This window comes from Pedobacter sp. PACM 27299 (assembly GCF_001412655.1).
Taxonomy (GTDB): Bacteria; Bacteroidota; Bacteroidia; order Sphingobacteriales; family Sphingobacteriaceae; genus Pedobacter.
Map to the genome: position 1 here is coordinate 5,997,835 of NZ_CP012996.1, position 115,343 is coordinate 6,113,177.

Sequence of the window (115,343 nt, forward strand, 5' to 3'; positions counted from 1 at the left end):
GCCATATCCTCATTGAACTGCTGTGCATTTGCCGGATTAAAATAATTCGTGTGCGGATCGATAGTTTCTGTGAAAGCATCCATGATCAGTTGAAACACATCCTGATTGTTCACCTTATTGGTCTGAGACTTTAGGTTTTCATATCTTTTAGTCAGGGTTTCTATGTTTTTCGCTGGCGGTGTACCTGCAATTTTCAAGTTCACCAGGTCGTATTTCACCTTTTTCTTCCAGATGTCCTGTAAACCTGCTTGTGTAGATTCCCAAGGCATCTTTTCGCGGTCAAACACATAAGTATCATTCTCATCGAAGTCATATTTACCTTTTACCTGAGTTAGCGTATAGTTCAGCCACTCATTGTATCTTTTCAAATAAACGTTAAAGATGTAAAAAGGTGCACTTAGGTCACCGTTTCTGAAATCATCATCTAAAGCATACCTGAATTGCTCAAAATCCTTAATGTCGGATGCCAGGAAATAATATCTATATGGATCCAGGTCCTTGATATATTTATCAAGAATCAAAGAAGAAATAGAATCATTCAGCTTTATTTTTTTGTAATTATAATTCTCTATCAGGCCCACAACCTCTCTAACTACCAATGCCTGGCGTTCGTCGGGCACGATATTACTTACGCCCTTCACTAATTGTTGTGGTTTAGGGGAAGCTTGGCATGCCAATACAGCAGCAGTAAAGATGACCAGTAATGTTCTTTTTAACATTTCTTTGAATAATTTAAAATCCATTTTATAATCCACAACTAATATGATACCAATATCACGAATAAACAGAAAAGAGACAGTATTATTACCGTCTCTTTTCTGTAAACTTATCAAAAGTAATTAAAATACTTATACAAAAACCTATATTTTTTAGGTTTGAGCACTTACTTCTTAGCGACTAATTTTGAGGGGATTAGCGCTCTGGTTTCCTTAATACGGGTTTTTAGTTGCGCATTATTTACCGTTTTTAACAGCAGTTCTGCCCTATTCAGATCCTTTAAGGCAAGGTTATATTCTTTTTTCTTTATTTTCACCTGAGCGATCCCGATCACCGACTCGACATAAGCGCTATTGTTATTGAGCTGTTTGGCGATGATCCCCTGCTGGGTATAAAACCAGAGTGCTTGTGTCAATTTATTGGCTGCAAAATAAATCCTGCCCAGTTGATAATAAGATTCCATCTGACCGGCTTTACTGCCAATTCTGGAATAATTTTTTAACGCCACATTCAGGATCACCTGCTCTGCTTCCGTGTAATGGTTCATCAGCAAATGAACATTACCAAGTTTCATCAATGCTTCTCCGTAGCGAACAAACAATTTGGAGGAATTGAACTCGAATGCTGCTTTAGCGTATAAATTCAGGGCATCATTCAGGTCACCTCTTCTTTCATTCTTCATCGCCTCCGCAAAATAGGTATTGCCATCTGCCTCTTCCATACTGGAGGTGACAATATTAATGGCTCCGCTCGTAACTGGTGGTTCTTGAGGAATAAAAGTATTGGTTTGTGTCATTGCCTTTCCTGAAAAGAATAGGAAAAGAATGACTAAACAAAGTTTGTTCATCTTGTAAAGATATAACAAATTTAGTTAAACACCTGTAAACTACCGTCAAATGCCGCCCATACCATATAGGCATGAGAGTCGGTATGGTATACTTCTCCAGAGGCAGTAATGCCGATTACTCCGGCAAAACCATCAACAGTTTTCAATTCTTCAAAGGATTTATCACAAGCATGTTTTAACGTAAAGCCGTCAGTTACACGGGTCACGATTTTTGCGGCCAGTGCTGCACTGACAATATCTTCTCCAACGCCGGTACAAGAAATCCCTGCATGGTCATTGGCAAAATTTCCTGCTACGGTAGCCGAATCACTCACGCGGCAAGGGATTTCAAATCCTTTTCCTCCTGTGGAAGTCGCTGCTGCCAGATTTCCATCGACATCTAAAGCCACACAGCCAACCGTTCCTAACCTGGAAGATTGTGCGAGTTTCTGCTCATATTCCTGCTGTCTTTGTGGAATGATTGGATTGAAAAAGCCAAATCCTTGCTCGGTTGCAAAGTTCAATGCGCCTTCCCCACTCAATACACGATCGTCGTAAGCCAATAGCTTTTCAGAAACCTGTATTGGATTTTTAATATTTTGAATGTTGATCACCCCACTGAATTTCAGGCTTTTGCCATCCATTAAAGAGGCACTCAACCGCAGTTGTCCGTCGCTTTGAATCTGTGAGCCCAGGCCGGCATTAAAAAGCGGGTTGTCCTCTAATAAGCTCACTGCATAAACCACCGTTTCTAATGCGGTATGTGTGTTTAAATAAGCGTATGATTGGCTAACGATTGCCGAAAGGGCTTCCTGTTTTGCTATTTTCGTTTCCTGATTGGTTCCAGACTCACTGAAAAAGCCACCATGAATAATAATTTTCATCCTAATAATTTGGGCTGTGAATTAATCTTAATCTACGGGAATCACCTTGGGATGATGAATGGTCAGTTTATGTTCATGGAGGTCATAAATATCACCATCACACATTACATGAACCGTCATATTGCTGATAGAAACCGGTTGTCCCATTTCCACATCAGTCAGATTGGTATCGGTCATATTTCTACCATCTACCAGAATGACCATGCCGGATCCAATGGCTTCCATGATATTTCCACCGGAAATAAACAGCCCTGTATCTTCTCCTAAGCCAATTCCCAGGATGCCTGGGCTACTTGCTGTTGCATATAATAACCTGCCAATCCTTCCTCTCTGCACAAAATGAGTATCTACAATCACCCCATCAATAAAACCAAGTCCGCCAGTAATTTTAACCTCGCCTTTCAGCAAGGCATCTTTACTGCTGCCCTGATAAATCATGTTTTTTGAGCTCGCCGCAGCACCTGCAGAGGTTCCGGCAATCACTACCGGCTCGTCCTGATACTTGTCCAGCAAAATCTGATGGATGGCCGTGCCGCCAAAAATAGAAGACAAACGCAATTGATCACCACCGGTAAAAACAATGACATCAGCAGCTTTGATCCTCGCACAGTTCTCTTCTGAATTGGCTTGCTCTCTGCTAGTGATGTTTAAAACACCTACATCCTGAACATCCAATTGTGCAAAAGCTTTGATGTATTCTTCTCCTACCCGCTCTGGAATTAAAGAGGCAGTAGTCATGATTTCAAAACGAGATGCAGTGCCTTTTATAGATTCCGTCGTGATTTTCTTCAGAATTCCTCTTTCAAAGAAATTCATATTCTGGGGCAATCCAAAAGTTGTCTCTGTGAAACTTCCCGTGTTGATTGCACCCCCTATTATTATTAGCTTACCCTTCGGAGTCATTATAAATCTTTTCGTTCCTAAATTTCAAATATATAGGGTAATGCTCAATATCAATGAATTATTTATCAATATTAATACCTTATCAACATTTCGATTTAGCACAATAATCCGTCCGTTATTGAATGTAAAATATATTACCAAGATTTAACTGGGTTCATCGCAATATTTTCGGAAAAAAACCTAACTTTAATCACTCCGTTCGACCTTATCCAAGAAACTGATAACTTCCCCGTAATATGGTCACTACCAACACAAAATAACAAATCTAGAATGAAAATATTAGGCATACAGGTGCTCCGCGGACCAAATATATGGTCTATCAAAAGAAAAAAATTAATTCAAATGCGACTGGACCTGGAGGAAATGGAACAGTATCCTACCAATTTGATTGACGGATTTGGAGAAAGAATCGAAAAATTAATCCCTACATTATATACACATCGCTGTTCCAAAGGCGAACCCGGAGGCTTACTCATGAGGATCGAAGAAGGAACCTGGATGGGCCATGTGATTGAACATATTGCCTTAGAAATCCAGACACTTGCTGGGATGGATACAGGATTTGGCAGAACACGCCAGACTAAAACTGAGGGTATTTACAATGTTGTTTTCAGCTATTTAGAAGAAAAAGCTGGTCTTTACGCTGCAGAATCGGCCGTAAGAATCGCGGAAGCATTAATTGCAGGCACAGACTACGACCTGGAACACGACATCCAAAAGATGCGCGAACTGAGGGAACTGGAACGTTTAGGCCCAAGTACAGGTTCTATCGTTGACGAAGCCATTTCAAGAGACATTCCATGGATCAGGTTAAATAAAAGCTCATTGGTGCAATTGGGTTACGGAAAAAATCAAGTCCGTTTCCGCGCTACCATGACCGAAAGAACAAACTCTATTGCAGTAGATATCGCCTGTAATAAGGATGAGACCAAGCGTTTACTTCAGGATTCAGCAATTCCCGTTGCAAAAGGGGTAACGATCTGGAATCCGGAAGAACTGGAAGATGCCATCAAAAATGTAGGCTACCCATTGGTATTCAAACCATTGGACGGAAACCATGGAAAAGGTGCTACGATTAACGTAAAGACTGATGAAGCTGCCAAAGCTGCTTTTGAATATGCACAGCAATATTCGAAGAAGGTCATTATTGAGAAGTTCATCACCGGTTATGATTTCAGAATTCTGGTGATCGACCATCAAATGGTCGCCGCAGCATTACGCGTTCCTGCACATGTGACTGGAAACGGTCAGCTGAGTATCCAGGAGCTCATCGACAAAGAAAATCTTGATCCAAGAAGAGGATACGGGCATGAAAATGTACTAACCGAAATCAGTGTAGACAGGGACACCCTGGACTTACTGGCTAAAAAAGAATATACACTGGATACCGTTCCTCCGCAAGGAGAAATCGTGTACCTGAAATCTACTGCCAACCTGAGTACAGGTGGAACTTCAATAGACGTAACAGACCTGGTTCACCCTCAAAATGTATTCATCTCTGAACGCATTTCCAGAGTAATCGGGCTGGACATCTGCGGCATTGATATCATGGCGGAAAATTTAACACAGCCACTTACAGAAAATGGAGGTGTAGTACTCGAAGTCAACGCAGCGCCAGGATTCAGAATGCACCTTGCCCCAAGCGAAGGCTTACCAAGGAATGTTGCTGCTCCAGTGATTGACATGTTATACCCTCCTGGAAAATCTACCAGAATCCCAATTATTGCGGTGACCGGCACCAATGGTAAGACAACCACTACCAGGCTAATCGCGCATATTGTGAAAAGTAATGGTACCAGAGTAGGTTTCACCACCTCTGACGGAATCTATGTACAAAATACGATGCTAATGAAAGGTGACACCACCGGACCTGTCAGCGCAGAGTTTATCCTAAGAGATCCTACCGTAGAATTTGCAGTACTGGAAACGGCAAGAGGAGGTATTCTTAGAGCAGGTCTGGGTTTCAACCACTGCGATATCGGGGTCATTACGAATATTCAGGAAGACCATCTTGGCATTTCCGACATTCATACGCTGGACGACCTGGCAAGAGTGAAATCTGTGATTATCGGATCTGTGAAGAGAAGTGGCTGGGGTGTGTTAAATGCAGACAATAAGTACTGCATTAAGATTGCCAATGCTGCAGATTGTAACATCGCCTATTTCAGTATGGACGAGAAAAACCCGGTCATAGTAGAACACTGTAAAGCTGGAGGTATTGCTGCTATTTATGAAAATGGATACATTACTGTAAAAAAAGGAGACTGGAAAATCAGGGTAGAAAAAGTAACTCATGTGCCTTTAACATTTGGTGGCAGTGTTGAATTTATGATCCAGAATGTCCTTGCGGCAACGCTTGCGACCTTCCTTTGCGGTTATAAAATTGAAGACATCAGGATGTCTTTGGAGACTTTCATTCCTTCTGCTGCACAAACACCGGGTAGGATGAATACTTTCAAATTTAAGGAGTTTAAAATCATGGTCGATTTTGCACACAATCCGGACGGTTTTAACGGGATCAAGTCTTACTTGAAAACGGTAGACGCGACAGAGCATATCGGCGTAATTTCTGCCACAGGCGATAGAAGAGATTCAGACAATTTAGAAATTGCCAGGATTTCGGCGCAGATGTTTGATAAGATCATTATATGTCAGGAGAAATACCTTCGTGGCAGACCTCCTCAGGAACTGATCGATTTATTGATCACTGGGATCCGTGAGGTGAAACCGGATATGGACATCATCATCAATAACAATGGGGATGACTGCTTGAAATATATTATGGCCACTGCGCGTTCCGGCTCGTTCTTCACGATTTTAAGTGACACGATTGACGATGCGATTGTAAAAGTAACAGATTACCTCGATAAAGAATTTGGGGTTTAAATAACGGTTCTGCCCATTTGGGATGGTGCAGAACAACAAAATGGGAGTTCTCTTTTCAGCCTCGAATCTTTGCGGAAACGCAAATATTCACAGGTCTTCAAAGAAAACTCCCGTTTTTTATGCAACTCAATTAGCTGCTGATTACTAAACTTTTATAGTTGCTTTAGATACATCCTCAGGTATTACAATTTTTAGTAGCTGTGCTCCCTTAGATTTTATACTTTCCTCAAATATTTAAAGTCTGCTCAGCTTAAAGTAGCCCAAATGGATTTCATCCTCTGGCAAACCTTCTTTCAAAGTAATTTTCAGTTCGTAATTGCTTTTTATCGATTCATGCAATACATCGGCCACCTCAAAAGCATCATCTACATCTACACCGTACTTATCATCAATATGAGAACTTGCGCCCTCAAAGCCGGCATGTTTGTAAAATGCAGTTTGTTTGGCTTGCTGTATGGCGCTTGCCATATCAGGAGCAACAATGAGCAGCTTATAGTGAGGCTCATCAAACTCATTCCGTTTATAGCCACCAAGGTTCATGAAAAACAATTTGTGCTCCTGTGCTTCTTTTAAAGTACCAGCGGGCACTACTTCTATTTGATAGCTATCAACAGCTGTTACTTCACGCCAGGCGTCTACATGGATTTTTTCTCCTGCTTCGGGCCAGCAATCAAGAATTTCTTGTTTCAGATCTTTTAAGGCCGATGCGACAGAGAACAGCATGTCATGCTGTTCAATCCGACGTGGCGGCGGTGTGCAGCCTAGCATCAGCATAAACAGTTTTGGTGATTCCATAGGAGGCAATAAGATTAGGATTGGGCTTTTATTTCTTCCAGAATTTGTTTGCAGCGTGCTTCGATTTGCAAAAATACCGGTTCAAACAATTTATCATCAAAATAAGGGTCTGCAACTTCCAGGTTTTCTGGTAAGAAAAGCATGACTTTTTCACGGTGATGCGCTTCATCTGCGAGCCTCAAGACATCTTTTTCGTTCTGCTGATCCATCACCAGAATTTTGTCGAATGCTTCAAAGTGATCCGCATTAAAGTGTCTGGCTCTTTGTTTGGAGATGTCATAGCCATGCTTTTTTGCGATAGCAATACTTCTTTTATCGGCAGGCTCGTTGATATGCCAGTCGCCGGTACCAGCAGAAGCAATCTGCCAATCCAAACCTTCTGCTTCCACCAAATGGCGCATCACGCCTTCCGCAAGCGGGGAACGGCAGATATTGCCCAGGCAAACCATTAGAATTTTCATATCTCTTAACTATAAATTTCGTTCAGAATGTTGGCTAAGCAAATCCCACCTTTTAGCAATTGTGCATCCAGGAGGCCTGCAAAGTCATAATTATATTTGTAACTCAGCTTCGCTTCAGGTTTTGTTTCTGCATAAATTCTATTGCAGGCTTCATAAGAACCATAAACATAGTCTTTTAAAGAATTGCTTTTCCAAGCGTTCAGCTGCTCTTTTGTTGGGTGGTTAATTGCATCGGCATATTCTGTATAGCTCAATTGCTGGTAACCGATTAAGGCTTCATCCCAAACCCTGTGCAGGTTAGATTTTTCACCAAACCAGGTTACATATACTTTATTGCCGCCAAGATCTTCCTTACGCGCGGTGTGCATCGGTTGATTTAAATCACCTACCATGTGAACCAGCATACGCATCGCTAGTACTTTTTGATCTGCAGTACTGGCCTGGTTTTTCAGGATGGCTACCATTTCCAGTGTTTTGTTGTACACATTGGCATCATGGTCTGTATCCAGGAAATTAAATACTCCTTGTTTGTCCAATCCACCAGGAAGGTTTACAAAATGCCAGTTGTACAAATAATTGTAAGCGGTATCAGATTTAATAAAATCGCCCCAGTTACTCGCCATGGCCAGGCTTTCTGTACCCAATACACCTCTTACGCCTTTAAGGGCTTTTTTAGTCAGGTGACTTTCAGCCACTTGCCCAACAATACGGTGACCAAGCATTCCCCATGCATTTGCATTTAAAGGTAGATATGCCATAACTGCTACGGTTAGGGCAACTTTCAATGATCTTTTGATCGATTTTGTGTTCATTAGAATTAATATTTACTTATAACGATTTGGGTTCGCAGACGATCTTTTCTTTCAAGACCAGGTTACATTCCCTTTGATCACTGGCATTCACCAGCGACAATTTATTAGGTTCAAAAGACTTGACAAAGAAGCTCCTCACATATCTGCCGATTTGATAGCAACCGGTTACTTTTTGTTTATAATTGGCCTTTGTATAGGTACCTTCCAGAATCAGGCTGTCGTTGCGAACCTCATAAACTCCTTTGGCATATTCCTTCCAGACGCCATTATTAAAACAAGAATCAGCATAGTAGTTCACTTTGGAGTAAGTTGTCAAATCTACATAGAACGAGTCGCAGGTAAATTTGAACTTATGCTGGGTATAATTCAGCAATTGCTCCTTGTGAGGTATACTATCCTGATTCCAAACACCCTGCAAAAAAGCCTCACCTTTCCCTTGTACATTGGGCAGTCTGCTGCAAGCGGCAAACAGACTTGAAACCAGTAAAAGGGATAATATCAATCTCCACATATCCGGGTATTTTTATAAATTATTTTAAACTGCCAACCATATCTTCAGGACGTACCCACTCGTCGAATTGCTCGCCGGTTAGTAAACCCAATTCAATTGCTGCAGCGCGTAGAGTTTTGTTTTCTTTATGTGCTTTTTTAGCGATTTTAGCTGCATTTTCATAACCTACATGAGGGTTTAAAGCAGTAACCAGCATCAGAGAGTTCTCTAAATGTTTTTTAATCTCTGGCAAGTTTGGTAAAATACCTTCCGCACATTTGTCATTGAATGACACACAGGCATCACCAATTAAACGTCCGGATTGTAATACGTTAGCTGCAATTACCGGCTTGAACACATTCAGTTCAAAATGACCGTTGCTGCCACCGATACCAACGGTTACATCATTACCCATGACCTGTGCACAAACCATAGTCAATGCTTCTGGCTGTGTAGGGTTTACTTTTCCTGGCATGATAGAAGATCCTGGCTCATTGTCTGGAATGATGATCTCACCAATACCACAACGTGGGCCTGAGCTCAGCATTCTGATGTCATTACCAATTTTCATTAAAGCTACAGCGGTACGTTTGTAAGCTGCCGACAATTCTACCATAGCATCATGTGCTGCCAAAGCTTCAAATTTATTCGGAGCAGTTACAAAAGGAAGTCCGGTCAGGTCTGCAATTTTAGCAGCGACCAACACATCATAACCTTTAGGCGTATTCAATCCTGTACCTACAGCAGTACCACCAAGCGCAAGCTCAGAGATCATCACTAAAGCATTTTTGATCGCTCTAACGCTGTTGTCAATTTGCTGTACATATCCTGAAAATTCCTGTCCCAATGTCAATGGCGTAGCATCCATAAAGTGGGTACGGCCTGTTTTTACGATGTCGCTGAATTCCGCAACTTTACCGCTCAGGGTATGACGTAATTTTTCTAATCCTGGAATGGTAATCTCTACTGCTTGTTTATAAGCCGCGATGTGCATTGCCGTTGGATAAGTATCATTTGAAGACTGTGATTTGTTCACATCATCATTAGGGTGCAAAACTTTCGTCGCATCAGCAAGTGTACCACCATTCAGCACGTGTGCACGATTGGCAATTACCTCGTTGGCGTTCATATTACTTTGCGTTCCAGAACCTGTTTGCCAGATCACTAAAGGAAACTGCTCATCTAAAGCACCTGCAATAACTTCATCACAAGCAGTAGCAATCAATGCTGCTTTTTCTGCTGTCAACACGCCTAACTCTGTATTTGCTAATGCTGCCGCTTTTTTCAAATAACCAAAAGCATGTATGATTTCCTTTGGCATCGAAGCTTCAGGGCCTATTTTAAAATTATTACGTGAACGTTCGGTTTGAGCCCCCCAATATTTATCGGCAGGTACCTGCACTTCACCCATGGTATCGTGTTCAGTTCTAAAATTCATAGTGTTTTTTTTGTGATGACAAATTTAGTTTTTTATAATTTAATGGTAGCGCTATTCTTCAAATGTATACAATTTCATAAGGTAAATAATAGGGGCTGATAATGTTTAAAACTCTTTTACGTTTAAAAGGTTAATATTCCTTAATTTTCCGGTCTTTAAAGCACCATCATTATTCATGACTTATCGTAATATTCTAGCCGTAGCTTCAGTAGCCACTTTATTATTCTTTTCCTGTTCAAATTCTAAAAAACCTGCGACACTTGCTGAGCCAAGTAAAGAGCGGACTGTGGAAGATGACAAGGCCGACAGCTTGCTATTGGTTTATAATCCTGCCAAGGGCGATAAATGGATTGCCGACTTTGTACAGAACCTACATAAAAAGTATGGGTTTAATGGCAATATGCTGGTGGCTAAAGATGGTAAGATCTTATATGAAAAGGCTATTGGATGGGCAGACTACCTGCACCGTGACAGTTTAAAAATCAACTCTGAATTCGAGCTGGCTTCCATTACCAAAACCTTTACCGGTACGGCCATTATGCAATTGATTGAGCAGGGAAAATTAAAACTGACGGATGATGTGAAGAAATTCTACCCGAACTTTCCTTATGAAGGCATCAATGTAAAATTACTGCTGACTCACCGCAGCGGTATGATGAATTACGTTTATTTTACTGATGGCATCTGGAAAGACAAAAAAAAACCAATGAGCAACAATGATGTGATGAACCTGATTGCCGAATATAAGCCCAACCGCTATACCAAACCGGACAACCGCTTTCATTACAACAACTCCAACTATATGGTATTGGCAGCCATCATCGAAAAGGTGACCGGCAAGCCGTATTCTGACTATATGATGGAGCATATTTTCAAACCTGCGGGAATGAAAAACACGCACGTATACTCTACTACTGTATATCCTAAAATCCCTGTTGATGTAGTTGGTCACGACCGCAGCTGGAGATATTCTGTGGTACAGAACTTCCTGGACGGCCCGGTTGGGGACAAAGGAATTTACAGTACAATCCATGATTTAGTATTGTACGACAAAGCCTTGAAAAATGGCAGGCTGTTAACAAAAGCAAGCTTGGACTCTGCTTATCAGGGACATAATAAAGCCATCAATGGCCACTTTAACTACGGTTATGGCTGGAGAATGTTTGATGGTGAGAATGGCAGAAAAGTAGTTTACCACACCGGATGGTGGCATGGATTCAGACACATCTATGTGCGTGATGTGCAGAAGAACATCGTAGTCATCTTCCTGGGCAACCTAACCAATGGCAGTTTAATGCATTTGGATGATTTATATAAACATCTGGGTATGCCGATTATCAGAAAAGGAGCATATTCAGGTACAGGCTCATTACCAGGCAGCGACGAAGACTAATTAAGAAATTTTATCTAAAGCAATACCTCTGCTTCTTTTAGCGAGGTATGTTTTTAAAAGACTATTTTCAGGGAGTTCCAGCTGTGGATCTCCCGCGAGAATATCCATCACTGTTGACCTTGCCTCCTGCAAAATCAATTGATCAGTTGCCAGATTGGCCAGTTTCAATTCCAGTACCCCACTTTGCTGTGTACCGGTCAGGTCTCCAGGACCACGCAGCTGCAAATCGATTTCAGAAATTTCAAAGCCATTATTCGTCTTTACCATCGTATCTAAACGCAAACGTCCGTCTGCACTCAGCTTATTGCCAGACATCAGGATACAATACGACTGCTCGGCACCTCTTCCTACCCTTCCTCGCAACTGATGGAGCTGTGACAGCCCAAAACGTTCTGCATTTTCAATGATCATGATCGAAGCATTCGGTACGTTTACCCCTACCTCAATTACCGTAGTAGCTACCATAATCTGGCTTTTACCATCTATAAACTGCTGCATCTCGAACTGCTTTTCCGCATTTTTCATCTGCCCATGGACGATACTGATCTGAAAATCCGGTCGGGGGAACTGATAACTCATTTGTTCTATTCCTGCTTCCAGATTCAGCAAATCCAGTTTCTCGCTTTCCTTGATCAATGGATATACGACATATACTTGTCGGCCTTTGGCAATCTCTTCCCGCATAAAACCGAACATACGCAAGCGCTGCCCCTCAAAAAAATGACGGGTTTCAATTGGCTTCCTGCCTACCGGCAATTCATCAATCGAGGAAACATCCAGGTCTCCATATAAAGTCATCGCCAGTGTACGCGGGATAGGCGTTGCTGTCATCACCAAAATGTGAGGAGGGATTGCATTTTTACGCCAAAGTTTAGCCCGCTGCTCCACCCCAAAACGGTGCTGTTCATCGATTACGACTAAGGCCAGATTTTTAAAAACTACTTTATCTTCGATCAGAGCATGGGTACCTACCAGGATATCAATTTCTCCGGCTTCCAGTTCCGCATGCAATTTTGTACGCTGCTTTTTGGTACTGCTCCCAGTCAGGATGCCTACTTTCGCCAGTCGGCCATCTAATAGCGAAGTGATAGATTCATAATGCTGACGTGCCAAAATCTCTGTAGGCGCCATCATACAAGCCTGGAATCCATTGTCCTTAGCCAATAACATGCTCATCAGGGCCACAACGGTCTTCCCGCTACCTACATCGCCTTGCACCAGACGGTTCATCTGAATACCACGCTGTGTGTCTGTTCTGATTTCTTTGATCACCCGCTTCTGTGCGCCGGTCAGTTCAAAAGGAAGGATTTCTTTATAAAAAGTGTGAACGCTTTCCCCAACGGAGTTAAACGGATGTCCTTTAAACTTCCATTCTCTGATTTGCTTATTGTGCAGCAGCTGTAACTGGATATAGAAAAGTTCTTCAAATTTCAACCGCCGTTCTGCGCCTTTTAAGGCTTTCACATCTCTTGGAAAATGGATGCTCAGCAGTGCTTCTTTTTTAGTCACCATCTGGTATTTATCCAGAATATAAGCCGGCAAACTCTCTTTTACTTCCGACAGGTGCTGTTCCAATACCAGCGTCTGTAATTTCTGAATCCCTTTACTATCGAGGAAGAATTTTTTAAGTTTTTCCGTGGAGTTATAAACCGGCTGTAAACGAAGGTTTCCGGTGATAGTTGCTGGCCTAGGGTAGTTTTCCAGTTCGGGATGAGAGATACTAAAACCTCCGTTAAAAGCCGTTGGTTTCCCAAAAACGATATATACTTTACCACGCTGCACGTTTTCATCAACCCATTTCAAACTTTGAAACCACACCAATTCTATCGATCCGGTTTCATCGGTTAGACGGGCTACAATCCTTTTCTTATGTTTCTCCCCAATCTGTTCCTTTCCGGTAATCCGCCCCAATACCTGCACATAAGGCAATTCGCTGTTCAGCTCATTTACCTTATAAAACCGGGTACGGTCGATGTAACGAAAAGGAAAATAATTGAGTAAATGATCGTAGGTGAAAATACGCAGCTCCTTTTGCAGGAGTTCCGCACGCTTAGGCCCTACGCCTTTCAGGTACTCGATGGTGGAATCTAAACTGGAAGCAAACAAGAGTTAAATGTTTTTTTTCCTAAAGGTAAGGATATCTTTAATGATGCTCCAATTAAATACGACAACAGAGATGACCAGCAGGAAATAAGCGATCAGTTTATTGGAATCCACCTGTTCACCAAAATAAAAGATGGCCACATTAAAGGCAATAATAGGGTTTACATAAATGATGATGCCCAAGGTAGAAGAAGGAATTCCGATCAGCGCATACAGGCTGAGGAACAGCGGAATGATGGTAAAAAATACCGCCACTACAATGATGTTGCCCCAAAACCAGGCAGAATCAGGGATACCGCCATGCTGAAAAAGATAAAATGGCAGCATGAAGATCACGGCAAGGCCGATTTGCAGCGCCAGTACATTGAGCTTATCCAGGTTTTGCATTTTCCGCTGAATGATCAGGTAAAATGCATAGAGGGAAGCAATGATCACTGACCAAAGTACTTCCACAAAGGAGCCTGTAGCCAGCAAAATGATACTCAGCAAGGCAATGGCCAGGGAGATCAGTTTTAGCTTTGAAAGCTGTTCTTTGAGGAGGATAAAACCACCAAATGCAGTAATCAATGGGCAAACCATGTAAGCAAAGGCTGCCGATTGAAGACTGACATTATTTACGGCATAAATATAGGTATACCAGTTAGAGACAAGGAGCACCGTAGACACAGCAATCTGCAATGCGATGGTGTTCTTTTCTTTTTTCCCTAAACCGGCAATATAATCCAGGTCTTTTCTGATTTGCTTTTTTCTAAAGGCCAGTATCGCAGTCCATAGAAAAACCAGGGAGGTAAAGATCCTGTAATAAAGGATTTCCTCGGAAGGAAAAGCCTTTAAATTTCTTAATGGAATGGAGAAGAAACCCCAGATGGCAAAAGATAAAATGCCGGCAAAGAAATACCTGAGATTAGACTTCCCCAAAACTTATCCTTTACAAGCGATGATAGAAATTTCTACATTTACTCCTTTAGGCAAGCCTTTAACGGCAACTGTTTCACGGGCAGGAAAATTACTTTTGCTGTCGAAGTAAGAACCGTATACTTCATTCACTTCATTAAATAAAGCCATATCGGTTAAGAAAATAGTGGTCTTTACCACATCACCAAAGGTATAAGAAGCCTCTATTAATACCGCTTTAATATTTCTCATCACCTGGTGTGTTTCTTCAGAGATGGAAGTCATGGTCAATTCTCCGTTTAAAGGATTGATGGCCACCTGACCTGATAAGAATAAGAAACCATTTGCTTTTACAGCCTGGCTATAAGGACCAATCGGAGCCGGCGCATTGTCGGTGTTAAATATTTGCTTCATAATTATATAGGTTTATTTTATGCTAAAAAAGCCAGCTGATCAGCTTATAAAGTAAGCCAGCTACAAAAACGGAGATGGCAACGGCATTAATGACGTGCATAATCTTCAGGTTGATATTGGTTGGTCGATTCGGATCTTTTTTTCTAAATAGATACATACGTCTCACAAATGTAGGCATAAAAAAAGAGAGCTTCAAAAATGAAGCCCTCTTTTTTTCAATATTTACTTAGAAATAATTAGTTTCTAGCAGATTCAACACGACGGTTTTGGATACGACCTTCTTCAGTATCGTTAGAAGCGATTGGATTAGCTTCACCATGACCTTTAGTGATTACTTGACTAGCGTTAACTCCAGAGTTAACTAAGTAAGTTTTCACAGAGTTAGCTCTGTCTTTAGATAATTTTAAGTTGTAAGCAGCAGTACCTTCGCTTGAAGCATAACCGTTAACAGTTACTTTACCACCACCATTACGCAATACTGAAGATAATTTATCTAAAGTAGGGTATGATTCAGTTTTAAGAACTGAAGAGTTAAATTCAAATTGGATTCTTTCGAAACCAGTTACATTGCTATTGTCAACTACAGCAACTTCTACTTTAGGTAGAGGACAGCCTGAACCATCAACTGCAACTCCTGCTGGAGTACCTGGACATTTATCGAATTGATCAGCAACACCGTCACCATCAGAATCTTTTTTCAAATCTTCAACAGATTTTTCAACGTTAGATACACGAGTTTTCAATGCTTCAACTTCTTGACGTAATGAAGGATCTTTCAATTCATCATACATTAAAGCTAAAGGATTAACCCAGTCAAGGTTTGGTTTAGATTTAGAACCTAGAGAGAATTCTAGACCTGCATAACCGTAAGAGAATTTATCTTTAGTAGTTGCTTTTGCATATACTCCGTCAAAATTATCACCATCGATGAAGTGCATAGTGTAACCTAAGTTAAATGACACACGGTCAGATACTTTAAATTTAACACCAGCTCCAACTGGGATATAAGCTTCTTTAATGAAGTCTTTATCGCCATTTTCACCAAACTTACCTTTATTGTCTTTTCCGTCAACGATTGGGTTGTAAGCAACTAAACCGTAACCAGCAGTTACGAAGAAGTTAACTGAGTTCTCACGACGTAAGAAATCTACAGTAGCTACGTTAACAACACCTCTTAAGTCAATAGCATATTGCATTTCAGTTTCAAAACCTTTGACACCACCACCTAAAGCGTCTGGACCAGGGTTGTTAGTTCCAGAAACTTTTCCACGGAAAATGTTACCTTCTAAACCGAATGCATGACCTAGTTGTTTTCTTAATGATAAACCATAACCTAAGTTAACGTCCATCTTGTTGAAATCATTAGTACCACCGATAGCAACAAATGGAGATAAAACACCACCGTTAACACCAATAGACCATGATCTGTACTGTGCTCTTCCACCAAATACCTTGGCTGAAGAAGAAGTCGCTGGAGTTTCTTGTGCATTAGCAAGAGTCGTTGCTCCCATTAACGCTACGAAAGAGACTGCAAGACCCTTTTTTAAAGTAGAATAATTCATAATTTTCTTTTTTAAGGTTAAACAAATTAATTGTATAATTTTTTGCGTAGCAAAACTAAACAATTTTTTAAATTCCCACAATAGATATACAAACTCCGTTCCAAAGTTTCGAAGCATGACTAATTGTGTAAATCCAGCGCTGCTGTAAATGAATATTTTTCCAAATAAGAACATACAAATGAACATGCAGTTTTGTTTTAAAAAAATAAAACAAGCTGATAAACAGCACAATAAACGATATTAAATCAAAACAAAGCTCGGCAATCACTATTAATGGGGATAAAGTGTAAAAAATACAAGCTTGATATTTTTTTGACAAAAAATCTTCCTGATTTGGCGCAATTGTCCTAGCGGTTCAGCATCAGATTCCTTTTTTACATACAAACCTGCTATACAGCAAATGTTCCAATTTTAGGGGTTGATCCAGCGATCAGTGAACTTATAAATATTGAAATCCGGTGCTTCTACGGCCTCTTTAATTCCTTCAAGCAATGCCCGCTTGTCTAAATTGGCCATCCGGTAATGCTGAATGATCTTCAATGCCTTTTCGGCAAGCAGGAATGGCCGGCGTTCGTTATTGGCAGCAGCAGACTCCATCAGCCAGGAACAAAGTGCGGCTATTCCTGTATTTTTATCTGCCACTGTTTTAAAGATCGGCGTTTGCTGATGCTGGTGATACATCAATTTCTGCAGGTTATTCGCAAAAGTATCGGCACCTTCCCGATCTGCTTTGTTCACCACAAAAGCCTGTGCAATTTCCATGAGGCCAGATTTAATGTGCTGAATTTCATCTCCAGACTCAGGCACGAGCACGACTACCGTTTTATCAGCTAATCCTGCAATTTCAATCTCCGACTGCCCCACACCTACGGTTTCAACGAAAATCAGATCAAAATTAGCTGCTTTGATCACATCCACCATTTCTATCGTTTTAGCGGAGATCCCACCAAGTGCACCTCTTGTGGCTATAGACCTTATATATACGTTAGGATTATTGAAGTGTTGAGACATGCGAATCCGATCCCCCAGTAAGGAACCAAAATTAAAAGGAGAAGTAGGATCTACAGCCAGAATAGCAATTCGCTTTTGCTGCGCCGTTAAATGCATCGTGATGGCATTGACTAAAGTACTTTTTCCTGCCCCAGGAGGACCAGTAATCCCAATTACAGGCGTTTGATTCAATTCCAGCGACCTTAATAATGCTGCCGCAGGGGCAATGTCATTTTCCACCAGTGTTAAAGCCCTGGCTAGTGCAATGAAGCTGCCTTCTCGTAATTGTGTAAGCAAATGAGCAGATGAATGCATTAAATTATATCTATCTTTGTACAAATAAAGCAATATGTAATTAAGTAGGCGAATGAATTTTAGTATTTCTGTTGTTATTCCGAATTATAACGGAAAATCTTTATTGGCGGATGTTTTACCAAGTGTAGTGATCGCTTTATCTACCCTTCCTTCTTCCAGCGAAATCATCGTAGTGGACGACAACTCGACCGATGATTCCATCGCATTCATCAAAGCGAACTTTCCCGAAATTATTGTTTTAAAAAATGAAATCAACCTTGGTTTTTCAAGGACGATGAACAAAGGCATTTATGCGGCCAGCATGGATCTGGTACTTATCTTAAACAATGATGTGAAATTGCTGCCAGGATATTTTGAAGATCAGCTCTGGTTTTTCGAAAAGCCAGATACCTTTGGTGTCAATGCTACTGTGCTCAACTGGGATAGTGAAATACTCCAGGGCGGCGGAAAACTGATCAGCAGACATCTGTTCAAAATCAAGGCCAATCAAAACTATTACGTTACCGATCTCCCTGCTGATAAAAACGCGCAATACCTGAGTATGTTCCTCGGCGGAACCAATGCCCTCGTGGATAGAAAAAAGCTGCTGCTGCTTCAGGGCTATAATGACTTGTTCAGCCCTTTCTATGTGGAAGATGTAGAACTCTCCCTGCGTGCACTGAGAATGGGTTGGAAAATGTATTATGCACCGACTTCGGAATGTATGCACCAGGTTTCTACCACCATTAACAAATACAATAAAAAGAAGAAAATTAAATACCTGACGCTAAGAAATAAATATTACCTCCATTTTATCCATTTAAGCGGACTGACTTTATTTGGCTGGTATCTGCAGACTTTCCTGGAAATCGCGATGCGCCTGATCACTCTCAATAGGACACACCTGAAAGCCTTCCTGACTTTTATGAAGACTAAAAAGGAAGCTAAAATCGAGAAGTTAAAATTCCAGCAGCTGATGGCCTTAAATAAGGTACCCAACGAAGGCCTATTCGATATCATCAGTAATTATAAGGCAGAAACTTTAGCAAGAATCCAACCAAAAAACAACTAAGGATCAATGTATATTTCAGCCGTCATCATTACGAAAAACTCCGAAAAAACTATAAAACGCTGTTTGGACAGCATCGCAGGTATTGCAGATGAAGTCCTGATTGTAGATTCTGGCAGTACAGACCGCACGCTAAAAATCGCAGAAAGCTTTGGCTGTGTCATTATCAAAACTCCTTGGTTAGGTTATGGCGCCACTAAAAACCTCGGCCACCAGGCTGCCAGATTTCCTTATATTTTATCTTTGGATTCAGACGAGGCCCTTTCCTACGCTTTAGTGAAAGAAATGGAACCTGAAAAACTAAAGCTGCAGGGACTATATGAGTTTAGACGCCTGAACAACTACTGCGGTAAATGGATCAAACATGGTGCCTGGTACCCTGACAAAAAGATTCGCCTCTTTCCTAAAGAGATTTTATGGAACCATGCCGCCAGTCATGAAAAGCTGGTCCTGACAGAGGATCCGTTTTTATATACTTTTAAAAGTCCGATTCTTCATTATGCCTACAGCAGCGAAGAAGAACTGAAGTCGAAAGTAGAACTGTATGCCAGATTAGGCGCAGAAGACAGGAAACACCTGAGCAAAATCGCCGCCGTTGGAAAGATGATTTTCTCCCCTGCACTCAGCTTTGTGAAATCTTACCTGATCAAAAGAGGTTTCTTGGATGGCATAGCTGGCTTAAAAATCAGTTACTACATTGCCCTGGGTACCTTTCTTAAATATAAGTACCTGCTTCAGGGCTAGTGGCTAAGCCTTGATTAAGGCTGGTCACATTTCCAGATACCTACCCTTCTTTAATGTACAAAAATAAAAATTGTAACTTTGGTCGATTTTATCATTTTTAATGAAGACATATTTTAGATTACTGTCGTTTGCGAAACCTATTGAGAAGTTCGCCATCCCTTATATTATTGCTACATTATTAGCCGTATTTTTCAACACCTTCAACTTTACGCTGCTAGCACCTTTGTTAGACACCCTGTTTTTTGACCAAAGCAGTGCTACAGGAGCTATGAAAGTTGCCGGACAATGGGATTTATTGGCCCAGTTCAAAAACTATATCGCTTCCACTGTAGAGCACTTTGGAAAAGAAGAAGCCTTAAAAATCGTATGTGCGGTAATTTTGGCTTCCGTATTACTTTCTAACTTCTTCCGTTATTTATCACAGCGATTCATGGAAGACCTCAGGGTACATACCCTGCTGAACATTAGAAAAACTGTATTTAATAATGTGATGAACATGCACATTGGCTTTTTCAACAACGAAAGAAAAGGCGATATCATCTCTAAAGTATCTTCGGACGTACAGGTGGTACAATTTACCGTAACCAACACCTTGCAGGTAGTTTTCAAAGAGCCCTTGCAATTGCTCTTCTATGTGTTTGTATTGTTCAGCATTTCCGTAAAGCTGACTTTGTTCTCTCTATTGGTGATTCCGGTTTCTGGTTTCATCATCAGCAAGATTGTGAAGCGCCTGAAAGAACAGGCTACTGCTACACATGAGTCCTTTGCAAAAATGATTGGCTTCCTCGATGAAGCATTGAGTGGCATAAAAATCGTGAAAGCTTTCAACTCTACCGAAAGGACAAAAGAAAAATTCCACGCAGAAAACCAGTTCTATTCCAACCTGAACAGAAAAATGGTGAGAAGACAGCAGCTGGCCTCTCCAGTATCACAATCTCTGGGGATTTTTGTCATTGTCATCATTGTATTGTACGGTGGTGGATTGGTGCTGAGCGGAAGTAAAGAGTTTACTGCTTCAGATTTCATCATGTATATTGCGGTATTCTCTCAGGTGATGCAACCAGTTAAAGCCATTAGTGACTCCTTTAGCGGCATTCACTCCGGTATTGCTGCCGGCGAAAGGGTATTGGAATTAATTGATACGGAGCCACAGGTGGTCAACAAACCAGATGCCATCGAATTAAAAGAATTCAAAGAGTCGCTGACTTTCGAAAATGTAAGTTTCAGCTATCAGGATAAAGTCGTTTTAAACAACATTAGCTTAACCGTTCCTAAGGGAAAAACCATCGCATTGGTTGGTCCATCTGGTGGTGGGAAAAGTACTTTAATGGACTTAATCCCTCGTTTCCATGACCCAAAATCAGGCGTAATTAAAATTGACGGACTGAATTATAAAGACTTAACTGTAGAAAGTATCCGCAGTAAAATGGGTATCGTAAACCAGGAATCTTTCCTTTTCAATGATACTATTTTCAATAATATAGCCTTTGCCAATCCTGATGCCACAGAAGAAGAAGTGATCACAGCGGCAAAAATTGCCAATGCACATGAATTTATTCTAGGTCAGGAACAAGGTTATCAAACCTATGTAGGCGATCGGGGTGGAAGGTTATCCGGCGGACAAAGACAAAGGATTTGCATTGCCAGAGCAGTATTAGCCAATCCACCAATCATGTTACTGGATGAAGCGACTTCTGCTTTAGATACAGAATCTGAAAAATTAGTGCAGCAGGCCCTAAATAACCTGATGCAAAACAGGACTTCTATTGTGATTGCCCACCGTTTGAGTACCATTCAGCATGCGGATACGATTGTGGTAATTGAGCAGGGTGAAATCAAAGAAACCGGAAATCATAGCGAACTGATGAGTCATAATGGCTTATACAGACGATTAATAGATATGCAGGCATTTACTGACTAATGATGGGAAACCTTACTGAGCTGTCACGCGCAATCAAACCGACGGATTATCCGTTTGAGTTTTCAATTTGCAGCCTGGTGACTAGAAAAGAGGAATACCAGGAAATGCTGGCCAGCTTTCTGGCTCATGGATTTACCGAAGATTGCTGTGAGTTTTTACATGCAGACAATAGTAAGGAATGCACATTTGATGCCTATACCGGCATCAACCATTTTTTAAAAGAAGCAAAAGGAAAATATGTAATCATCTGCCATCAGGACATCCTGCTGCATAATGATACCATCCAGGACCTGAGGACTAAGCTCTCAGAACTGGACGCATTAGATAAAAACTGGGGTCTTTGCGGCAATGCCGGTGCTGCTGCGCCAAACCATGTGGTGTACCACATCAGTTATCCTGATACCGGTTTAAAAAGCAAAGGTAAATTCCCGTTGAAAGTTGCCGCCCTGGATGAAAACTTTTTGATCGTAAAAAATGAAGCCTGCCTAAAAGTCTCCAATGACCTTTCAGGTTTTCATTTATATGGTGCCGATATTTGCTTACAGGCAGAGCTGAGCGGATTTAATGCTTACGTGATCGCTTTTGATGTGATCCACAAAAGTAAAGGCAATAGAAATGAAGACTTTTACACCATCCGTAAAGCCCTCATCAAAAAATATAACCATTTTTTTAGAAGCAGGTGGATTCAAACCAATACGACTATTTTCCATTTATCGGGCTCTTTCCTTGGAAGACTGGCCGGTAATCCTCTCTCTTTGTTTTTTGCAAAGATGTATTATGGACTAAAGAAGAAAATCTAATCATGGAAGCCCAAATGATCTCTATTGCCCTTTGCACCTATAACGGTGAAAAGCATTTGCATGAACAAATGGACTCCCTGCTGAAACAAGACTATCCAAATCTTGAAATTGTAATTCTGGACGACTGCTCTACAGACCGCACTTATGAATTGCTGCTGCAGTATCAGGAAAAACACCCGCAGATCCGTCTGTCCCAAAACAAAGAAAACCTGGGCTTCAACAAAAATTTTGAAGCAGCACTGTTACAGTGTAAAGGGGAGTTCATTGCGATTGCCGATCAGGACGACATCTGGGAACAGGACAAAATCAGCCAGCTGGCCGTCCAAATCGGAGCTCAGTTCCTGATTTACCATGATTCCCTATTAATTGATGTGGACGGACAAACTACAGGCAGAAAAACATCCAATACCCACCGATTTGTAAAAGGCCAGTGTCCCTCTTATTTGCTGTACAACAACTGTGTTTCCGGACATACCTGTTTGATGAGCAAAGCACTTTTACCTCATTTGCTGCCCTTTCCGGAAGACATCTATTATGATTGGTGGATGGCTTATACGGCGGCCTGTCTTGGTAAAATCGACTACCTTAACTCAGCCCTGGTGAAGCACAGAAGACATGCTTCCAGTTCTACCAGTAAAGATAAAATCAGCGGTAAAGCATTGCGCATTAAAAACCTGAGTCTGTTTCAGACCCACCCTTTAAATCCGGGGCCAACAAAAACGCTGATTAAAGACTTGCTGAATGGTTACGCCGTATTGAAACAGCAATCTTTTTCCAGGGCTTTATGCTGGACACTGCTTAAAAATTCAAAATCAATATTTTATACCCGACGGAAGTCGCTTTTTTCACAAATCAAGTTCATCCTCAAAGAAAGTACCCGTTAACCCTATATGGCAGCTATATCTAACTCCAGCTTAAACAATGGTCCTAAAAAACCAGGCGCAATGAATACCATCGCCTTAAAGTTAAGCCAACTCCTTATTTCTTCCAGCAGATCGAAACCATTGGTAGCGTCTTCAAAAAAAACGTTGTTGGTGATCGACGATTACCTTCCTTTTTATGATAAATCTTCTGGCTCAAAAAGATTATTTGAGCTGTTAAAGCTATTCATCGGGATGGATTTTAAGGTGATTTACCTGCCGGAAGATGGTAAGGCACCTCAGCCCTATGCCGGAGAACTACAGGAAATGGGCATTGAGATTATCGCCGCTACATCTGGAAAGAGTCATGTAGATCAGCTAAAAGAACGCTTGAATGAGTTTCATTATGCCTGGATTTCCAGACCAACACTGAATAAAAAATATCAAAAGATTCTGAATAAAAACACCAAAACCATTTTTGACACGGTGGATCTTCATTATTTGAGGATGCTTCGCCAGGCAGAAAATGAGGGCAATGAAAAGTTAAAACGCAGGGCCCTGAAAACTAAAAAACTAGAACTGGCATTAGCGCTGAACAGCCATGCCACAGTAACCGTTACCGGAATCGAAAAAGACATTCTGGAGAGAGAAGGAATCGAGCATGTTTTCGTCATTCCAAATGTACACTTCCTTAATCCGAACAATAAAAATACGCCTTTTGAGGAACGTAAGGGCATCTTATTTATCGGAGGGTACAAGCATGAACCTAATGTTGATGCAGTAAAATGGCTGGTGGAAGAGATCATGCCGAAAGTATGGGCAACGGATCCAAGCATTCACCTGACCCTTTTGGGCAGTGACCCCAGCGAAGAATTACTAGCTTATAATTCTGATCGGGTTTCTGTTCCCGGATACCTGCAGAAGGTGGCCGATTACTTCTATGAAAACCGGATATTTGTTGCGCCATTAAGGTATGGTGCGGGAATGAAAGGCAAAATAGGCCAAAGTATGGAATATGGCTTGCCTGTGGTTTCTACCAGTATTGGCGTAGAAGGCATGGACCTGATAGATGGCCATAATGTATTGGTTGCCGAAAGCACCAATGATTTTGCCAACCGTATTTTACAATTGTATCAAAATCCGGAACTTTGGTCCTCGATCAAGAACAACTCTATTAAAGCAATAGAAGACTATAGCCCGGCAGAAGTGACTAAAAAGTTGGATAAATTGTTTAAAACGTTGTAATTTTCACGGAATTAGAACGCCTAACATCAACCTGAACCTATAAATGAATCCAAAAATCTCCATAATTACTGTCAATTACAACGATAAAGCTGGACTTCAAAAAACCATAAAAAGCGTTGCCGAGCAATCTTTCAAAGATTTTGAGTTCTTCGTGATGGATGGCGGCAGTACAGATGGCAGCAAAGAGTTACTGGAAGAAAATCCGGCTTTATTTACCCGATGGTTATCGGAACCAGACCGCGGCATTTACCATGCGATGAATAAAGGCATCAAAATGGCGAAAGGCGAATACCTGTTGTTTTTAAACAGCGGCGACAGTTTATACCATTCGGAAGTACTGGCACAGGTAGACCAGGAAATTACCGGGGAACATGGTATCTATTATGGCGATATTATTTATGATGAAATCAGCAAACAGACCGTCAGGACTTTTCCCGATCGATTAACATTCGGCTTCTTTTACGAGCATAACCTCTCTCATCAGGCCAGCTTTATCAAAAGAACACTTTTTGGTGAATTTTTCTATTACAATGAATCCTTTAAAATTGTGTCCGACTGGGAGTTTTTTATCTATGCGATTTGCAAAAAAGATGTTCCATATCAACATATCAACAGTATACTCACTAATTACGATGCTACCGGCCTCTCTTCCAATGTAGACAACCATGTCATGATGAGGAAAGAAAGAGAAGTGACACTGGAAAAATATTTTGCTGCATTTAAAGATGATTATATTTTCTTTCCAGAGCTGCAGCAAAAAAGAATGAAGCAGTTTTTAATTCTGAAACAAAACAAAGTAGCCTGGAGAGTCTTAAAAATGGTCATGAGTGCCATACAGTTCTTCCTGCCCAAAAAGAAAGGATAATCATCAAACCTGATTTTATGAATAATAAAAAATGTGTAGTCGTAATCCCAGCCTACCGAAAATTACAGCCAATTGAGCTTCGTTTTCTGGAAAACGGTCTGCTCAGAACAGCAGGATTTGAACAGGTAATTGTGGCCCCTGATGACCTGATCATTGATCATTCCTTTGGCAAACTCTGCGAGTTACGTGTAGAGCGCTTTCCAAATCATTTCTTTAAAGATATAGCGGGTTATAACCGGCTGATGATTTCTATTGATTTCTACAGTCGCTTTACCGATTTTAAATACTTGCTGACGCTGCAATCAGATGTTTACCTGTTTAAAAATGAATTGGACTACTGGTGTGATCAGGCTTATGATTATATCGGGGCACCATGGTACAAAGCTGCTGTTTTGAAAAAACGTTCACTGCGTGCCTGGGTATTCCGTAACATCCGGCAGCCACTGCTGACCAGGAAAAGAGAAGGTGGCTGGCTGGCCAATAAGGTAGGAAATGGCGGATTGTCTTTGCGGAACATTTCATCGGCTATACACACCTTAAAATTATGTGATGCTGAGTTATTCAAAACCTATTGGAATCCCAGCTCCCATCATTATAATGAAGACATTTTCTGGTCTATAGAAGCACCTAAAATAAACCGGGAATTCCGCATTCCCATCTGGAATCAAGCCTTAAAATTCGCCGTTGAATTTGAACCTCAAAACGCCATAAAGAAATTGGAGGGAGAACTTCCTTTCGGCTGTCACTCTCCAATACTGATGGATCCTGATTTTTGGAAAAAATATATCCCGGAAATGAATTAATATAAAAGTTATTACTTCCTATATTTACAGACGTCCTCGGCCGACTATTTAACTAAAATGCTTCCTGCGAATATTGAATAAAACACTTGCCGAAATCGCATGACGCTAACCTGAATAATGATAAAAATACTCTTCGATCCACAAACATTCAATGACCAAAAGTTTGGGGGAATTTCCAGGTACTATACAGAGCTTTTCACCCAATTTAAGGCGGTTAAGGAAGTCCAGATCGATTGTCCTTTGTTTTACACAGATAATATCCATTACCAGGAAAGTTGCTTTTTCGAAGATAGTTTTCAAAACAAACAGCAATTCCTGATCAGGTTCAGTAAGATTATCCGTCCGTATCTTCCCAGGAAGCTAAAAAAGAGAAATACAGAAAAGACGATTGAACTTTTAAAGGAACAGCAGTTTGATCTTTTTATCCCTACCTATTACGATCCATATTTTATAGCTCATTTAAAGGACAAACCTTTTGTGCTGACGGTACATGACATGATCCATGAGTTGTTCCCTCATTATTTCGGGAATGACCTGACTACAGTTCCAAATAAAAAACTGCTGATTGAGAAGGCAACGAAAATTATCGCGGTCTCAGAGAACACGAAAAAAGACATTTTATCCTATTACCCTCAGACTGATCCTTCAAAAATTGAAGTGGTTTATTTGGCCCATTCTATAAAACCGGAATCCAGCACCGCAACTGAGCTGCCAAAAAAATACGTATTATTTGTAGGCAACAGGTCTTTGTATAAGAACTTCGATTTCTTCTTAAAGGCGATGGCTCCGGCACTAAAACTTCATCCGGATACTCATTTACTGTGTGCAGGCGGAAATGCTTTCACAGCAGCAGAACTGCAATTAATTGCATCCCTGGATATCGAAGCGCAGGTGGTACAGCAGAACTTCCGTGACGAAGAGTTGAGCGCTTATTATAAGCAGGCTTTATTTTTTGTATTTCCATCAGAATACGAGGGCTTCGGAATTCCTGTATTAGAATCAATGGCCTGTGGCTGTCCGGTTATACTTGCCAATCACAGCTCATTCCCGGAGGTTGCAGGAGATGCAGGTGTTTATTTTGAATTGAACAACCATGATGATTTAACCACCAAAATCAATATGCTGCTAAACGAGCCCGAGCAGCGGACTGCCTATCGCTTGAAAGGTATGGCACAGCTGAAAAAATTCAGCTGGAAAAAAACAGCTGCCGAATCTCTTGCTGTTTATAAAAAGGTATTATTTCCTAAAAAACATTAGCTCATGACTAAAAACATCATGGATAGTTATACTATCACGCATGCAATGCCGGAAAATTATGTAGCCGGAGAACTCGATTTCTGTAAGGCTGAGTTTTCCTATGACACCTACAAGGTCCAGCTGATGGATTTCCAGGACTGTGTGGTGAATAGAACTGGTTTTCTTTATGAGACTAAGAAGTTCAAGCTGAACGAGTACTCTTTATTAGATGTGAACCGTTATACCAAATTTCTAACGCACAAGCATTACCTAAAAAAGGTCTTGATCAAGCCCAAAAGAAAATTAGGCCCGGGAAAGTATCTTTTAGTGCATGATGAATGGACCAATGAACACTACCATTGGTTTTGTGATCTATTGCCAAGATTATTTGTGATTAAAGAACAGCTTAAAGATTATATTTTACTCCTGCCAGATTCTCCTTATGTCAGGAATATAGGCTTACAAAGCCTTGAATTTTTTGAACTTCAGCCAGCTGATATAGAGTTTATAAAAGAGAAGGAACTGGTGAAGATGAAAAATGTTTCCATTTTAACACACACCTGCCTTACTGGCTACGTAAATGCGAAGATCATCAGGGAGATGAAGGCATTCACTACTCAAAAATTAAAGCTTGACCCAGCAGCTCCAGCTAGTAAAATTTACATCAGCAGAGATAAAGCCAGGTATAGAAAAATCCTGAATGAACCAGACATCCAGTCCGTTGTTAAAGATTTTGGATATGAGGTGATCAGATATGAAGATTTAACCTGGAAAGAACAGATCGCTCAAACTTCCAGTGCTAAATCACTGGTTTCTATTCATGGTGCCGGATTGATCAATATGTTTTATATGCAGGAACATGGCTCAGTACTGGAGTTCAGAAGAAATAAAATATACCACAATCAATGTTTCTGGCATTTATCACAAGCCCTTCAGCTGAAGTATTATTATCTATTTGGTACGCCAGATGATGATAGCCTCGTGATTGAAGGTAATGGCTGCAACCTGACTGTTGACCCCAATTTACTTAGTAAAACACTTAAAGCTTTGGAAGACCGCCAGGCTTAACCTACCATTTAAATTAATTTCATGCAAAGATCAGAATAATAGAAGCAGTGAACCAACTTGGTTTGCGAGGAACAGAATATGGTCTACAGTTATATAGTAATTATCTTAACAGAACCCAATTTGAGATCACCGTGGTAGCCTAGCTAGAGGGTCGCCGCAGAAAGAAACTTATTGAAGATTTAGGCATTAAGGTTATCGTTCTGAATGGCGATCTAAATCAGTTTGGCGAATTAATCAAAGAAGCCGATGTATTACAATGGCATGGAAATGGTGTTTTAAAACAAGATTTTATGAAGTTGTTAAGGCAAATAAGCCAAATTAGTAATTCAGACCAAGGTTTTTGGATTTTTTGAAAACGCTACTTATGACATGATTAATTACGATATTTTCATATCAAAGATGATTTTAGTAAGGCGTATGAAGCTAGACAGAAAACTAAAGAACAAATTTGAGAACCGCAGAAAGGTATTGCCTTATCCTGTTGATGTGGGCTTCATTAGCAATCAATTGCCTGAACAGGCGGCATTATCAGCCTTCAAAATAGAGAGAAATCTGGATGGTTTCTTTATTGTTGGTAGAATTGCCAGGTCTGATAATGCTAAATTCGATTTATTCACCCTGGGATGCGCTCAAAATATTTGCCGAACAGCTGATCGTATGTGAAAATACTTCGGACTTGCAGGAATTGTTATACTACTATAAAACGATCGATATTTTCCTGGCGGCAAGTGCCATCGGAGAAAACTTTGGAATGGTGATTGCAGAAGCGATGAACTCAGGTACACCTGTGGTGACGATCAGAACTGAAGACCGCGACTATGCACCACCCTTATATTTTAGAGGGCACTGAAAAACTCCCTTAAAAATGAGTAGCCAATAAAAAAGGGGTGAATAAACGTTTTAATGCCTGTTTTCCTTGTCCATTGCAATACTCACCGTTTTATTGATCAACAGGATCAATAGGTCGCATTCTGAATAGGAACTCAACTGGATCTTTTGTTCATAAGATGAAAAATTTAATACTATAAGATCACAAAATCAAATCTCAGTTTTTATAGAAGGCTTAAACCCAAACCCGCTTGTCCCAAACCCCGCAAAAAATCAACAACAATCTTATTAATACAAAAAAGAATATAAAAATAACTTATTATTTAAAATAAAAAATACAAAATTAATTTAAAAATTTATAAAATAATAAATTTCATATTGTATATTTGGTTTCACTAAAACTATATTTAAATTTTATGAGAATCAAATTTTTAGCACTTACTCTACTTGTTTTAACAGCTACTGCATGTAAAAAAGAAGCATCTACAGATTTAATTGAAAAGGAATTGCCAGTAAAGGCTGATAAGGTAGCCGCTACAAGGCTTCCGTCCGATAGTTTAAAAAGCAGCTCTGTAAATGCAAGAGTTGCATTTCAACTTCCATACAAAGAAGAAGTTCCCGGGCGAGTAATTCTTTACAAATTAATCCGATACAAGACAAATCAACATTTCATGGCATCAAGCCAAGAAGCTTATCAATTGATAAATACAATTAATAATGATGGATTTTCGGAATGGCAGGCTGATGGAAGTGTTTTTTATCTTTATGCAACTTCAACACCAACTCAATTTTCAGGACCACTTATACCGCTTTACAGGTACTATCGTCCCAGTAACGGAGATCACTACTTTACTCCTTCAAGTGCCACTCCTAGCCAATACATATCAGAAGGCATAGTAGGATATCTTCAGTCAGGCAAGGATAATATGGCGTTAGGATCTCCCATTTACTCTTATTTCAGTTTGAAAGGCAAATTTGATCGGATATACACTTTTGATTTTAACTGGATCGGGAATGGAAATAGTAATTGGTATTTAGAAGGCATTATTGGGTACCTTTAGACACTCCGAAGATCAAAAAATCTTCTAATATTCGGTAAATAGCAAAGCGATTTAGTACGCTTCAAATTACAATTGAGAAGGAGGGTAATCATTATTTGCTTAATTGCCCCTCACACCACTCTACGTGCCGTAGGTGAGCCGCTAGTCACGCCATGAAAAAGAGACCATATCATCATGATATGGTCTCTTTTCTATCAACTTTATCACGCCGTTCGCTGCTAAGACCTTATTTTTTTCCAGAACCGGGAAAAGAAGTTCTTCTTTTTTACGGAACCTTGATTTTTAGTTTTAAAGCTTTTCAGCTCCCCAGAGTTCAGTATCTCATCGATTGTTCCTTTAAAAAAGGTCAATTTAGGCCAGATATGCGAATCCAGGGGATGAAAATTCCTTAGAAAATTATAATTGTGCTCATCTATCGCATCCCATAGTTTAAAAAAACTTTTGGTATTGAAATCATCCTTATGTCCCCAATTGTCGAGCTTCTGTTGAATCTCATCTGCTGATCTCGCCCAACTCTGGTGCAACAATAGATTGTCCCAATGCAATTTTTCATTCTCTGCATTATTATTTCTGGCGAGGTCATATACTGGGTGATTGGTAGCCAAACACAGGGTTTCAAAGGAATCATCAATCAACAGGAAACCCGCAGGCAACTCTTTAAATAAAGTAGCGACACTACAATAGATGCTCGTCGGTTTAACCGGCTTATAGGCCTTTAGCGCCGCCACAAAGCCTTCAAAATCTACATAGTACTCATCAGCGTCAATTTGAATATACCAATCTGCCTTGCCCATCTTTTGAGCTAATAAGTTTCGTTCTCTGGTTTCACATGCCATTGCGCCCAGACTTGGAACATAAAACTGGTCTTTATAAATTGTGATTTTCTGATCTTTATCAAATGCTTTCAGCCATTCCCAAAACTGGGGATCAATTTCTAATGTAGCACCGGCCCAGGTTTTCCCATCTACATCTACGGCAAAATAAATTTCATCTACAAAATCATAGATCCTGGGCAATGATGTTTTCACAAACTCGTAATCGTAGGAAATCAAGTAACCTGCTTTAATGGTAGTCATTAATTCTTATATTTTTATGCGTAAAAAAACCGCCACAGAGGCTGTGGCGGTTAGTTATTTTATGTTCAGGAAAGATTACAACTTCCTTTTTACTTCTACTTGTTCGTAAGCTTCAACGATGTCACCTACTTCGATGTTGTTAAAGTTCTGAATGTTCAGTCCACATTCATAGCCTCTTGATACTTCTTTCACGTCATCTTTATAACGTTTCAACGAAGCCAGTTCGCCTGTGTAAATTACTACACCATCTCTAACGATTCGGATTTTGCTGTTACGAGTGATTGTACCATCCAACACCATACATCCGGCAATTGTACCCACTTTAGTGATTTTGAAGGTATCTCTGATCTCCACGTTAGCGGTGATTTTCTCTTCAAATTCTGGAGCTAACATACCTTCCATCGCTGCTTTAATCTCATTGATTGCATCGTAGATGATCGAGTAAAGTCTGATGTCAATTTGTTCTGCCTCAGCAAGCTTACGCGCTCCTGGGGAAGGACGAACCTGGAATCCGATGATGATCGCATCAGAAGCAGAAGCTAACAATACATCAGATTCAGAAATCTGACCTACTGCTTTACTAATGATATTGATTTGAATTTCTTCCGTAGACAGTTTCAATAATGAGTCAGATAATGCCTCGATTGAACCATCCACATCACCTTTAACAATCAGGTTCAGCTCTTTAAAGTTACCGATAGCCAAACGACGACCGATCTCATCCAAGGTAATGTGTTTCTGAGTACGAAGACCCTGTTCACGCATTAACTGCAGACGTTTGTTGGCAATTTCTCTTGCTTCAACTTCACTTTCCAGTGCATTGAATCTATCACCAGCTGTAGGTGCTCCCTGCATACCCAATACCTGTACTGGTACAGATGGGCCTGCTTTATCAACTTTCTGACCACGTTCGTTAAACAACGCTTTCACACGTCCGCTATAACTACCCGCTAAGATCGGATCACCGATTTTCAAAGTACCTGCCTGAACAAGAACCGTAGTGACAATACCACGACCTTTATCCAATGTTGCTTCAATTACACTACCTGTAGCACGTTTGTTAGGGTTGGCTTTAAGGTCCAGCATTTCTGCTTCTAATAATACCTTCTCTAATAACAAGTCTACGTTTAGTCCGCTCTTACCTGAAATCTCCTGAGATTGGAAAGTACCTCCCCAATCCTCTACAAGGATATTCATTGTCGATAATTGCTCGCGTATTTTTTCTGAGTTTGCACCCGGTTTATCAATTTTGGTAAAGGCGAATACCAATGGTACGCCTGCTGCCTGAGCATGTTGGATTGCTTCTTTAGTCTGAGGCATTACTGCATCATCCGCTGCAACCACAATGATGGCAATATCGGCAACTTTCGCACCACGTGCACGCATCGCTGTAAAGGCTTCGTGACCTGGAGTATCTAAGAAAGTTACTTGTTTACCGGTAGGTGTGGTTACCATATAAGCACCAATGTGCTGTGTAATACCACCGGCTTCACCAGCCACTACGTTTGCTTTACGAATATAATCCAGCAATGAAGTCTTACCGTGATCGACGTGACCCATAATAGTCACCACCGGTGCTCTCGGTACTAAATCTTCTTCGCTATCTTCTTCTTCGATCAGGATATCGCTTTCATCATCCGGTTTCACGAATTGAATTTCGTAACCGAATTCATCCGCAACAATCGTCAATGTTTCTGCATCCAGACGTTGGTTAATAGATACGAACATACCTAAACTCATACAAGTTCCGATAATTTTCGTTACTGGCACATCCATCATCGTAGCCAACTCATTTGCCGTAACAAATTCCGTCACCTTTAATACTTTGGATTGTGATTCCAGCTCCATTGCTGCTTCGTCTGCAGAAAGTGCCACATCATCACGTTTTTGACGACGTAATTTTGCACGCTGTGCGAACTTACCAGATTTACCTGCTCCACTTAAACGGGCAAGTGTTGCTTTGATCTGATCCTGGATTTCTTTTTCCGTAGGTTCTTCTTTAGGACCGTTACCAGGAGACCCCGGTTTATTGTTCCTAAAGTTAGGCCTGTTGGCAGTGTTATTCGTATTGTTCCTGAAATCAGGTCTGTTGGTAAAAGTAGGTGCTGGTTTCGGCGCTGTCGTGCCTGTTCCTGCAGCTCCTGGCGCCGCTTGATTTCCTCCGGAAGTATGACCTCCCTGACCAGGATGGCCTGGAGTCTTTTTACGCTTACGCTTTCTCTTTGCATCATTGCTGTCTGCCGATGAGGCTACAGGTGATGATTTACGATCAGGTGTTACCGGTAATACAATTTTACCGATGATGTTTGGTCCTGATAGTTTTACAGAACGTGCCTTAATGACTTCCACACCGTCAGTTTTTTCAACTTTCGGAGCTTCCGCTACTTTAGGCGTTTCAATTATTTTTGGTGCTTCCACTGGTTTTGGAGTTTCTTTTACTTCTGGCTCTATTTTAGCAACAGGTTGCTCAACAGGCTTTGGAGTCTCTTCCACCTTAGGTTGTTCCACAGGTTTAACCACTTCTGCTTTTGGGGCTTCTACTGGTTTCTCAACTGCTTTCTCTTCTACAAGTGCTTTCTCCGCTGGAGCAGGGGCTGGTGTTGGTTCCACTACTTTAGGTGCTTCAGCAACTGGCTGAGGCACTTCTGGCGCTTCGTCTTTCTTCACCGGACGGGTTTTAGTATTTAAATCATCTAAATTGATTTTCCCTACTATTTTCACACCCGGCAATGCTCCCTCTTCAGGTTTCTCTTCTGTTTTTTCCACTACAGGAGCCACCGGTTTTGCCGGAGTTTCTTCTTTAGCTTTCTCTACAGGAGGAGTATACGAATGAAGGTTCTTAATTAAGATGCCTTCATTTTCGAATTCTACATTTTTTCTAGGTGCTTCTGCAGCTTTTTCGGCTGCTTCCGGCTCATCACGACGAATTTTACCAATAACAATCTGATTGGCTTCTTCTTTTACGATCTTATCGCCCTGAAACTCTTTCAACAGCGCATTATACATGTCGCGGGAGAGCTTAGTAGTGGGTTTATTCTCAACAGAAAAGCCTTTCTTTTCTAAAAACTCAACGGCCGTAGCTATGCCTACGTTAAGTTCCTTAACTGCTTTAAATAAAATTATTGGTTTGTCGTCTGACATTGATATCCTATTTTTCTTTTAATTCTTATACAAAAGTAACGTTTATTCTTGTTTATTTCATGCGTATGTGATTTGTTTTTAATGGCCACATAATTTTGACTGTTCAAGTTAACGTTTTATTCAAACTCTGATTTTAATATACTCATCACTTCTTTAACGGTTTCTTCTTCAAGGTCGGTACGTTTTACCAACTCGTCAATTGAAAGTGAAAGTACACTTTTTGCGGTATCACAACCGATTGATTTCAGCTCATCAATGATCCAGCTGTCGATTTCATCTGAGAATTCTTCAATATCCACATCCTCATCTTCTTCGCCTGCTTCACGATAAACATCGATCTCATAACCGGTTAATTTACCAGCTAATTTAATATTATGTCCACCTCTACCGATCGCCAATGAAACCTGATCTGGTTTCAAATATACCGAAGCGTGTTTCGTTTCGTCATCTAACTTAATAGAAGTGATTTTTGCCGGGCTCAATGCTCTGGTAATATATAATGAAACGTTGTTGGTGAAGTTAATCACGTCAATGTTTTCATTTTTAAGTTCTCTCACGATACCATGTATCCTTGAACCTTTCATACCTACACAAGCACCAACCGGATCAATCCTGTCGTCATAAGACTCCACTGCAACTTTCGCTCTTTCTCCTGGCTCACGCACGATTTTCTTGATGGTGATTAAGCCGTCAAAAATCTCAGGAACCTCAATTTCAAACAAACGCTGTAAGAATTCAGGGGCAATCCTTGAGATGATAATTTTTGGAGTTGCATTGATCATATCTACTTTAAGAATTACCGCGCGAACAGTATCTCCTTTTTTGAAATAATCAGCCGGGATTTGTTCCGTTTTTGGCATCATCAACTCGTTGCCTTCATCATCCAGCACCAATGTTTCTTTCTTCCAAACCTGATAAACTTCTCCGGTTACAATCTCACCAACTCTATCTTTATATTTTTTGAAGATCTCGTCTTTCTCTAATTCCAGTACTTTAGATACCAGGGTCTGGCGTGCAGCTAAAATTGCTCTACGTCCAAAGCTCTCTAAAGTGATCTGCTCAATGTAATCGTCGCCAACTTCCATATCAGGATCTAAGCGCTTTACTTCAGACAGTTCGATCTCCAGGTCATCATCTTCAGAAAAACCATCCTCCATCACCTTTCTTGTACGCCAGATTTCCAAATCCCCGTTGTCCGGGTTAACGATGACGTCACAATTCTCATCTGTACCGTATTTTTTACGCAACATACTGCGAAATACCTCTTCCAGCACACTAATCACTGTAGGACGGTCGATATTCTTGAACTCTTTGAATTCCTGAAATGAATCGATTAAATTAATATTGCTCATTTTTATTTAAATGAAATTAAAACCTTTGTTTCTGTTATACTACTAAAGTCGATACTGGTTACTTCCAGTGCCGCCTTTTTACCTTTTTCTTTAACCTTCGCTTCGATGGTTATGCCGTTCTCTTCAACAGAAAGCAACTTACCTTCTTTAATCTCGCCACCACTTAGCTTCACACTTAACTCTCTGCCAATGTTTTTTACATATTGTCTTTTCAGTCTCAGCGGTTCACCAACACCTGGTGAGGATACCTCTAAATTATAAGCTTTATCAATGGTATTTTCTTCTTCCAAATGAAAACCTACATGTCTGCTGATCGCTGCACAATCCTGGATACTAATCCCTTCGTCGCCATCAACATGAATAATAAGCTTATTGTTTGGAAGCATTTTAACTTCTACCAAAAACAACTCCGGCCTATCCGAAATCTTCTCTTCAACTAACTCTGTTACTCTTTTTTCTGCTTGCATAACCAATTTGCTAATAAAAGAAAAGAGGGGACTCCTGTCCCCTCTTGCCCTCTATTACAGTGCAAAGATATGAAATATTTTCACAAAATAAAAATGGAATCGATGTTATGTGTAATGTATGTGCAACTTTTTCAGCAAGATACGGAACAGAATGCAGGCCTTTGAAAGCGCTTGATTAGCGGTTCAGGACCTTTTGCTGCGGCTTAATGGTATAGCTTAATTTTCCTTTGACAATTTCTTCGGGCTTGGCGAACTGAATATTCAGGTGCGTAATGACCAGATACTCGCGGCCCTTTACAAAAGGTTGTATCGGACTGAACACAAGGTTGCTGTCCGCCACACTGATCGTTCCCGGAATCGCTTCTTCTCTAATGACCGAATCCTTTTCAGAAGGGGTTTGCAGGACTGAAATTAAATCTTGTAAAACAGAATCTCTATTCTTAAGCCCCTGCAGTTCCAATAAACCTCTTGGATCAATGTGCGAAAACACGATCTTTGAACTGTCTGCAGAGAAATCTATAGAAAGTGGCTTATTATTTGCATCGGAACATCCGGCAAGGAAAAGGCTGGCAACGCCCAGCAATACCGGCCTAACAAAGTATTTAAACATATCACTAAATTACGCATTATGAAGATCATTGTAGAAATTTTATTATTGGGACTGGCGGTATTTCTGGGCGCCAAAATTATCCCTGGGGTCCATGTAGACAGCTATTGGACAGCCGTTCTTGCCGCAGTGCTGATTTCACTGGCAAATGCCACCATTGGAACCATTTTAAGAATCTTCACTTTACCGATTAATTTTCTGACCCTAGGATTGGTTTCCTTCATCATCACCGTATTGATGATTTTACTGGTAGACAACATGATGAGTACCTTCAATACAAGCGGCTTCTGGGCTGCAGCCTTATTGGCGATTGTAGTTGCCGTAATCAAGGGATTACTAGGCAGTTTACTGGGAACCGAGAAAGATTAAATTTTAAAATTATTGTCTGGATAGTGACCGGGAAGTGTTCGGGAAGAGAAGGGCCTTATAATAGGGAGCGGAAGGGGTTCGCGTAGGGTTCAGGTAGCGTTACCTTAGTTCCTGCTATCCAGACCCTAACCGAACCTTTTCCTCCCTCTAAAGCCCATCAGGTCTCTTCCCGAACCATACGGGAGGCCTATCGCAAACAAAAAAAAGGCAGCGATGAGGCTGCCTTTTTTTACTGGCAAAGAAAATCTCTACCAGTAAATGCTGAAACATTTTTATCTCAAAATCTCTCTGGAGATCACCATTTTCTGAATTTCTGTAGTACCTTCATAAATTTGGGTGATTTTAGCATCCCTCATCATACGCTCTACATGGTATTCTTTTACAAAACCATAACCGCCATGAATCTGAACCGCTTCAACGGTCACCTCCATCGCTACTTTAGATGCATATAGTTTTGCCATAGAACCGGCTAAAGTATAAGATAAGCCCTGATCTTTCATCCATGCTGCTTTATACACCAGCATTCGTGCGGCTTCAATACTTGTAGCCATATCGGCCAGCTTGAAGGCAATCGCCTGATGTTCTGCAATTGCTTTACCGAATGACTTACGTTCTTTTGAATAAGCCAAAGCCAGTTCGTACGCTCCTGCAGCAATCCCTAAGGCCTGCGCAGCGATACCTATACGACCGCCTTCCAGGGTTTTCATTGCGAAAGTAAAACCAAATCCATCATCACCGATCCTGTTTTCTTTAGGAACCTTAACATCATTAAACATGAGTGAATGGGTATCAGAACCACGAATGCCCATTTTATTTTCTTTTGGACCCACGGTAAAACCTTCCATGCCTTTTTCTACGATAAAAGCGTTGATGCCTTTATGTTTCAAACTGCGGTCGGTTTGTGCAATCACCAGATAAGTGGAAGCCGTATTTCCATTAGTAATCCAGTTTTTCGTGCCGTTCAACAGGTAATAATCGCCCATGTCTACCGCAGTGGTCTGCTGGGAAGTGGCATCTGATCCGGCCTCAGGCTCTGACAGACAGAAAGCACCGATTTTTTCGCCTGCAGCCAATGGCTTCAGGTATTTCTCTTTTTGGAATTCTGAACCATAAGATTCCAGTCCATAACAGACCAGCGAATTGTTGACAGAAACCACCACGGATGCAGAAGCATCAACTTTCGACAACTCTTCCATCACCAGGACATAAGATAGCGCATCGAGCCCGCTGCCATTATATTTTTCTGAAACCATCATTCCCAGAAATCCAAGTTCACCCAACTTTTTTACTTGCTCGGCAGGAAATTTCTGGTGCTCATCTCTTTCGATAACTCCGGGCTTCAGTTCAGTCTGTGCGAAATCCCTGGCCGCCTGTTGAATCATCGATTGTTCTTCACTTAATTGAAATAGCATAATTATATAGATAAAAATATACGTACTGCCAAATTTAGTATTTCTAGATCAGATTACTATGGCTGCATAGCATTATTTTACACTATACCGTTTGCTGCTATTTTAAAAGGCGATTGTTATCGTCAGGAAAAACAAGAACAGGATGGTATTTCTTCGCTTCTTCAATTGGCAGGGAGCCAAAAGACATAATGATCAGAATATCGCCGACTTGTACTTTTCTGGCTACGGCACCATTTAAGCAAACAATACCGGTTCCGCGTTCGCCCTTAATTACATAAGTTTCAAAACGTTCTCCGTTGTTGTTGTTTACAATCTGCACCTTTTCATTGGCAATGATCTGAGCAGCATCCATCAGGTCCTGATCGATAGTGATACTACCTACGTAGTTCAATTCTGCCTGTGTTACTTTAACACGGTGTATTTTCGATTTTAATATCTCGATAATCATAATTCAAAGTTACGAATTTTTGTAATTAGGGTGTTTAATAGATTGTCAGTTGAGGAGCATATTATCAATTAACCGAGTCTGACCCACCTTTGCGGCCACTAGAGCTACGATATCCGGTTGATTTTTATCGGCTTCCGGAAGCAAGGTTTTCCCATTTGCAATGGTAAAATAGTCCAGATCCACACCAGGAATGGCAGTGATCATCTTTTTCGCATTTTCCAATAATTCCGGAATGCTGACTGTTTTAAAATTATCCTTTACATACTGCAGTGCTTCGCTTAATACCAGGGCATTTTTACGATCATCTTTGGTCAGGTGGATATTTCTGGAACTCATCGCCAGGCCGTCGTCTTCTCTGATGATCGGGCAGGAAATGATCTGAACCGGCAGCTTAAAATAGGCCACCATATTCTCAATCATCAGCACCTGCTGAAAATCTTTTTGTCCGAAGAAAGCAAGGTCTGGATTTACGGCATTGAACAGTTTGTTCACGATTTGTGTGACGCCCTGATAATGCCCTCTCCTGAATTCACCTTCGAGTAAAAACTCTGCCGGGCCCAGGTCAATATGCCATTCCTCAGGCTCAGGGTACATTTCCTGCACAGAAGGCATGAATACCACATCACATCCTGCAGCTAAAAGCATATCCATATCATGCGCTAAAGGGCGAGGATATTTCTCCAGATCCTTAGGATCCGTGAACTGCGTTGGATTTACAAATATGCTGCAAACCACTACATCAGCATACTGCTGCGCAACCTCAATCAGGGACACATGTCCTTTGTGCAAAGCACCCATAGTAGGCACTAAAGCAATTTTCTGTTGACCCAATTTTATTGGTTCAAGCAACGACTTTAACGCTGCGATGGTGTTTATAACTTTCAAACTAGCCTATAAAATTTCAAAGGGCAAAGTTGGTTAATAATACATTCCAAACAAAACATCTTGCCTATATAATTGATAAATGTTATTATTTTGCTTACCTTTGCCCCTTGATAATCTTTTCTTTAACATAATTATTTATTTACAGAATATGGAGATGGCCAAAACGAAGCTACTGATTGTTACACACGAGATGTCGCCTTTCCTTGAACTCACTAAAATTTCAGAAATTACCCGTCAACTACCACAGGCGATGCAAGATAAAGGATTTGAGATCCGTATTTTGATGCCTAGATTCGGGAATATTAATGAAAGAAGGAACAGATTGCACGAAGTGATACGTCTTTCAGGAATGAACATTATCATCGATGATAATGACAACCCTTTAATTATTAAAGTTGCCTCTATTCCAGCTGCTCGTATGCAGGTTTACTTCCTGGATAACGAAGATTATTTCCAACGCAAATACGTTTTTAGAGACAAAGAAGAAAAATTCTATGCGGACAATGATGAGAGAACGATCTTCTTTTGCAAAGGTGCACTGGAGACGGTTAAGAAACTAGGATGGGCTCCGGATATCGTACATTGCCACGGCTGGATGACTTCTTTAGTTCCCGCTTACATCAAAACTTCGTATAAGAATGATCCTACTTTCAAAAACGCGAAAGTGGTATATTCAATCTATGAGAACTGCTTTACAGAGAAGCTTCATGTTGACCTTCACAAAAAGGCTGTCATGAATGCGATGACACTTGAGGACACAAAAATGTTTGAAAATGCCGACTGTAATACCTTGCATATCGGTGCGATTACTTACTCAGATGCTGTAGTTTTAGCACATGATAAAATCGATGCTGATGTGTTAAAATTTGTTAAAGATTCTAATAAACCAACTTTAGCCTTTAATTTAACCGAGGATTTCGAAAACTTCTACTCTTTATATGAAGAGATTTCGGATGAAGAATTGGTTTCTATAGCATAAACTCAGGTATTATTAATTTAAATATGAAATTTACAAAACAAGACTTATTAACCATGTTGATAGGTCTTTTTCTTTTTCTTCGTGTAAAGATAACAACACGATTGGCCTTGCTCCAGATGGCGATGCCATTTCCGGAGATTTATACGATAATACAACGCTTACCTCCCGCACTCAGCGTGAAGACCCGGTTGCTGCCAGTGCACTAGCCAGGTTTCCAATTGGTTTGATGGTTGATCCTGTGTTTGGAACCTCTGAAGCTGGAGTTGCGATGACGGTAAATATCCCTTCGGTAGGTTACCGCTTTGGAAATAACCCAGTTGTCGATTCCGCAGTATTGGTATTGCCATACTCCACTCAGTTTTACGGTGACTCTACCGCAAAGTATGATTTCGCGGTAAAACAATTGACCGTAGACATGTCATTAGAGACTAGCTATTTAAGTAGTAAAGAATGGTTCAAGAACACAAGTGACGTTTTAGGTACAAATCTGGACCACCAGCAGCGCCCAACTACCAGCTTTAAAGTAACCAACATTGTAACCGGCAAACCGGATACAGCAGCAACGGTTGCTCCTCAGCTTAGAATTCGCCTGAATCCAACCATGATTCAGAATAGAATTGTAAAACTGGACACCAATGTTTACGCTAGAAACGACCTGTTTACCAGTAAGTTTAACGGCCTTTATGTGAATGTCACCAGAGCAACAGGTGTTGGTGCAATGGCATTTTTCAATTTTGATCAGATAACGGATGTAAATAATGGTGCAAAACTACAGATCTATTACCGCAAAGATGGAACGAGCCCATTAACGTTTGATACGGTTTCTGTAATTTTCCCGATCGATAAAACGACTTCCCCAGTGAGTGCTTATGTGAAGCATACTTATACTGCTGATATCAATACACAATTAAACGACCCTTCTGCTACGCAATATCCAAAAACTTATATACAAGGCTTAACAGGCTTAAGAAATAAGATCGGTTTTGATTTTAGCGAATTTAAGACCCTGACTGCCGGGTCGAAAGTATCGGTTAACAAAGCAGAACTGGTGATTGACCTAAGCCCTGAAGATGATGTTTATTTTAAACCTGCACCAAGATTGAGACTGTACAGATATGATGCCGCAGGCTTAGTAACTAACCTTCCAGACAATGACCGTGCGGTAACTGGTGTAACTGCCGGAGATCCAAGAGCACTTCCAGCACAGGAATTATTTGGCGGATACTTTGATTCTGTCAACAGAAGATACATTTTCAGTATTACTGCCTATGTTCAGGATTTAATAGATGGAAAAAAACAGGACTATGGTACATTTATAGCACCAACGCCAAGTACAGAATTCACCTTAAGTCCTTGGGCCGCCTCTGCGGAACGTTCCATTTTACTGGCACCAGTAAAAAATGCCCCAGCCGGAACAAAACGTATGAAGTTGAACATCTTTTATACAAAAGTGAGATAATTTAATCCCAACCATATTCTAATCCCCGAGATTCATTAATTTCGGGGGATTTATTTTTTTAAAACATTTTTTCTATGTGTGGAATAGTTGGTTATATTGGTCATCGGGAAGCTTGGCCAATCGTCCTCAAAGGACTGAAAAGATTAGAATACCGGGGTTACGATAGTGCAGGAATTGCATTGTTGAACGATACCGGCTTAAATATTTATAAAAAAGCAGGAAAAGTTCAGGAACTAGAGAATTTTTCTGTAGGAAAAGACCTTTCCGGAACAATCGGGATTGGACATACCAGGTGGGCAACCCATGGTGCACCATCTGACCGAAATTCTCATCCGCATACTTCTAACAGCGGCAAATTGTCCATCATCCACAACGGAATCATAGAAAACTATGCTACGCTAAAGGAAGAACTGATCAACCGTGGTCATGAGTTTAAAAGTGATACGGATACAGAAGTACTGGTTCATTTGGTCGAAGAGATCTATAAGAATGAAAACACAGATCTTTATGAAGCGGTTAGACTGGCCTTGAATGAGGTAACGGGTGCCTATGCCATTGTGTTAATGGATGAGGATCAGCCAGAACAGCTGATTGCGGCAAGAAAAGGAAGTCCTTTGGTCATCGGTGTAGGTACAGGTGAGTATTTTATTGCTTCGGATGCGACTCCGATCATTGAGTATACTAAAAACGTGATTTACCTGAACGATAATGAGGTAGCACTGATAAAACGCGACGAGTTATTGATCAAAAGGTTGGACAATGTGGTTCAAACACCATATATCCAGGCCCTGGAATTGAAACTGGAAATGCTGGAAAAAGGCGGATATGAGCATTTCATGCTAAAAGAAATCTTTGAACAGTCCCGTTCTATCCGTGATTGTATGCGTGGCAGGATCTATCCTAATGAGGGAATCGTGCAGCTCGGCGGAATTAAAGAATATGCTGATAAACTGAAAAATATTGATCGTATTATCATCGTTGCCTGTGGTACTTCATGGCATGCCGGTTTGGTGGCGGAATACCTGATCGAAGAATATGCAAGAATTCCTGTGGAAGTAGAATATGCTTCTGAATTCAGGTATAGAAATCCGATTATCACCGAAAAAGACATCGTGATTGCGATTTCTCAATCCGGAGAAACGGCAGATACCATGGCAGCTATTGAAATGGCCAAAGAAAGAGGTGCTACTATTTTTGGAGTTTGTAACGTAGTCGGTTCTTCTATCCCAAGATTAACGCATGCAGGAGTTTATACACATGCCGGACCAGAAATCGGGGTAGCTTCTACCAAAGCATTTACCGCTCAGGTAACGGTGTTGACGCTAATGGCCTTCTATATGGCGCAGCAAAAAGGCACCATTACTAAATCTAAACTAGTAGAACTATTAACAGAATTGGATTCTATCCCAGATAAGATTCAAAAAGCATTAGAATCTAACGATTTGATCCAAGAAATTGCAGCAAAATTCAAAGATTCAAGAAACTGTCTATTCCTTGGAAGAGGCAGCGGATTCCCCGTTGCACTAGAAGGCGCTTTAAAGCTCAAGGAGATCTCTTATATCCATGCGGAAGGCTATCCAGCCGCCGAGATGAAACACGGCCCTATCGCCTTAATTGACGAGGAAATGCCAGTAGTCGTGATTGCAACGAAAAACTCTTCTTATGAGAAGGTAATCAGCAATATTCAGGAGGTGAAAGCAAGAAAAGGAATTGTGTTGGCAATTGTAACCGAAGGAGACACAGAAGTAAGGAAAATGGCAGATTACTGCATCGAGATTCCGGATTCAAGTGAGGCTTTCTTACCATTATTAGCTACGATACCTTTGCAGTTATTGTCGTATCATATTGCATTAATGCGCGGCTGTAACGTTGATCAGCCAAGAAACCTGGCGAAATCCGTTACGGTGGAGTAAGTATTTATTGATACTGAAAACGTGGATATAAAAAAACGGATTGGAATTCTTCCAACCCGTTTTTTTATGCTGATTTAAAAAGGTAAATCTCCTGAAACCTCTGTTGGATCCAGGTACTCTGTTTCACTTTTTGGCGTCGTATTTTCAGTGGTTACCGGTGTATGCTCAAAATCACTTTTTCTACCTAAGATGGTAAAATTTTCAGCGACAACTTCGGTTACATATTTTTTTACTTTTTCACGATCTTCGAAAGAACGGGTACGCAGCTTTCCTTCAATATAGACCAATTTCCCTTTCTGCAAATATTTGGAGGCCACTTCTGCCAGGCCTCTCCATAAAACAATGTTATGCCATTCCGTCTGCTCAATGCGCTTACCATCTTTGTTATAGGTCTCTGATGTTGCCAATGGAAAACTAGCTACAGTTACCCCTCCTTCTAAATGTCTAACTTCAGGATCTTTGCCTAAATGTCCGACTAAAATAACTTTGTTAATACCTGACATGGAATCTATTTTTACTGTTTAATTGAATTGGAATTCATAAAATTTGCAATTACTTTAGGTTGAGGCAGCTCCTCAAATTCTGCCAGGGATACCCATTTTATTTCTGCATCCTTCTTAAAGTTAATGATATAATTGTCTAAAACAAAAAATTGAACATATATAGTTTGGTGTGTCAGTAAATGTTTTTGCTGGGTTATTGGACTGATCAGACAGTCGGACCCAAAGTTATTTTTTAATTCTGACAGAAAACTTTCATGGGTTTCCAGGTAATTTTTTTCCGTTTCTATTAATGGGAAATCGTACAATTCCTGCCATACATCACCAGCAATCCGTTTTTTTACCAGCAGGTTTTCTCCATCCTGACACACAAAATAATTGAAATAACGAGTACGCTTTTTCAGTTTTTTCAGTTTCAAAGGAAGTACATTGACCCGGTCATTTGCCCTGGCATAGCAGCTAGACTGAACCGGACAACTTACGCAATCCGGAGATTTCGGCTTGCATTGCAGCGCACCAAATTCCATGATGGCCTGGTTGTAAATGGAAGGGTTCTGACCTTCGATCAAGGCATTGGCCAGGGCTGTAAATTCCTTCTTTCCCTCGGTACTGTTGATGGCTGTTTCTATGCCAAAATACCGGGACAATACGCGAAAAACATTCCCATCCAAAACGGCTCTGGATTCGTTGGCCGAAAAAGAGGAAATAGCTGCTGCGGTATATTCACCGACCCCTTTCAGCTGCACCAGTTCCTCATATTTTTGCGGAAAAACACCACCATAATTCTCCTGGATCTGCCTGGCAGTAAACAGCATATTTCTGCCTCTGGAATAATAGCCTAAACCTTGCCATAATTTAAGGATCTGAGCCTCTGTGGCATTCGCAAAATCATCGACGGTAGGATAGTTTTGCAAAAACCGCTGAAAATAAGGGAGGCCTTGTTCCACACGGGTTTGCTGCAAAATAATTTCAGACAGCCAGATCACATAAGCGTCGGTAGTGTCTCTCCAGGGAAGCTCCCTTTTATTGATGGAATACCATTTAACGATTTCTCTCTGAAAACTCATAAGCGCAAAAATACGCGGTAAATATTTATTTTTACTAAAACTTGCAATTCGGTGATATTCTTGGCGACAAATAAATCATCTTTTATTTTCCTATCTCATTAAAAAGCAATACTTTTGCAACCCCAAAACACTTATAAAGTATATAACACACTATAAATTAATAACAGAGAATATGACTAAGGCAGATATTATTTCAGAAATATCAACGAAAACAGGAATTGAAAAGGTAGATGTACAAGAAACCGTTGAGGCATTTTTCAAGGTCATCAAAAACAGCATGATTGGTGGAGAAAATGTATATGTTAGGGGTTTTGGTAGTTTTGTTGTTAAAAAAAGAGCACAAAAAACTGCAAGGAATATTTCTAAAAACACTGCAATTATTATCCCGGAACACTTCGTTCCAAGCTTTAAACCAGCAAAAGTATTTGTTGATAAAGTGAAAAATAATTCAAAAATAGTTAGCGTAGAAGCTTAATTCATTATGATAAAGAATATCCGAACTAAACAAGCCATATTGATAGGAGCAGTTGTACTGCTTGTAGCGTTTTTGTTTACACGGGATATTAAAGGGTTGGTAAAGCCAAAGGAAGAAACCAGCAGTATGCCTGCAGGTGGCCCGATGAGCACGCAAACTCCAGCAGCAGCAGAAATCAACCTTAAGGAGGTTTCGACTGTCGCTAAAAACACCATCAATGCAAGTTTAGCCGCTGAAATCGTCACCCTTGAAAATGCGTATAATAGCGCTTCCGAAGACAAAAAAGCTGCAGAAGCAAAATTATTAGCAAAGAAATGGGATGATTTAGAGCAAACAGTTCCAAGTGCATTATATTTGGAAATTGTAGCCAGTAAAGAACCTACATTGAACAATTGGTTGACTGCCGGAGATACGTTTATGAAGGCATTTGACAACACCCGTGATAGTGTATTATTACCTGCATTATTGCAAAAAGCGAATCTCGCTTATACGAATGCAGTGAAAATAGACTCGACCAGCAATGATGCTAAAACAGGCCTTGGAATTACCATTGTTAACGGAATGGGTGCCCCAATGGCAGGGATAGCAATGTTAATGGACGTTGTAAAGAAAGATCCAAAGAACTTAAAAGCAAATATGAGCTTAGGGACTTTCGCTATGAAATCGGGACAATTTGATAAAGCAATAACCAGGTTCCAAAACATTATTGCCATGAAGCCCTCTCCAGATGCTTATTTCTATTTGGGAACGGCCTATGAAAACCTTGGAAAAAACACGGAAGCTATTGAAGCTTACGAAAAGAGTAAAAAATTAGCTGCAAACGCGACCTTGTCGAAGTTTATCGATGATAAAGTGGATGCGTTAAAGAATAAAAAATAATAAACAGATTTACGAAAATATTTAAAACCCAAAAATTATGCCAAGCGGTAAGAAAAGAAAGAGACATAAAATGGCTACTCACAAACGCAAAAAACGTTTAAGAAAAAACAGACATAAGAAAAAATAGGTTTTCTTAATGTTTTGCTCAACAACTAAGGCTAGGATTTGATCGTAGCCTTAATTGTTGGTAGCAATATTTTTTTTATTGTCCATGTGTTAATAAGGCAAATAGCCTTAAAATCTGTAGCTTTTGGTAAAGGAACTCATTATAGATTCATCTCCCTCGGGAGTAACCATAGCTTTAGTTGAAGACAAACAGCTTGTAGAACTTCATAAGGAACACATCAATAACAATTACGCTGTAGGCGATATATATTTGGGCCGCATAAAGAAAATTATGCCTGGTCTGAATGCTGCGTTCGTTGATGTGGGTTACGAAAAAGATGCTTTTTTGCATTATTTCGACCTTGGTCCACAAGTACAATCTTTAATTAAGCTTACTAAAATCAAGCGTAATGGCTCTGTTAGCGGAACTTTATTAGATAATTTCAAGCTAGAAGGAGACATTAACAAAGCTGGGAAGATCTCTGAAGTGGTCAGCAAGAATCTTGTCTTACCAGTTCAAATCGCCAAAGAACCTATTTCAACAAAGGGGCCACGTTTAAGTTCAGACTTATCTATAGCAGGACGCTATATTGTGCTGGTTCCCTTCTCTAATGTCATCTCGATTTCCAAAAAGATTAAAAGCAATACGGAACGTAATCGTTTAAAAAAGATTATCGAAAGTATCAAGCCTAAGAACTTTGGAGTGATTATTAGAACGGTTTCTGAGGGTAAAGGCGTTGCCGAACTTCAAAAAGACCTTTTGGACTCTGTTACAAAGTGGGAAAACTTCATCAAGAAGTTACCTGATGCAGAGCCTTCAAAACGTGTTTGGGGAGAGATGGACCGTACTTCCACGCTTATCCGTGACATTTTAAGTACCGACTTTACTAACGTTTATGTGAACGATAGTAATTTGTTCGAAGACATTCGTTCTTATGTGCATGAAATCTCTCCTGAGATGGAGAAGATCGTGAAGATCTACAAGCATAAAGAACCGATATTTGAACATTTCGGTATTGAAAAGCAAATTAAAAATGCTTTCGGAAAAACAGTAAACCTGGCCGGTGGTGCCTACTTAGTGGTAGAACATACCGAAGCATTGCATGTGGTTGACGTGAATAGCGGAAACAGAACAGCAAGCAAAGAAAATCAGGAAGAAAATGCCCTTCAGGTAAATAAAGAAGCGGCGAAAGAAATTGCGAGACAATTGCGCTTACGTGATATGGGTGGCATTGTAGTGATCGATTTTATCGATATGCACAAGCCTGCAAACCGTAAGATGTTATTTGATTATCTGAAGGAACTGATGCTCCTGGATCGTGCGAAACATACCATATTGCCTCCAAGCAAGTTTGGTCTTGTTCAAATCACACGTCAGCGCGTTAGACCGGAAATGAACATCGTAACCAGTGAAAAATGCCCAACCTGTGACGGTACGGGTGAAATTAAGGCAAGTATTGTATTGATGGATGACATCGAGAACAATCTGACCTATATTTTGCAGGAGCAAAACGAAAAAAATATTACACTTTGTGTACACCCTTATATTGAGGCTTACATCAAAAAAGGGTTCATATCTCTACAATGGAAATGGTTCTTTAAATTTGGACAAAGAATCAAAATCAAGGCGGTTCCTTCTTATAACCTCACTGAATTCCATTTTATTTCGTCTAAAGACGAAGAGATTAAATTATAATCACGGTTAAATTTCTTTAAACAGGCCTGCTCCTTACGGAACAGGCCTGTTTCCTTTTAAAGGTTTTTTTAATCCGTGTTTAGCGCGAATTATCTTAAATTTACAGCACATTAAAAATCAATCAATTGGCTAAAACTAAATCAGCATATTTTTGTCAGAATTGCGGGCATGAAGCAGCAAAATGGCTTGGAAAATGTCCTTCCTGTAATGAATGGAACACTTTTGTAGAAGAAGTGATCGAAAAGGCAGGTTCAAAAGTACCGGCCTGGAAAACTTCTACAACGGGCACAAGAGTTAATAAGCCGAATAAAGTTGACCACATCATCTCTATCACTGAGGATCGGATTTTAACCGGTGACCTGGAGCTGGATCGGGTACTGGGTGGTGGCCTGGTAGCTGGTTCCGTAATTTTGATCGGCGGCGAACCCGGCATTGGAAAGTCAACATTGATGCTGCAGCTGGCTTTAAACATCCCTGGCAAAAAGATTTTATATATCTCCGGAGAAGAAAGTGAACAGCAGATAAAAATGAGGGCAGAAAGGATCACCTCCAACCCTACTTCAGATTGCTATATCCTGACAGAAACTTCTACTCAAAATATTTTCAAACAGATTGAAGAACTGGCCCCGGATCTACTGATTGTAGATTCGATTCAGACGCTTCATTCCGCTCATATTGATGCCACACCTGGCAGTGTTTCACAGGTCCGTGAATGTACTTCGGAGTTATTGAGGTTCGCCAAAGAAACGGATACACCGGTGTTTTTAATTGGCCACATCACCAAAGACGGTGCTATTGCAGGTCCGAAAATTCTGGAACACATGGTAGACACGGTATTGCAGTTTGAAGGTGACCGGAATCATGTTTACCGGATTTTACGTTCAATTAAAAACCGTTTTGGAGCTGCTGCAGAACTTGGAATCTATGCGATGCACAGTACAGGATTAAGGCAAGTTTCCAATCCTTCAGAGATTTTATTGTCGCAGAGGGATGAAGAGATGAGTGGAATTGCGATTTCAGCCACCTTAGAAGGTGCCAGACCGATGTTAATAGAAACACAGGCTTTAGTGAGTGCTGCTGCCTACGGAACGCCTCAGCGATCTTCTAATGGCTTCGATACCAAAAGAATGAATATGCTCCTGGCGGTACTGGAAAAAAGATGCGGATTCAGACTGAGCACCAGGGATGTATTTTTGAACATCGCTGGCGGGATTAAAGTGGAAGATCCGGCCATCGATTTAGCCATTTTAGTGGCTATCATCTCTTCTCATGAAGACATCTTTATTTCTTCAAAGATCTGTTTTGCAGCTGAGGTTGGTCTTTCCGGCGAGATCAGAGCAGTGAATCGGATTGAACAGCGGATTTCAGAAGCGGAAAAGCTGGGTTTTGAAAGAATTTTCATTTCTAGTTATAATATGAAAGGCCTGATCACAGAAAGGTATAAAATTGAACTGACACCAGTTAGCAAAATCGAAGACGTTTTCTCTTTGTTATTTGGATAATGAAAAAGCAAGAAAATTAACAAGTAAGGAGATATTTCCCCAAATTGAGGAAACCAGTAATACTTTTTCTACACATTGGGGATATTATTCTACGTTATAGATTCGTTACACTAATGCCGTTTGTCTGAAAACACGCTGATTATCAGCGAATTAATTATATGGTACAGGATTTTTAAAAATCGGCCTATAAGTTGTCTAATATATAGTGTTAATCATTTATGATTTAACAACAATAGGGATGATTATCCTCGTTATCTATCGATAACGAGGATTTTTTGTTTTATAGCCCTTCCTTTCCTACTATTTCCAGGAAATTTGATATTTTTATGCTAATCAAAAGAATTTCAATCTTTTAACCCTAATCTCATGAAAAAAATACTATTAAGTCTTTGCTTGTCTGCATTTAGCATTTGTGCAATGGCGCAAGACAATACACCACTTCAAGGAAAATCTTTTGGAACTGGTGTTACTTCAGGCAATCTAATTCCTGCTGCTAAAATGGAATCCACTATGGGCGATGAAAAGACGGTAGACATGAAGATTACCGGTCAAGTAGTAGAGGTTTGTCAGAAGAAAGGCTGCTGGATGACCTTAAAAATGCCTTCTGGTGAAGCAATGCGTGTTACATTTAAGGACTATGCGTTTTTTATGCCAATGGATATAGTGGGGAAAAAAGTAGCGCTGGACGGTCTTGCGAAAAAGCAAATCATCTCTGCAGAAACCTTACGTCATTACGCAGAAGATGCACATAAACCAGCATCGGAAATCGCAAAAATTATAGCACCTAAAAAGGAATTGGCTTTTGAAGCAAAAGGAGTAACGATTCTGGAATAACCAGATGTTTCCTTTTATTCCCTATCTTCCCTTTCCTTTTAACGCCTTAAACTATTTTTATGATCATTGCCGGCATTATCATACTTGTACTCATACTTGCGTTTATTTGCATTTCCATCTACAATTCCTTAATCGCAAAGAAGAACGAAATTGACAATGCCTTTTCGGCAATTGATGCAATGCTGAAAAAACGGTTCGACCTCCTACCTAACCTTGTAGAAACCGTAAAACAGTATATGCAATATGAAAGCGATCTGCTCACAAGAGTAGTTGCCCTAAGAAACCGCGCCAGCAGTCCGAATTTGAGCAATGATGAGAAGCTAAAGATCGACCAGGAAATGAGCCATGAGCTAAAAGGACTGATCGTCAATGTGGAGAATTATCCGAACCTTAAAGCGGATCAGAGTTTTGCAAACCTACAAACCACCTGGACAGAAAGCGAGGAACAGATTGCTGCCGCCAGAAGAATTTATAACGCTGCAATTACAGATTACAACAATGCCATCATGATGTTTCCAGGCAGCATCTTCGCAGGAATGTTAAATTATACCGAGAAACCAGTACTCTCTATCTCCGAAACGGACCGTAGTAACATAAATGCAAAAGATCTCTTCAATCGCTAATGCACAATTTATCTCATTTAGATTCTAGATTCGGCCACTATAGAGGTGATGCATGATTTAGAGGCGCCAGAATAAACTCAGGTAAGAAAAGAGTAATACAACTTGTAATTTGCCTTATCGCGATTGCTATACCCGGCTTTACGTTCACTATACTTCCCATAATCACTATCGGTGGGGTAAAAATTAACCTGATTTTTTAAAGACACGACACTGTTAAGAGCCCTTCTTAAAAAAATCAGGTTGCATAAAAAAAGTCCCTTTCGGGACTTTCCTATTATTTCGATAAGTACATCGATTTGTCTTTTACTAATTTTCTGAAGTAAGGATCTTCCAGGTCTTTAATAAACCTGATCGCTTCTCCTGTAGACTTCATTTCCGGACCTAGTTCTTTCACTACTTCAGGGAACTTATCAAAAGAGAATACTGGCTCCTTAATTGCGTAACCTTTAAGCTTTCTTTCGATCCTAAAGTCTTTCAGTTTATTTACACCTAACATCACTTTAGCAGCGATATTGATATAAGGAACATCATAAGCTTTCGCGATGAAAGGAACCGTTCTTGAAGCTCTAGGATTCGCTTCGATCACGTAAACTTTCTCGTCTTTAACTGCAAACTGGATATTTAACAATCCGATTACGTTTAATGCTCTCGCAATTTTTTTAGAGTAAGTTTCCATATCGTTCATTACCTTTTCAGATAAGCTGAATGGCGGCAACACTGCGCTGGAATCACCTGAGTGAATACCTGCAGGCTCAATATGCTCCATCAACCCGATGATGTGTACGTCTTCGCCATCACAGATAGAATCCGACTCGGTTTCTTCTGCTCTGTCTAAGAAGTGGTCAATCAATACACGGTTTCCAGGAAGATCACCTAGTAGTTTAACTACTGCTTTCTCCAGGTCTTCGTCGTTGATGACGATGCTCATTCCTTGTCCACCCAATACATAACTTGGTCTAACCAATACCGGGTATCCTACTTCATTCGCAACAACAATCGCCTCTTCTGCGTTTTCAGCAACACCGTATCTTGGATAAGGAATCTCTAATTCTTTTAACAAGTCTGAGAAACGACCTCTATCTTCTGCAACATCCATGTCATTGTAAGATGTACCGATGATTTTAATTCCGTTCTGCTCTAGCTTCTCTGCCATTTTCAAAGCAGTTTGTCCACCCAATTGAACGATTACACCTACTGGTTTCTCTAATTCAATGATTTCACGAACATGTTCCCAGAATACTGGCTCAAAGTATAATTTATCAGCCATGTTGAAATCTGTAGAAACAGTTTCCGGATTACAGTTGATCATGATTGCTTCAAAACCGCTTTCTTTAGCAGCAAGCAGACCATGTACGCAAGAGTAATCAAATTCAATCCCCTGGCCGATACGGTTAGGACCTGAACCTAATACAATTACTTTATTTTTATCTGTTGGAATGGATTCGTTTTCCTCTTCAAATGTTGAGTAGTAATATGGTGTTTGCGCTGCAAATTCTGCGGCACAGGTATCTACCATTTTATACACACGTTTGATGCCCAGAGATTTTCTTCTGTCATACACCTCATCTTCCGTTACGTTACCTAGCAGGTAAGCGATCTGGACATCAGAGAACCCTTTTTGTTTCAGGTTGAAGAAGAAATCTTTAGGAATGTTATTCAGAGAGTATCTTTTCAATTCAGTTTCAAGGAATACTAATTCCTGAATTTGAGAAAGGAACCATTTATCGATTTTAGTTACCTTACGGATAGACTCCAAAGGAACCCCCATTGACATGGCATCTTTGATTAGGAACAGGCGATTCCAGCTTGGATGCTCCAAACCATGCATGATCTCTTCGATACTTCTGTTATGTTTACCATCTGCACCTAATCCAGCTCTGCCAATTTCTAAACTCTGACAAGCTTTTTGTAAGGCTTCGATGAAAGTACGGCCGATAGCCATTACTTCTCCAACCGACTTCATTTGTAATCCTAGTTCCATGTTGGCTCCTTTGAATTTATCAAAGTTCCAGCGAGGTACTTTCACGATTACATAGTCTAATGTAGGCTCGAAGTAAGCGGATGTTGTTTTTGTAATTTGATTTTCGATCTCGTCTAAGTTATAACCGATGGCTAATTTAGAAGCGATTTTTGCGATCGGATATCCTGTTGCTTTACTTGCCAATGCCGAAGAGCGAGATACCCTTGGGTTGATTTCGATGGCAATAATGTCATCATTATCAGGATTTACAGAGAATTGAACGTTACAGCCTCCAGCGAAAGTACCAATGGCACGCATCATTTTGATGGCCTGGTTACGCATGTCCTGGTAACAACGGTCAGATAAAGTCATTGCTGGTGCTACAGTGATCGAGTCGCCGGTATGGATACCCATTGGATCAAAGTTTTCAATTGAACAGATGATGATTACGTTGTCATTGCTGTCTCTCAGCAATTCCAATTCGTATTCTTTCCATCCGATTACAGCTTTCTCGACCAATACTTCATGTGTTGGAGAAGCTTCTAATCCACGTTGTAAAGCGTGGTCGAACTCTTCTTTTTTGTGCACAAAACCACCGCCTGAACCGCCTAATGTATAAGAAGGACGGATTACTAATGGATAACCGATTTCCTGAGCTGCTTCTTTACCTTCCAGGAAGGAGTTTGCTATTCTGGACGGAGCAACGCCTACACCTATATCAATCATTAATTGACGGAAGGATTCTCTGTTTTCAGTTTTCTCAATCGCGGCAACATCTACCCCGATTACTCTAACACCATATTTTTCCCAAACCCCACGTTCTTCTGCTTCTTTACAAAGGTTCAAAGCGGTTTGTCCACCCATAGTTGGCAAAACTGCATCGATTTTTCTTTCGATCAGGATTTGCTCAATAGAGTCTACCGTTAAAGGCCAAAGGTACACATGGTCCCCAATCACCTTGTCGGTCATGATGGTTGCAGGATTAGAGTTGATGATGGAAACTTCAATCCCCTCTTCCTTTAAGGATAAGGCAGCTTGAGATCCTGAATAATCAAATTCACAGGCTTGACCAATGATAATAGGTCCCGATCCGATAATTAATACTGAGCGTATGGAGGTGTCTTTAGGCATAAGGCTTTAAAAAGTCTAAAGTTAGTATAAGTGAAATTGGTAAAAATTGCATTCTAAAAGACCAGAATAGTCTAGAGATTTTCTCTGCTGTGTGTGGGGAATATCCCGACTCTTCCGTCGGGATGCAAAGTTACGTTTTTGATCCATAAAAATATGCTGTTTTTTAAAAAACAGTTCAAATAAAAAAGGGCCTTTGAAATTCATCTAAAGCCCTTTTAATCATTTACTATAAATTACTGTAGCAATTTAATCTCTCCAACGTCTGTTGTGGCACTATCTACCACCGCAACATTCTCTAAAGAAGTGTCTTTATATGGCGGATTTGCCTTCAGCAAAATAGTGTAAGTTTGAGGTTTAACTTTGCTAAAAACGAAGCTTCCATTGTTAACTGAGGCGCGTAAAGTATCCCTTCCGGAAATGGCGAATACCTGAGTTGCGCCCTCCACAGGATTTACTTTCCCCTGGATGCCGCCTTCCCTGATACTACTGAATGCCAATAAGCCAAATGAAAATCCTGCTGCTACGATAAAATTTAATTTTAGCCTTTTCATTATATTCAATTTTAAGTAAGAATTATAAAGATTCGATGTTTAATGCTTACTACAACTGGCGCAGAAATATGTTTTAATGTAAAGTCCATTTCCAGATTCATCTCTTCTTGTAATAATTTAGTATTTACCTTTATTCCGTTTTTAGTTTAGCCGAATTACCTATAATAGGTTAGCCTGATTTAGATGGCAATGCCGATGTTTCCATCGCGAAACCAACGGTTAAATACATCTGAATGCAATTTGGAACAACATTTGCCGTTCCTATCTGATATATACCATATCAAATGACAACTATGCACAACCCAATGAAAAAATTATTCCCTGTAATAGTGGCCACAATAGTAATGCTTTCCAGCTGCGCCACAGTACAATCTCTAATAAAATCATCTTTTCCATATAATGCAACTGTAGTCATTCCTGCAGGCACAAAAAGTGATACAAACATTTCTACCAGCTCTGCGGCAAGTAGCTTTGATCAGGTTTTTGGAAATCAAAATGGTACAGATTATGTAAAAGAGATCAGAATTGCTTCCGCAAAAATGGAAGCCAGTAATCCTTCCAGCAAAAGTTTAGGAATGTTTAAGTCTGTGAAATTATTTGTAGCTAATGAAAAAGGAGAAGAAGTAATGGTGGCTTCCAGAAATGACGTACAGCAGAATATTGGTACTGGATTGGTTTTAGACATCGACAATTCACGCTTTCTGGACAATTATGTTAAAGGAACGAATTTACGTATCAGAATGGAATATGTTTTAAGAGAAAAAACGACTACAGACGTTAGTGTTCGGGTGTCGTTGAGTTTTAGCACCTCTCCAAAAACCAATAATTAACCGCATTCCTATAAAGCTTTATGTTGCAAATAATTTTAGGATAACTACTTTTGGCTCATGTTACTTCTTGAGTCTTCATTTTTTCAGTTAATTGCTGATCAATTTATTCATACCACCTGGCTGGAATGGCTGGGTGTATTTTCCGGATTTATCTGCATTTACCTGGCTACAAAAGAAAATGTGCTGAGCTGGCCGATTTCAATCATCAGCGTCATCGCTTATGCCTGGGTATTTCTTGATGCGAAGATGTATGGAGATATGGCGCTGCAATTCTATTTCCTTTTTACTGCTTTTTATGGCTGGTATTTTTGGATCAGAAAAAAAGAGGTAAATGATAAACCTGTCACTAATTTGTCTAGAAAAGGCTGGTGGGTCGCAATTGGGTCAATAGTGGTGTTATCTGTTGCATTAGGCTTATTTCTGGACTATTTTACAGATACCAATGTCCCTTACGAAGACGGCTTCTGTACGGCAATGAGTTTTGTTGCACAACTCATGCTCAGCAGAAAAATCCTGCAAAACTGGATATTATGGATTATCGTTGACCTTTGCTATATCCCATTATATATTTACAAGAATCTAAATTTAAGTGCCATATTCTATGCTTTCCTGGTCGCCATTGCCATTAAAGGATATATAGACTGGAGGAAAACTTACCGCCGTGAACAAGCAAATTAAGAAAATCGCCGTCGTTGGCCCCGAAAGCACTGGAAAATCAACTATTGCACAGCAGCTAGCCAAACACTACCAAACCTTATGGGTACCGGAATATGCCCGTTACTATTGTGCAGCATTAACGGAGCCCTGTAATTTACAGGATGAAGTAAATATGTACCATGGGCAAGTCGCACTGGAAGAGTCCATCCTCGCCATAGCTGAAAAAGATCTGATCATTTGTGATACTACTTTTATTACGGTAAAGGTTTGGAGTGATGAGGTTTTTGGCAATACTCCAGAAGTGGTGCTCAAGGCTTTGCAGATACATACCTACGATTTGTACCTGCTAATGGACATTGACTTGCCATGGCAAGAAGATCCTTTGCGTGATTTTCCCCATAAGAGAGAATATTTTATGCAGGTCTGGCATCAGGAACTAAAAAATTTAAGTGCTAATTATATAGTGATCGGTGGCACAGATGAACGCCTAAATAATGCGATTGCAGCCGTAGAATCCTTTCTTAAAGAAGATTAACATTCGCTTATTACTGCTCCATAAAATAGGCTGTAAACAGCATTCCTAGAGATCCATTCTTGAGATTCAATTTTTATCGATACCTTTAGCACATCAAAAAGGGGTGCCTTGTTTTGTAAAAAACACAAAAACAGGCTGAGAGCATACCCATTATATCTACAAACAGATATATGCACCTGATCCGGATAATGCCGGCGGAGGGATTGGAGTTATGGAGTTAACTGGGCTGTAAGTGCCCCTTACTTACAGTGTTTTAACTAAAAAAACAAAAAAATTGAGAAAGTTATTGACCATGGCGCTAGCTATGTTGTTGTTGCCTGTATTAACAAAGGCACAGTTTAGTATTTCAGGAGTTGTGTCCGAAAACAACCAGCAGATATTGCCAGGTGCAACCATCCGCTTAAAAGGAAAATCTTTTGGAGTAACGGCAGATGGACAAGGAAAGTATCAGCTTAAGAACCTTAAAGCGGGAAATTACACCTTAGTCCTGAGCTTTATTGGTTATCAGACCACAGAAAAAAATCTTGAGCTAAAGGCGGATCAGGTGGAAAACATCAGCCTAAAACCTGCTGCTTTTCTTGCAGATGAGGTCATTGTTAATGCTACACGTGCCAACGACAAATCAGCAACCACTTATAAAAACATCAGCAAAGCTGAAATCCAGGAAAACAATTTCGGACAAGACCTGCCATTTATTTTAAACAATACCCCTGGAGTGGTGATCACCTCCGATGCAGGTGCTGGCGTAGGTTACACGGGTATAAAAATCAGAGGTAGTGATGCCAGCAGAATCAATGTTACGATTAATGGTATTCCTTACAATGATAGTGAAAGTCAAGGAATATTCTGGGTTAATATGCCAGATTTTGCCTCTTCTATAGAAAATGTGCAGATCCAACGCGGCGTAGGAACCTCTACAAATGGTGCCGGTGCTTTTGGCGGGAGTTTGAATATCCAAACCACTGCTCCTTCAGAAAGTGCATATGCTGAACTAAACAACACCTATGGTTCGTTCAATACGCTTAAAAATACGGTAAAACTAGGGACAGGTCTTATTGACAATAAATGGAGTTTCGATGGACGCCTTTCCAGAATAAAATCAGATGGTTTTATCGACCGTGCAGCCTCAAATTTGAAGTCCTATTATCTTTCTGGGGCTTATCACGGGAAAAATGAATTGCTTCGCCTGAATGTTTTCTCAGGAACAGAAAAAACTTACCAGGCCTGGGACGGGATTCCTGAAGCCAGGTTAAAAGGTGATGTGCAGGGAATGATAGATTTCAGCGAGCGTCAGGAATTTAATGATGCCCAAAAACAGCACTTATTAAACTCAGGGAACAGAACCTATAACTCCTTTACCTATAAAGATCAAACCGACAATTACGCACAAAATCACTATCAGGCACTTTATGCCAAGCAATTTAATGAACAATTATCTTTCAATGGGGCCTTACATTATACAGATGGAAAAGGTTATTTTGAAGAGTTTAAATTCGATCAAAAGCTGAGTAAATATGGTTTGCCACCAATGAATGCAAATGGTGCCATCCAAGCAAGATCAGATCTGATTCGTCGTCGCTGGCTGGATAATGATTTCTATGGTGCCACTTATGCCTTCACTTATAAGCCACAAGCTAATTTGAATTTCACAATTGGTGGTGCTTACAATGAATACAGAGGAAAACATTTCGGACAAGTGATCTGGGCAAAATATCCTTCTACCAGCAACAATACTGATCATTATTATGATGGTAAAGGAAATAAAGATGATTTCAATACCTATGGTAAAGTGAGCTATAGCCCGGTTGATCAGCTGAGCCTTTTTGCAGACCTACAATACCGAAGTGTAAACTATACCATTTCAGGAAAAGATAAAAACCTTCGGGAGCTTGATTTCAACAATACTTATCACTTTTTCAATCCAAAAATTGGTGCTACTTATTTCTTAAATGAGCAGAGTAACATTTATACGTCCTTCAGTGTGGCAAACAAAGAGCCGAATCGTGATGATTTCACCAATTTGAAAGTAGGTATACCCGCTCCAAAACCAGAACGTATGCATGATTTAGAAGCTGGCTACCGTTACAAAGAAAACAGGTTGAACCTCGGCGTAAATGTCTATGGTATGTTCTATAAAGATCAATTGATTTTCACCGGAGAAATTAATGAATTTGCCGATGCTTACCGTCAGAATGTAGACAAAAGTTACCGCATGGGATTTGAATTAGATGCTTCCTATATCATTAGCGCTCAATTTGCCTTGAATGCCAATGCTGCATTCAGTAAGAATAAAATCCAGAATTATATTAATTATGTAACCCAGTATGAGGATGACAATACAGAAACTCTGATTACTACCAATTACAAGAACACAGACATCTCTTTTTCCCCAAAATCCGTTATTGGAGGAGAACTCGTTTACAAACCATTTAAAGGTTTTGCCGCTGCTTTGCAGAGCAAATTTGTAGGCAAGCAATATCTTGACAATACACAAAATGAAAGCAGAAAATTAGATGCTTATTGGGTAAACAATGCAAGAATCGGTTACGATTTCCAACTTAAAGGAATCAAAAACATCAATATTGGATTATTAGTTAATAATTTCCTCAATGAAAAGTATGAAAGCAATGGTTATACTTATAGCTCTGCTTACCAAGGAAATATCACCACAGAGAACTTTTATTACGCTCAAGCCGGAACTAATTTTTTACTTTCGTTAAATTTCAAATTTTAACTACTTATGAAGAAGTTCATCGAAAAGCTACAGTTTATCACACACGATATCCGCCAGCATAGCCATATTGAACAGGCTAACATCGCCTGCTTTGAGGGTGCAAAATGGATTCAATACCGTTGTCTGACTAAAAATGATGAAGAACTTTTGGAAGATATCAATGCAATTGCAGGAATCTGTGACGATTGGGGAGCAACCCTGATCGTTACAGATCATATTCATCTGAATGGAAAAGCCGATATTCAAGGCTTTCATATAGAAGATATGGATGCTGATTTTGTAAAACTTCGAGAGCAATTGGGAGAAGCGATTACCATTGGTGGCTCTTCCAACACTTTAGAAGGCTTGATCAGGCTGGCAGCAGAAGGTGCAGATTATGCCGGATTCGGACCATTTTATACCACCAGAACCAAACCCAACACCGCGACTTTATTAGGAGTAGAAGGATATGCAAAGGCCATGCAAGTGCTAAAAGCACAAGAAATTAATCTACCCATTCTTGCTGTTGGGGGCGTCACCCTTAGCGATATTGATCCGTTAATTGCAACAGGAATTTTCGGAATTGCCGTTTCTGAAGCCATCAACCAGGCGGATGACATGGGTGCTGCGTATCGCGCATTTTATGACAGTATCATGTAATATTTTTTTAGGCAAGTGTATGTTATTGAATCACCATAACATACATTTGTTTAAAAAAGCCCCTTCTTGGAACCTCAGATACCTACAGAAAAACCAGATCCTTACGCCGCGCTCCGATTCCAGGAGTTTCGATCCTACCTCGGCATGCGTTTCTTTTTTACGTTTGCCTATCAAATGCAGGCGGTCATCATTGGATTTCATATATACCACCTGACCAAAGATCCCTTAGCGCTGGGCTTAGTTGGACTTTGCGAAGCAATTCCAGCCATCGGCATCGCCCTATACGGAGGTTATGTAGCGGATAAATCAGAAAAAAGAGGGTTATTACTAAAAATATTTAGCGGTGTATTCCTGTGTTCATTAATCATGCTGATCGTGACCACTCCCCAAATGCATGCCTACGTACCCGTAGATTATATTGTGCCCATCATGTATTTAATGGTATTTGGAATTGGAATTGCCCGAGGATTTTTTAGTCCGGCAACCTTCTCTTTAATGGCGCAGATTATTCCTAAAAAACTTTATCCTAATTCCAGTACCTGGAACAGCTCCAGCTGGCAGGCAGCTTCTATTTTAGGTCCTGCCGTAGGTGGATTAATTTACGGCTTCTACGGCATTACTGTCACATATTGTGTCATTCTTTCCTTCATCGGTATTGCCCTAATCTGTATATTTTTCTTAAAACCCCATCCTCCTACCTTTGTCCCTAAAGAAAGTATTGTAAAAAGTCTGACTGAGGGTGTTCATTTTGTTTTCAAAAACAAAATGATGTTAGGTGCAATGAGCTTAGACTTATTCTCTGTATTCTTTGGAGGAGCAGTAGCTTTACTTCCCGTATTTGCGAATGATATTTTGAAAGTAGGCTCTGAAGGACTTGGTTTCATGCGTGCTGCTGCTTCCAGTGGCGCAGTAATTACCATGTTAACCATGACCCGTTTCTCTCCAATGAATAAGCCCTGGAGAAATCTACTAATTGCAGTTACAGGATTTGGAATAAGTATTATCTGTTATGGTTTATCAAAAAACTTCTATCTCACCCTCGTGTTTTTATTTATGGAAGGTGCTTTCGACAGCATCAGTGTGATTATCAGATCGACAATCATGCAATTGCTTACTCCTGATGAGATGCGGGGTAGAGTCTCTGCTGTAAATAGCATGTTCATTGGTTCTTCTAATGAGATTGGAGCCTTTGAGTCCGGCATTACCGCAAAGCTCATGAGAACCGTCCCTGCAGTGGTATTCGGAGGAAGTATGACGATTTTGGTTGCTGGAATTACGTATCTGAAGACAAAAGGAATGATGAAGTTAACTTTGCAGGAAATCAACGACCAGCAAAATTAACCCCTATTCCTGGAATACCTAGTATTCTATTCTCTCACCGACCTGCTGTCTCCACATGGCATAGTACAGCCCTGTTTCCGCCAATAAGTCTTCGTGTTTACCCTGTTCAATAATATGTCCGCGTTCCAAAACAAAAATACGGTCTGCATGACGAATAGTCGAAAGCCTGTGGGCGATCAAAATCGTAATATGATTGGTCTGCACAGAAATATCACGGATTGTTGCTGTGATCTCCTCTTCTGTTAAAGAGTCTAAAGAAGAGGTTGCTTCATCAAATACCAGAATATCTGGTCTGCGCAATAATGCTCTTGCAATTGATAACCTTTGTTTTTCTCCACCAGAAACCTTCACTCCACCTTCACCGATTACAGTATCCAAACCTTTATCTGCACGTGCAAGCAAGTTATTGCAAGCAGCTTGTTTCATTACTCGTAAGCAATCTTCATCCGTAGCATCAGGTCTCACAAACTGCAGGTTTTCCCTGATCGTTCCGGAAAACAATTGTGTATCCTGGGTTACAAAACCAATTTTCTCACGTAACATATCAAGATCTATCGCTTTGCTCGAAGTATCATTATACAGAACATCACCTTCTATTGGCTGATAAAGCCCTACTAACAGTTTTACCAATGTGGTTTTTCCAGAGCCTGAAGGCCCAACGAATGCAATGGTCTCCCCATTATGAGTACGGAAATTAATGTCATTCAGCGCATTGTGCTTTCCGGTCAGGTGTCTAAAGTTCACATCTTTAAACTCAAGACTGGTAATTTTATCAAGTTTAACCGGATTTAGTGGTTTCTCATCTATTGGTGTGCTTAGAATTTTCTTGAAGTTTCCAAGAGAAACCTCCGCCTCGCGCCAGGAAAGAATTACATTGCCCAGTTCTTGTAAAGGTCCAAAGAGAAAGAAAGAATAAAACAGGAATGAGAAGTATTGCCCAGCAGAAATTGTATTTTCAAAGATAAGGATCAATAAAACTACCACCATCGTACTACGTACAAAATTGACAGTTGTTCCTTGGACAAAGCTCATACTTCTTACATATTTCACTTTTCTTAGTTCCAGCCCTAAAATTTTATATGTGGTTTTATTTAACCTTTCGATTTCCTGGCTGGCAAGGCCGAGACTTTTCACCAGCTCAATATTCCTCAAAGATTCCGTGGTAGAACCCGCTAATGCGGTTGTTTCTGCAACAATAGTCTTTTGAATAGTTTTAATCTTTCTGCTCAGGTACCAACTGACAAAACTAATGATTGGAATTGCAGAAAAATAGACGAGTGTTACCTTATAACTTACCGTAACCGAGTACACAATAACGAATACCATCCCTATCAAACTCACGAAAAGAATACTGATAAACGCGGTAATAAATTTTTCCGAATCAAGACGAACCTTTTGTAGAATTCCTAATGTTTCCCCACTTCTCTGGTCTTCGAATACCTGATAAGGTAATTCAAGAGAATGCTTCAGTCCATCGGCGTACATACTAGCTCCAACCTTCTGGACGATAATGCTGGTAAAGTAATCCTGGAAATTCTTGGCAATTCTAGACACCATTGCAGCGCCCACACTCAGGCCAACTAGCCCAAGTACTCCCCATACAAATTCGCTTCTTTGCAACACGTCTTTTTTCTGAATGAACTCATCCACTATTCTACCCGTAATATAAGGGTCTAATAAGGAGAATCCAATGTTGATTGCTGCTAGTAAAAGTGCTAGTGCAACCACCCATTTATGAGCACTTAAATATTCAAGTAGTAATTTCATGTAATTAAATCTAGCCAAAAATAAATAAAGGGAATGAAGCATTAGCTCCATTCCCTTTAAATTACAAGTAAATTATAAATCAGGTTTTAAACCGTCATGATATCTTTTTCTTTTGCTTCAGCATGTTTATCCACCTTGATAATATATGCGTCAGTTATTTTTTGCACTTCGCCTTCTCCGGTTTTGATTTCATCATCAGAGACACTTTCACCTTTTAGCTTCTTAATTTTCTCGTTGGCATCTTTACGGATATTACGAATGGTAATTTTTCCGCGTTCTGCTTCTTCTTTTACCTTTTTAACAAGCTCTCTTCTGCGTTCTTCAGTTAGCGGAGGAACTACTAAACGGATTACCACACCATCATTCTGAGGGTTAATTCCAATGTTCGCTTCCATGATGGCACGTTCAATAGGAACTAACATATTTTTTTCCCAAGGCTGAACGAGTAAAGTACGTGCATCTGGCGTATTGATACTTGCTACTTGAGATAAGCCAGTGGCACTACCATAATAATCTACAAATATGCCGTCTAACATTCCTGCAGAAGCTTTTCCCGCACGAATTTTTGTCAATTCAGATTCACAATGGTCAATAGCTTTGTCCATGCTTGCCTGAGCGTCTTGTAGTTGTTTCTTTATGAGGTCATTCATGTTTTGTAAAATTTAACCAAAAATATAAAATTTATTAGAATCAGACCTTAACAAGTGTTCCAATCTCTTCACCCTTGGCAATTTTCATGAAATTACCGGTTTTATTCATATCAAAAACGATAATAGGAAGTTCATTTTCTTCACACAGGGTGAAGGCAGTCATATCCATTACGTTTAAACCTTTATCATAAACTTCTTTGAAAGAAATTTTTTCATATTTTGTTGCTGTAGGGTCTTTCTCAGGATCTGCAGTGTAAATTCCATCTACACGTGTTCCTTTAAGTACTACATCCGCTTTAATTTCAATTGCTCTTAAAGCAGCCGCAGAATCAGTTGTGAAATAAGGATTACCAGTACCAGCACCAAAAATCACCACACGGCCTTTTTCAAGGTGACGTACCGCTCTTCTACGAATAAATGGTTCACAGATTTGCTCCATTTTAATTGCAGTCAGCAAACGTGTTTTTAAACCCACTTTTTCCAGGGCATCTTGTAGTGCCATACTGTTGATTACGGTCGCTAACATTCCCATATAATCAGCCTGTGCACGATCCATACCCGACTTTTCGGCGCTTAAACCTCTAAAAATATTCCCACCTCCAATAACTATTGCTATTTCAAGGCCTTCATCATGTACCGCTTTAATGTCTTCAGCGTACTGTCTAACACGCTCATTATCAATACCATATTGTTTATCGCCCATCAGCGACTCGCCACTTAATTTCAGCAGAATCCGTTTATACTTCATGAGTCCAAAAATAACTATTTGTTTTAATTAATCATGGCTCAAATGTGCAAACCCTTTACAAAAACTTTCTTTAGCTGCAGCTCGGGAGATAAAAACAGTAAATCAGCATCGCTGCCTACATTTAAAGTCCCTTTTGTTTTTAAAATACCCATTAATAGTGCGGGATTTTTTGATGCAAGTTCTAAAGCTCCTTCTATTGGAATATCGCAATGTTTAACACAATTCTGAACCGCTTGTAAAAGGGTAATATTTGAGCCTGAAAGCGTACCTTCAGCAGTCACAAACTTGTCGCCCTGAAGTTCATGTTGATAAGGCCCTATTGCGCAAGCCGTTACTGCATCCGTAATTAAGAATAACCTATCTTTCATCGCTTTGTACGTCATTTTAACGACTTCAAGGTTCACATGACAGCCATCAGCAATGATACTAGCCATTGCAGTAGGATGATTCATTACTGCCACAGGCAGATTAGGAGCTCTGTGATGAATCGAAGGCATTGCATTGAACAAATGCGTGGTTGTCTTAAAACCACTGTTATAAGCCGTTGTAGCCTGATCAAAATCAGCATCACTATGCCCTAGGGACAATATGATTCCCTGATCAACTAAATAACGGATTACCTCCTCGTCCTGCAACTCTGCGGCTATAGTCATCATTTTAACTGTACCATCCGCATAGTCCAGCAGTTTCTTTACCTCATCCAGGCTTGCTTTATAGATGTATTCTGCTATATGTGCTCCCCTACGTTTGGGATTGATATAAGGTCCTTCCAGATGAAGTCCTAAAAACCCTTTAGCTTCGCTACGATAAACTTTTGCTGCATCCAGGCATTGATAGACGATTTCGGGACTATTTGTTGCCACACAAGCTAAAAAGCTAGTTGTTCCTTTAGATATTAGATCTTCATCCATCTGTTTTAACGTTTCAGCCGTGGGATATGCGGAAAAGAGATTTCCGCCACTACCATAAATCTGAAGGTCAATAAAAGCAGGAGAGACATAGTCTCCGGCTGCATCTATAATTTCATAGTCAGCTGGAACAGCTTCATTAGAGATTCGACTAATCTTTCCATTTTCAATAAAAATGGTTTGACCTTTTAGGAGTGGGCTGTCACTAAAAAACTGACTATTGGTTATCGCAATCATAATTAGATGTATTTAAGATATCCAAATATAAGCGAGTCCTTCAGATATCACTAGCTAATTGAGAAAAGAAGATGTATATTAAATTTTATCTCAAATAGGTCATAATGACGTAACATTGATCTAAGCCAAGAAAAACATGGTAGCTGCTAATATAGCTTAAGAGCAACGCTGCCTACTCGGAACCTTCATCAACAGAAAAAAAGGCGGTATACAAGAAAAGCCTGTAGTTTCCTACAGGCTTCCTTTAAGATTTGGCACCGACCTACTCTCCCACGTGTTACCGCAGTACCATCGGCTCTGGCGGGCTTGACTTCTCTGTTCGGAATGGGAAGAGGTAGACACCGCCGATATAGGCACCTAAATATTTTTATTGTTTGCTTTTCCGTATCAGGTATCCTTAGCAAAAGCTATCGGTATTCCCCTATACACGAACCATATTCTATGGCCCACAAACAGTGACATATTATTGAAAGAAGTTATTATGAAGAACAAACAACAGTTTATTGCTCTTGAAAGCTTCGGATGATTAGTATTACTCGACTTTGATGTCACCACCTTTACATCTGTAACCTATCAACGTAGTAGTCTGCTACGGTCCTATATGGAATTCTCATCTCGTGGCTAGTTTCGCACTTAGATGCTTTCAGCGCTTATCTATTCCCAACGTAGCTACTCTGCAATGCCCCTGGCGGAACAACAGATTCACTAGAGGTTAGTCCAACCCGGTCCTCTCGTACTAAGGTCAGCCCCACTCAAAATTCCTACGCCCACAACAGATAGGGACCGAACTGTCTCGCGACGTTCTGAACCCAGCTCGCGTGCCACTTTAATCGGCGAACAGCCGAACCCTTGGGACCTTCTCCAGCCCCAGGATGTGACGAGCCGACATCGAGGTGCCAAACCTCCCCGTCGATATGAGCTCTTGGGGGAGATCAGCCTGTTATCCCCAGCGTACCTTTTATCCTTTGAGCGATGGCCCTTCCATGCAGAACCACCGGATCACTATATCCGTCTTTCGACCCTGCTCGGCTTGTCTGCCTCACAGTCAAGCAAGCTTATGCTATTGCACTCCTCATACGGTTACCAAGCGTATTGAGCTTACCTTTGAAAGCCTCCGTTACCTTTTTGGAGGCGACCACCCCAGTCAAACTACCCATCAAACAATGTCCCCCCGAAAGGGGTTAGACACCGAATACAAAAAGGGTGGTATTTCAACGTTGACTCCACAACACCTAGCGATGCCGCTTCACAGTCTCCCACCTATCCTACACATCTTGTATCCAATGTCAATGTTAAATTGTAGTGAAGGTGCATGGGGTCTTTCCGTCCCGTTGCGGGTACCCGGCGTCTTCACCGGGACCACAATTTCACCGAGCTCATGGCTGAGACAGCGCCCAGATCGTTACACCATTCGTGCAGGTCGGAACTTACCCGACAAGGAATTTCGCTACCTTAGGACCGTTATAGTTACGGCCGCCGTTTACTGGGGCTTCGATTCAATGCTTCTCCTTTAACAGATGACATCCCCTCTTAACCTTCCAGCACCGGGCAGGTGTCAGGCCTTATACTTCATCTTTCGATTTTGCAAAGCCATGTGTTTTTGTTAAACAGTCGCCTGGGCCTTTTCACTGCGGCTGATATTGCTACCAGCGCCCCTTCTCCCGAAGTTACAGGGCCATTTTGCCGAGTTCCTTAGCCATGATTCACTCGAGCACCTTAGAATTCTCTTCCCGGATACCTGTGTCGGTTTGCGGTACGGGTTTTTATAACCTGAAGCTTAGCGGTTTTTCTTGGAAGTCTGATTACCTGCGCTATCTACGCCCCCGAAGGTTTGCAGTACTATCGGGTTTCAGCTAGGTCTGCGGATTTGCCTACAGTCCTAATACCTACGCCCTTTAACGATCTATTCCGTCAGATCGCGGCAGTGTCACTACTCCGTCCCCACATCGCAGTTATAAAAAGTACTGGAATATTAACCAGTTGTCCATCGAATTTCCCCTTCGGGTTCTCCTTAGGCCCCGACTAACCCTGATCCGATTAGCGTTGATCAGGAAACCTTATCCTTTCGGTGGGCGGGTTTCTCTCCCGCCTTATCGTTACTTATGCCTACATTTGCTTTTCCAGAAGCTCCACCACAACTTACGTCATAACTTCGCTGCCGCTGGAATGCTCCCCTACCGTAATATTAATATTACCCATAGCTTCGGTGTATAGTTTAATGCCCGTTTATTATCCATGCCCGATCGCTCGACTAGTGAGCTGTTACGCACTCTTTAAATGAATGGCTGCTTCCAAGCCAACATCCTAGCTGTCTATGCAATCGGACCTCGTTAGTTCAACTTAACTATAACTTGGGGACCTTAGCTGATGGTCTGGGTTCTTTCCCTCTCGGCCCGTGACCTTAGCACCCCGGGCCTCACTGCAGTGTATATTATATAGCATTCGGAGTTTGTCTGGATTTGGTAGGATTTGACTCCCCCGCACCCAATCAGTAGCTCTACCTCTATATAACTTAACCACCACGCTGTTCCTAAAAACATTTCGGGGAGTACGAGCTATTTCCCAGTTTGATTAGCCTTTCACCCCTACCCACAGATCATCCGGAAACTTTTCAACGTTTATCGGTTCGGTCCTCCAGTACGTGTTACCGCACCTTCAACCTGTCCATGGGTAGATCACAAGGTTTCGCGTCTACCTCCCCTGACTATACGCCCTATTCAGACTCGCTTTCGCTGCGGCTGCGTGTCTTAAACACTTAACCTTGCCAGAGAAGAGTAACTCGTAGGCTCATTATGCAAAAGGCACGCCGTCACGCCACCTGGACGCTCCGACCGCTTGTAAGCACACAGTTTCAGGTTCTATTTCACTCCCCTGTTCGGGGTTCTTTTCACCTTTCCCTCACGGTACTGGTTCACTATCGGTCTCTCAGGAGTATTTAGCCTTACCGGATGGTGCCGGCAGATTCCCACAAGGCGTCTCCGACCTCGCGGTACTCAGGATACTACTAGACTAATGTTACTTACGTGTACGAGGCTCTCACTCTATATTGCCAGGCTTCCCATCCTGTTCCACTTCATTTCATTAATGCCATATCGTAGTCCTACAACCCCAGCTATGCCGTAACATAACTGGTTTGGGCTCTTTCCCGTTCGCTCGCCACTACTTAGGAAATCATTATTATTTTCTCTTCCTCTGCTTACTTAGATGTTTCAGTTCGGCAGGTTTGCGTACATTGTACGACTAGTCTTCAACTAGCCAGGTTTCCCCATTCGGAAATCTCCGGATTAATTCATATTTGCTAATACCCGAAGCTTATCGCAGCTTATCACGTCCTTCATCGCCTCTGAGAGCCAAGGCATCCCCTGTGTGCTCTTATTTACTTTCTTCTCTCCATAGCCTTTTGCGCCTATGGAAATGCTTTTTTGATTGTCGTTATCTTCTTAGTTTGTCGTAATTGCTTACTTCATCCCTCCAAGCTAACAACGTCTCTATTGTTGTTTGCTCTTCTTTATTAACTTCTTCCAATATGTCAAAGAACTTTAGTTCCCCTAATTGCCTACTGGCAACTATATTTATGGCCTCTCGTATTTAGACCGGGTAATGTGGAGAATAACGGAGTCGAACCGTTGACCTCCTGCGTGCAAGGCAGGCGCTCTAGCCAGCTGAGCTAATCCCCCTTAGAGTATATATGTAGTCCCGAGCAGATTTGAACTGCTGACCCCTACATTATCAGTGTAGTGCTCTAACCAACTGAGCTACGGGACTAGGTTAAATTCAGCTTCGGTAATTGTTCTGAGGTGTCTCATTCACAATCCCTGTAGCCTCATCCACTCCCTCGCTTAGTCAGAAACACTTTATGATGCTTCATTCTATGGGTTTTTCTTTTGAGATTTTATTGTCATTTATATCATTTACGTAGCGAGTAGTCTGAACTACTCCAGAAAGGAGGTATTCCAGCCGCACCTTCCGGTACGGCTACCTTGTTACGACTTAGCCCCAGTTATCGGTTTTACCCTAGGACGCTCCTTGCGGTTACATACTTTAGGTACCCCCAACTTCCATGGCTTGACGGGCGGTGTGTACAAGGCCCGGGAACGTATTCACCGCGTCATTGCTGATACGCGATTACTAGCGAATCCAACTTCAAGAGGTCGAGTTGCAGACCTCTATCCGAACTGTGAATGGCTTTTTGAGATTTGCTTGCTGTTGCCAGCTTGCTGCCCTCTGTACCATCCATTGTAGCACGTGTGTAGCCCCGGACGTAAGGGCCATGATGACTTGACGTCGTCCCCTCCTTCCTCTCTGTTTGCACAGGCAGTCTGTTTAGAGTCCCCACCTTAACGTGCTGGCAACTAAACATAGGGGTTGCGCTCGTTGCGGGACTTAACCCAACACCTCACGGCACGAGCTGACGACAGCCATGCAGCACCTAGTTTCGTGTGATTGCTCACTCATCTATCTCTAAATGATTCACTAACTTTCAAGCCCGGGTAAGGTTCCTCGCGTATCATCGAATTAAACCACATGCTCCTCCGCTTGTGCGGGCCCCCGTCAATTCCTTTGAGTTTCAATCTTGCGACCGTACTCCCCAGGTGGAATACTTAACGCTTTCGCTTAGCCGCTAACTGTGTATCGCTAACAGCGAGTATTCATCGTTTAGGGCGTGGACTACCAGGGTATCTAATCCTGTTTGATCCCCACGCTTTCGTGCCTCAGCGTCAATAACACCATAGTAAGCTGCCTTCGCAATCGGTGTTCTGTGACATATCTATGCATTTCACCGCTACTTGTCACATTCCGCCTACCTCTAGTGTATTCAAGCTCATCAGTATCAAGGGCACTGCGATGGTTGAGCCACCGTCTTTCACCCCTGACTTAATAAGCCGCCTACGCACCCTTTAAACCCAATAAATCCGGATAACGCTTGGATCCTCCGTATTACCGCGGCTGCTGGCACGGAGTTAGCCGATCCTTATTCCTTCGGTACATTCAGCTACTTACACGTAAGTAGGTTTATTCCCGAATAAAAGCAGTTTACGACCCAGAGGGCTGTCTTCCTGCACGCGGCATGGCTGGTTCAGAGTTGCCTCCATTGACCAATATTCCTTACTGCTGCCTCCCGTAGGAGTCTGGTCCGTGTCTCAGTACCAGTGTGGGGGGTCATCCTCTCAGATCCCCTAGTCATCGTGGTCTTGGTGAGCCGTTACCTCGCCAACTAACTAATGACACGCATGCCCATCTCAATCCTATAAATATTTGATCATTAGATAATGCTATCCTGTGATTTTATGCGGTGTTAATCCGAATTTCTTCGGGCTATCCCCCTGATTGAGGTAGGTTGCATACGCGTTACGCACCCGTGCGCCACTTTCCCGAGAAGCAAGCCTCTCGGTATCGTTCGACTTGCATGTATTAGGCCTGCCGCTAGCGTTCATCCTGAGCCAGGATCAAACTCTCCATTGTAAAATGTTGTGTTTGAACGCTGACCATTCTTAACTTGTTAATAATAGTCTTTATTCTTTTTTGTATTGTCTGTCAGTTTCTGACTCGAAATAATAGCTTTGGTTTTCATGTACTTTGAAACTGTACTATCTGTACCTCGCTACGTTTATAAATGACATCTCTTTAATGAACTTCTCGAATCACCTCGCGGATCTTCTTTATATGTTGCAATCGAATTTCGATTGTTTCAGTCTTTTTGTTTTGTTATCAAACTCCGTTTGGTAACCCCCGTTTTTGTTCGGACTGCAAAGGTAGAAATCTTTTTGTTATTGTCAAGCTTTATTTGAAAATAAATCTTTTTGTTTTTCTGGTGGTTAAACCGGCAAAACCGACTTTAACAAACTCCTGCTGCAATCTTTCAAAATCTTCTCTCTGTATCTCTTTCACTCAAACCCTTCCTCCGAAGCGGGATGCAAAAGTAGGAAAATTAACCGGCTCTGCAAACATTAATTTTAAAATAATCGGTTTAGGATCGATTATGAAGGGTTTTCAATATGCGCATTCGCAGCAGTAGTCCCCAACTCCCTGTACATTAGACGTATTCTATAGATATCGCTGTTTGAAATAATTGAAACTAATTTGAAGCCATTGCGGCAATAAGGTATGATTCGGATTAAAATCCACAGAACAGATGCGCTCTTAACCTAGGAATGATCAGTAAAAACGTCATCTTTTGTGGTAAGCCCCAGAAAAATTGATGGGATTAACCTCAAAACTGAAATGCCAGCTGCAAAAATCCCTGTTTCAAAATAAAGTTTAAACTTTCCAGCGCTACATACGGGCAGATCCTGACCTCCCAGAGAGACAGCAGACTATAAACAGATGAATCGACCCAGACTTATAGTATACAACTCGCTTTATAATCATTGATATCATGGGAGCTGATCAGCTCTCCGGTAATGATGAATGATGAGCATACGGTAATCGTTTTTTGTGGTTCAGTTATCCGGTGCTTGACCGCCTCTTTAAACAACAAGTTTGGCCAGCAATCATGGAAGAATAGTAAGTACAGGAAATAAATGCATTTAAAATCCTTATAATTAGTCTGTGCATTAAGAGCTGCTGTATGCTGTAATACGTTTTTCAAATACAAGAAAAGGCAGTTTAAGCAAATATGATAGATAATTTAGCTAGGCAACCAGCAGTAAGAGATGAAACCCAATTTCAGGATCCCTTGCTGACAAGCTATGTTCAGGTACAACATTTCCTGCTCATGCATTCAAATCTAAGCTATCAGGACGCCAATCCAGCAGCAGCGCCCATTCCTGCATGAGTCCTGGTTTCAATAAGAGATCAAAATTTAAAAAACATAGACCAGCTCAATACCTCAGCAGGGTCCAGCCCAGGGGAAACTAAACTTAGGAAAGCACAGATGGTATGCTCCCAATAAAAAATCCCTGTAAACAAGAAAAGCCTGCAGTTTCCTACAGGCTTTCTTTTAAGATTTGGCACCGACCTACTCTCCCACGTGTTACCGCAGTACCATCGGCTCTGGTGGGCTTGACTGCTCTGTTCGGAATGGGAAGAGGTAGACACCACCGATATAGGCACCTAAATATTTTTAATACTTTAATTAGAGTTCTTTGTTATGTGTAAAAGAAAAGCCTGTAGTTTCCTACAGGCTTCCTTTAAGATTTGGCACCGACCTACTCTCCCACGTGTTACCGCAGTACCATCGGCTCTGGCGGGCTTGACTTCTCTGTTCGGAATGGGAAGAGGTAGACACCGCCGATATAGGCACCTAAATATTTTTATTGTTTGCTTTTCCGTATCAGGTATCCTTAGCAAAAGCTATCGGTATTCCCATATACACGAACCATATCCTATGGCCCACAAACAGTGACATATTATTGAAAGAAGTTATTATGAAGAACAAACAACAGTTTATTGCTCTTGAAAGCTTCGGATGATTAGTATTACTCGACTTTGATGTCACCACCTTTACATCTGTAACCTATCAACGTAGTAGTCTGCTACGGTCCTATATGGAATTCTCATCTCGTGGCTAGTTTCGCACTTAGATGCTTTCAGCGCTTATCTATTCCCAACGTAGCTACTCTGCAATGCCCCTGGCGGAACAACAGATTCACTAGAGGTTAGTCCAACCCGGTCCTCTCGTACTAAGGTCAGCCCCACTCAAAATTCCTACGCCCACAACAGATAGGGACCGAACTGTCTCGCGACGTTCTGAACCCAGCTCGCGTGCCACTTTAATCGGCGAACAGCCGAACCCTTGGGACCTTCTCCAGCCCCAGGATGTGACGAGCCGACATCGAGGTGCCAAACCTCCCCGTCGATATGAGCTCTTGGGGGAGATCAGCCTGTTATCCCCAGCGTACCTTTTATCCTTTGAGCGATGGCCCTTCCATGCAGAACCACCGGATCACTATATCCGTCTTTCGACCCTGCTCGGCTTGTCTGCCTCACAGTCAAGCAAGCTTATGCTATTGCACTCCTCATACGGTTACCAAGCGTATTGAGCTTACCTTTGAAAGCCTCCGTTACCTTTTTGGAGGCGACCACCCCAGTCAAACTACCCATCAAACAATGTCCCCCCGAAAGGGGTTAGACACCGAATACAAAAAGGGTGGTATTTCAACGTTGACTCCACAACACCTAGCGATGCCGCTTCACAGTCTCCCACCTATCCTACACATCTTGTATCCAATGTCAATGTTAAATTGTAGTGAAGGTGCATGGGGTCTTTCCGTCCCGTTGCGGGTACCCGGCGTCTTCACCGGGACCACAATTTCACCGAGCTCATGGCTGAGACAGCGCCCAGATCGTTACACCATTCGTGCAGGTCGGAACTTACCCGACAAGGAATTTCGCTACCTTAGGACCGTTATAGTTACGGCCGCCGTTTACTGGGGCTTCGATTCAATGCTTCTCCTTTAACAGATGACATCCCCTCTTAACCTTCCAGCACCGGGCAGGTGTCAGGCCTTATACTTCATCTTTCGATTTTGCAAAGCCATGTGTTTTTGTTAAACAGTCGCCTGGGCCTTTTCACTGCGGCTGATATTGCTACCAGCGCCCCTTCTCCCGAAGTTACAGGGCCATTTTGCCGAGTTCCTTAGCCATGATTCACTCGAGCACCTTAGAATTCTCTTCCCGGATACCTGTGTCGGTTTGCGGTACGGGTTTTTATAACCTGAAGCTTAGCGGTTTTTCTTGGAAGTCTGATTACCTGCGCTATCTACGCCCCCGAAGGTTTGCAGTACTATCGGGTTTCAGCTAGGTCTGCGGATTTGCCTACAGTCCTAATACCTACGCCCTTTAACGATCTATTCCGTCAGATCGCGGCAGTGTCACTACTCCGTCCCCACATCGCAGTTATAAAAAGTACTGGAATATTAACCAGTTGTCCATCGAATTTCCCCTTCGGGTTCTCCTTAGGCCCCGACTAACCCTGATCCGATTAGCGTTGATCAGGAAACCTTATCCTTTCGGTGGGCGGGTTTCTCTCCCGCCTTATCGTTACTTATGCCTACATTTGCTTTTCCAGAAGCTCCACCACAACTTACGTCATAACTTCGCTGCCGCTGGAATGCTCCCCTACCGTAATATTTAATATTACCCATAGCTTCGGTGTATAGTTTAATGCCCGTTTATTATCCATGCCCGATCGCTCGACTAGTGAGCTGTTACGCACTCTTTAAATGAATGGCTGCTTCCAAGCCAACATCCTAGCTGTCTATGCAATCGGACCTCGTTAGTTCAACTTAACTATAACTTGGGGACCTTAGCTGATGGTCTGGGTTCTTTCCCTCTCGGCCCGTGACCTTAGCACCCCGGGCCTCACTGCAGTGTATATTATATAGCATTCGGAGTTTGTCTGGATTTGGTAGGATTTGACTCCCCCGCACCCAATCAGTAGCTCTACCTCTATATAACTTAACCACCACGCTGTTCCTAAAAACATTTCGGGGAGTACGAGCTATTTCCCAGTTTGATTAGCCTTTCACCCCTACCCACAGATCATCCGGAAACTTTTCAACGTTTATCGGTTCGGTCCTCCAGTACGTGTTACCGCACCTTCAACCTGTCCATGGGTAGATCACAAGGTTTCGCGTCTACCTCCCCTGACTATACGCCCTATTCAGACTCGCTTTCGCTGCGGCTGCGTGTCTTAAACACTTAACCTTGCCAGAGAAGAGTAACTCGTAGGCTCATTATGCAAAAGGCACGCCGTCACGCCACCTGGACGCTCCGACCGCTTGTAAGCACACAGTTTCAGGTTCTATTTCACTCCCCTGTTCGGGGTTCTTTTCACCTTTCCCTCACGGTACTGGTTCACTATCGGTCTCTCAGGAGTATTTAGCCTTACCGGATGGTGCCGGCAGATTCCCACAAGGCGTCTCCGACCTCGCGGTACTCAGGATACTACTAGACTAATGTTACTTACGTGTACGAGGCTCTCACTCTATATTGCCAGGCTTCCCATCCTGTTCCACTTCATTTCATTAATGCCATATCGTAGTCCTACAACCCCAGCTATGCCGTAACATAACTGGTTTGGGCTCTTTCCCGTTCGCTCGCCACTACTTAGGAAATCATTATTATTTTCTCTTCCTCTGCTTACTTAGATGTTTCAGTTCGGCAGGTTTGCGTACATTGTACGACTAGTCTTCAACTAGCCAGGTTTCCCCATTCGGAAATCTCCGGATTAATTCATATTTGCTAATACCCGAAGCTTATCGCAGCTTATCACGTCCTTCATCGCCTCTGAGAGCCAAGGCATCCCCTGTGTGCTCTTATTTACTTTCTTCTCTCCATAGCCTTTTGCGCCTATGGAAATGCTTTTTTTGATTGTCGTTATCTTATCGGTTTGTCGTAATTACTTACTCTATCCCTAAAAGCTAACAACGTCTCTATTGTTGTTTGCTCTTCTTTATTAACTTCTTCCAATATGTCAAAGAACTTTAGTTCCCCTAATTGCCTACTGGCAACTATATTTATGGCCTCTCGTATTTAGACCGGGTAATGTGGAGAATAACGGAGTCGAACCGTTGACCTCCTGCGTGCAAGGCAGGCGCTCTAGCCAGCTGAGCTAATCCCCCTTAGAATATATTTGTAGTCCCGAGCAGATTTGAACTGCTGACCCCTACATTATCAGTGTAGTGCTCTAACCAACTGAGCTACGGGACTAGGTTAAATTCAGCTTCGGTAATTGTTCTGAGGTGTCTCATTCACAATCCCTGTAGCCTCATCCACTCCCTCGCTTAGTCAGAAACACTTATGATGCTTCATTCTATGGGTTTTTCTTTTGAGATTTTATTGTCATTTATATCATTTACGTAGCGAGTAGTCTGAACTACTCCAGAAAGGAGGTATTCCAGCCGCACCTTCCGGTACGGCTACCTTGTTACGACTTAGCCCCAGTTATCGGTTTTACCCTAGGACGCTCCTTGCGGTTACATACTTTAGGTACCCCCAACTTCCATGGCTTGACGGGCGGTGTGTACAAGGCCCGGGAACGTATTCACCGCGTCATTGCTGATACGCGATTACTAGCGAATCCAACTTCAAGAGGTCGAGTTGCAGACCTCTATCCGAACTGTGAATGGCTTTTTGAGATTTGCTTGCTGTTGCCAGCTTGCTGCCCTCTGTACCATCCATTGTAGCACGTGTGTAGCCCCGGACGTAAGGGCCATGATGACTTGACGTCGTCCCCTCCTTCCTCTCTGTTTGCACAGGCAGTCTGTTTAGAGTCCCCACCTTAACGTGCTGGCAACTAAACATAGGGGTTGCGCTCGTTGCGGGACTTAACCCAACACCTCACGGCACGAGCTGACGACAGCCATGCAGCACCTAGTTTCGTGTGATTGCTCACTCATCTATCTCTAAATGATTCACTAACTTTCAAGCCCGGGTAAGGTTCCTCGCGTATCATCGAATTAAACCACATGCTCCTCCGCTTGTGCGGGCCCCCGTCAATTCCTTTGAGTTTCAATCTTGCGACCGTACTCCCCAGGTGGAATACTTAACGCTTTCGCTTAGCCGCTAACTGTGTATCGCTAACAGCGAGTATTCATCGTTTAGGGCGTGGACTACCAGGGTATCTAATCCTGTTTGATCCCCACGCTTTCGTGCCTCAGCGTCAATAACACCATAGTAAGCTGCCTTCGCAATCGGTGTTCTGTGACATATCTATGCATTTCACCGCTACTTGTCACATTCCGCCTACCTCTAGTGTATTCAAGCTCATCAGTATCAAGGGCACTGCGATGGTTGAGCCACCGTCTTTCACCCCTGACTTAATAAGCCGCCTACGCACCCTTTAAACCCAATAAATCCGGATAACGCTTGGATCCTCCGTATTACCGCGGCTGCTGGCACGGAGTTAGCCGATCCTTATTCCTTCGGTACATTCAGCTACTTACACGTAAGTAGGTTTATTCCCGAATAAAAGCAGTTTACGACCCAGAGGGCTGTCTTCCTGCACGCGGCATGGCTGGTTCAGAGTTGCCTCCATTGACCAATATTCCTTACTGCTGCCTCCCGTAGGAGTCTGGTCCGTGTCTCAGTACCAGTGTGGGGGGTCATCCTCTCAGATCCCCTAGTCATCGTGGTCTTGGTGAGCCGTTACCTCGCCAACTAACTAATGACACGCATGCCCATCTCAATCCTATAAATATTTGATCATTAGATAATGCTATCCTGTGATTTTATGCGGTGTTAATCCGAATTTCTTCGGGCTATCCCCCTGATTGAGGTAGGTTGCATACGCGTTACGCACCCGTGCGCCACTTTCCCGAGAAGCAAGCCTCTCGGTATCGTTCGACTTGCATGTATTAGGCCTGCCGCTAGCGTTCATCCTGAGCCAGGATCAAACTCTCCATTGTAAAATGTTGTGTTTGAACGCTGACCATTCTTAACTTGTTAATAATAGTCTTTATTCTTTTTTGTATTGTCTGTCAGTTTCTGACTCGAAATAATAGCTTTGGTTTTCATGTACTTTGAAACTGTACTATCTGTACCTCGCTACGTTTATAAATGACATCTCTTTAATGAACTTCTCGAATCACCTCGCGGATCTTCTTTATATGTTGCAATCGAATTTCGATTGTTTCAGTCTTTTTGTTTTGTTATCAAACTCCGTTTGGTAACCCCCGTTTTTGTTGGGACTGCAAAGGTAGAAATCTTTTTGTTATTGTCAAGCTTTATTTGAAAATAAATCTTTTTGTTTTTCTGGTGGTTAAACCGGCAAAACCGACTTTAACAAACTCCTACTGCAATCTTTCAAAATCTTCTCTCTGTATCTCTTTCACTCAAATCCTTCCTCCGAAGCGGGATGCAAAAGTAGGAAAATTAACCGGCTCTGCAAACAATATTACCCTTATAATTGTATCGCATCTCTAACTACATGAACCATAGCCTTAAAATCGACAAAACATCAGGAAAAAAAACGTCTTAATAGGGTTCGTTAACATACGTTGGTAGGAATAACCCCAAACACTACAATTGTCAGCTGCACTTGACCGCTTAACCAGAAGAGTAATTGTGCTATTCAGCCCCAAGAATTGTTTTCAGCGATAAGTAATATTAAACTACTGATGAATCTCAAATTTCCATCAAATATGATCGCCATCATTTCTCAACCGAGCAGCAAAGTAGAAATTTGGACATTATTCATTTGACATGATCATCTACAAGACCTTCAGTTTTGACTCAGCGCATTACTTGCCTAATGTGCCTGCAGACCATAAATGCGGTGGTATGCATGGCCACACCTATACAGTTAAAGTATTTCTTTCTGGAGAGCCAGGTTTAGAAACTGGCTGGATCCTCGATTATACCGACCTAAAAAACGGCATTCGTCCAATTGTCAGTTTACTCGATCATAAACTTCTGAATGAAATCCCCGGATTAGAAAACCCCACTGCCGAAAGACTCAGCATCTGGCTGTGGCATAAGATTAAACCTATATTTCCAGAGTTGTCCAGAATAGAGCTGAATGAAACACCAGGAACAGGAGTGATTTATGAGGGCTAAGCACAACCAGGCCATTGCCATCTGGCTATATTTTGGTGCTTTTTGTATAATGATTCAGATATTACTAGGTGGAATCACCAGACTGAGTGGATCCGGCCTGTCCATTACAGAATGGAACCCATTAATGGGTTTTCTTCCTCCATTAAATGAGCTGGAATGGCAGCACAGCTTTGATCAATACAAAAAGATTGCGCAATTTCAGTTGCTGAACGCACACTTTTCACTAGAGGATTATAAATCAATATTTTTCTGGGAGTGGTTTCACCGAAATTGGGCACGGTTTATTGGCATCGCCTTCCTATTGCCCTTTATCTATTTTATCATCAAAGGCAAAATAGAACGCAAGCTCATTTTACCTATTTTCGTTCTCTTTTTATTGGGCTTACTGCAAGCGATAATTGGCTGGCTGATGGTAAAAAGTGGATTAAACGATACCGATATAAGTGTCAGCCATATTAGGTTGGCCATCCACTTCATTTCTGCAATCATTTTATTGGGCTATACCTTATGGCTGGCTTTTAAATTAAGTCTCGATCATTTGAAAATGCGGCATCGTTTACAATTTTCAAGATTAAACAGCCTGATTCTGGTCTTACTTTTCATTCAGCTAATTTACGGAGCGCTGATGGCGGGAAGTCATGCGGCACTTGCAGCGCCTACCTGGCCTGATATGAATGGAGCTATTGTTCCGGAAAATATATTATTGCAGATTTTTTCTATATATCAGCTGACAGAAAACTTATTGACCATTCAGCTTGTACATCGTTTTCTGGCTTATATGATCTGTTTATTGATTATTCTGCTTTATGTTCGCAGCTCTTCCTGGAAAATCAACAAGCATTTATCCTATATCAGGACTATTCCAATGTTATTGGTAGCGATACAGGTCATCTCAGGAGTTACAGCATTACTTCATAGCGTTAATAGCGATTACAAAACCTACGCACTTTTTCATCAGTTCATAGGAATGCTTTTAACGATTTCGCTATTGCTGCTGCTTTTCCTCAATCAAAAGAAAACGTAATTCATCACAAAACAACTGACCTTACAAAACAAGTACCATAGGAAATAGGAATTATCAAAAATAAAAGGTGAAACTAAAAGCAGTTCAGAAAAAAAATGACCATAAATGGAGGAGGGAAGATCAAGAGCAAAAGAGAGCAGGTCTTACCGATTTTTCAAACAAAACAACCTGAATAGAAAGCTGTATTAAAAACGCAAAACACCTAAAACCGCATAAAAAAACAGGATGCCTTTTGGACACCCTGTTTTTTTTTATGATTAAAAAAGGATTAAGCTCCTAATTGTACACGTTTGAATGCGATAACGGTTAGACCGGCAGCAGTATCATTTAAGAATTTACGAACGTCTTTAGAAGAATCTTTAACGAATTCCTGGTTTAATAAAGTACTGTCTTTGTAGAATTTATTCAATTTACCAGCAGCAATTTTCTCTACCATTTCTTCAGGTTTACCTTCAGCGCGGATTTGTTCTTTAGCGATTTCAGTTTCACGCTCAATAGTAGTTGCGTCAACATCAGCTTTATCTAAAGCAACTGGGTTCATTGCAGCGATTTGCATAGCTACATCTTTACCAGCTTCATCAGCACCGTCAAATGCTTGGTTTAAAGCAACCAATACACCTAAACGGTAGTTACCGTGGATGTAAGGAATAACTTTTTCACCTGAAACAGTTTCGAATTTAGAGATACCGATTTTCTCACCGATTTTACCAGTGTTTTCGATAATGATCTCAGAAACTTTCTGACCATCAATTTCTAAAGATAAAAGTTCTTCTAAAGAAGCAGGGTTTTTCTCGATAGCAAGGTCAGTGAATTTGTTAGCTAAAGCTACGAAATCAGCATTTTTAGCCACGAAGTCAGTTTCGCAGTTTAATTCAACAACAACACCACGTTTACCGTCTGCTGTAGCTTTTGCGATAACCACACCTTCATTAGAATCACGGTCCTGACGAGAAGCTGCTACTTTAGCACCTTTTTTACGTAAGTAATCAACCGCTGCTTCGAAATCACCGTTAGTTTCGATCAATGCTTTTTTGCAATCCATCATACCAGAACCGGTTTGTTGGCGTAATTTATTTACGTCTGCTGCAGAAATTTGTACTGTAGACATCTTATTTCTTTTTAAGTTTTTATTTAAAAAATTATGGGTTGTACGATGTATGTTGTAAGGAAAAACCCGCAACGCACAACATACAACCCATATTATATTATTTAAGCTTCTTCGCTAGTACCTTCTTCTTCAGTATCAGCATTTACTTTTTTTCTTCTTGCGCCAGGAGCAGCAGCTTCTGGAGCATCAGCAGCAGCTTTAGCAGCTACAGCTTCTTTTTCAGTTTCTTCGTCTTTTTCGCGTTTGCGCTCGTCTAAACCTTCTTCAATTGCTTTGATGATTACATCAGTAATTAAAGAGATAGATTTAGTAGCATCATCATTCGCTGGGATTGGGAAATCGATGTTAGAAGGATCAGAGTTAGTATCAACCATTGCGAAAGTTGGAATGTTTAATTTCAACGCTTCGCTAACTGCGATGTGCTCTTTTTTAACGTCAATCAAGAAGATAGCAGCTGGTAAACGGTTTAGATCCGCGATACCACCTAATAAGCTTTCCAATTTAATACGCTCACGTTGGATCATTAAACGCTCTTTCTTAGAAAGGATCGAGTAAGTTCCGTCTTTAGTCATCTTGTCGATGTTAGACATCTTTTTGATAGACTTGCGAACAGTAGCAAAGTTGGTTAACATACCACCTAACCAACGTTCAGTTACGAAAGGCATGTTTACTTTTTTTGCTTGATCAGCAACGATTTCTTTAGCCTGTTTCTTAGTAGCTACGAAAAGAATCTTACGACCAGATTTAACGATCTGTTTGATTGCTGAAGCAGCTTCTTCAGTTTTGGTTAAAGTTTTATTTAAATCTATAATGTGGATTCCATTGCGCTCCATGAAAATGTAAGGCGCCATTTTTGGGTTCCATTTACGGGTAAGGTGACCGAAGTGTACACCTGCATCCAATAAGTCTTGATATGTAGTTCTTGCCATTGTGTTTGTCTCCTTAAGATTAACGTTTACTGAATTGGAATTTCTTACGTGCTTTCTTACGTCCTGGTTTCTTACGTTCAACCATACGCATATCACGGGTCATTAACCCTTTAGCGCGTAATGCTGGTTTTTTCTCAGCATCCAATTCCACAATAGCTTTAGCGATAGCTAAACGAACTGCTTCTGCCTGACCTTTGATACCACCACCTGCTACATTCACTTTAACATCATATTGACCAGTCAATTCAGAAACTTCGAATGATTGGTTAACGATGTATTGTAAAGGTAATGTTGGGAAATATTCTTTATGGTCTTTACCGTTTACGGTAATTGTGCCGTTGCCTTCTTTTAAATAGATGCGCGCAACAGCAGTTTTTCTTCTTCCTGAAGTGTTAGTAACTGACATTTCTTTCTTCCTTTAATTAAAGTGTAATGGTTTTTGGTGATTGTGCTGCATGAGGATGTTCTGTGCCTGCATAAACAAAAAGGTTGGTGTATAATTTAGCACCAAGTTTTGTTTTAGGTAACATACCACGTACTGCTTTCTCGATAACACGCTTAGGGTGTTTCGCCATTAACTCTTTTGGAGAAATGAAACGCTGACCACCTGGGTAACCAGTGTAAGAAATATAGCGTTTGTCGCTGAATTTATTTCCTGTCAATTTAACCTTATCCGCATTGATAACGATAACGTTATCTCCGCAGTCTACGTGTGGGGTATACTCAGGCTTGTTTTTACCACGGATGATCATAGCGATCTTCGATGACAAGCGCCCCAAAATCTCGCCTTGTGCGTCAACAACAACCCACTGTTTGTTAACAGTTTTTGCATTGGCAGAGACAGTTTTGTAACTTAACGTATTCACTTGCTTGTATTTAATTTGTTAAACAATTATTTATTCACCCTAAGATTTAGGGACTGCAAAGATAGACAGAATTATTTAAATACCAAACAGTTGGAGAAAGATAGTTTGTTAATATTATTCCAGCCGGAAAAAAGCAGCCGCAGCAGCAGGGAGAAATAGGCCAGGGTAGTCCTAAAAAAAGCGAGGAAGTCACCGGGAAGTGTTCGGGAAGAGAAGGGCCTTATTTCCTTTTTACTTACAATAAAGTTCTTTTTAGACCTCATAAAGCAGGACTACTGAAAAATTTAATGAGGATCAGATGAAAGCCTTCTTAATTTTCAGAGGCCTGATCATTTCTAAAATAATGCAGGGCATACAACAGCTGCAGCAGAATGCTGAGCAGAAAAAAAGCAGTAGGCAATAAATAACTCCAGATATTGTCAAAATACTGATGTTCAATCGCAGATTGTACAATATATGTACAGCCCATTGCCAAATATGCCCAAAAACAAAGACAGCAAACTGCTAAGATCCCATGAATTAAGCCAAGATTTCTTTCCTCTTGTATCTTTTTAATCACAAATGCATTAAAAGCCACAACGACACCAACCCCTGCAATGATCAGCAGATTATCGCCTGTCACGAACAGCAGCAGATAAGCCATTGCCAGGAAGACATTCAAATAAGATAGACGTTTCAACATTCCTACTAATTTACAACAAACATCTTATAATTTATGGCTTTCTGACTTGATTTACAATCCTCAGCAAATTATTCGGCACCGTCTTTGTTAACTATCTGACGAAAATTAACAATTATTAACCTAGCTCAGTTTTGCTTTGTTTAACCACAGCAGTACTGAGAATCGATCACAAATTAAAAACTACATTTATGAAAAAGGAAACTAAAATAATTGCAGGAATACTAGCTGGAGCGGCGCTTGGTGCGGCAATTGCATTAATTATTTCATCAGATAAAGATGGAGAAATGAAAGACAAAGTATCAGATTGGTTTTGTGACCTATTAGATTCATCAAAAGAAAAACTGGTAGATGCTGCAAGTCAGGTGAAAGACACTATTGCTAAAGTTAGAGCCTAAGTAGATTAATGAAAATTGCATTTCATGGGGCGGCACGTACCGTTACGGGTAGTAAACATCTGATTACTTTAAAAAATAACACTCAAATTTTATTAGACTGCGGGCTATTTCAGGGCTTGGGTAACCTGACGGAGGGGCTCAATGAGTCTTTCGGTTTTGCCCCGGCCCAGGTCAGCTATCTTATTTTATCCCATGCGCACATAGACCATTGCGGTTTATTACCAAGATTGGTTGCGGAAGGATTTCGAGGAAACATTTACTGTACCCCTGCTACCAAAGACCTTTGTCGGATTTTGCTGCTGGATTCTGCAAAGATTCAGACACAGGATGCCGAATACGCAAATAAGAAATTGCGACAAGGGGAACTTGAGGAAATGCCATTATATACTGAAAAAGATGTTTTGCAAACCCTGGAACAGTTTAAAGTGGTTCCCTACAACCAGGATTTTCAAATTGATGCTGATGTAACCTTAAACTTTACAGATGCTGGTCATATCGTGGGCAGTGCCGCGGTACATTTAAAAATTAAGGAAGAGGGGAAAACGATCAACCTGACTTTCAGTGGTGATGTGGGCAGGTATGGAGATTTGCTTTTGAAAAGCCCCCAATCCTTCCCCCAGGCGGATTATGTCATCATAGAATCTACTTACGGCGACTCGCTTCATCAGGATCTTGATCCTATAGAAGATACTTTAAGAGAAATTATTGAGCAAACCTGTATCGTTAAGAAAGGAAAAGTCATTATTCCGGCATTTAGCGTCGGCCGTACTCAGGAATTACTTTACGCTTTGAATGCGATGGAGCTGAAAGATCAATTGCCGGATGTACAGTATTACGTAGACAGTCCATTGTCTTTACAGGCTACAGAGGTACTCAGAAATCACCCGGAAGTATACAACAACGGTGTAAAAGAAGTGATGAAAGTAGACCATGACATCTTCGGATTTAAGGGTTTAAAATTTATTGAAAGCGTAGAAGAATCTAAGGCTTTAAATGGTGATTCACGACCATGTGTGATCATTTCATCCTCCGGCATGGCCGAGGGTGGCAGGGTAAAACACCATATCCGCAACAATATCAGTGATCAGAAAAACACTATCCTCATGGTGGGTTATGCAGAACCGAGATCTTTAGCCGGCAAATTATTAGCGGGACATAAACAAGTTTGGCTTTTCGGTCAGGATTACGAAGTAGTTGCCGACATACGTTCGATTAAATCGATGAGTGCGCATGGCGATTACGAAGACCTGCTACAATTCTTATCCGGACAAAACCCTGCACTTGTAAAGCAGGTGTTTTTAGTGCATGGAGAATATAAAGTTCAACAGGTATTTGCACAGCATTTACAGGATAAAGGCTTCCAGCATATACTCATTCCAGAACAACATCAGGAATTTGAGGTCTAACATTAAAGGTTTTTTTATCTTTGCCGGATGGACGTTTTTGGTGAAGCCTTAAAAGATCAATTTAGAAAGCCACCTGCAGAAACTTTGTGGGTACACAATTCTTATGATGAACCGGAAGAGATGCCGGTCGACATTTATTTTAGGGATGAAGCAGAAATGCCTGAGCTTGAACTCAGGGCTATGGAACTTTGCAAAGGAAAAGTGCTGGACGTGGGTGCAGGTGTAGGTAGTCATGCCCTGGTGCTTCAAAATCGCGGCTTTAATGTAACTGGCATGGACATCTCCCTGCCTGCCGTAGAGATCATGAAGGAACGTGGATTAAAACAGGTCATTGCAGGAAATATCCTGATTTATAAAGATGAAAAATATGACACGCTTCTTTTTATGATGAATGGAATCGGGCTTACAGGCTCTATTTCCGGACTAAAATCATTTTTGAAACAAGTTAAAGACTTATTGAATCCAGGTGGTCAGTTGATATTCGACAGTTCAGACCTCTCCTACCTTTACCAGGAAATTCCTTTCCCTAATCATGGGTACTTTGGAGAAGTTAGTTTCAGATACGAATATAAAGGGCTTAAAGGAGATTGGTTCAAATGGGTATATGTAGACCAAAGCACATTGATTGAAATTGCCAAGGCTAATGGCTGGGAGCCAGAAATCATTTTTGAAGACGGACAGGATCAGTACCTGGCCAGACTAAGCATTAAAGCTTAACTAATACCAGTACCAAACTGGTTCTTCTTAATTAAGGCATAGAAAAATAAAATTGATTGAAAATATAAAAAGCGCCGTATCATGATCAACATGGTACGGCGCTTTCATTTTCTATAGTGCTGTTATTCCACGAATGTTAAGTGAGCAGCGCTAAAATATAACTAAGCTTTTTCTTCCCAGATTGCTGCGATGTTAATGATAGTTTCCACTGCTTTTTCCATATCCTGAACCGATGCCCATTCTTGTTTACCATGGAAAGCGTGTTCACCAGCAAAGATATTAGGACAAGGCAAGCCCATAAAAGAAAGACGTGAACCATCGGTTCCTCCTCTGATACTTTGTCTTTTTGGTTTGATACCCGCTCTTTCTATCGCTTCGATACCATAAGCAATCACTTGTGGGTACTCATCCAATACCTTTTTCATATTTCGGTATTGTTCTGTGATTTTCAGCTCGTAGGTAGAGTTTGGGAAATCTTCAATGATGTTTCTTACGGTTGCATCCAGCATTTCGCCATTGGCTTCCAGCTGTTCATCATCAAAAGCGCGTAAGATAAAACGTGCTTCTGCCTGTTCTACGCTTCCACTAATCGTAACCGGGTGGATAAACCCTTCTTTTCCTTCAGTAGATTCCGGAGAAAGGCAGTCTGAAGGTAAAGAGCTGATCACATCTGATAAGATTTTGATCGCACTTTCCATTTTATCTTTTGCAAATCCAGGGTGGGTACTTACTCCTTTAATAGTCAATACTGCGCCATCTGCAGAAAAAGTTTCATCTTCGATAGAACCTAAAGTCTCTCCATCTACGGTATAAGCAAAATCAGCACCTAATTTTTTCAGATCTGCTTTATCGACACCTCTGCCGATTTCTTCATCCGGAGTAAATAAAATCTTTATTGTTCCGTGTTTGTGGGTTGGATTTTGCATTAAGAAAGCTGCTGCCTCCATAATTTCGGCCAAGCCGGCTTTATTATCAGCACCAAGCAATGTTGTTCCGCTGGCGGTAAAGATGTCATTCCCAATCTGGTGTTTTAGATCCGGGTGTTCTGACATTTTCAGCACGATGTTATGGTCGTCAGGAAGGACAAGGTCTTCTCCCTGGTAGTTGGCATGAATAATTGGTTTCACATTTGTGCCGCTGCAGTCTGGAGAAGTATCCATGTGTGAGCAGAAACAAATTACAGGCACCTTTTTTTCTGTATTAGAAGGGATGGTTGCATATACATACCCGAAATCATCAAGATGGGCATCAGTGATTCCCAATTCTAATAATTCCTCCACAAGAACCTTTCCTAAGTTCTTTTGCTTCTCTGTAGAAGGCACGGTGGTTGACATTGGGTCTGACTGCGTATCAATCTGCACGTATTTAGCAAATCGGTTTTGAAGGGAATTGTTTTTATTTTGATAATTTAGCATAGTCTTAAAAAAAACAAAGCTAAATAATTTGAAAGCAATTATCACTGGATGCCTGTTACTTCTATCTTTTATTCCTGTTAAAGCTCAAACCAATTTCTATAAAATCAGTGTTGGTGGTGGTTTTGGAGTTACTCAATCTTTTACTGACCTAAAAAAACATGACTTTGGTCTGGCAGGTTATGGCGTCATCGATTATTATTTCAGTCCTTTTATTAGTGCTGGTTTGGAGGGACAAATGGGCGAAATTAATAGTGGAGATGTAAAAACAGACGCTGCTGGTCGTCAATCCATCAATACTTACAAAGCGATTAACTTCAATACCAAATTTGGATTAGGCACTTTGATTGACTATCGTCGTGGTGGTTTTGCGAATACAATTAAGGGACTTTACCTGGGCACCGGGCTTGGAATGGTGATGAACTCGGTTAACAATGTACGCAAAGTCAGTTATGAACAAGAAATCCCATATCCCGGTAAAAGTAAATCAACAGACCTACTCATTCCGATCAATCTAGGCATTAACTTTTATTTCCCTGATCGATACGGCTATTGCCGTTATATTTTAAACTTCAATTACCAGAGCACATTTACTTTGGGAGAGGGCTTAGATGGTTACGACAATTCTTCTGTTAATTTTAAAGCTGGCAAACCAGATGCCTATACCTACTTCTCTGTGGGGATGAGGTATCAGTTTGGCAGTATCGGCCTTGCCGATAAAACATTATTTTATTAACCTATAAAAAATCCGTTTCTTACGAAAAAACACCTTATCATGGAATACCTTACCCAGACTCCCGTTGCCTCGATCATCTTTCTTTTCACGATCGTGACTAGTATTTATGCCTTTAATGATCATGGGTTATTTGGGAAATTTATGTTACACCCTTATAGTGTATCGAGAAAACACAAGTTATACACGTTAATTACCAGCGGTCTGATTCATGCGGATTGGATGCACCTGATTTTTAACATGATGACCTTTTACTTCTTTGCCTTCAGACTGGAAGCCATGATTGGTTCCTGGCAGTTCGGTTTATTGTACGTTTTAGCTTTGGTTTTGAGTGACATCCCTTCGGTGATCAAACACAAAGATGACATGTGGTACAATAGCCTTGGTGCTTCTGGTGCAATTAGCGCGGTACTGTTTAGCTTTATCTTATTTGATCCGATGTCTAAGATGATCATCTTCCCATTGCCTATCCCAATCTGGGCCTGGTTATTTGGATTGCTATATTTAGCATATTGCTGGCAGATGGCAAAAAGGGCGCAGGACAATATCAATCATGACGCCCATTTTTTCGGTGCATTAACAGGTTTAATCTTTACCGTAATTTTTGTTCCGGGAATCATTCCTCATTTTATTAGCCGCCTTATTGGGTAGCAGGCAAACAAGCCGGTTCAAAATAACTGATCGGATTTGTTGGGTCTTTAATAATCTCAAACAACGTATGTCCCCAAGGTTTCCAGAAATCCTGTAATACCTGGGCATACGTTTTATGCTGCCAATGGTCGAAAAGGGCTTTATTCATCGTTCCTCTCAATGGCATTGCATCAATATAAACTGTTCCTTCTACCGTCATTACCGTATATTCTGGCAATCTGTTGAACAGGTAAGCAGAATAATAGAAACGTGCACAAAGTTCTTCAAATTGCTGTGCGGAAAGTGGTTTGGTACCAACTTGCTCCAGGAGCTCTCTATGAAAGATCTTATTCGTTCCGTTATCTTGTAAACAAGCGATAATTCCGAAATCTTTCAATTTCAAAGAGAAGGTCAGGGTATTGATCTCATCTCTAAAGCTGAAACTCGTTTCTTGCTCTTCCAGAGGCACCACTACAATAGACCATGGGATAAAATCTTCATACACCACATCTCTATAAATGCTTTGAATCATGGTATTCAGGTTTCCAAATTTATGCATCAAACCCTGGGACATATTCACACCATCAGCAGAAATCTGCTGTAAACGTACTGCCGCATTCATTTCAATATAAATCAGGCTGTACATAAACTTACCGATCCATTTGAACAGATCTTCTTCCGATAATGCGGAAACCGCAGCGTAACCTTCAGAGAAAGCCGCAGCAATCTTAGCTTCTAATGGCTGGATAAAATTCTCCGATACTTCTGTACTGCAAGGCACTTTTAAGGTATTGTAGGCACGAACACTCTCATCCAATAACTTAATTTGCTCTTCTCCGGAAAAGTTGGCGACTTTCAACAGCCAGTCTGGCAATACATTGATTTCCTCCACTGGAGCATCGAAGGTTTCTCCACTCAGGAAGCAGTTTTTATATTTAAAATCGAAGTTTTTAAATGGCTGATATATTGTGCTATTCATACTGGGTACAATATTAAGTATATTATTTTTACATTCGCTGCAGCGCTGATTTTTTAACTTTGATATTACTAAATACCCAATTTATGTCCATGCAGGTCGCCTATACGTCATACAATCTGGAACTAAAACATCCTTTTACCATTGCTAAGTTTTCTAGAACCAGTACGCCGCTGATGCTGCTGAAATTGGGCTATGAAAGTGAAACCGGATATGGGGAGGCTTCTATGGTTCCTTACCTGGGGGAACATGTGGAAACAGCTACTGCATTCTTAAAAAAAGTAGATTGGAATCGCTTTACATTTCCTTTCAATTTTGAGGAAATCACCGCTTATCTGGATTTCCTGGATACTGGAAATACCGCTATAAAGGCAGCTATAGATATCGCCTTAAATGATTTAAACGGAAAACTCCTGCAAAAGGCCTGTTATGAAATCTATGGCGCCGATCCTTCCAAAATGCCACTTGCTTCGTATACCATTGGTATCGACGAGCCGGAGGTGATCAGGGAAAAAGTATTGGACGCTAAAAATTTTAGCATTCTAAAAGTAAAGCTGGGAAGAGACAACGATAAAGAGCTGATTCAAACCATTCGGAGCATGACCGATGTTCCATTGTATATTGATGCCAATCAGGGCTGGAACAATAAAAAACAAGCTATTGATATGATTTACTGGCTGCATGATCAGGGTGCCGTACTGATTGAACAGCCGATGGACAAATCAGACCTGGATGGCAATGCCTGGTTAACCGGGCGGAGTCCGATCCCAATTCTGGCGGATGAGGCGGTGCAGCGCCTAGCTGATATTGATGGACTAAGAGGGGCTTACCATGGCATCAATATCAAACTCATGAAAAGTGCTGGTATGTCTGAAGCCTCGCTAATGATTAAAAAAGCGCGTTCTTTCGGTATGAAAGTATTGATTGGCTGTATGAGTGAGAGTTCCTGTGCCACGCAGGCGGGGATGGCGCTTGCTCCACTCTGTGATTGGGCTGATTTGGATGGTCCCTGGCTAACCAGGAACAATCCATTTGATGCCCCGCAAATCATTGCGGGGAGATATCAGTTGAAAAATTTGCCTGGATTAGGCTTAGAAAGGATTAACCCTTCAATTCTGCTTCCTTTTTCTTAAGTGTTGCACGCATCTCTTTTACCAGCTGCAGCTTTACATATAAGAAGAAGATACCAGTAGCCGCAAAAAGGGCCATGGCCAGGTATTGTTTATTGTTGAAACCCCATGTTCCACCAAAGATGGAAATGATCAGTCCTATGTTATAAAAAACGTTTAATGCGATTTTTTTTCCCATGATTAGTAAACAGGCATATTAGGATCGAAAGCCTCTTTCCAGGCAACGATACCACCTTTTAGGTTATATAAATTGGTTAATCCAAGCATTTGTTCTAACTGCATTACTGCTGCTGCGCTTCTTTTACCACTTCTGCATTGAATAATTACGGGTTTATCCTGAGCAATCTGATCTGCTTCAATTAGGATACCACCTAAAGGGATGTTCAAACCATCAAGATTCGAAGTTTCATATTCAAAAGTTTCCCTTACATCAATCAGTTGGAAATCTTCTTTATTGTCGATCTTTTCTTTTAGTTCCTGAACGGTTATTTCCTTTATCATATTTTTAGCTTTTTTCAAAGATAAGCAATGCCGAAAATATTATGGTTAAAAAAACCACAAAATCACATTCAGATGAAGATAATGGGATCATTTCAAGCAAATTACTGTAACAACTAGGTGAGCTGCGCGTTTAATAGTCAGTCTTTAGTAACTTTGAAATTTACATCATGAATTCTATATCTCGTTTCTTCTGGTTTTGCTCGGGAGCGCACATTTCCACACTCGAGAAACATCCTACCGAACATAATAAATACCTGGGAATAGGCGCTACCATTTTCTTCACAGGCTTATTTGCTGCACTATCTGGTGGCTATGCCATGTATTTCGTTTTTAAAGGAGATACCACAGCCGTACTTTTTGCACTGTTTTTTGGCTTGATCTGGGGGTTGGCCATTTTTAATATGGACCGCTATATTGTGGCCAGCATCAACAAAAGTGCTAGTACAAATAAGCAAATTCTACAGGCCACCCCAAGGATATTACTGGCCATTATGATTGGACTCGTCATCTCCCGTCCATTGGAATTGAAAATATTTGATAAAGAGATTAAGGAAAGACTAAAAGTAAGCTACCTGAACAACCAGCGTTCCAAAATCGATACTTTAAATGCCTCATTTGGGAATAAGTATAAGATTGAGCTCGGAAAGCTTAACGATGTGAAAGCAGAGCGTGATTCCTTGGCGAGTGCCATCAAGGCGGACAGACAAAAATTAAACTTTGAGATCTTTGGGAATAAGACTTTGGAAACTTCCGGCGTAATGGGTTATGGCCCCTATGCGAAAAGGAAAGAAGCGGAGTTGAAACAGCGGGAACAGAATCTTGATACGCTGACGGCAGATGTCAGGGCACTGGAAAAATTTGTGGACGGAAGAAAACAATTTGATGGACTGATGACAGAGAAACTCTTTACCGGTAAACAACTGGACAGCCTGAGTAATATTGCGGGCTTTGCCGACAGAAACTGGGCATTAGGCCAGCTGAGCTTTAATACCGATGGGACAAGAGATGTGAACACTTCACTTGCGGTCACTTTCATTGGCCTGCTGTTTATTTTCTTTGAGTGCCTACCCGTATTTGTAAAGCTGATGAGTGGCCGCGGGCCCTATGACCATTCTATACAGAATCTGGAAGAAACACAGATTTACGCTTCCGATAAAGATAAGGAGTATGAGATAGCGGTGATAGATGGTGTTCAGGAGACCCGCATTGAAACCGAAATCCAACGCAGAAAACGAGAACTGACACATCCTTCTACAGAAGAATAATCTTTTTATACAAAAAAGAAGCTGCCATGTACTCCACATCGGCCTTTGTACTCAAAAGAGTGCTAAAAACTGTAGAAATCCGTAACATTTTACTTTATAAATCAACTAATCATCAGTTGCTGTCTTAAAGTATTAATGTTAAACAATTGAACCATAAAAAAACAATTATATTCTGATGAAAAAAACCATTTACACCTTATTTATAGTGTTCCTGGCACAGCAATCATTTGCGCAGGACATTGATAAGATCATTACCAGACCTTATGTAGAGCGTTTAATCAAGACGCTGAGCAGTGATGAAATGGAAGGCCGCGCTACCTTCTCCCCAGGAATTGAGAAAGCCGCAGATTTTATCTCCGCTGAATTTAAAAATATTGGCTTGAAACCTTTGGAAGGGAATAGCTTCCGACAATCATTTACTAAGAAAAAGCTAAAGCCAGTCAGCACCAAAGTGAGTATTGACGGTAAAGAGATTCCTGCTTCTGATGTTCTGGTTTACGGAAACACCTCGGAAACACAGCTTTTTGATCAATCCAATAGTGATGGATGGGTTAAAATGGATCCTGAAAAACCATTCATGGCACAATTGAGGTCCTTGACCAAAGAGAAGAAAAAACAAGTGGTGCTAGTAGATGCCAAGTTTGCAGATGCTTTTAAAAGAATCCGCGATTACTTAGCTCAGGGTGCTGATGTGGATGAGAAACACATCAATGATGCTGCTTATGTATTTGTATTAGGTGTAGATACTGTAGCTAAGGGGTTTAATATAGATTTAAAGAATAAACTAGAAGTACTTCCTTTGTTTAACGTGGCAGGAATGATCCCTGGAAAGTCAAAAGCAAAAGAACTGGTGGTTTTCTCTGGTCACTATGATCATTTAGGAATCATCAAATCGGAAGGTACAGACAGCATTGCCAATGGTGCGGATGATGATGCTTCCGGTACTACTGCTATGATCGCCCTTGCGAAATACTACAAAAAACTAAACAACAACGCACGTACATTGATCTTTGTGGCCTTTACTGCAGAAGAAATCGGTGGATATGGTGCGAGACATTTCTCAGAAAAACTAAACCCTGATGAGGTGGTGGCGATGTTCAACATTGAAATGATTGGTAAAGACAGCAAGTTTGGTAAGAATACAGCGTTTATTACTGGATTCGACAAGTCGGATTTTGGAAAGATCTTACAGAAAAACCTGGAAGGCACAGAATTTACCTTCCATCCGGATCCATATCCACAGCAAAACCTATTTTACAGAAGTGACAATGCCACTTTAGCGGCATTGGGTGTTCCCGCACACACCATCAGTACAGATCAGATCGATAGCGATAAATTTTACCATACCGTAAAAGATGAGTTTGAAACGCTAGACGTAGACAACATTCTATCGACGATTAAAGGCATCGCAAAAAGTGCCATCACGATTGTACAAGGAAAAGATACCCCAACAAGAATCCCGAAATTAAGTAATTAACTATAGCACTATTTTTATGACCTTTCTTAAACCTAATCAATTATCATTTTTAGCCGCTGCCGCATTATCGGTCACCATGACCCTGGCCTTTACGCTTTCAGCGAATGCACAAAAGCAAGAAACCCTTTTAATCCGAAGCCCTGCAGTTAGTGCCAATCATTTAGCATTTGTGTATGGCGGCGACATTTGGATCTCCGACAAAGACGGCAGTAATCCAAGACGACTAACGGTAAATCCAGCGGTAGAGCAGAACCCATTGTTTTCTCCTGATGGCAAACAAATTGCCTTTACTGGAAACTATGATGGCAATACCGATGTATATGTCATTCCTATTGAAGGTGGCGCTCCTAAAAGAGTGACTTACCACCCTGCTGCCGATGTGATGCGTGGATGGCTAGACAATAACCAGTTATATTTTACTTCTACAAGAGACTATCAATTTGCATTGAGTCCGAGGTTACACCAGATTAATATCGATGGGACTGCTGAAAAGGCTTTACCAATGCCGGAAGCTGTTCAGGGTACCCCTTCTGCGGACAAAAGGTACTGGGCTTATATCAAAAACACCGATCCAACGGAACGTAGCAACGTTGCTTTTAAGCGCTATCGTGGTGGTGGTATGCCACAGATCTGGATCTTTGACACACAAACAAAAGACATCGAAATCATTCCTGGTGTGGGTTCTAATAATGTGAAGCCACAATGGGTAGGCAATAAAGTTTATTTCTTATCCGACAGAGATCTGACCATGAACTTGTTCAGTTATGATGTGAAAAGCAAAAAAACAGAGAAGTTAACAGATTTCAAGGATTACGATATTAAAACCTTAACTGCTGGCCCTGGAGTAATTGCTTTTGAGCAGGCTGGTAAAGCACATTTACTAGAGACGGCTAATCATAAGGTCCGCGATATTTCGATCAACATTCAGGCAGATGCGCCTTATAAAAGGCCACACTACATTGATATGGCCAGTAATATCCGCAATTCAGAAATCTCTCCTACTGGAGTAAGGGCCCTTTTTGAAAGTCGCGGGGAAATCTATTCAGTCCCTAAAGAAAAAGGAGATGCGAGAAACTTGTCGAATTCTCCTGGCAGTTATGATAAATTCCCAGCCTGGTCGCCAGATGGGAAGTATATTTCTTACTTGTCTGATAAAGACGGCAACTATCAATTGGTACTCTTAAATCAGGCCACTAAAGAAGCACCAATCTATATCCCGTTAGGGAAGACGGCATTTTATTACCAGCCGGTATGGTCGCCGGATAGCAAGAAATTGTTTTATGGCGATGCCCATTTGAACTTGTTCTATATTGATATTAATGCCCGCAAGCCAATTTTGGTGAAAGCGGATAAGGATGGGTCTTCTCCTGGCAGGTCATTTAGTGCGCTACAACCTGCCTGGTCGCCGGATTCTAAATGGATTTCTTATGTCGCTACCTTACCCAATTCGGTAAGTGCAGTCTATTTATATAACCTCGACAAGGAAAGCCATACTCAGGTTACTGATGGGATGAGCGAGGTATCTTCTCCGAATTTCAGTAGAGATGGTAAATATTTATTCTTCCTGGCGAGTACGGATGTGGGTTTAACCAATAGTGGGTTACACATGTCGGCTTATCAGCGACCAGTAAATTACAACGCTTATGCATTGATTCTTTCCAAGAAAACGCCTTCAATATACAAAACTGAAAGTGATGAAGAGGTCATAAAATCTGAGGACAGTCCTGCGAAGAAAAAAGAAGAGCCTAAAAAAGAATCTTCGAAAAAAGATAAAAAAGGAAAAGAAGCAGAGAAACCTGCTGCTCCTCCGGTAAAAGCTCCGATTGAAATAGATCTTGCTGATTTGAGGAGCCGGATTATTCCGCTTCCTATATCTGGCAGCATTAATGGGCTAGATGGTGGAGTAGATGGGATGTTACTTTACTATAAAAATGATGAGCTGGGTGCATTGGATTTGAAAAAGATGGAAAGCAGTACCTTGGTTTCCGGAATTTCCAGCCTGAGTATAAGTGCTGACGGGAAGTCTATGCTTTACGGTTCCAGAGGAAACTATTACATCGTTGATGCAGGTAAAAAACCAGGAAGTTCAGAAGCTGGAAAGCTAAAACTGGATGGCATCAAAGTATTGGTAGACCCTACTGCAGAGTGGAAACAAATGTTTGATGAGGTTTGGAGTATGGAGAAAGACTTTTTTTATGTAGAAAATATGCACGGTACCGATTGGCCAGCTATGAAGGTAAAGTATGAGAAATTCCTTCCTTATGTAAACCACCGTTCTGACCTTTCTTATGTTTTCAATGAGATGATGGGTGAAATGGTAGTTGGTCACAACTATATATCTCCTGGTGATGAACCTGGTGCTCCCTCAGTTTCTGTAGGCTTATTGGGTGCAGATTATGAGGTAGACAATGGTTTCTATAAGATCAAAAAGATCTTTACCCGTCTGGATTGGAATCCAACTTTTAAAGCACCATTGGCAGAACCAGGATTGAACATCAAAGAAGGTGATTATATCGTAGCGGTTGAAGGCGTACCACTGACTTCAAAAACTTCTATATATAGTCTTTTTGACTTCAAAGCGGGCAAACAGGTTGCGATCAAAGTAAATAGCAAGCCAAGTTTAGATGGTGCCAGAGAAGTAGTAGTGGTACCGGTAGCGGCGCCTCAGGAATTCGAGTTGAGAAAGATGGACTGGGTAGAGAACAACCGCAAAAGAGTAGATAAAATAAGTGATGGCAAAATTGCTTATGTCTATATGCCGAATACAGGCCCTGATGGTTACACCTATTTCAACAGGTATTATTTTTCCCAAATGGATAAGAAAGCCTTATTAATGGATGAGCGTAACAACGGTGGCGGATGGGTTGCAGATTATGTGATTGATTTGCTAAGCCGTGAATTGATGAGCTATTGGGGAATCAGGGATGGAAAAAGTTTCACCACTCCAGGGAATGGCATCTTCGGTCCGAAAGCCATGCTGATCAATGAAAATGCCGGTTCTGGAGGCGATATGATGCCTTATATGTTTAAGAAAAAAGGATTGGGTAAATTAGTTGGTCGTACTACTATGGGTATCCTGGTAGGGATCAGCGGTTATCCTCTTTTACTGGATGGAGGCAGCATCACCTCTCCTAACTTCGGTGTATACGATACTGATGGAAAATGGATCATTGAGAACGAAGGTGTGGCACCGGATATTTTCGTTGAACAAACTCCTAAAGATTTACTGGAGGGCAGAGATCCTCAATTGGAACGTACTATTAAGGTGTTGCAAGAGGAGATCAAAACTTACAAATATCCGAATGTAACTAAACCTAAAGACCCAATCCGAGGTCATTAAGCTAGAAAAGACCATCCTTTATCAGATGGCCTTTTCTAATACATAATCCTTCATGAAGAAACCGTTGCCAACATCAAGGTCAACGGTTTCTTTTATAATAAAGCCCGCCTTTTTATAAAACTCAGCAGATTTATTGTCACGGTGTACATTTAATTCCAGGCTTTTCCCACCTGCTGCTTTTACCTGCTGAAAAATTTCGTTGATTAGGAATTTACCGACGCCCAATCCGTGAACTTCCGGCAGCACATACAGTTTATGCAGTTTATAGGTCTCCTGACTATCACCCAGTTTAGAATAGGAAGCAAAACCTACATCTTTCGACTCAATTTCTGCAATCAGAAAAGTGTATCCTTCCAGCAGCTGGTCTAGCAAAACACCTCTGTTATACATCATTTCTAACATATAGACGATTTGCTCCTGACTGAGGATGCCATTATAGGTAGGCACCCAAGTAGTTTTTGCAATCTCCTGTATGGAGGGCAGGTCTTTTTCTTTTCCTTTTCTGAGCAGGATCATAACTTCTCGCTGATGAATAAATAACTGTTGTTGAAATCGAAAGTTACGAAGCCATCATTGATCACCACGAAATCTCCGTTTTCATCTTGTTTCAAGTTGCTGGTTTCAAAATAGGAAAGGACTTCAATATGGAACACACTGCCTTTGGGTTTCCACACGGAAAATCCAGACTTTATCGCATACGCTTTTTCCGTTGCGGTGAATATTACAATATTGATCTCATCAATATAACTGCCCAGTTCTCTCAGCTTGGCCTTGGTATCAATCACATTAACTGCCGAATACTTTTCTTTGATCAAGTAGTCCAATACCTCGTCCAATGCTTCTCCTTTTGCAGGAATGACTTTCGTATTTTCCTGAACAAATTCCTGGTCGGCAGCGTTCACTACAATGTCTACTTTTAGTCCGAGGCTAACTATTTTCTCATACAGTGTGGCATTGACAATTAATGTCGGGCTCCACTCCAATAGCTGGCCTAGATATTCCTCATTGAACTCACCCAGATCATGGATATATAATGCTGGTTCTTGTTTTTCTCTAACGATGTGATGTGATGACATAAAGCAAATATATTGTATTTTTTTTCTTATTTTCGTTTAACTTACAAGACGCCTCTTCACCACATAGTCAGCCGTAACCAATGGACGATCAGCAGCAGCAAATTATAAAAAATTGGAAGTTATTAGCGGAAGGCGAAAAACAAGGCCTTTATGCTTGTTTCAGCTATTTTTATGATGACCTCTATCGATTCGGGCTGTCCTTATACAGAAACCCGGAATTGATTAAAGAAAGCATACAAAATCTGTTTATTGAACTGTGGCAAATTCGCGAAAAATTAAAGGAAGTGAATAATATACAGCAATATGTATTCACAATTTATAAGCGAATTATTTTCAAAACCAATCAAACATTTGTGAGCAGTACCACTGGAGATGAGGTTTCTTTAGACGATATAGAAGAGCGGTTTATTTCAGAGAGTTCGTATGAAAGTATTTTAATTGCCAGTCAGGAAGATGAGCATTTAAAAAAGAGACTGTTATATGCACTAAGCTGTTTAACGCCCCGGCAAAAGGAGATCATTCAGCTCAGGTACTTCGACTGCCTGTCTTTTAAAGAGATTGCAGAGCGTACTTCATTGACAGAGCGGACGGTTTATAACACACTTCACAATGCGGTGAATGTGCTGCGGGAATTACTGCTGTTCTTGTGTTTAGTGATGAGCGGCGAGCAGTGGTAGTATAGCTGGGCGCTGTGTAAATGCATGGTAAAAGAAAAAGAGGGTTTCCCCTCCTTTTCTATACGAGCATTAATTTTCATTGTTTGATCCTATCTAAAATTCAAACCAGTGGAGTTGCACCTGCCTTCAGATTGTTCTCATTTCAGATTCTTTTTATTTCAGGTCTTTAGCGATCGTTCCCATTAGCGAGTTCGCTCCTAATACATCGTAATCTGCCGCCCATAAATAAGCACCTTTAAATCCGGCAGACTTAATATACTTTGCTTTTTTCTCTATTAGTGGGATGCCATTATAGAATACCCCGAAAGCCATATTTGTGGTTTCTTTACTGAATGCCTGCGGATCATGTTGTAAAATATCGAAGTATTTTACATAATTATAAGAACCCCAACCTAAGTTATTACCATTGCCATCAATTTCGATATAGCGTAAACCAAAGGCAGGCATTCCCAATACAATCTTATCTTTCGGCAGCAGGCTGACCCAGTTTGCCGCGCAACTGACCATATAATCATAGCTGGAAGATTGCGCTCTTGGCGAACCTGGGCTAACCGCACCATCTTCAAAAGCATGCACATTTACCCAATCCGCAGCCGCAAGATTACCGTATTGACCACGCAGCCAGTTGGTGGCCACCGTGGCCGTTACAATTGATTTTGCCGGCAATGCGGCTTTCAATTCCCTGATCAGGGGCCCTACGGCGGCAATGTTTTTATCGCCATTGATGCTGAGGTCGGTCATCATGATGTCTACACCGTCCATTTTCCTGGCGGTTACATAGGCAACTACCTGTTGAACCAAACTGGCTCTTTTTGCAGGATCAATAATCACCGCACCAAAGTCGTTGCTTTCATACCTCGACCAGCCGTCAATTCCGCTCAGAAATCCAGAAATCCCCATGATGACAGGAGTTTTATTGATGTGCCCTCTGGCTACCAATTCATCAGCAGCGCGGTTGGTTTGTCCAACGGTCACATCCAGTCCATCAGAATTTACCCATCCGCATTTGAAAGCCACATGTGTTACCTTTTCCCAATCTACATCTTTTGCCAATCCTTCTGCCGACAAATACGCCAGCGCCACATTGGTATAAGGTTTAAACGTATAATTACTTGGGTTTACCAGAATACTGGAAGTCCTTGAAGTTGTTTTCCCATCGAAAGAAGCTTCCACACTGATCTTATATTCTCCACCAGCAGTGGGGGTAAAGGTAAATGCAGTATCCGATGACACTATTTTATCGTTCACCTTCCATACTACACTGGCCCGGTCAGATGGGGAGAACTGCAATCCGGTAAATACCGCCGACTGTCCTTCTGCAATGATGCTACTGGCGAGGCGAAAGGCACCGTTTTTATCAAAAATCCTAGGGTAGAATTCCCCTTCATTTCCCGCATCGGCATCGTCTTTCTTGCACCCTGAAAGGATAGAAACACATAGGAAAGCGGATAACAGGATATATTTTATATTGTTCATCTTTTATAAGTTTGGATTAAGAAATTACTGTTTATCCCACCATACACGTTTGGTCCAGTCGTCAAGACCACCGAGTGCCTGCACTGCTTTCGCTACGTTTGCCGCATTCTGTTCGGTCTCTTCTAAAGGATATTCCAATCTTCTCGGGATTTCTTTACTATTGGATTCGGCCATTACTCCAGGAATCAATTTTGGGAAATCTGTTCTTCTCCAATTGGCATACGCTTCCTGTCCGTTAAATATTAAGGCCAGCCAAAGCTGCTCGTTGATCATTTCTATTTCTTTTCCTGGGATCAGTTTATTGCTATTGATGAAATTCATCACTTGTGTCTCGGTGATTGGCGGAGCTCCCTGGAACAGGCTCAGCTGTTTCATGGCTGCAGCAATTCCCTTTTCATAGTGGCTTTTTGCATCACCGCCCATATTTAATCCAAAACGAATGTTCGCTTCGGCAAGTAGAAATTCTACTTCTGCATGGGTAAAGTGTAAAAATGGCGCATCGCTCTTAATCAGGTAATTTGCAAATTCTGCTTTCTGTTCTGCATTAGTGATGCGCTTCTCTCCGAAACCTGGAATTTGTACCGTTATAGTATTTAGCCAATCATTATAAGTGTAGCTGGCTGGCTTTACCCCTACATAACCTATTTCTGCGACCACATAATCGGTCACATCCATGCGATCAAAGGGTTTCGAATTGACCTCCGTATAACAGCGGATCATATTTTTCAGCCTTGGATCGTTAGTTTTCACAAACTGAGCGATTAAAGTGGTGGTTACTTTTGGAGGCAGCTCGGCACTATTGATGGTTACAGCAACAGAATTCCCTCTGACATCATCATCTTTTGACTGTACATTTTCATGCATTAATTTACAGATGTCTTCATGACTGGAGATCAGGCCTGCTGCGAAAGCAGCCTGTGCTTCGGCTTTTGCTTTTTCCGGATTGCGTTTGACCAGACGCATCGCATACCTCAAGCGTAGAGAATTGGCAAACTTTTTCCAGGCTACAATATTTCCATTATAGAATAAATCGCCTTTGAGCTGATCTTTTGAGGGATCAAGCTGTGCAGAAGCTTCCGTCAGTTCTTTGAAAAAGTCGTTATAAATAGTTTCCTGCGTATCAAATTCTGGTCGGATGACCCCATCTTTATAGCCTTTCCCTGCTTGCTTGTAAGGAATATCACCATATAAGTCTGTCATTCTTGCGAAAAGCAGCACTTTCATAATCCTGCAGGCTGCATTGATATTAGTTTTTGAAGGATCGCCCTGACTTCTGTCTACGGCATCCACGATATTTAGGATATCATTCCCATAATTTACATTCCAAAGTGCAGAGGTATATCCTCTGTTCTTGATATAAAACTGTCCGGTTTTCACGAGGTAGATTCCTGCGGTATGCTGTATAAAGGGCATGGTTAGAATAGTACTTACCTTTTCATTGACCTCAAAATTTCCTGAATAGCGCAGCTGTACATTTGCCAGCTGCAGGGCAGGATCCAGTCCGCTGGATTTGTGTGGATCTATATTCACATCCCCAAATTTCTTACAGGAGCTAAAAATCAGCATCGAGATCAGAACTGCGGGGATCATTTGATTAAAATATTTCTTCATGTTCGTATGATTTGAATTAAAATCTGAAGTTTAGGTTAAAGCCCCAACTTCTTCTTGTTGGCAGGGATCCATATTCGAGCCCCTGGCCGTTTCCATTGCTGTAATTAGAATCCGGGTCTACATTGGGTACGTTTTTATAAATGATGAATGGATTTCTGCTTACTACGGCTACCTGAATATCTTTTAGTCCGAGTCTGGAAGAAAAGGATGCAGGCACTCTATAGCTTAGGGTAATTTCTCTCATCTTTACATACGTCGCATCGTATACGTAAGGCTTTCCAACACCACTATCGCTAGGATAGACATATCCCCAGTACAGGGCAGGATCTACGGCCTGTGTATTCTCTACATATATTGGGTTTTCGTCCGTCCCTGTTTTTACGACTCCTTTTGGTACATATCCCCTCACCTTACCATCTGCGGTCCATTGGGCAAAGGTTTTTCCGGCCGTTAATCTTTCCTCTTCCGACTTAATCCATTCTTCTCTACCTTCAAGTGTGGTATTTAGGCTGCCCCTAACCGCAGCAAACAGATTGGTCATAGAGAAAAGATCGGCCCCTTGTTTTACATCGACTACGAAGTTTAAGCCGAAGTTTTTATAATTCATCACACTGGACATCCCGCCTGTCCAGCTGTAAGTTCCCTTTCCAATTACTTCACGGTAGGTATTTCTTTTTGGCGTCAAGGATTTTTCAGGATCTAAAATCACATTGCCATTTGGATCTCTTTGCTCTTTATAGGCGAGGATAGAGCCGTACGCTGCACCTGGCATCGCTACAATAGATACGCCCAGCCATCGGGCATCCGAAAGACTGAGGTAAGGAATTCCATCTGCCAGTGATTCTACCTGATTCACATTTCTGGCAAAATTGACACTCAAGTCCCAGTTAAAATCTTTACCAACAATCGGTTTCGTATTCAGCATCACTTCCACTCCTTTATTGGAGATCACCCCGGCATTGACAATCTGATAGGCAAAGCCGGAAGATATTGGTGCAGGCACTTTATTGATCTGGTCTCTTGATTTCTGTGTATATAAAGTCACATCTAGGCCGATTCTATTGCCTAAGAACCGGAGTTCTGTACCCATCTCATAAGAACGGGTGCGGGTAGGTTTCAGGTTTTTATTGGGCAGGATATCCCCCGAGATCCCACCTTGTGAACCGCCATTGAAAGACAATGGGTTCAGTCCATAGTACAGATCCAGCTGATAAGGATCGGTATCATTACCTACCTCTGCTGCGGATAACCTTAATTTACCGAAAGAAAGAATGCTGTTGTCGATTTTAAAAGCATCAGAAAACACGAAACTGGTGGCTACTGATGGATACGTATAGCTGTTGTTCTGCACTGGTAAAGTGGAAGAAGCATCCTGGCGCACACTTGCATCCAGGTATAAGTAACTCTTATAGCCTGCACTCAATAAACCGTATACCGAATTCAGGTGTTTTCTGTAATGAGTAGGGATGATGGACTTATCGGCAAAACTATTTGGTGTCACCACATCTCTCACTGTCATATTAGTGAAAGTCATGGCCTCCCCTTTATTGCTGACCCTGGAAATACTTCCACCTAATCTGGCAGACAGGTGTAAATCTTTGGTCACCTGTTTTTGGGCCGTCAATAGAACATCGGCTTCAGTGGTGGTAAAGTTACGGTCTAACAAATCCAGCTGACCGGTGATACTTCTTGGTGTGCTTGGTGGAGCAAACTTTTGATAGTCCATGTCCATTTGATCCGTGGCCACCCTTCCTTGTAAATTTAACCAATCCAGGATATTATAATTCAATTGGATGGAGCCCATGAACCTGTTTTTACTGGTGGTATTTTTCATTTCGTTGATGATCCAGTAAGGATTGATGTTGTATACGCCACCTCCCCATTCCAGGTAATCACCAGTTGCCGTTTTATAGGCATTTTTAAACATACTTTGGTCGAGGGTATTTGCCAATCCGATAAAACTGTTTCCGATATTAGAGGCATCATCTGCCAATGCCGGCCTATTGTTCACATTCTCATTCATATAGAATGCCCTGGCTTCCATCGTCAGTTTAGCTCCGAATTTTGAAGTTCCGTTAAAGGTGAAGGAGTTCCTTCTCATTTTAGACTCCGGCACAATATCATTATTTCTCAAATCGGAGGCCGATAGGCGGAAAGAGGAAATGTCATTGGAGTTCGAAAAGGAAATGGTATTGGTAAAAGTTGATCCTGTTCTGAAGAAATTACTGATGTTATCTTTTACCAGTGCATAAGGCCTATCGATGCCATCAAAAGAGGCAGTCATCAATCCGGGATCAATTTTAGGCCCGAAGTTCTGGCGTAAACTCGTTCTCGCCTGGTCAGGTGTCAAATTCAGTAATTGGTTATTTCCCTGTCCGTATTGCGTTTGATACCCATCAAAAGTAGTCAGCTGATTTTCCAATGTGGAGGTGCTGTTAAATTCTATCCCCAGTCCTTTGTCTCCTTTTCCCTTTTTCATGGTGATCAGGACAACGCCATTTGCGGCTCTGGAACCGTATAATGCGGAAGCGGAAGGGCCTTTCAGAATACTGATCTTATCTACATCATCCGGGTTGATTGCCGAGATGGCATCTCCAAAATCTACACCTCCGGGATTGTCTTTTCCACCTGCTTGTCCGTAATTGGAATTGTCCATCGGGATTCCGTCTACGACATATAAAGGCTGGTTATTTCCGGTGATGCTGGTATTTCCCCTGATGATGACACGGGAGGAACCTGCAGGTCCACCAGCGGTACTATTGATGATCAGACCGGGCACTTTACCTGCCAATGAATTGATCACATTGGTTTCACGGGCTTTTTTAAGTTCTTCGCCATCCACTTGTGATACTGCATAACCCAGAGAACGTTCTTCTCTTTTGATTCCCAATGCGGTGACTACTGCTTCCCGAAGTTCCGTCACTTCTTCTTTCAGCACCACATTGACATTTTTATCAAGGTCATTTGCCGTAATGCTCACCAGTTGGAAGCCAATCATTTTAAAATGAACCACATCTCCTTTACTTGCGGCAATAGTAAATAACCCATCACCATTGGTCATCGTGTTTTTTCCGGTCGCTTTATTCGAGACGGCTACACCCGGCATTGGGCTATTTCCCGTATCGGTTACTTTTCCAGTCAGGTTAAATTCCCTTCTTGCGCTGGGCTTGTCTTTATTTGACCGTACCATAATGGTTTCCCCATTGATCTGATAGCGAATATCGATCTGCTGAGAAATCGCATCGAGTACCTGATTGATCTTCCATTTATCAGCGGTCAGGTTAATTTTAGCACTCTCATCCAGATCCAGAGGATTGTAAGAAAAATGCACATTTGCTTCTTTCTCGATCTGCTTAAAAGCGGTTAATAAGGTGGCTTGTTTCCATTTAAAGGAATAGACTTTATCTTTCGATTGTGCAAATCCTGATAAGGAAACGATGCATACAAAACACAGGCATACTTTAAATAAAAGCCCATAGAAATAGTAATAACATGGTAAGTTTTTGTTCATGCTGGTTAAAGGTTAGTTTATTTGGTTATAGTTGGTACTTATTCTACGAAGCTGAGTTCTACGCGATCTCCAATAATGACATAGGTAAAATGGTTAGAGAACCCAATGGCACTAAGTACTTCCTTAAGGCTTTTCCCATAAAATTTCCCGGTAAAGGCAATCGGGTTTTTAGGTTCGTTTTTAGCCGTAATTTCTATCCCGTAAGTTTCTTTTAGCAGGGACTTGATCTCTTGAAGAGAAGCTTTGGAGAAGACAAGATTGCGGTTGTTCCAGTCGTCGATCTTCTGGCGGTTAAACGTCGTCTTCACTAATTTATCCGCATCAGCGCTGATGTCTACCTGTTCACCCGGCGACAAGATCAGTTCTTCTTTTACCTGTTGATTCAGGATTTTACCCACACTTACTTTTCCGGTATTCAGCATCACAGAAGTTTCATTTCTTCTGCTGTAGTTATTGATTTTAAAAGAAGTACCGAGTGCCGTCGTAGCGGTTTTTCCAGTGATCACGATGAAGGGTTTTTCTCTGTCTTTGGCGACTTCAAAAAAGGCTTCTCCACTTAACCAGAGGATCCGGTTGTCATGATTATAATTGGGATCCAGCTTTAACTCGGTCAATCCGTTGATGGTGACTTTACTGCCATCGCTTAGAGTGATGGTTTTACGTTCGTTATAGGCGGTTTTAATTGTGATGCTCTGGTTGCTGGCTGCGAGCGTAGGAATAGTGGTTCCATATTCTTTTTTATCCAGCATGGCATAAGTACCGATGGCAATTACAATGGCTGCAGCCACCGATATCCAGGAGATTTTAGTTTGGAACCAGAGTTTTCTTCTGATTGGCTGTGGGTTTTCCATTTCCTGCATAGGCGATGGGATTGCGGTTCCTGCTGTTTCTTCCAGTTGATCGATCACCATTTTCAGCTTATTCAGTTCCTGTTCTTTTTCTAAAGGATCTACTTTTACGGCCAGTAAGAAAAATAGTGTTCTTGCTTTGAGGATGCGTTCTTCTAATTCCGGGTAGGTATTTTTGATGTGCTCCCAGTACAACACCGCTTCCTGGTCATTTCCTAAACAATAGTCCAGGAAAGTATCTTCAGTTAAAAAGTCTTCTACAGCGTAAGCGGCGTATTTCATTCTGGTTTTGTTTGGTTATAGCTACAAGTGCAGAGAGAAGAAGATTTTTACCAAAGAATTTTAAAATATATTTTCAGGAGGTTTTTCAGGGCCGAGAAAAACCGCTTTAAAACGACGAAAGACCGTTTTTCAACGGCCTTTCGTCTAAATTTATAATATTGATGTTTTATGGATTTCGAATCAGTTTAGTGTTTACCGTCAGCTCGCCAGTATATCCCATCATATCCATTACTACTCTTTGGACGCGAAGATATTTGACTTAGTACTGCCCATCAGCTCAATACATTTTTTGGAGCTCGAAAGTTATAGACTTAAAGAACCAAGCTCTTTACAGAATGCTCATTAAATTCACGCAAGCGTTTGATATTCGATTGCTGACAATTAGAAAAAAGGAAGGAATTTTGAAGAATTTAAAACAAATTTTTGCATTTTTATTAAAAAAGCACAGCAAAGCGTTTGAAATTGTCTGAAAAACAGCGCACATTCTTATGACACCGTCTTTTAAGCATCAAACGTTTACGTAATCTTTAGATGAAATGGAGTGTGTTTTTGAAGATTATGAAACGTTTATAGAAAATTCGGCACCTGTTTTCTCATTATCAGACAGATGAAAAGAGAATTCATGTTTGAGGAGCACATCCTTTATTAGAGTGAGCCCAATGCCTTGTCCATCCGCTTTGGTACTAAAAAATGGACTGAATAGATAAGGTGCAGTTTCCGCTGAAATGCCTTTCCCATTGTCGAGGATGCGCAGTCTTTTTGGCTCATGCTCTGTGATAAAAGTAATGACACCCTGAGGCTTAGCACCGATCGCTTCTATTGCATTTTTTACAATATTGATCAGTACCTGTTCGAGCTGCAGCTGGTCTGCGAAGATGATCAAGGGTACATGATAGAGGTTAAATTCAAAGCTGATGTTTTGGGCTCTGGCCCTTTCCGTCCATAAGGTAGCCACCGAATAAATCAATTCATGGAGATCCATGTGTGTTTTTTCTGGCTCTGGCAGGCGAACCAGGTCTGCGAGATTCCGCATGAAAATGTTCAGGTTATGGTTGCGGTCTATCGCAACCTGCAGCGCATTGCCGAGGCTGCTGCTGGCAATTCGTTTCTTTTCCATTCCCAATGCAGAGTCAAGAATAGAGTTTACCGGTCCGATCGTATTGTTCACCTCATGGGCCATCATGCGAATCACCTTTCCATAACCTTGCTGCTCTGCAATGAGGAGTTCATTCGTCAATTCCTGAATAATTACAAAATGCCTGGGAAATCCCTGATCTACAAACTCGGAAACTTGGATTTTATACGACTCTACCCCTCCTTTTAGTGTTGCCGAGCGTTTTTTTTCCTTTAATAGGATGCGAACTTCGTCAAGAATCGGGTGGATGATATCTTTTAGAAACCAGCCTTCCATTGGAATGGCCTGGAGGATTTTTTTAGCTACCGGATTCACCATCTGGATTCTATTGTCATGATCCAGAATAATAATCCCCACCGGAGAGTGGTCAATGAGCTTATCTAGAAAGAAGTGCTGCTGCTGCTGTAATGTTCTTTCTTTTCTCAATTGATCGATCATCTGATTGTAGACTTCGATCAGCTGGTCCATCTCAAGCGTCCCGGTTTTCACAAATTTAATATTGAAATCCCGGTCACTAATCGCATCAGCTCCTTGAACCAATAAATTTAAAGGTCGGATCATCTGGTTGTAAAGCTGCCATGAAATCAAGATAGAAATCAAGATCAGCACCTCTGATAACAAGAAATACCCCTTATTCTTTTCAAACACAAAATAGCTTAGAAACAGGGCAATCGCATGTATCATACACACGAATAGTAGGTATTTAGTCCGAAGTCTCATCGTTGGAATTACGCTCATCGTAAGGAATGTTAAATTTTTCCAGTCTGCGGTATAAGGCGCTTCTGGTAATTCCTAAAGCCAATGCTGCTTTAGAAATGCGGTTTTGGTGAAACGCTAACGCACGTTTGATCATTAAAATTTCCGTTTCTTCCAAAGTCATGGCACCCACATCCGGGAGCTTTGACACCTGTACTATCGGTGGTTGTTCCAGCTGACTGCTAAAATCTGCAATCTCTAAAAGGTTTGTTCTACTCACCAAAACCGATCTTTCCACCATATTTTTCAGCTGGCGGATATTTCCCGGTAACGGTAATTTCTGCAGCCATTTTATTGCCACTGGACTCACCTGAAGATCTGGCCTGTTGTACAGCTGCCTTAGCTTGTCCATCATGAAAGTCAACAGCAATGGTATATCTTTGGCTCTGTCTCTTAAAGGCGGAAGCTTTAAGGTAATGAGGTTGATGCGGTACAATAGGTCTTCTCTGAAAGTCCCCTTTTGTACCATCTCTGCCAGATTCTTATTGGTGGCACAAATTACACGGACGTCTACCATTTTAGTGCGACTGCTTCCTAACACCTCATAGCTCCGATCCTGTAATACCCGCAGCAGTTTCACCTGACTACTGGCATCCAAATCTCCAATTTCATCTAAAAATATCGTTCCCTTATTGGCCATTTCAAAGCGACCGATCCTGTCATTTCTCGCATCTGTAAAAGCACCCCTCACATGCCCGAACATCTCACTTTCAAACAAAGAAGTAGAAATACCACCCAAATTCACTTTAATAAATGCCCTGTTTTTACGCAGGCTATTTTGATGGAGGGCTTCCGCGATCAATTCTTTGCCGGTACCACTTTCACCCGTAATCAGTACAGAAGCATCTGTTTCAGCTACCCTGCCAGCAATCTCCAAAAGCTCCAGCATTTGCTGATCTGCGGCAACGATCGACTGAAAATCGTAATCTTTGTCTAACCGCTTCCTGCTTATTGGATGGCTTTGCACTTGATGCTGTGCTTCCTGGTCCTTTAAACTGATCAGCGTTTTTATCGATTGCAGCAGGTGTTCATTGTTCCATGGTTTATTAATAAAATCATTTGCACCTAGCTTCATACCCTGAACCGCCAGATCTATACTGGCCCAACCCGTAATCAACACTACTGGTAAAAGCGGCTGCAGTGCTCTGATCTCACGAAGTAAAGCCATTCCTTCTTTGCCGGAAGTATCAATTGAGAAGTTAAGATCTAGAATCACCAAAGATATACCTTCATTTTTCAGCACAGCAATCCCCTCCGCAGCATTTGCGGCGGACTTAACAGGATATGCTCTTTGCTCCAGCAACAGCATCAGTGAAGTACGAACGGCTATATCATCATCAATTATCAGGATCATCGGCTAAGTATTGTAAGGGTAAGGCCAATCAAAAATATCTTTATTCTTCATGTAAAGCAACAGCAGGATAAATTGACGCCGCCTGTCTACCCGGATATAAAGCACAAATAATGACCAGCAGGTAAATAAATAGAATGGCAAAAAACTGTGCCAGCAGATAAACGGAAGCTGGTAAATCAAAAACATCCAGCAGCGGAAATTGTACTGCAAAGAAAGAGCCGATGATTAAAGAAAAGGTGGCAATTACTAGGGCTTCGCCTACCAATTGTCCGGAAACGGAACCAGCAGTTGCTCCAATTGCCCTTCTCAATCCAATTTCTGCCCTTCTCTTATTGATATTGTACCAAAGTACGCCAAAAATCCCCAGCGCCACATTGACGATTAAAAAGCCCGCCACAATGAAAAATATCACGATTGGAACGGTAATCTCTTTATTTTTTTCCGCTTTCATATCCGATAGATCTTTGATCTCCAGATTGGTGCTTTTTATCTGTGAGGAAATGGCTTTGTAAACTTTCCCTTCAAACGCAGCCCCCATTCCTGGTGCCACCCGGATCAGCATTTTATTCATCCAATTGATATTTCCGGTATCAATACGAGTATAAATTGCTGGCTCTGCGGCCTTAAAATCACTTTTATCTTTCAGGTTCTGAACTACGCCGATTATTTTTAGCTGCTTATTTTCTTTATCAATTATTTTCCCAATAGCGGTGGTATTGCCAAATAATTTGAGTTTTGCCGCTTCGTTCAACACCACTGGTAATACAGCAGCAGCATTATCTTGGGCCTCAAACCATCTTCCATTGATCATGCTGACCCGAAGGACATCCTTATAAGTATCCTCCACATTAAAAATTTCGGTTACCTGTTCTTTACCTTTATATCGAATTGTCGTGTTGATATAGGTGTCTGAAAAAGGGACATTCCCGCTAGCAAAAGTTATTGACTTTATCCCGGGTTCCCCTTTCAGCATCGTTCTTAAACCTTCCTGAACCAGCCCCACAGAGTCTTTATGTTTACTCACTTTGAGACCTCCCAAATCTACAGACCAGACCGATTCATCATCAAAACCATTTGGGATCTTATAAATTTGGTAATTGTAAACCAATAACGTGAAAACAGCGAAGATGACCATAAAGGAAATCAGGATCTCTGAAATGAGCAGGAAATTCTCTCTCTTTTTATTCCAGATCAATTTGAATAAGTGCTTTAACATATCTTTTATTTTTTAATTATTGGCTTTTAAAGCAGTAACAACATTTAATTTAGACATTCTCCAGGCAGGGTAAACACCAGACATCAGGCCGAATACCAGACAGGCGAGCATGCTGTAACACAATACCCGGAAGTTAATTTGCATATCCATATTGGCAATAACGCCACTGGAATTCAGTACCTGGATCACCACTACGGACAGTAGCAGGCCGATAATGGATCCCAAAACCGTCAGGATCATGTTCTCTACAAGAAATTGCCCGACCAACGTTCTGCTGGACGCACCAAAAGCTTTTCTAACCCCAATCTCTGAAGAGCGCTCCATAATTCTACTGACATTGATATTCATCAGGTTGATCGTAGGCAGCAATAGAAATAGAAAGACAATAATTCCTATTAAAAGATAAAGCCTATCTGTTCCCGACCCTTGAACAACCCCAAAATTATTTCTAGTGAAGCTATCCAGATAATTATCCGCATAACCGGTTAATATATCCTGTCCCTTTTCATTGTGCGGCACTTTTTTCAGCAGTTGCTGATACTCCGCTTGAATCGCAGGCAGGTCAGCGGCCGATTTGGCCAGTAAAGTCACCAGGTAGTTCCCCATCAAACTTGTCCCTTTCATGCCAGATTTGGCCAGTGTATAAGGAAGGTAAACATCAGAATGCACATAAGTAACCGTAGAAGGAACAGTTTTAACGACACCGATCACCTTATATTTTTCATTGTTGACCTCCAGGTATTTTCCTATCGCAGACACATCTTCTCCAAAATACTGGTTACTCATGGACTTGGAAATCACAGCCACCTGCGCAGCGTTCTTCAGTTCCTCCTCATTAAAAGGTTTACCTTCCAGAAATTTGAATTGATAAATCTCCCAAAAGTTCACATCAATATACATCAGGTCTAATTCTAGTTTCCTATCGTTCGGATAAGCATTGGTCGTATTGCGGTAAGAGTGTATCGCGATCTTCTCCGGTGTTTTCATCTTAGCCACGAAATCGTTGATAAAATAGAAACTAACTGAGCCTGACATAGAGTAGTCCCCTTTAAGTGACTCCAATTTCAAAGACTTGATAAATAATTCTCTAGAACGATTTACATCCGGGTAATTTGGGCTGATCATGGCCTCCATAAAAGCAGCCAGCACAATCAGGGTAGTCAGGGTCAGGCTAATGCCAAACAAACTGATGAAGGTGAAAAATTTCCTTCTTTTCAATACCGCAATGGCAATTTTAAAGTAATTTTTATACATAGCTATCCCCTTATTGTACTTGTGAACCATCAAATAAACGCAATAAGCGATGTGTACGCTGTGCCATATTCGGATCATGCGTCACCATTACAATGGTAGTTCCATCTACCCGATTCAATTCTAAAAGAATGTTCATGATCTCATTACCCATGGCACTGTCCAGGTTTCCGGTAGGTTCATCGGCAAGAATAATTTCCGGCCTACCCACAATTGCTCTGGCAATGGCTACCCGCTGCTTTTGTCCACCAGACAATTGTGTTGGAAAATGATGGATCCGATTACTGAGCCCCACCTTTTCCAATGCCGCAATGGCCAGCATTCTTCTTTCTTTAGCACTTGAATTGCGGTACAATAAAGGCAGTTCCACATTATCCACCACCTGCAGGTCATTGATCAAATGGTAACTCTGGAAAATAAAGCCAATCTTGTTGTTCCTAAAATTCGCCAGCTTACGATCGTTTAAGGATAAAGTTTGCTGATTATCTATTAGTATATCTCCTTTTGAAGGGGCATCTAAAAGCCCCATCAGGTTGAGTAAAGTACTTTTCCCGCAGCCTGATGGCCCCATAATGGATAAGAACTCTCCCTTATCCACCTTAAGGTTAATGTTGTTTAAAGCCTGCGTTTCTACAGTATCTGTACGGTATACCTTTTCAATGTTTTTTAATTGTATCATAGCTATATAAGGTTATAGTTTTATTTTCTCATTCTTCTCAAAGTCGAAAAGTGACAAGAAACGCAACTGGTAATAGGCGCCCCAAAAATCACGTAAAGAATTGATATAATCGCGTTTTGCCTGATCGTTTTCCTGAAAAGCGATACTCAGGTCTGTGATGCTCAAATCCCCAAGAACATAGCGTTCTTTAGCGATCTGGTATTTTTCAGAAGCAATCTGCTCTGCGCGGGCATTGAGTAATAGCTGCCCTTTCATCATCTCAAAGAGGTTGACTTCTGTGATGATCTTTTGTGTAAAATTCTGTTTATCCTGAGCTACGGCGTATTGTGTGAATTGTTGATTGGCCATGGCTGTTTTCTTTCTTGATTTTTGTCGGCCCCAATCCAGAATGGGAATTTCTATGGCCAATTCCAGCAGCTGCTGATCTTTAGGATTTTGATAGACACTGCCAATACTTCTGCCGCTTTTTGCAAAACCCAGATTCGCATTTACCGTGGCATTGATCCCATTATCTCCTTTTGCTTTCGCTACATCGCGCTTG

The 115,343-nt window shown here is 41.1% G+C and carries 94 protein-coding genes, 4 tRNA genes and 7 rRNA genes (2 of these 105 only partly in view); 42 read left to right on the forward strand and 63 right to left on the reverse strand.

Annotated elements, in window-relative coordinates; all coding sequences use genetic code 11:
• The 4 genes from AQ505_RS25275 to AQ505_RS25290 all read right to left on the reverse strand — a co-directional run.
• Positions 1–719, reverse strand: partial view of a carboxy terminal-processing peptidase gene (locus AQ505_RS25275; RefSeq protein ID WP_335337982.1) — the start only. The gene continues 1,447 nt to the left of window position 1, outside the view; 719 of the gene's 2,166 nt are visible here — the first part of the coding sequence; its start codon is at positions 717–719; its stop codon lies off the left edge, out of view.
• Between the two features lie 164 nt (positions 720–883).
• Positions 884–1,564: a tetratricopeptide repeat protein gene (locus AQ505_RS25280; protein ID WP_062550719.1), complete on the reverse strand. Its 681-nt coding sequence runs from the start codon at positions 1,562–1,564 to the stop codon at positions 884–886.
• 20 nt (positions 1,565–1,584) lie between these two features.
• Positions 1,585–2,427: an isoaspartyl peptidase/L-asparaginase gene (locus AQ505_RS25285; RefSeq protein WP_062550720.1), complete on the reverse strand. Its 843-nt coding sequence runs from the start codon at positions 2,425–2,427 to the stop codon at positions 1,585–1,587.
• 27 nt (positions 2,428–2,454) lie between these two features.
• A complete protein-coding gene (locus tag AQ505_RS25290; RefSeq protein WP_062550721.1) occupies positions 2,455–3,330 on the reverse strand; it encodes a cyanophycinase in 876 nt (291 codons plus the stop codon).
• Between the two features lie 270 nt (positions 3,331–3,600).
• Here AQ505_RS25290 and cphA point away from each other — a divergent pair, with 270 nt between their 5' ends.
• On the forward strand, positions 3,601–6,216 hold the full coding sequence (gene cphA / locus AQ505_RS25295) for a cyanophycin synthetase (RefSeq protein ID WP_062550722.1): 2,616 nt from the start codon (positions 3,601–3,603) through the stop codon (positions 6,214–6,216).
• Between the two features lie 234 nt (positions 6,217–6,450).
• On the opposite strand, the gene AQ505_RS25300 is transcribed toward cphA, so the two are convergent.
• Genes AQ505_RS25300 through fumC form a run of 5 tightly spaced genes read right to left on the reverse strand, consistent with a single transcriptional unit; the run spans position 6,451 to position 10,212 of the window.
• Complete coding sequence (locus AQ505_RS25300) at positions 6,451–7,011, reverse strand: DUF1543 domain-containing protein (protein ID WP_062550723.1); 561 nt, start codon at positions 7,009–7,011, stop codon at positions 6,451–6,453.
• A gap of 14 nt (positions 7,012–7,025) precedes the next feature.
• Positions 7,026–7,472, reverse strand: coding sequence for a low molecular weight protein-tyrosine-phosphatase (locus AQ505_RS25305; protein WP_062550724.1), 447 nt, complete (start codon positions 7,470–7,472; stop codon positions 7,026–7,028).
• A gap of 5 nt (positions 7,473–7,477) precedes the next feature.
• Positions 7,478–8,284: a S1/P1 nuclease gene (locus tag AQ505_RS25310; RefSeq protein ID WP_062550725.1), complete on the reverse strand. Its 807-nt coding sequence runs from the start codon at positions 8,282–8,284 to the stop codon at positions 7,478–7,480.
• Positions 8,285–8,300: 16 nt separating this feature from the next.
• Positions 8,301–8,795 carry a hypothetical protein gene (locus tag AQ505_RS25315; RefSeq protein ID WP_062550726.1) on the reverse strand — a complete coding sequence of 165 codons (495 nt, stop codon included), beginning with the start codon at positions 8,793–8,795 and terminating at the stop codon, positions 8,301–8,303.
• Positions 8,796–8,814: 19 nt separating this feature from the next.
• Positions 8,815–10,212, reverse strand: coding sequence for a class II fumarate hydratase (gene fumC, locus AQ505_RS25320; RefSeq protein WP_062550727.1), 1,398 nt, complete (start codon positions 10,210–10,212; stop codon positions 8,815–8,817).
• 175 nt (positions 10,213–10,387) lie between these two features.
• Here fumC and AQ505_RS25325 point away from each other — a divergent pair, with 175 nt between their 5' ends.
• Positions 10,388–11,605 carry a serine hydrolase domain-containing protein gene (locus AQ505_RS25325; RefSeq protein WP_062550728.1) on the forward strand — a complete coding sequence of 406 codons (1,218 nt, stop codon included), beginning with the start codon at positions 10,388–10,390 and terminating at the stop codon, positions 11,603–11,605.
• Here AQ505_RS25325 and recG read toward each other — a convergent pair whose 3' ends face one another.
• From recG to meaB, 6 genes are all read right to left on the reverse strand, one after another.
• Positions 11,606–13,711: an ATP-dependent DNA helicase RecG gene (gene recG, locus AQ505_RS25330; RefSeq protein WP_062550729.1), complete on the reverse strand. Its 2,106-nt coding sequence runs from the start codon at positions 13,709–13,711 to the stop codon at positions 11,606–11,608.
• A gap of 3 nt (positions 13,712–13,714) precedes the next feature.
• Positions 13,715–14,626, reverse strand: coding sequence for an EamA family transporter (locus AQ505_RS25335; protein ID WP_082461715.1), 912 nt, complete (start codon positions 14,624–14,626; stop codon positions 13,715–13,717).
• A gap of 3 nt (positions 14,627–14,629) precedes the next feature.
• Positions 14,630–15,016 (reverse strand): RidA family protein, encoded by a 387-nt coding sequence (locus tag AQ505_RS25340; RefSeq protein ID WP_062550730.1) that lies wholly within the window; start codon positions 15,014–15,016, stop codon positions 14,630–14,632.
• Between the two features lie 22 nt (positions 15,017–15,038).
• Positions 15,039–15,194 (reverse strand): DUF6728 family protein, encoded by a 156-nt coding sequence (locus tag AQ505_RS27290; protein ID WP_335337983.1) that lies wholly within the window; start codon positions 15,192–15,194, stop codon positions 15,039–15,041.
• Between the two features lie 58 nt (positions 15,195–15,252).
• The gene (locus tag AQ505_RS25345) at positions 15,253–16,578 is read right to left on the reverse strand and encodes an OmpA family protein (RefSeq protein WP_062551220.1); all 1,326 of its coding nucleotides are present in this window, start codon (positions 16,576–16,578) and stop codon (positions 15,253–15,255) included.
• A gap of 411 nt (positions 16,579–16,989) precedes the next feature.
• Positions 16,990–17,883, reverse strand: a complete 894-nt coding sequence (gene meaB, locus AQ505_RS25350; protein ID WP_062550731.1) for a methylmalonyl Co-A mutase-associated GTPase MeaB — start codon at positions 17,881–17,883, stop codon at positions 16,990–16,992.
• 52 nt (positions 17,884–17,935) lie between these two features.
• Here meaB and AQ505_RS25355 point away from each other — a divergent pair, with 52 nt between their 5' ends.
• The 12 genes from AQ505_RS25355 (at position 17,936) to AQ505_RS25410 (ending at position 30,362) form a co-directional block, all read left to right on the forward strand.
• Entirely contained in the window at positions 17,936–18,934 is a 999-nt protein-coding gene (locus tag AQ505_RS25355) for a glycosyltransferase family 2 protein (RefSeq protein WP_062550732.1), read from the forward strand.
• Positions 18,935–18,940: 6 nt separating this feature from the next.
• On the forward strand, positions 18,941–19,675 hold the full coding sequence (locus AQ505_RS25360; protein WP_062550733.1) for a glycosyltransferase family 2 protein: 735 nt from the start codon (positions 18,941–18,943) through the stop codon (positions 19,673–19,675).
• A gap of 100 nt (positions 19,676–19,775) precedes the next feature.
• Positions 19,776–21,596: an ABC transporter ATP-binding protein gene (locus AQ505_RS25365; protein ID WP_062550734.1), complete on the forward strand. Its 1,821-nt coding sequence runs from the start codon at positions 19,776–19,778 to the stop codon at positions 21,594–21,596.
• Positions 21,597–21,673: 77 nt separating this feature from the next.
• Complete coding sequence (locus tag AQ505_RS25370) at positions 21,674–22,396, forward strand: hypothetical protein (RefSeq protein WP_157262561.1); 723 nt, start codon at positions 21,674–21,676, stop codon at positions 22,394–22,396.
• A 2-nt stretch (positions 22,397–22,398) separates the two neighbouring features.
• Entirely contained in the window at positions 22,399–23,280 is an 882-nt protein-coding gene (locus AQ505_RS25375; RefSeq protein ID WP_062550736.1) for a glycosyltransferase family 2 protein, read from the forward strand.
• A 6-nt stretch (positions 23,281–23,286) separates the two neighbouring features.
• Positions 23,287–24,501 (forward strand): glycosyltransferase, encoded by a 1,215-nt coding sequence (locus AQ505_RS25380; protein WP_062550737.1) that lies wholly within the window; start codon positions 23,287–23,289, stop codon positions 24,499–24,501.
• A 43-nt stretch (positions 24,502–24,544) separates the two neighbouring features.
• Positions 24,545–25,366: a glycosyltransferase family 2 protein gene (locus tag AQ505_RS25385; RefSeq protein WP_062550738.1), complete on the forward strand. Its 822-nt coding sequence runs from the start codon at positions 24,545–24,547 to the stop codon at positions 25,364–25,366.
• A gap of 17 nt (positions 25,367–25,383) precedes the next feature.
• Positions 25,384–26,169 (forward strand): DUF5672 family protein, encoded by a 786-nt coding sequence (locus AQ505_RS25390; protein WP_062550739.1) that lies wholly within the window; start codon positions 25,384–25,386, stop codon positions 26,167–26,169.
• Between the two features lie 117 nt (positions 26,170–26,286).
• A complete protein-coding gene (locus tag AQ505_RS25395) occupies positions 26,287–27,426 on the forward strand; it encodes a glycosyltransferase family 4 protein (protein ID WP_062550740.1) in 1,140 nt (379 codons plus the stop codon).
• Between the two features lie 3 nt (positions 27,427–27,429).
• Positions 27,430–28,473 (forward strand): glycosyltransferase family 61 protein, encoded by a 1,044-nt coding sequence (locus AQ505_RS25400; RefSeq protein ID WP_062550741.1) that lies wholly within the window; start codon positions 27,430–27,432, stop codon positions 28,471–28,473.
• A 556-nt stretch (positions 28,474–29,029) separates the two neighbouring features.
• Positions 29,030–29,323, forward strand: coding sequence for a glycosyltransferase (locus AQ505_RS25405; protein WP_062550742.1), 294 nt, complete (start codon positions 29,030–29,032; stop codon positions 29,321–29,323).
• Between the two features lie 394 nt (positions 29,324–29,717).
• Positions 29,718–30,362: a hypothetical protein gene (locus AQ505_RS25410; protein WP_062550743.1), complete on the forward strand. Its 645-nt coding sequence runs from the start codon at positions 29,718–29,720 to the stop codon at positions 30,360–30,362.
• Positions 30,363–30,580: 218 nt separating this feature from the next.
• Here the strand turns inward: AQ505_RS25410 and AQ505_RS25415 are convergent, their stop codons facing one another.
• The 5 genes from AQ505_RS25415 to AQ505_RS25435 all read right to left on the reverse strand — a co-directional run bounded on the left by AQ505_RS25415 (position 30,581) and on the right by AQ505_RS25435 (position 37,008).
• A complete protein-coding gene (locus AQ505_RS25415) occupies positions 30,581–31,438 on the reverse strand; it encodes a hypothetical protein (protein ID WP_062550744.1) in 858 nt (285 codons plus the stop codon).
• 75 nt (positions 31,439–31,513) lie between these two features.
• On the reverse strand, positions 31,514–34,579 hold the full coding sequence (infB, locus tag AQ505_RS25420; RefSeq protein WP_062550745.1) for a translation initiation factor IF-2: 3,066 nt from the start codon (positions 34,577–34,579) through the stop codon (positions 31,514–31,516).
• Between the two features lie 116 nt (positions 34,580–34,695).
• The gene (gene nusA / locus AQ505_RS25425) at positions 34,696–35,931 is read right to left on the reverse strand and encodes a transcription termination factor NusA (protein WP_062550746.1); all 1,236 of its coding nucleotides are present in this window, start codon (positions 35,929–35,931) and stop codon (positions 34,696–34,698) included.
• A gap of 2 nt (positions 35,932–35,933) precedes the next feature.
• Complete coding sequence (rimP, locus tag AQ505_RS25430; RefSeq protein ID WP_062550747.1) at positions 35,934–36,398, reverse strand: ribosome assembly cofactor RimP; 465 nt, start codon at positions 36,396–36,398, stop codon at positions 35,934–35,936.
• Between the two features lie 175 nt (positions 36,399–36,573).
• Entirely contained in the window at positions 36,574–37,008 is a 435-nt protein-coding gene (locus AQ505_RS25435; protein ID WP_062550748.1) for a hypothetical protein, read from the reverse strand.
• Between the two features lie 18 nt (positions 37,009–37,026).
• On the opposite strand from AQ505_RS25435, the gene AQ505_RS25440 reads away from it, so the two are divergent.
• Positions 37,027–37,374, forward strand: coding sequence for a phage holin family protein (locus AQ505_RS25440; protein WP_062550749.1), 348 nt, complete (start codon positions 37,027–37,029; stop codon positions 37,372–37,374).
• Between the two features lie 272 nt (positions 37,375–37,646).
• Here AQ505_RS25440 and AQ505_RS25445 read toward each other — a convergent pair whose 3' ends face one another.
• The 3 genes from AQ505_RS25445 to panC form a co-directional block, all read right to left on the reverse strand.
• Positions 37,647–38,786: an acyl-CoA dehydrogenase family protein gene (locus AQ505_RS25445; protein ID WP_062550750.1), complete on the reverse strand. Its 1,140-nt coding sequence runs from the start codon at positions 38,784–38,786 to the stop codon at positions 37,647–37,649.
• 97 nt (positions 38,787–38,883) lie between these two features.
• Complete coding sequence (panD, locus tag AQ505_RS25450) at positions 38,884–39,234, reverse strand: aspartate 1-decarboxylase (RefSeq protein ID WP_062550751.1); 351 nt, start codon at positions 39,232–39,234, stop codon at positions 38,884–38,886.
• Between the two features lie 45 nt (positions 39,235–39,279).
• A complete protein-coding gene (gene panC / locus AQ505_RS25455) occupies positions 39,280–40,071 on the reverse strand; it encodes a pantoate--beta-alanine ligase (protein WP_442952129.1) in 792 nt (263 codons plus the stop codon).
• A 196-nt stretch (positions 40,072–40,267) separates the two neighbouring features.
• Between panC and AQ505_RS25460 the strand changes: the two genes are divergently transcribed.
• The 3 genes from AQ505_RS25460 (at position 40,268) to glmS (ending at position 44,470) form a co-directional block, all read left to right on the forward strand.
• Positions 40,268–41,098, forward strand: a complete 831-nt coding sequence (locus tag AQ505_RS25460) for a glycogen/starch synthase (protein WP_187665542.1) — start codon at positions 40,268–40,270, stop codon at positions 41,096–41,098.
• A gap of 127 nt (positions 41,099–41,225) precedes the next feature.
• A complete protein-coding gene (locus AQ505_RS25465; protein WP_231635109.1) occupies positions 41,226–42,557 on the forward strand; it encodes a DUF4270 domain-containing protein in 1,332 nt (443 codons plus the stop codon).
• 74 nt (positions 42,558–42,631) lie between these two features.
• Positions 42,632–44,470: a glutamine--fructose-6-phosphate transaminase (isomerizing) gene (gene glmS / locus AQ505_RS25470; protein ID WP_062550754.1), complete on the forward strand. Its 1,839-nt coding sequence runs from the start codon at positions 42,632–42,634 to the stop codon at positions 44,468–44,470.
• A 74-nt stretch (positions 44,471–44,544) separates the two neighbouring features.
• On the opposite strand, the gene AQ505_RS25475 is transcribed toward glmS, so the two are convergent.
• Positions 44,545–44,973, reverse strand: a complete 429-nt coding sequence (locus AQ505_RS25475) for a single-stranded DNA-binding protein (RefSeq protein ID WP_062550755.1) — start codon at positions 44,971–44,973, stop codon at positions 44,545–44,547.
• 11 nt (positions 44,974–44,984) lie between these two features.
• Positions 44,985–46,037, reverse strand: coding sequence for an A/G-specific adenine glycosylase (gene mutY, locus AQ505_RS25480; RefSeq protein WP_062550756.1), 1,053 nt, complete (start codon positions 46,035–46,037; stop codon positions 44,985–44,987).
• Positions 46,038–46,209: 172 nt separating this feature from the next.
• On the opposite strand from mutY, the gene AQ505_RS25485 reads away from it, so the two are divergent.
• From AQ505_RS25485 to AQ505_RS25510, 6 genes are all read left to right on the forward strand, one after another.
• Positions 46,210–46,512, forward strand: coding sequence for an HU family DNA-binding protein (locus AQ505_RS25485; RefSeq protein ID WP_062550757.1), 303 nt, complete (start codon positions 46,210–46,212; stop codon positions 46,510–46,512).
• Between the two features lie 6 nt (positions 46,513–46,518).
• Entirely contained in the window at positions 46,519–47,391 is an 873-nt protein-coding gene (locus tag AQ505_RS25490; RefSeq protein ID WP_062550758.1) for a tetratricopeptide repeat protein, read from the forward strand.
• 250 nt (positions 47,392–47,641) lie between these two features.
• Entirely contained in the window at positions 47,642–49,192 is a 1,551-nt protein-coding gene (locus AQ505_RS25495; protein ID WP_062550759.1) for an Rne/Rng family ribonuclease, read from the forward strand.
• Between the two features lie 125 nt (positions 49,193–49,317).
• Positions 49,318–50,694, forward strand: a complete 1,377-nt coding sequence (radA, locus tag AQ505_RS25500) for a DNA repair protein RadA (RefSeq protein ID WP_062550760.1) — start codon at positions 49,318–49,320, stop codon at positions 50,692–50,694.
• 366 nt (positions 50,695–51,060) lie between these two features.
• Complete coding sequence (locus tag AQ505_RS25505; protein WP_082461717.1) at positions 51,061–51,528, forward strand: DUF4920 domain-containing protein; 468 nt, start codon at positions 51,061–51,063, stop codon at positions 51,526–51,528.
• Between the two features lie 59 nt (positions 51,529–51,587).
• Positions 51,588–52,151: a LemA family protein gene (locus tag AQ505_RS25510; RefSeq protein WP_062550762.1), complete on the forward strand. Its 564-nt coding sequence runs from the start codon at positions 51,588–51,590 to the stop codon at positions 52,149–52,151.
• Positions 52,152–52,425: 274 nt separating this feature from the next.
• Here the strand turns inward: AQ505_RS25510 and carB are convergent, their stop codons facing one another.
• The gene (gene carB / locus AQ505_RS25515; protein WP_062550763.1) at positions 52,426–55,242 is read right to left on the reverse strand and encodes a carbamoyl-phosphate synthase large subunit; all 2,817 of its coding nucleotides are present in this window, start codon (positions 55,240–55,242) and stop codon (positions 52,426–52,428) included.
• A gap of 233 nt (positions 55,243–55,475) precedes the next feature.
• Complete coding sequence (locus tag AQ505_RS25520; RefSeq protein WP_062550764.1) at positions 55,476–55,793, reverse strand: carboxypeptidase regulatory-like domain-containing protein; 318 nt, start codon at positions 55,791–55,793, stop codon at positions 55,476–55,478.
• Positions 55,794–56,098: 305 nt separating this feature from the next.
• Between AQ505_RS25520 and AQ505_RS25525 the strand changes: the two genes are divergently transcribed.
• The 6 genes from AQ505_RS25525 (at position 56,099) to AQ505_RS25550 (ending at position 62,529) form a co-directional block, all read left to right on the forward strand.
• Positions 56,099–56,623, forward strand: coding sequence for a hypothetical protein (locus tag AQ505_RS25525; protein ID WP_157262563.1), 525 nt, complete (start codon positions 56,099–56,101; stop codon positions 56,621–56,623).
• 57 nt (positions 56,624–56,680) lie between these two features.
• Positions 56,681–57,301, forward strand: coding sequence for a nicotinamide riboside transporter PnuC (pnuC, locus tag AQ505_RS25530; protein ID WP_062550766.1), 621 nt, complete (start codon positions 56,681–56,683; stop codon positions 57,299–57,301).
• Entirely contained in the window at positions 57,285–57,815 is a 531-nt protein-coding gene (locus AQ505_RS25535; RefSeq protein ID WP_062550767.1) for an AAA family ATPase, read from the forward strand. The genes pnuC and AQ505_RS25535 overlap by 17 nt, the downstream gene beginning before the upstream one ends.
• Before the next feature lie 292 nt (positions 57,816–58,107).
• Positions 58,108–60,549 carry a TonB-dependent receptor gene (locus AQ505_RS25540; RefSeq protein WP_062550768.1) on the forward strand — a complete coding sequence of 814 codons (2,442 nt, stop codon included), beginning with the start codon at positions 58,108–58,110 and terminating at the stop codon, positions 60,547–60,549.
• A gap of 6 nt (positions 60,550–60,555) precedes the next feature.
• The gene (locus tag AQ505_RS25545) at positions 60,556–61,188 is read left to right on the forward strand and encodes a thiamine phosphate synthase (RefSeq protein ID WP_062550769.1); all 633 of its coding nucleotides are present in this window, start codon (positions 60,556–60,558) and stop codon (positions 61,186–61,188) included.
• A 66-nt stretch (positions 61,189–61,254) separates the two neighbouring features.
• Complete coding sequence (locus AQ505_RS25550; protein ID WP_157262565.1) at positions 61,255–62,529, forward strand: MFS transporter; 1,275 nt, start codon at positions 61,255–61,257, stop codon at positions 62,527–62,529.
• 18 nt (positions 62,530–62,547) lie between these two features.
• On the opposite strand, the gene AQ505_RS25555 is transcribed toward AQ505_RS25550, so the two are convergent.
• The 15 genes from AQ505_RS25555 to AQ505_RS25625 all read right to left on the reverse strand — a co-directional run bounded on the left by AQ505_RS25555 (position 62,548) and on the right by AQ505_RS25625 (position 79,189).
• Positions 62,548–64,296 carry an ABC transporter ATP-binding protein gene (locus tag AQ505_RS25555; protein WP_062551223.1) on the reverse strand — a complete coding sequence of 583 codons (1,749 nt, stop codon included), beginning with the start codon at positions 64,294–64,296 and terminating at the stop codon, positions 62,548–62,550.
• Positions 64,297–64,382: 86 nt separating this feature from the next.
• Positions 64,383–64,946 carry a ribosome recycling factor gene (gene frr, locus AQ505_RS25560; protein ID WP_062550770.1) on the reverse strand — a complete coding sequence of 188 codons (564 nt, stop codon included), beginning with the start codon at positions 64,944–64,946 and terminating at the stop codon, positions 64,383–64,385.
• Between the two features lie 40 nt (positions 64,947–64,986).
• The gene (gene pyrH, locus AQ505_RS25565; RefSeq protein WP_062550771.1) at positions 64,987–65,694 is read right to left on the reverse strand and encodes a UMP kinase; all 708 of its coding nucleotides are present in this window, start codon (positions 65,692–65,694) and stop codon (positions 64,987–64,989) included.
• Positions 65,695–65,732: 38 nt separating this feature from the next.
• On the reverse strand, positions 65,733–66,839 hold the full coding sequence (gene nagA, locus AQ505_RS25570; protein WP_062550772.1) for an N-acetylglucosamine-6-phosphate deacetylase: 1,107 nt from the start codon (positions 66,837–66,839) through the stop codon (positions 65,733–65,735).
• Positions 66,840–67,088: 249 nt separating this feature from the next.
• A 5S ribosomal RNA gene (rrf, locus tag AQ505_RS25575) occupies positions 67,089–67,200 on the reverse strand.
• Positions 67,201–67,346: 146 nt separating this feature from the next.
• Positions 67,347–70,225, reverse strand: a 23S ribosomal RNA gene (locus AQ505_RS25580).
• 217 nt (positions 70,226–70,442) lie between these two features.
• Positions 70,443–70,516 (reverse strand) — tRNA-Ala (locus AQ505_RS25585).
• 14 nt (positions 70,517–70,530) lie between these two features.
• Positions 70,531–70,604 (reverse strand) — tRNA-Ile (locus AQ505_RS25590).
• 176 nt (positions 70,605–70,780) lie between these two features.
• Positions 70,781–72,302, reverse strand: a 16S ribosomal RNA gene (locus tag AQ505_RS25595).
• Between the two features lie 1,482 nt (positions 72,303–73,784).
• Positions 73,785–73,896 (reverse strand): 5S ribosomal RNA (gene rrf, locus AQ505_RS25600).
• 78 nt (positions 73,897–73,974) lie between these two features.
• Positions 73,975–74,086, reverse strand: a 5S ribosomal RNA gene (gene rrf / locus AQ505_RS25605).
• A gap of 146 nt (positions 74,087–74,232) precedes the next feature.
• Positions 74,233–77,112: ribosomal RNA gene (locus AQ505_RS25610) — 23S ribosomal RNA — on the reverse strand.
• A gap of 218 nt (positions 77,113–77,330) precedes the next feature.
• Positions 77,331–77,404 (reverse strand) — tRNA-Ala (locus AQ505_RS25615).
• A 14-nt stretch (positions 77,405–77,418) separates the two neighbouring features.
• Positions 77,419–77,492 (reverse strand) — tRNA-Ile (locus AQ505_RS25620).
• Between the two features lie 175 nt (positions 77,493–77,667).
• Positions 77,668–79,189: ribosomal RNA gene (locus tag AQ505_RS25625) — 16S ribosomal RNA — on the reverse strand.
• The 16S, 23S and 5S rRNA genes sit together here with 4 tRNA genes alongside, the layout of an rRNA operon.
• Positions 79,190–79,985: 796 nt before the next feature.
• Between AQ505_RS25625 and queD the strand changes: the two genes are divergently transcribed.
• Together queD and AQ505_RS25635 are read left to right on the forward strand one after the other, a co-directional pair.
• On the forward strand, positions 79,986–80,339 hold the full coding sequence (gene queD / locus AQ505_RS25630) for a 6-carboxytetrahydropterin synthase QueD (RefSeq protein WP_062550773.1): 354 nt from the start codon (positions 79,986–79,988) through the stop codon (positions 80,337–80,339).
• 49 nt (positions 80,340–80,388) lie between these two features.
• The gene (locus tag AQ505_RS25635) at positions 80,389–81,363 is read left to right on the forward strand and encodes a COX15/CtaA family protein (protein WP_231634988.1); all 975 of its coding nucleotides are present in this window, start codon (positions 80,389–80,391) and stop codon (positions 81,361–81,363) included.
• Between the two features lie 268 nt (positions 81,364–81,631).
• On the opposite strand, the gene tsf is transcribed toward AQ505_RS25635, so the two are convergent.
• The 5 genes from tsf to AQ505_RS25660 form a co-directional block, all read right to left on the reverse strand.
• The gene (gene tsf / locus AQ505_RS25640) at positions 81,632–82,471 is read right to left on the reverse strand and encodes a translation elongation factor Ts (RefSeq protein WP_062550775.1); all 840 of its coding nucleotides are present in this window, start codon (positions 82,469–82,471) and stop codon (positions 81,632–81,634) included.
• Between the two features lie 101 nt (positions 82,472–82,572).
• Positions 82,573–83,400, reverse strand: coding sequence for a 30S ribosomal protein S2 (gene rpsB, locus AQ505_RS25645; RefSeq protein WP_062550776.1), 828 nt, complete (start codon positions 83,398–83,400; stop codon positions 82,573–82,575).
• Between the two features lie 19 nt (positions 83,401–83,419).
• Positions 83,420–83,806, reverse strand: a complete 387-nt coding sequence (gene rpsI, locus AQ505_RS25650) for a 30S ribosomal protein S9 (RefSeq protein ID WP_062550777.1) — start codon at positions 83,804–83,806, stop codon at positions 83,420–83,422.
• Between the two features lie 16 nt (positions 83,807–83,822).
• Positions 83,823–84,266 (reverse strand): 50S ribosomal protein L13, encoded by a 444-nt coding sequence (gene rplM, locus AQ505_RS25655; protein ID WP_062550778.1) that lies wholly within the window; start codon positions 84,264–84,266, stop codon positions 83,823–83,825.
• A 310-nt stretch (positions 84,267–84,576) separates the two neighbouring features.
• Positions 84,577–84,948: a hypothetical protein gene (locus tag AQ505_RS25660; RefSeq protein ID WP_062550779.1), complete on the reverse strand. Its 372-nt coding sequence runs from the start codon at positions 84,946–84,948 to the stop codon at positions 84,577–84,579.
• Positions 84,949–85,136: 188 nt separating this feature from the next.
• On the opposite strand from AQ505_RS25660, the gene AQ505_RS25665 reads away from it, so the two are divergent.
• Genes AQ505_RS25665 through AQ505_RS25675 form a run of 3 tightly spaced genes read left to right on the forward strand, consistent with a single transcriptional unit; the run spans position 85,137 to position 87,466 of the window.
• Positions 85,137–85,343, forward strand: a complete 207-nt coding sequence (locus tag AQ505_RS25665; RefSeq protein ID WP_062550780.1) for a YtxH domain-containing protein — start codon at positions 85,137–85,139, stop codon at positions 85,341–85,343.
• An 8-nt stretch (positions 85,344–85,351) separates the two neighbouring features.
• A complete protein-coding gene (locus AQ505_RS25670; protein ID WP_062550781.1) occupies positions 85,352–86,749 on the forward strand; it encodes an MBL fold metallo-hydrolase RNA specificity domain-containing protein in 1,398 nt (465 codons plus the stop codon).
• 27 nt (positions 86,750–86,776) lie between these two features.
• A complete protein-coding gene (locus tag AQ505_RS25675; RefSeq protein ID WP_062550782.1) occupies positions 86,777–87,466 on the forward strand; it encodes a class I SAM-dependent methyltransferase in 690 nt (229 codons plus the stop codon).
• Positions 87,467–87,627: 161 nt separating this feature from the next.
• On the opposite strand, the gene pepT is transcribed toward AQ505_RS25675, so the two are convergent.
• Positions 87,628–88,881 (reverse strand): peptidase T, encoded by a 1,254-nt coding sequence (gene pepT, locus AQ505_RS25680; protein ID WP_062550783.1) that lies wholly within the window; start codon positions 88,879–88,881, stop codon positions 87,628–87,630.
• Between the two features lie 28 nt (positions 88,882–88,909).
• On the opposite strand from pepT, the gene AQ505_RS25685 reads away from it, so the two are divergent.
• Both AQ505_RS25685 and AQ505_RS25690 read left to right on the forward strand, forming a co-directional pair.
• On the forward strand, positions 88,910–89,614 hold the full coding sequence (locus tag AQ505_RS25685; protein WP_062550784.1) for a hypothetical protein: 705 nt from the start codon (positions 88,910–88,912) through the stop codon (positions 89,612–89,614).
• Between the two features lie 39 nt (positions 89,615–89,653).
• Complete coding sequence (locus AQ505_RS25690) at positions 89,654–90,262, forward strand: rhomboid family intramembrane serine protease (protein ID WP_062550785.1); 609 nt, start codon at positions 89,654–89,656, stop codon at positions 90,260–90,262.
• Here the strand turns inward: AQ505_RS25690 and AQ505_RS25695 are convergent.
• Positions 90,252–91,220, reverse strand: coding sequence for a hypothetical protein (locus AQ505_RS25695; protein WP_062550786.1), 969 nt, complete (start codon positions 91,218–91,220; stop codon positions 90,252–90,254). The two genes, AQ505_RS25690 and AQ505_RS25695, sit on opposite strands and share 11 nt — an antisense overlap.
• 83 nt (positions 91,221–91,303) lie before the next feature.
• Here AQ505_RS25695 and AQ505_RS25700 point away from each other — a divergent pair, with 83 nt between their 5' ends.
• Complete coding sequence (locus tag AQ505_RS25700) at positions 91,304–92,350, forward strand: dipeptide epimerase (RefSeq protein WP_335337985.1); 1,047 nt, start codon at positions 91,304–91,306, stop codon at positions 92,348–92,350.
• On the opposite strand, the gene AQ505_RS25705 is transcribed toward AQ505_RS25700, so the two are convergent.
• Both AQ505_RS25705 and AQ505_RS25710 read right to left on the reverse strand, forming a co-directional pair.
• Positions 92,319–92,525: a DUF6358 family protein gene (locus tag AQ505_RS25705; protein WP_062550787.1), complete on the reverse strand. Its 207-nt coding sequence runs from the start codon at positions 92,523–92,525 to the stop codon at positions 92,319–92,321. The genes AQ505_RS25700 and AQ505_RS25705 overlap by 32 nt on opposite strands.
• 2 nt (positions 92,526–92,527) lie before the next feature.
• Entirely contained in the window at positions 92,528–92,845 is a 318-nt protein-coding gene (locus AQ505_RS25710; protein WP_062551225.1) for a rhodanese-like domain-containing protein, read from the reverse strand.
• A gap of 170 nt (positions 92,846–93,015) precedes the next feature.
• Here AQ505_RS25710 and AQ505_RS25715 point away from each other — a divergent pair, with 170 nt between their 5' ends.
• The 3 genes from AQ505_RS25715 to AQ505_RS25725 all read left to right on the forward strand — a co-directional run bounded on the left by AQ505_RS25715 (position 93,016) and on the right by AQ505_RS25725 (position 98,930).
• Entirely contained in the window at positions 93,016–94,113 is a 1,098-nt protein-coding gene (locus AQ505_RS25715; RefSeq protein WP_062550788.1) for a DUF4407 domain-containing protein, read from the forward strand.
• 175 nt (positions 94,114–94,288) lie between these two features.
• Positions 94,289–95,590, forward strand: a complete 1,302-nt coding sequence (locus AQ505_RS25720) for a M20/M25/M40 family metallo-hydrolase (protein ID WP_062550789.1) — start codon at positions 94,289–94,291, stop codon at positions 95,588–95,590.
• 16 nt (positions 95,591–95,606) lie between these two features.
• Complete coding sequence (locus AQ505_RS25725; RefSeq protein ID WP_062550790.1) at positions 95,607–98,930, forward strand: S41 family peptidase; 3,324 nt, start codon at positions 95,607–95,609, stop codon at positions 98,928–98,930.
• Positions 98,931–98,951: 21 nt separating this feature from the next.
• Here the strand turns inward: AQ505_RS25725 and AQ505_RS25730 are convergent, their stop codons facing one another.
• Both AQ505_RS25730 and AQ505_RS25735 read right to left on the reverse strand, forming a co-directional pair.
• Complete coding sequence (locus AQ505_RS25730) at positions 98,952–99,446, reverse strand: GNAT family N-acetyltransferase (RefSeq protein WP_062550791.1); 495 nt, start codon at positions 99,444–99,446, stop codon at positions 98,952–98,954.
• Positions 99,443–100,006 carry a hypothetical protein gene (locus tag AQ505_RS25735; RefSeq protein WP_062550792.1) on the reverse strand — a complete coding sequence of 188 codons (564 nt, stop codon included), beginning with the start codon at positions 100,004–100,006 and terminating at the stop codon, positions 99,443–99,445. The genes AQ505_RS25730 and AQ505_RS25735 overlap by 4 nt, the downstream gene beginning before the upstream one ends.
• Positions 100,007–100,086: 80 nt before the next feature.
• Here AQ505_RS25735 and AQ505_RS25740 point away from each other — a divergent pair, with 80 nt between their 5' ends.
• Positions 100,087–100,683 carry an RNA polymerase sigma factor gene (locus tag AQ505_RS25740; RefSeq protein ID WP_062550793.1) on the forward strand — a complete coding sequence of 199 codons (597 nt, stop codon included), beginning with the start codon at positions 100,087–100,089 and terminating at the stop codon, positions 100,681–100,683.
• 153 nt (positions 100,684–100,836) lie between these two features.
• Here AQ505_RS25740 and AQ505_RS25745 read toward each other — a convergent pair whose 3' ends face one another.
• The 10 genes from AQ505_RS25745 to AQ505_RS25790 all read right to left on the reverse strand — a co-directional run.
• Complete coding sequence (locus AQ505_RS25745) at positions 100,837–102,159, reverse strand: glycosyl hydrolase family 18 protein (protein ID WP_062550794.1); 1,323 nt, start codon at positions 102,157–102,159, stop codon at positions 100,837–100,839.
• Between the two features lie 24 nt (positions 102,160–102,183).
• The gene (locus AQ505_RS25750) at positions 102,184–103,770 is read right to left on the reverse strand and encodes a SusD/RagB family nutrient-binding outer membrane lipoprotein (protein WP_062550795.1); all 1,587 of its coding nucleotides are present in this window, start codon (positions 103,768–103,770) and stop codon (positions 102,184–102,186) included.
• A 16-nt stretch (positions 103,771–103,786) separates the two neighbouring features.
• On the reverse strand, positions 103,787–107,281 hold the full coding sequence (locus AQ505_RS25755) for a SusC/RagA family TonB-linked outer membrane protein (RefSeq protein ID WP_062550796.1): 3,495 nt from the start codon (positions 107,279–107,281) through the stop codon (positions 103,787–103,789).
• 38 nt (positions 107,282–107,319) lie between these two features.
• Entirely contained in the window at positions 107,320–108,411 is a 1,092-nt protein-coding gene (locus AQ505_RS25760; RefSeq protein WP_062550797.1) for a FecR family protein, read from the reverse strand.
• Between the two features lie 556 nt (positions 108,412–108,967).
• Positions 108,968–110,284 (reverse strand): sensor histidine kinase, encoded by a 1,317-nt coding sequence (locus AQ505_RS25765; RefSeq protein ID WP_231634989.1) that lies wholly within the window; start codon positions 110,282–110,284, stop codon positions 108,968–108,970.
• Positions 110,250–111,656 (reverse strand): sigma-54-dependent transcriptional regulator, encoded by a 1,407-nt coding sequence (locus tag AQ505_RS25770; RefSeq protein ID WP_062550799.1) that lies wholly within the window; start codon positions 111,654–111,656, stop codon positions 110,250–110,252. The genes AQ505_RS25765 and AQ505_RS25770 overlap by 35 nt, the downstream gene beginning before the upstream one ends.
• A gap of 40 nt (positions 111,657–111,696) precedes the next feature.
• Positions 111,697–112,872, reverse strand: a complete 1,176-nt coding sequence (locus tag AQ505_RS25775) for an ABC transporter permease (protein WP_062550800.1) — start codon at positions 112,870–112,872, stop codon at positions 111,697–111,699.
• Positions 112,873–112,884: 12 nt separating this feature from the next.
• Positions 112,885–114,126: an ABC transporter permease gene (locus tag AQ505_RS25780; RefSeq protein ID WP_062550801.1), complete on the reverse strand. Its 1,242-nt coding sequence runs from the start codon at positions 114,124–114,126 to the stop codon at positions 112,885–112,887.
• Positions 114,127–114,136: 10 nt separating this feature from the next.
• Entirely contained in the window at positions 114,137–114,802 is a 666-nt protein-coding gene (locus AQ505_RS25785) for an ABC transporter ATP-binding protein (RefSeq protein ID WP_062550802.1), read from the reverse strand.
• Between the two features lie 12 nt (positions 114,803–114,814).
• Positions 114,815–115,343 carry the 3' portion of a TolC family protein gene (locus AQ505_RS25790; RefSeq protein ID WP_062550803.1) on the reverse strand. 947 nt of this gene lie beyond the right edge of the window, so the window shows 529 of its 1,476 coding nt (coding positions 948–1,476); its start codon lies beyond the right edge, outside the window; the stop codon is at positions 114,815–114,817.

What these genes read in the sequence shown, in the direction of transcription:
- AQ505_RS25280 (WP_062550719.1), bottom strand. Translation starts at nt 1,564, where the DNA reads ATGAACAAACTTTGTTTAGTCATTCTTTTCCTATTCTTTTCAGGAAAG.
- AQ505_RS25285 (WP_062550720.1), bottom strand. Translation starts at nt 2,427, where the DNA reads ATGAAAATTATTATTCATGGTGGCTTTTTCAGTGAGTCTGGAACCAAT.
- AQ505_RS25290 (WP_062550721.1), bottom strand. Translation starts at nt 3,330, where the DNA reads ATGACTCCGAAGGGTAAGCTAATAATAATAGGGGGTGCAATCAACACG.
- cphA (WP_062550722.1), top strand. Translation starts at nt 3,601, where the DNA reads ATGAAAATATTAGGCATACAGGTGCTCCGCGGACCAAATATATGGTCT.
- AQ505_RS25300 (WP_062550723.1), bottom strand. Translation starts at nt 7,011, where the DNA reads ATGGAATCACCAAAACTGTTTATGCTGATGCTAGGCTGCACACCGCCG.
- AQ505_RS25305 (WP_062550724.1), bottom strand. Translation starts at nt 7,472, where the DNA reads ATGAAAATTCTAATGGTTTGCCTGGGCAATATCTGCCGTTCCCCGCTT.
- AQ505_RS25310 (WP_062550725.1), bottom strand. Translation starts at nt 8,284, where the DNA reads ATGAACACAAAATCGATCAAAAGATCATTGAAAGTTGCCCTAACCGTA.
- AQ505_RS25315 (WP_062550726.1), bottom strand. Translation starts at nt 8,795, where the DNA reads ATGTGGAGATTGATATTATCCCTTTTACTGGTTTCAAGTCTGTTTGCC.
- fumC (WP_062550727.1), bottom strand. Translation starts at nt 10,212, where the DNA reads ATGAATTTTAGAACTGAACACGATACCATGGGTGAAGTGCAGGTACCT.
- AQ505_RS25325 (WP_062550728.1), top strand. Translation starts at nt 10,388, where the DNA reads ATGACTTATCGTAATATTCTAGCCGTAGCTTCAGTAGCCACTTTATTA.
- AQ505_RS25340 (WP_062550730.1), bottom strand. Translation starts at nt 15,016, where the DNA reads ATGAAGCAAATATTTAACACCGACAATGCGCCGGCTCCGATTGGTCCT.
- AQ505_RS27290 (WP_335337983.1), bottom strand. Translation starts at nt 15,194, where the DNA reads ATGCCTACATTTGTGAGACGTATGTATCTATTTAGAAAAAAAGATCCG.
- AQ505_RS25345 (WP_062551220.1), bottom strand. Translation starts at nt 16,578, where the DNA reads ATGAATTATTCTACTTTAAAAAAGGGTCTTGCAGTCTCTTTCGTAGCG.
- meaB (WP_062550731.1), bottom strand. Translation starts at nt 17,883, where the DNA reads ATGCATTCATCTGCTCATTTGCTTACACAATTACGAGAAGGCAGCTTC.
- AQ505_RS25355 (WP_062550732.1), top strand. Translation starts at nt 17,936, where the DNA reads ATGAATTTTAGTATTTCTGTTGTTATTCCGAATTATAACGGAAAATCT.
- AQ505_RS25360 (WP_062550733.1), top strand. Translation starts at nt 18,941, where the DNA reads ATGTATATTTCAGCCGTCATCATTACGAAAAACTCCGAAAAAACTATA.
- AQ505_RS25365 (WP_062550734.1), top strand. Translation starts at nt 19,776, where the DNA reads ATGAAGACATATTTTAGATTACTGTCGTTTGCGAAACCTATTGAGAAG.
- AQ505_RS25375 (WP_062550736.1), top strand. Translation starts at nt 22,399, where the DNA reads ATGGAAGCCCAAATGATCTCTATTGCCCTTTGCACCTATAACGGTGAA.
- AQ505_RS25380 (WP_062550737.1), top strand. Translation starts at nt 23,287, where the DNA reads ATGGCAGCTATATCTAACTCCAGCTTAAACAATGGTCCTAAAAAACCA.
- AQ505_RS25385 (WP_062550738.1), top strand. Translation starts at nt 24,545, where the DNA reads ATGAATCCAAAAATCTCCATAATTACTGTCAATTACAACGATAAAGCT.
- AQ505_RS25390 (WP_062550739.1), top strand. Translation starts at nt 25,384, where the DNA reads ATGAATAATAAAAAATGTGTAGTCGTAATCCCAGCCTACCGAAAATTA.
- AQ505_RS25395 (WP_062550740.1), top strand. Translation starts at nt 26,287, where the DNA reads ATGATAAAAATACTCTTCGATCCACAAACATTCAATGACCAAAAGTTT.
- AQ505_RS25400 (WP_062550741.1), top strand. Translation starts at nt 27,430, where the DNA reads ATGACTAAAAACATCATGGATAGTTATACTATCACGCATGCAATGCCG.
- AQ505_RS25405 (WP_062550742.1), top strand. Translation starts at nt 29,030, where the DNA reads ATGGTTTCTTTATTGTTGGTAGAATTGCCAGGTCTGATAATGCTAAAT.
- AQ505_RS25410 (WP_062550743.1), top strand. Translation starts at nt 29,718, where the DNA reads ATGAGAATCAAATTTTTAGCACTTACTCTACTTGTTTTAACAGCTACT.
- AQ505_RS25415 (WP_062550744.1), bottom strand. Translation starts at nt 31,438, where the DNA reads ATGACTACCATTAAAGCAGGTTACTTGATTTCCTACGATTACGAGTTT.
- infB (WP_062550745.1), bottom strand. Translation starts at nt 34,579, where the DNA reads ATGTCAGACGACAAACCAATAATTTTATTTAAAGCAGTTAAGGAACTT.
- nusA (WP_062550746.1), bottom strand. Translation starts at nt 35,931, where the DNA reads ATGAGCAATATTAATTTAATCGATTCATTTCAGGAATTCAAAGAGTTC.
- rimP (WP_062550747.1), bottom strand. Translation starts at nt 36,398, where the DNA reads ATGCAAGCAGAAAAAAGAGTAACAGAGTTAGTTGAAGAGAAGATTTCG.
- AQ505_RS25435 (WP_062550748.1), bottom strand. Translation starts at nt 37,008, where the DNA reads ATGTTTAAATACTTTGTTAGGCCGGTATTGCTGGGCGTTGCCAGCCTT.
- AQ505_RS25440 (WP_062550749.1), top strand. Translation starts at nt 37,027, where the DNA reads ATGAAGATCATTGTAGAAATTTTATTATTGGGACTGGCGGTATTTCTG.
- AQ505_RS25445 (WP_062550750.1), bottom strand. Translation starts at nt 38,786, where the DNA reads ATGCTATTTCAATTAAGTGAAGAACAATCGATGATTCAACAGGCGGCC.
- panD (WP_062550751.1), bottom strand. Translation starts at nt 39,234, where the DNA reads ATGATTATCGAGATATTAAAATCGAAAATACACCGTGTTAAAGTAACA.
- AQ505_RS25460 (WP_187665542.1), top strand. Translation starts at nt 40,268, where the DNA reads ATGGAGATGGCCAAAACGAAGCTACTGATTGTTACACACGAGATGTCG.
- glmS (WP_062550754.1), top strand. Translation starts at nt 42,632, where the DNA reads ATGTGTGGAATAGTTGGTTATATTGGTCATCGGGAAGCTTGGCCAATC.
- AQ505_RS25475 (WP_062550755.1), bottom strand. Translation starts at nt 44,973, where the DNA reads ATGTCAGGTATTAACAAAGTTATTTTAGTCGGACATTTAGGCAAAGAT.
- mutY (WP_062550756.1), bottom strand. Translation starts at nt 46,037, where the DNA reads ATGAGTTTTCAGAGAGAAATCGTTAAATGGTATTCCATCAATAAAAGG.
- AQ505_RS25485 (WP_062550757.1), top strand. Translation starts at nt 46,210, where the DNA reads ATGACTAAGGCAGATATTATTTCAGAAATATCAACGAAAACAGGAATT.
- AQ505_RS25490 (WP_062550758.1), top strand. Translation starts at nt 46,519, where the DNA reads ATGATAAAGAATATCCGAACTAAACAAGCCATATTGATAGGAGCAGTT.
- AQ505_RS25505 (WP_082461717.1), top strand. Translation starts at nt 51,061, where the DNA reads ATGAAAAAAATACTATTAAGTCTTTGCTTGTCTGCATTTAGCATTTGT.
- AQ505_RS25510 (WP_062550762.1), top strand. Translation starts at nt 51,588, where the DNA reads ATGATCATTGCCGGCATTATCATACTTGTACTCATACTTGCGTTTATT.
- carB (WP_062550763.1), bottom strand. Translation starts at nt 55,242, where the DNA reads ATGCCTAAAGACACCTCCATACGCTCAGTATTAATTATCGGATCGGGA.
- AQ505_RS25520 (WP_062550764.1), bottom strand. Translation starts at nt 55,793, where the DNA reads ATGAAAAGGCTAAAATTAAATTTTATCGTAGCAGCAGGATTTTCATTT.
- AQ505_RS25525 (WP_157262563.1), top strand. Translation starts at nt 56,099, where the DNA reads ATGAAAAAATTATTCCCTGTAATAGTGGCCACAATAGTAATGCTTTCC.
- pnuC (WP_062550766.1), top strand. Translation starts at nt 56,681, where the DNA reads ATGTTACTTCTTGAGTCTTCATTTTTTCAGTTAATTGCTGATCAATTT.
- AQ505_RS25540 (WP_062550768.1), top strand. Translation starts at nt 58,108, where the DNA reads ATGGCGCTAGCTATGTTGTTGTTGCCTGTATTAACAAAGGCACAGTTT.
- AQ505_RS25545 (WP_062550769.1), top strand. Translation starts at nt 60,556, where the DNA reads ATGAAGAAGTTCATCGAAAAGCTACAGTTTATCACACACGATATCCGC.
- AQ505_RS25555 (WP_062551223.1), bottom strand. Translation starts at nt 64,296, where the DNA reads ATGAAATTACTACTTGAATATTTAAGTGCTCATAAATGGGTGGTTGCA.
- frr (WP_062550770.1), bottom strand. Translation starts at nt 64,946, where the DNA reads ATGAATGACCTCATAAAGAAACAACTACAAGACGCTCAGGCAAGCATG.
- pyrH (WP_062550771.1), bottom strand. Translation starts at nt 65,694, where the DNA reads ATGAAGTATAAACGGATTCTGCTGAAATTAAGTGGCGAGTCGCTGATG.
- nagA (WP_062550772.1), bottom strand. Translation starts at nt 66,839, where the DNA reads ATGATTGCGATAACCAATAGTCAGTTTTTTAGTGACAGCCCACTCCTA.
- queD (WP_062550773.1), top strand. Translation starts at nt 79,986, where the DNA reads ATGATCATCTACAAGACCTTCAGTTTTGACTCAGCGCATTACTTGCCT.
- AQ505_RS25635 (WP_231634988.1), top strand. Translation starts at nt 80,389, where the DNA reads ATGATTCAGATATTACTAGGTGGAATCACCAGACTGAGTGGATCCGGC.
- tsf (WP_062550775.1), bottom strand. Translation starts at nt 82,471, where the DNA reads ATGTCTACAGTACAAATTTCTGCAGCAGACGTAAATAAATTACGCCAA.
- rpsB (WP_062550776.1), bottom strand. Translation starts at nt 83,400, where the DNA reads ATGGCAAGAACTACATATCAAGACTTATTGGATGCAGGTGTACACTTC.
- rpsI (WP_062550777.1), bottom strand. Translation starts at nt 83,806, where the DNA reads ATGTCAGTTACTAACACTTCAGGAAGAAGAAAAACTGCTGTTGCGCGC.
- AQ505_RS25660 (WP_062550779.1), bottom strand. Translation starts at nt 84,948, where the DNA reads ATGTTGAAACGTCTATCTTATTTGAATGTCTTCCTGGCAATGGCTTAT.
- AQ505_RS25665 (WP_062550780.1), top strand. Translation starts at nt 85,137, where the DNA reads ATGAAAAAGGAAACTAAAATAATTGCAGGAATACTAGCTGGAGCGGCG.
- AQ505_RS25670 (WP_062550781.1), top strand. Translation starts at nt 85,352, where the DNA reads ATGAAAATTGCATTTCATGGGGCGGCACGTACCGTTACGGGTAGTAAA.
- AQ505_RS25675 (WP_062550782.1), top strand. Translation starts at nt 86,777, where the DNA reads ATGGACGTTTTTGGTGAAGCCTTAAAAGATCAATTTAGAAAGCCACCT.
- pepT (WP_062550783.1), bottom strand. Translation starts at nt 88,881, where the DNA reads ATGCTAAATTATCAAAATAAAAACAATTCCCTTCAAAACCGATTTGCT.
- AQ505_RS25690 (WP_062550785.1), top strand. Translation starts at nt 89,654, where the DNA reads ATGGAATACCTTACCCAGACTCCCGTTGCCTCGATCATCTTTCTTTTC.
- AQ505_RS25695 (WP_062550786.1), bottom strand. Translation starts at nt 91,220, where the DNA reads ATGAATAGCACAATATATCAGCCATTTAAAAACTTCGATTTTAAATAT.
- AQ505_RS25700 (WP_335337985.1), top strand. Translation starts at nt 91,304, where the DNA reads ATGTCCATGCAGGTCGCCTATACGTCATACAATCTGGAACTAAAACAT.
- AQ505_RS25705 (WP_062550787.1), bottom strand. Translation starts at nt 92,525, where the DNA reads ATGGGAAAAAAAATCGCATTAAACGTTTTTTATAACATAGGACTGATC.
- AQ505_RS25715 (WP_062550788.1), top strand. Translation starts at nt 93,016, where the DNA reads ATGAATTCTATATCTCGTTTCTTCTGGTTTTGCTCGGGAGCGCACATT.
- AQ505_RS25720 (WP_062550789.1), top strand. Translation starts at nt 94,289, where the DNA reads ATGAAAAAAACCATTTACACCTTATTTATAGTGTTCCTGGCACAGCAA.
- AQ505_RS25725 (WP_062550790.1), top strand. Translation starts at nt 95,607, where the DNA reads ATGACCTTTCTTAAACCTAATCAATTATCATTTTTAGCCGCTGCCGCA.
- AQ505_RS25730 (WP_062550791.1), bottom strand. Translation starts at nt 99,446, where the DNA reads ATGATCCTGCTCAGAAAAGGAAAAGAAAAAGACCTGCCCTCCATACAG.
- AQ505_RS25735 (WP_062550792.1), bottom strand. Translation starts at nt 100,006, where the DNA reads ATGTCATCACATCACATCGTTAGAGAAAAACAAGAACCAGCATTATAT.
- AQ505_RS25740 (WP_062550793.1), top strand. Translation starts at nt 100,087, where the DNA reads ATGGACGATCAGCAGCAGCAAATTATAAAAAATTGGAAGTTATTAGCG.
- AQ505_RS25745 (WP_062550794.1), bottom strand. Translation starts at nt 102,159, where the DNA reads ATGAACAATATAAAATATATCCTGTTATCCGCTTTCCTATGTGTTTCT.
- AQ505_RS25750 (WP_062550795.1), bottom strand. Translation starts at nt 103,770, where the DNA reads ATGAAGAAATATTTTAATCAAATGATCCCCGCAGTTCTGATCTCGATG.
- AQ505_RS25755 (WP_062550796.1), bottom strand. Translation starts at nt 107,281, where the DNA reads ATGAACAAAAACTTACCATGTTATTACTATTTCTATGGGCTTTTATTT.
- AQ505_RS25760 (WP_062550797.1), bottom strand. Translation starts at nt 108,411, where the DNA reads ATGAAATACGCCGCTTACGCTGTAGAAGACTTTTTAACTGAAGATACT.
- AQ505_RS25765 (WP_231634989.1), bottom strand. Translation starts at nt 110,284, where the DNA reads ATGAGCGTAATTCCAACGATGAGACTTCGGACTAAATACCTACTATTC.
- AQ505_RS25770 (WP_062550799.1), bottom strand. Translation starts at nt 111,656, where the DNA reads ATGATCCTGATAATTGATGATGATATAGCCGTTCGTACTTCACTGATG.
- AQ505_RS25775 (WP_062550800.1), bottom strand. Translation starts at nt 112,872, where the DNA reads ATGTTAAAGCACTTATTCAAATTGATCTGGAATAAAAAGAGAGAGAAT.
- AQ505_RS25780 (WP_062550801.1), bottom strand. Translation starts at nt 114,126, where the DNA reads ATGTATAAAAATTACTTTAAAATTGCCATTGCGGTATTGAAAAGAAGG.
- AQ505_RS25785 (WP_062550802.1), bottom strand. Translation starts at nt 114,802, where the DNA reads ATGATACAATTAAAAAACATTGAAAAGGTATACCGTACAGATACTGTA.